The sequence below is a fragment of the Xanthomonas sp. NCPPB 1325 genome (assembly GCF_041477645.2).
Taxonomy (GTDB): Bacteria; Pseudomonadota; Gammaproteobacteria; order Xanthomonadales; family Xanthomonadaceae; genus Xanthomonas; species Xanthomonas cannabis.
Genome location: NZ_CM192985.1, coordinates 1667032 through 1782374, shown reverse-complemented (window position 1 = coordinate 1782374; position 115343 = coordinate 1667032). Strand labels below are relative to the sequence as shown.

General features: G+C 66.2%; 98 protein-coding genes, 1 other RNA gene and 3 pseudogenes (2 of these 102 only partly in view). 72 read left to right on the top strand and 30 right to left on the bottom strand.

What is annotated here, in order from left to right; all coding sequences use genetic code 11:
• The 3 genes from ACCQ10_RS07445 to ACCQ10_RS07435 all read left to right on the top strand — a co-directional run.
• Positions 1 to 491, top strand: partial view of an AraC family transcriptional regulator gene (locus tag ACCQ10_RS07445; RefSeq protein WP_372362657.1) — the 3' portion only. It extends 361 nt beyond the left edge of the window; the window shows 491 of its 852 coding nt (coding positions 362-852); the start codon falls outside the window, past its left edge; it ends in the stop codon at positions 489 to 491.
• 60 nt (positions 492 to 551) lie between these two features.
• Positions 552 to 2795: a DNA topoisomerase IV subunit A gene (parC, locus tag ACCQ10_RS07440; protein ID WP_372362656.1), complete on the top strand. Its 2244-nt coding sequence runs from the start codon at positions 552 to 554 to the stop codon at positions 2793 to 2795.
• Between the two features lie 163 nt (positions 2796 to 2958).
• Positions 2959 to 3615 carry a thiopurine S-methyltransferase gene (locus tag ACCQ10_RS07435; RefSeq protein ID WP_372362655.1) on the top strand — a complete coding sequence of 219 codons (657 nt, stop codon included), beginning with the start codon at positions 2959 to 2961 and terminating at the stop codon, positions 3613 to 3615.
• Positions 3616 to 3702: 87 nt separating this feature from the next.
• Here ACCQ10_RS07435 and bfr read toward each other — a convergent pair whose 3' ends face one another.
• The gene (bfr, locus tag ACCQ10_RS07430) at positions 3703 to 4188 is read right to left on the bottom strand and encodes a bacterioferritin (protein WP_068835680.1); all 486 of its coding nucleotides are present in this window, start codon (positions 4186 to 4188) and stop codon (positions 3703 to 3705) included.
• A gap of 257 nt (positions 4189 to 4445) precedes the next feature.
• Here bfr and ACCQ10_RS07425 point away from each other — a divergent pair, with 257 nt between their 5' ends.
• The 3 genes from ACCQ10_RS07425 (at position 4446) to hpaM (ending at position 10781) form a co-directional block, all read left to right on the top strand.
• Positions 4446 to 6839 carry a penicillin acylase family protein gene (locus tag ACCQ10_RS07425; RefSeq protein WP_372362654.1) on the top strand — a complete coding sequence of 798 codons (2394 nt, stop codon included), beginning with the start codon at positions 4446 to 4448 and terminating at the stop codon, positions 6837 to 6839.
• A gap of 461 nt (positions 6840 to 7300) precedes the next feature.
• Positions 7301 to 9439 (top strand): TonB-dependent siderophore receptor, encoded by a 2139-nt coding sequence (locus ACCQ10_RS07420; protein ID WP_372362653.1) that lies wholly within the window; start codon positions 7301 to 7303, stop codon positions 9437 to 9439.
• 289 nt (positions 9440 to 9728) lie between these two features.
• Positions 9729 to 10781 (top strand): type III secretion-associated outer membrane-bound protein HpaM, encoded by a 1053-nt coding sequence (gene hpaM, locus ACCQ10_RS07415; RefSeq protein ID WP_039410325.1) that lies wholly within the window; start codon positions 9729 to 9731, stop codon positions 10779 to 10781.
• A gap of 54 nt (positions 10782 to 10835) precedes the next feature.
• On the opposite strand, the gene asnB is transcribed toward hpaM, so the two are convergent.
• The 7 genes from asnB to map form a co-directional block, all read right to left on the bottom strand.
• A complete protein-coding gene (gene asnB, locus ACCQ10_RS07410; RefSeq protein WP_372362652.1) occupies positions 10836 to 12530 on the bottom strand; it encodes an asparagine synthase B in 1695 nt (564 codons plus the stop codon).
• Between the two features lie 130 nt (positions 12531 to 12660).
• A complete protein-coding gene (locus ACCQ10_RS07405) occupies positions 12661 to 12801 on the bottom strand; it encodes a hypothetical protein (protein WP_158255441.1) in 141 nt (46 codons plus the stop codon).
• A 21-nt stretch (positions 12802 to 12822) separates the two neighbouring features.
• A complete protein-coding gene (gene dapE / locus ACCQ10_RS07400) occupies positions 12823 to 13953 on the bottom strand; it encodes a succinyl-diaminopimelate desuccinylase (RefSeq protein WP_372362651.1) in 1131 nt (376 codons plus the stop codon).
• A gap of 250 nt (positions 13954 to 14203) precedes the next feature.
• On the bottom strand, positions 14204 to 14560 hold the full coding sequence (locus ACCQ10_RS07395; RefSeq protein ID WP_372362650.1) for an arsenate reductase: 357 nt from the start codon (positions 14558 to 14560) through the stop codon (positions 14204 to 14206).
• 395 nt (positions 14561 to 14955) lie between these two features.
• Positions 14956 to 16101, bottom strand: coding sequence for a 2,3,4,5-tetrahydropyridine-2,6-dicarboxylate N-succinyltransferase (gene dapD, locus ACCQ10_RS07390; RefSeq protein ID WP_372362649.1), 1146 nt, complete (start codon positions 16099 to 16101; stop codon positions 14956 to 14958).
• Positions 16102 to 16118: 17 nt separating this feature from the next.
• Positions 16119 to 18728, bottom strand: coding sequence for a [protein-PII] uridylyltransferase (locus ACCQ10_RS07385; protein ID WP_372362648.1), 2610 nt, complete (start codon positions 18726 to 18728; stop codon positions 16119 to 16121).
• Positions 18725 to 19501 carry a type I methionyl aminopeptidase gene (map, locus tag ACCQ10_RS07380; RefSeq protein WP_039410342.1) on the bottom strand — a complete coding sequence of 259 codons (777 nt, stop codon included), beginning with the start codon at positions 19499 to 19501 and terminating at the stop codon, positions 18725 to 18727. Before map ends, ACCQ10_RS07385 begins: the two co-directional genes overlap by 4 nt.
• 315 nt (positions 19502 to 19816) lie before the next feature.
• Between map and ACCQ10_RS07375 the strand changes: the two genes are divergently transcribed.
• From ACCQ10_RS07375 to bamA, 16 genes are all read left to right on the top strand, one after another.
• Complete coding sequence (locus ACCQ10_RS07375) at positions 19817 to 20341, top strand: Csu type fimbrial protein (RefSeq protein ID WP_449367374.1); 525 nt, start codon at positions 19817 to 19819, stop codon at positions 20339 to 20341.
• An 8-nt stretch (positions 20342 to 20349) separates the two neighbouring features.
• Positions 20350 to 21114, top strand: coding sequence for a fimbrial biogenesis chaperone (locus ACCQ10_RS07370; RefSeq protein ID WP_372362647.1), 765 nt, complete (start codon positions 20350 to 20352; stop codon positions 21112 to 21114).
• Positions 21115 to 21130: 16 nt separating this feature from the next.
• Complete coding sequence (locus ACCQ10_RS07365) at positions 21131 to 23479, top strand: fimbria/pilus outer membrane usher protein (protein WP_372362646.1); 2349 nt, start codon at positions 21131 to 21133, stop codon at positions 23477 to 23479.
• Complete coding sequence (locus ACCQ10_RS07360; protein WP_372362645.1) at positions 23476 to 24510, top strand: Csu type fimbrial protein; 1035 nt, start codon at positions 23476 to 23478, stop codon at positions 24508 to 24510. Before ACCQ10_RS07365 ends, ACCQ10_RS07360 begins: the two co-directional genes overlap by 4 nt.
• 66 nt (positions 24511 to 24576) lie before the next feature.
• A complete protein-coding gene (locus tag ACCQ10_RS07355) occupies positions 24577 to 24885 on the top strand; it encodes a hypothetical protein (RefSeq protein ID WP_372362644.1) in 309 nt (102 codons plus the stop codon).
• Positions 24886 to 24887: 2 nt separating this feature from the next.
• A complete protein-coding gene (locus ACCQ10_RS07350; protein ID WP_372362643.1) occupies positions 24888 to 25595 on the top strand; it encodes a fimbrial biogenesis chaperone in 708 nt (235 codons plus the stop codon).
• A 450-nt stretch (positions 25596 to 26045) separates the two neighbouring features.
• Positions 26046 to 26849: a 30S ribosomal protein S2 gene (gene rpsB / locus ACCQ10_RS07345; RefSeq protein ID WP_372362642.1), complete on the top strand. Its 804-nt coding sequence runs from the start codon at positions 26046 to 26048 to the stop codon at positions 26847 to 26849.
• A 168-nt stretch (positions 26850 to 27017) separates the two neighbouring features.
• Complete coding sequence (tsf, locus tag ACCQ10_RS07340) at positions 27018 to 27896, top strand: translation elongation factor Ts (protein WP_039412035.1); 879 nt, start codon at positions 27018 to 27020, stop codon at positions 27894 to 27896.
• Positions 27897 to 28182: 286 nt separating this feature from the next.
• Positions 28183 to 29706, top strand: coding sequence for a sensor domain-containing diguanylate cyclase (locus ACCQ10_RS07335; RefSeq protein WP_184552243.1), 1524 nt, complete (start codon positions 28183 to 28185; stop codon positions 29704 to 29706).
• Between the two features lie 106 nt (positions 29707 to 29812).
• A complete protein-coding gene (pyrH, locus tag ACCQ10_RS07330) occupies positions 29813 to 30535 on the top strand; it encodes a UMP kinase (RefSeq protein ID WP_039412029.1) in 723 nt (240 codons plus the stop codon).
• Positions 30536 to 30722: 187 nt separating this feature from the next.
• A complete protein-coding gene (frr, locus tag ACCQ10_RS07325; protein WP_372362641.1) occupies positions 30723 to 31280 on the top strand; it encodes a ribosome recycling factor in 558 nt (185 codons plus the stop codon).
• A 17-nt stretch (positions 31281 to 31297) separates the two neighbouring features.
• Complete coding sequence (gene uppS / locus ACCQ10_RS07320) at positions 31298 to 32059, top strand: polyprenyl diphosphate synthase (RefSeq protein WP_372362640.1); 762 nt, start codon at positions 31298 to 31300, stop codon at positions 32057 to 32059.
• Positions 32056 to 32883, top strand: a complete 828-nt coding sequence (locus ACCQ10_RS07315; RefSeq protein ID WP_372362639.1) for a phosphatidate cytidylyltransferase — start codon at positions 32056 to 32058, stop codon at positions 32881 to 32883. The genes uppS and ACCQ10_RS07315 overlap by 4 nt, the downstream gene beginning before the upstream one ends.
• 2 nt (positions 32884 to 32885) lie before the next feature.
• Positions 32886 to 34076, top strand: coding sequence for a 1-deoxy-D-xylulose-5-phosphate reductoisomerase (locus ACCQ10_RS07310; protein WP_372362638.1), 1191 nt, complete (start codon positions 32886 to 32888; stop codon positions 34074 to 34076).
• A 26-nt stretch (positions 34077 to 34102) separates the two neighbouring features.
• Positions 34103 to 35461: an RIP metalloprotease RseP gene (rseP, locus tag ACCQ10_RS07305; protein WP_372362637.1), complete on the top strand. Its 1359-nt coding sequence runs from the start codon at positions 34103 to 34105 to the stop codon at positions 35459 to 35461.
• 83 nt (positions 35462 to 35544) lie between these two features.
• Positions 35545 to 37950 carry an outer membrane protein assembly factor BamA gene (bamA, locus tag ACCQ10_RS07300; RefSeq protein WP_372362636.1) on the top strand — a complete coding sequence of 802 codons (2406 nt, stop codon included), beginning with the start codon at positions 35545 to 35547 and terminating at the stop codon, positions 37948 to 37950.
• 80 nt (positions 37951 to 38030) lie between these two features.
• Here bamA and ACCQ10_RS07295 read toward each other — a convergent pair whose 3' ends face one another.
• Positions 38031 to 38222 (bottom strand): hypothetical protein, encoded by a 192-nt coding sequence (locus tag ACCQ10_RS07295; protein ID WP_166743295.1) that lies wholly within the window; start codon positions 38220 to 38222, stop codon positions 38031 to 38033.
• Between the two features lie 128 nt (positions 38223 to 38350).
• Between ACCQ10_RS07295 and lpxD the strand changes: the two genes are divergently transcribed.
• The 7 genes from lpxD to ACCQ10_RS07260 all read left to right on the top strand — a co-directional run bounded on the left by lpxD (position 38351) and on the right by ACCQ10_RS07260 (position 47597).
• Entirely contained in the window at positions 38351 to 39364 is a 1014-nt protein-coding gene (lpxD, locus tag ACCQ10_RS07290) for a UDP-3-O-(3-hydroxymyristoyl)glucosamine N-acyltransferase (protein ID WP_047693629.1), read from the top strand.
• The gene (gene fabZ, locus ACCQ10_RS07285) at positions 39361 to 39822 is read left to right on the top strand and encodes a 3-hydroxyacyl-ACP dehydratase FabZ (RefSeq protein WP_039415369.1); all 462 of its coding nucleotides are present in this window, start codon (positions 39361 to 39363) and stop codon (positions 39820 to 39822) included. The genes lpxD and fabZ overlap by 4 nt, the downstream gene beginning before the upstream one ends.
• 23 nt (positions 39823 to 39845) lie before the next feature.
• The gene (lpxA, locus tag ACCQ10_RS07280; protein ID WP_372362635.1) at positions 39846 to 40637 is read left to right on the top strand and encodes an acyl-ACP--UDP-N-acetylglucosamine O-acyltransferase; all 792 of its coding nucleotides are present in this window, start codon (positions 39846 to 39848) and stop codon (positions 40635 to 40637) included.
• A complete protein-coding gene (lpxB, locus tag ACCQ10_RS07275; protein WP_372362634.1) occupies positions 40634 to 41920 on the top strand; it encodes a lipid-A-disaccharide synthase in 1287 nt (428 codons plus the stop codon). The genes lpxA and lpxB overlap by 4 nt, the downstream gene beginning before the upstream one ends.
• Positions 41917 to 42615 (top strand): ribonuclease HII, encoded by a 699-nt coding sequence (gene rnhB / locus ACCQ10_RS07270; protein WP_372362633.1) that lies wholly within the window; start codon positions 41917 to 41919, stop codon positions 42613 to 42615. The genes lpxB and rnhB overlap by 4 nt, the downstream gene beginning before the upstream one ends.
• Before the next feature lie 175 nt (positions 42616 to 42790).
• A complete protein-coding gene (gene dnaE, locus ACCQ10_RS07265; RefSeq protein WP_372362632.1) occupies positions 42791 to 46384 on the top strand; it encodes a DNA polymerase III subunit alpha in 3594 nt (1197 codons plus the stop codon).
• 253 nt (positions 46385 to 46637) lie between these two features.
• Entirely contained in the window at positions 46638 to 47597 is a 960-nt protein-coding gene (locus ACCQ10_RS07260; protein WP_355583058.1) for an acetyl-CoA carboxylase carboxyltransferase subunit alpha, read from the top strand.
• Between the two features lie 236 nt (positions 47598 to 47833).
• Here ACCQ10_RS07260 and ACCQ10_RS07255 read toward each other — a convergent pair whose 3' ends face one another.
• Positions 47834 to 48280, bottom strand: a complete 447-nt coding sequence (locus ACCQ10_RS07255; RefSeq protein WP_166750617.1) for a CopD family protein — start codon at positions 48278 to 48280, stop codon at positions 47834 to 47836.
• A 73-nt stretch (positions 48281 to 48353) separates the two neighbouring features.
• On the opposite strand from ACCQ10_RS07255, the gene ACCQ10_RS07250 reads away from it, so the two are divergent.
• From ACCQ10_RS07250 to ACCQ10_RS07240, 3 genes are all read left to right on the top strand, one after another.
• On the top strand, positions 48354 to 48956 hold the full coding sequence (locus tag ACCQ10_RS07250; RefSeq protein ID WP_228333067.1) for a methyltransferase: 603 nt from the start codon (positions 48354 to 48356) through the stop codon (positions 48954 to 48956).
• A 377-nt stretch (positions 48957 to 49333) separates the two neighbouring features.
• A complete protein-coding gene (locus ACCQ10_RS07245) occupies positions 49334 to 50677 on the top strand; it encodes a polyhydroxyalkanoate depolymerase (protein ID WP_184369851.1) in 1344 nt (447 codons plus the stop codon).
• Positions 50678 to 50790: 113 nt separating this feature from the next.
• A non-coding RNA gene (locus ACCQ10_RS07240) (sX9 sRNA) lies at positions 50791 to 50866 on the top strand.
• Positions 50867 to 50952: 86 nt separating this feature from the next.
• Here ACCQ10_RS07240 and ACCQ10_RS07235 read toward each other — a convergent pair.
• Complete coding sequence (locus ACCQ10_RS07235; protein ID WP_372362631.1) at positions 50953 to 51870, bottom strand: sensor domain-containing protein; 918 nt, start codon at positions 51868 to 51870, stop codon at positions 50953 to 50955.
• Positions 51867 to 52229, bottom strand: coding sequence for a PadR family transcriptional regulator (locus tag ACCQ10_RS07230; RefSeq protein ID WP_047693644.1), 363 nt, complete (start codon positions 52227 to 52229; stop codon positions 51867 to 51869). Before ACCQ10_RS07230 ends, ACCQ10_RS07235 begins: the two co-directional genes overlap by 4 nt.
• A 375-nt stretch (positions 52230 to 52604) precedes the next feature.
• Between ACCQ10_RS07230 and ACCQ10_RS07225 the strand changes: the two genes are divergently transcribed.
• From ACCQ10_RS07225 to ACCQ10_RS07210, 4 genes are all read left to right on the top strand, one after another.
• The gene (locus ACCQ10_RS07225; RefSeq protein ID WP_039409611.1) at positions 52605 to 54158 is read left to right on the top strand and encodes an alginate export family protein; all 1554 of its coding nucleotides are present in this window, start codon (positions 52605 to 52607) and stop codon (positions 54156 to 54158) included.
• A 596-nt stretch (positions 54159 to 54754) separates the two neighbouring features.
• Entirely contained in the window at positions 54755 to 55429 is a 675-nt protein-coding gene (locus tag ACCQ10_RS07220) for a DUF502 domain-containing protein (RefSeq protein WP_039409647.1), read from the top strand.
• A 4-nt stretch (positions 55430 to 55433) separates the two neighbouring features.
• Positions 55434 to 56210, top strand: a complete 777-nt coding sequence (locus ACCQ10_RS07215) for a queuosine precursor transporter (protein WP_372362630.1) — start codon at positions 55434 to 55436, stop codon at positions 56208 to 56210.
• A gap of 195 nt (positions 56211 to 56405) precedes the next feature.
• Positions 56406 to 58355, top strand: coding sequence for a DUF885 domain-containing protein (locus tag ACCQ10_RS07210; protein WP_372362629.1), 1950 nt, complete (start codon positions 56406 to 56408; stop codon positions 58353 to 58355).
• A gap of 129 nt (positions 58356 to 58484) precedes the next feature.
• Here the strand turns inward: ACCQ10_RS07210 and mmuM are convergent, their stop codons facing one another.
• The 5 genes and pseudogenes from mmuM to ACCQ10_RS07185 all read right to left on the bottom strand — a co-directional run bounded on the left by mmuM (position 58485) and on the right by ACCQ10_RS07185 (position 62574).
• Positions 58485 to 59453, bottom strand: a complete 969-nt coding sequence (gene mmuM / locus ACCQ10_RS07205; protein ID WP_372362628.1) for a homocysteine S-methyltransferase — start codon at positions 59451 to 59453, stop codon at positions 58485 to 58487.
• The gene (gene mmuP, locus ACCQ10_RS07200; RefSeq protein WP_372362627.1) at positions 59450 to 60847 is read right to left on the bottom strand and encodes an S-methylmethionine permease; all 1398 of its coding nucleotides are present in this window, start codon (positions 60845 to 60847) and stop codon (positions 59450 to 59452) included. Before mmuP ends, mmuM begins: the two co-directional genes overlap by 4 nt.
• A gap of 308 nt (positions 60848 to 61155) precedes the next feature.
• Positions 61156 to 61382 (bottom strand): annotated as a pseudogene (uvrD, locus tag ACCQ10_RS07195) (DNA helicase II); the annotation flags it as partial.
• Between the two features lie 17 nt (positions 61383 to 61399).
• The gene (locus tag ACCQ10_RS07190; protein WP_372362626.1) at positions 61400 to 61825 is read right to left on the bottom strand and encodes a hypothetical protein; all 426 of its coding nucleotides are present in this window, start codon (positions 61823 to 61825) and stop codon (positions 61400 to 61402) included.
• Positions 61826 to 61881: 56 nt separating this feature from the next.
• Positions 61882 to 62574, bottom strand: a complete 693-nt coding sequence (locus ACCQ10_RS07185; protein ID WP_372363075.1) for a hypothetical protein — start codon at positions 62572 to 62574, stop codon at positions 61882 to 61884.
• 587 nt (positions 62575 to 63161) lie between these two features.
• Between ACCQ10_RS07185 and gloA2 the strand changes: the two genes are divergently transcribed.
• The 19 genes from gloA2 to ACCQ10_RS07090 all read left to right on the top strand — a co-directional run bounded on the left by gloA2 (position 63162) and on the right by ACCQ10_RS07090 (position 86094).
• Positions 63162 to 63551, top strand: coding sequence for an SMU1112c/YaeR family gloxylase I-like metalloprotein (gloA2, locus tag ACCQ10_RS07180; protein ID WP_372362625.1), 390 nt, complete (start codon positions 63162 to 63164; stop codon positions 63549 to 63551).
• Between the two features lie 140 nt (positions 63552 to 63691).
• Positions 63692 to 64585 (top strand): ABC transporter ATP-binding protein, encoded by an 894-nt coding sequence (locus tag ACCQ10_RS07175; RefSeq protein ID WP_047693660.1) that lies wholly within the window; start codon positions 63692 to 63694, stop codon positions 64583 to 64585.
• A gap of 12 nt (positions 64586 to 64597) precedes the next feature.
• Positions 64598 to 68194, top strand: a complete 3597-nt coding sequence (locus tag ACCQ10_RS07170) for an ABC transporter permease/M1 family aminopeptidase (RefSeq protein ID WP_372362624.1) — start codon at positions 64598 to 64600, stop codon at positions 68192 to 68194.
• A gap of 221 nt (positions 68195 to 68415) precedes the next feature.
• The gene (locus ACCQ10_RS07165; protein WP_372362623.1) at positions 68416 to 68865 is read left to right on the top strand and encodes a DUF2147 domain-containing protein; all 450 of its coding nucleotides are present in this window, start codon (positions 68416 to 68418) and stop codon (positions 68863 to 68865) included.
• A 461-nt stretch (positions 68866 to 69326) separates the two neighbouring features.
• Positions 69327 to 72431: a TonB-dependent receptor domain-containing protein gene (locus tag ACCQ10_RS07160; protein ID WP_372362622.1), complete on the top strand. Its 3105-nt coding sequence runs from the start codon at positions 69327 to 69329 to the stop codon at positions 72429 to 72431.
• 122 nt (positions 72432 to 72553) lie between these two features.
• Positions 72554 to 74638, top strand: coding sequence for a methionine--tRNA ligase (metG, locus tag ACCQ10_RS07155; protein ID WP_372362621.1), 2085 nt, complete (start codon positions 72554 to 72556; stop codon positions 74636 to 74638).
• 397 nt (positions 74639 to 75035) lie between these two features.
• On the top strand, positions 75036 to 75626 hold the full coding sequence (locus ACCQ10_RS07150; protein ID WP_372362620.1) for an HAD family hydrolase: 591 nt from the start codon (positions 75036 to 75038) through the stop codon (positions 75624 to 75626).
• 7 nt (positions 75627 to 75633) lie between these two features.
• On the top strand, positions 75634 to 76053 hold the full coding sequence (gene rnfB / locus ACCQ10_RS07145) for an Rnf electron transport complex subunit RnfB (protein WP_372362619.1): 420 nt from the start codon (positions 75634 to 75636) through the stop codon (positions 76051 to 76053).
• Positions 76054 to 76230: 177 nt separating this feature from the next.
• A complete protein-coding gene (locus ACCQ10_RS07140; protein WP_372362618.1) occupies positions 76231 to 77019 on the top strand; it encodes a hypothetical protein in 789 nt (262 codons plus the stop codon).
• Positions 77020 to 77104: 85 nt separating this feature from the next.
• Positions 77105 to 77470 carry a DUF4345 family protein gene (locus ACCQ10_RS07135; protein ID WP_039412359.1) on the top strand — a complete coding sequence of 122 codons (366 nt, stop codon included), beginning with the start codon at positions 77105 to 77107 and terminating at the stop codon, positions 77468 to 77470.
• Between the two features lie 58 nt (positions 77471 to 77528).
• A complete protein-coding gene (locus ACCQ10_RS07130) occupies positions 77529 to 78092 on the top strand; it encodes a sigma-70 family RNA polymerase sigma factor (protein ID WP_372362617.1) in 564 nt (187 codons plus the stop codon).
• Positions 78089 to 78922 (top strand): anti-sigma factor, encoded by an 834-nt coding sequence (locus ACCQ10_RS07125; RefSeq protein ID WP_372362616.1) that lies wholly within the window; start codon positions 78089 to 78091, stop codon positions 78920 to 78922. The genes ACCQ10_RS07130 and ACCQ10_RS07125 overlap by 4 nt, the downstream gene beginning before the upstream one ends.
• A gap of 344 nt (positions 78923 to 79266) precedes the next feature.
• Positions 79267 to 80265, top strand: coding sequence for a fatty acid desaturase (locus ACCQ10_RS07120; RefSeq protein WP_166778154.1), 999 nt, complete (start codon positions 79267 to 79269; stop codon positions 80263 to 80265).
• Positions 80262 to 81512, top strand: a complete 1251-nt coding sequence (locus ACCQ10_RS07115) for an NAD(P)/FAD-dependent oxidoreductase (RefSeq protein ID WP_372362615.1) — start codon at positions 80262 to 80264, stop codon at positions 81510 to 81512. The genes ACCQ10_RS07120 and ACCQ10_RS07115 overlap by 4 nt, the downstream gene beginning before the upstream one ends.
• Positions 81512 to 82396, top strand: coding sequence for a DUF1365 domain-containing protein (locus tag ACCQ10_RS07110; RefSeq protein WP_372363074.1), 885 nt, complete (start codon positions 81512 to 81514; stop codon positions 82394 to 82396). Before ACCQ10_RS07115 ends, ACCQ10_RS07110 begins: the two co-directional genes overlap by 1 nt.
• A complete protein-coding gene (locus tag ACCQ10_RS07105) occupies positions 82393 to 83685 on the top strand; it encodes a class I SAM-dependent methyltransferase (protein ID WP_372362614.1) in 1293 nt (430 codons plus the stop codon). The genes ACCQ10_RS07110 and ACCQ10_RS07105 overlap by 4 nt, the downstream gene beginning before the upstream one ends.
• The gene (locus tag ACCQ10_RS07100) at positions 83682 to 84227 is read left to right on the top strand and encodes a DUF2878 domain-containing protein (protein ID WP_372362613.1); all 546 of its coding nucleotides are present in this window, start codon (positions 83682 to 83684) and stop codon (positions 84225 to 84227) included. Before ACCQ10_RS07105 ends, ACCQ10_RS07100 begins: the two co-directional genes overlap by 4 nt.
• Entirely contained in the window at positions 84224 to 85006 is a 783-nt protein-coding gene (locus tag ACCQ10_RS07095; RefSeq protein WP_184374044.1) for a DUF1295 domain-containing protein, read from the top strand. Before ACCQ10_RS07100 ends, ACCQ10_RS07095 begins: the two co-directional genes overlap by 4 nt.
• 17 nt (positions 85007 to 85023) lie before the next feature.
• Complete coding sequence (locus ACCQ10_RS07090) at positions 85024 to 86094, top strand: SAM-dependent methyltransferase (RefSeq protein ID WP_047693688.1); 1071 nt, start codon at positions 85024 to 85026, stop codon at positions 86092 to 86094.
• Positions 86095 to 86246: 152 nt separating this feature from the next.
• On the opposite strand, the gene ACCQ10_RS07085 is transcribed toward ACCQ10_RS07090, so the two are convergent.
• Positions 86247 to 86594, bottom strand: a complete 348-nt coding sequence (locus ACCQ10_RS07085) for a RidA family protein (RefSeq protein WP_064509159.1) — start codon at positions 86592 to 86594, stop codon at positions 86247 to 86249.
• Between the two features lie 10 nt (positions 86595 to 86604).
• The gene (locus tag ACCQ10_RS07080; protein WP_234401120.1) at positions 86605 to 87318 is read right to left on the bottom strand and encodes a DUF998 domain-containing protein; all 714 of its coding nucleotides are present in this window, start codon (positions 87316 to 87318) and stop codon (positions 86605 to 86607) included.
• A gap of 262 nt (positions 87319 to 87580) precedes the next feature.
• On the opposite strand from ACCQ10_RS07080, the gene mprF reads away from it, so the two are divergent.
• Positions 87581 to 90145: a bifunctional lysylphosphatidylglycerol flippase/synthetase MprF gene (gene mprF, locus ACCQ10_RS07075; protein WP_372362612.1), complete on the top strand. Its 2565-nt coding sequence runs from the start codon at positions 87581 to 87583 to the stop codon at positions 90143 to 90145.
• Positions 90146 to 90436: 291 nt separating this feature from the next.
• Here the strand turns inward: mprF and ACCQ10_RS07070 are convergent, their stop codons facing one another.
• The 7 genes from ACCQ10_RS07070 to ACCQ10_RS07040 all read right to left on the bottom strand — a co-directional run bounded on the left by ACCQ10_RS07070 (position 90437) and on the right by ACCQ10_RS07040 (position 95992).
• Positions 90437 to 91810 (bottom strand): virulence factor, encoded by a 1374-nt coding sequence (locus tag ACCQ10_RS07070; RefSeq protein WP_372362611.1) that lies wholly within the window; start codon positions 91808 to 91810, stop codon positions 90437 to 90439.
• Positions 91811 to 91879: 69 nt separating this feature from the next.
• Positions 91880 to 92062 carry an oxidoreductase-like domain-containing protein gene (locus ACCQ10_RS07065; protein ID WP_039414658.1) on the bottom strand — a complete coding sequence of 61 codons (183 nt, stop codon included), beginning with the start codon at positions 92060 to 92062 and terminating at the stop codon, positions 91880 to 91882.
• Positions 92063 to 92126: 64 nt separating this feature from the next.
• Positions 92127 to 92732 (bottom strand): HD domain-containing protein, encoded by a 606-nt coding sequence (locus ACCQ10_RS07060; protein WP_372362610.1) that lies wholly within the window; start codon positions 92730 to 92732, stop codon positions 92127 to 92129.
• A 45-nt stretch (positions 92733 to 92777) separates the two neighbouring features.
• Complete coding sequence (gene thpR / locus ACCQ10_RS07055; protein ID WP_372362609.1) at positions 92778 to 93377, bottom strand: RNA 2',3'-cyclic phosphodiesterase; 600 nt, start codon at positions 93375 to 93377, stop codon at positions 92778 to 92780.
• A 283-nt stretch (positions 93378 to 93660) separates the two neighbouring features.
• A complete protein-coding gene (locus ACCQ10_RS07050; RefSeq protein WP_372362608.1) occupies positions 93661 to 94116 on the bottom strand; it encodes a PA2169 family four-helix-bundle protein in 456 nt (151 codons plus the stop codon).
• 213 nt (positions 94117 to 94329) lie between these two features.
• A complete protein-coding gene (locus ACCQ10_RS07045; protein WP_184369818.1) occupies positions 94330 to 94506 on the bottom strand; it encodes a hypothetical protein in 177 nt (58 codons plus the stop codon).
• Between the two features lie 277 nt (positions 94507 to 94783).
• Complete coding sequence (locus tag ACCQ10_RS07040; protein ID WP_372362607.1) at positions 94784 to 95992, bottom strand: MFS transporter; 1209 nt, start codon at positions 95990 to 95992, stop codon at positions 94784 to 94786.
• Positions 95993 to 96236: 244 nt separating this feature from the next.
• On the opposite strand from ACCQ10_RS07040, the gene ACCQ10_RS07035 reads away from it, so the two are divergent.
• The 3 genes from ACCQ10_RS07035 (at position 96237) to ACCQ10_RS07025 (ending at position 99605) form a co-directional block, all read left to right on the top strand.
• Complete coding sequence (locus tag ACCQ10_RS07035; protein WP_372362606.1) at positions 96237 to 97331, top strand: alkene reductase; 1095 nt, start codon at positions 96237 to 96239, stop codon at positions 97329 to 97331.
• Positions 97332 to 97566: 235 nt separating this feature from the next.
• On the top strand, positions 97567 to 98622 hold the full coding sequence (locus ACCQ10_RS07030) for a L,D-transpeptidase (protein ID WP_372362605.1): 1056 nt from the start codon (positions 97567 to 97569) through the stop codon (positions 98620 to 98622).
• Positions 98623 to 98804: 182 nt separating this feature from the next.
• Positions 98805 to 99605: a hypothetical protein gene (locus tag ACCQ10_RS07025; protein WP_372363073.1), complete on the top strand. Its 801-nt coding sequence runs from the start codon at positions 98805 to 98807 to the stop codon at positions 99603 to 99605.
• A 207-nt stretch (positions 99606 to 99812) separates the two neighbouring features.
• Here the strand turns inward: ACCQ10_RS07025 and ACCQ10_RS07020 are convergent, their stop codons facing one another.
• Positions 99813 to 100148, bottom strand: coding sequence for a zinc ribbon domain-containing protein YjdM (locus ACCQ10_RS07020; protein WP_372362604.1), 336 nt, complete (start codon positions 100146 to 100148; stop codon positions 99813 to 99815).
• A 216-nt stretch (positions 100149 to 100364) separates the two neighbouring features.
• Between ACCQ10_RS07020 and ACCQ10_RS07015 the strand changes: the two are divergent.
• The 5 genes and pseudogenes from ACCQ10_RS07015 to ACCQ10_RS06995 all read left to right on the top strand — a co-directional run.
• Positions 100365 to 101327, top strand: a pseudogene (locus ACCQ10_RS07015) (cation diffusion facilitator family transporter); the annotation flags it as partial.
• Positions 101328 to 101668: 341 nt separating this feature from the next.
• On the top strand, positions 101669 to 102142 hold the full coding sequence (locus ACCQ10_RS07010) for an FKBP-type peptidyl-prolyl cis-trans isomerase (RefSeq protein WP_047693718.1): 474 nt from the start codon (positions 101669 to 101671) through the stop codon (positions 102140 to 102142).
• Positions 102143 to 102267: 125 nt separating this feature from the next.
• The gene (locus ACCQ10_RS07005; RefSeq protein WP_372362603.1) at positions 102268 to 103644 is read left to right on the top strand and encodes an Hsp70 family protein; all 1377 of its coding nucleotides are present in this window, start codon (positions 102268 to 102270) and stop codon (positions 103642 to 103644) included.
• 188 nt (positions 103645 to 103832) lie between these two features.
• The gene (locus ACCQ10_RS07000) at positions 103833 to 104018 is read left to right on the top strand and encodes a hypothetical protein (RefSeq protein ID WP_029221706.1); all 186 of its coding nucleotides are present in this window, start codon (positions 103833 to 103835) and stop codon (positions 104016 to 104018) included.
• Between the two features lie 407 nt (positions 104019 to 104425).
• Positions 104426 to 105019, top strand: coding sequence for a mechanosensitive ion channel family protein (locus tag ACCQ10_RS06995; RefSeq protein ID WP_184439968.1), 594 nt, complete (start codon positions 104426 to 104428; stop codon positions 105017 to 105019).
• Between the two features lie 130 nt (positions 105020 to 105149).
• Here the strand turns inward: ACCQ10_RS06995 and ACCQ10_RS06990 are convergent, their stop codons facing one another.
• On the bottom strand, positions 105150 to 105416 hold the full coding sequence (locus ACCQ10_RS06990) for a DksA/TraR family C4-type zinc finger protein (RefSeq protein ID WP_184386902.1): 267 nt from the start codon (positions 105414 to 105416) through the stop codon (positions 105150 to 105152).
• 127 nt (positions 105417 to 105543) lie between these two features.
• Here ACCQ10_RS06990 and ACCQ10_RS06985 point away from each other — a divergent pair, with 127 nt between their 5' ends.
• Positions 105544 to 105798 carry a DUF2789 domain-containing protein gene (locus ACCQ10_RS06985; protein WP_372362602.1) on the top strand — a complete coding sequence of 85 codons (255 nt, stop codon included), beginning with the start codon at positions 105544 to 105546 and terminating at the stop codon, positions 105796 to 105798.
• Positions 105799 to 105934: 136 nt separating this feature from the next.
• Here ACCQ10_RS06985 and ACCQ10_RS06980 read toward each other — a convergent pair whose 3' ends face one another.
• Positions 105935 to 106108 (bottom strand): DUF1328 domain-containing protein, encoded by a 174-nt coding sequence (locus ACCQ10_RS06980; protein ID WP_003489471.1) that lies wholly within the window; start codon positions 106106 to 106108, stop codon positions 105935 to 105937.
• Positions 106109 to 106529: 421 nt separating this feature from the next.
• Here ACCQ10_RS06980 and ACCQ10_RS06975 point away from each other — a divergent pair, with 421 nt between their 5' ends.
• The 3 genes and pseudogenes from ACCQ10_RS06975 (at position 106530) to ACCQ10_RS06965 (ending at position 108699) form a co-directional block, all read left to right on the top strand.
• On the top strand, positions 106530 to 107030 hold the full coding sequence (locus tag ACCQ10_RS06975; protein ID WP_081419382.1) for a M48 family metallopeptidase: 501 nt from the start codon (positions 106530 to 106532) through the stop codon (positions 107028 to 107030).
• 169 nt (positions 107031 to 107199) lie between these two features.
• Positions 107200 to 107442 (top strand): annotated as a pseudogene (locus ACCQ10_RS06970) (2OG-Fe(II) oxygenase); the annotation flags it as partial.
• A 156-nt stretch (positions 107443 to 107598) separates the two neighbouring features.
• A complete protein-coding gene (locus tag ACCQ10_RS06965) occupies positions 107599 to 108699 on the top strand; it encodes a Glu/Leu/Phe/Val dehydrogenase dimerization domain-containing protein (protein ID WP_372362601.1) in 1101 nt (366 codons plus the stop codon).
• Between the two features lie 102 nt (positions 108700 to 108801).
• Here ACCQ10_RS06965 and ACCQ10_RS06960 read toward each other — a convergent pair whose 3' ends face one another.
• Positions 108802 to 111645 (bottom strand): S8 family serine peptidase, encoded by a 2844-nt coding sequence (locus ACCQ10_RS06960; protein ID WP_372362600.1) that lies wholly within the window; start codon positions 111643 to 111645, stop codon positions 108802 to 108804.
• Positions 111646 to 111804: 159 nt separating this feature from the next.
• Here ACCQ10_RS06960 and ACCQ10_RS06955 point away from each other — a divergent pair, with 159 nt between their 5' ends.
• The 4 genes from ACCQ10_RS06955 to ACCQ10_RS06940 all read left to right on the top strand — a co-directional run.
• Positions 111805 to 112980, top strand: a complete 1176-nt coding sequence (locus tag ACCQ10_RS06955; protein WP_039406584.1) for a thiolase family protein — start codon at positions 111805 to 111807, stop codon at positions 112978 to 112980.
• Positions 112981 to 113102: 122 nt separating this feature from the next.
• Positions 113103 to 113444 (top strand): hypothetical protein, encoded by a 342-nt coding sequence (locus tag ACCQ10_RS06950; RefSeq protein ID WP_039406586.1) that lies wholly within the window; start codon positions 113103 to 113105, stop codon positions 113442 to 113444.
• Between the two features lie 229 nt (positions 113445 to 113673).
• Complete coding sequence (locus tag ACCQ10_RS06945) at positions 113674 to 114000, top strand: XAC1346 family secretion chaperone (RefSeq protein WP_039406588.1); 327 nt, start codon at positions 113674 to 113676, stop codon at positions 113998 to 114000.
• 365 nt (positions 114001 to 114365) lie between these two features.
• Positions 114366 to 115343: the 5' portion of a diguanylate cyclase gene (locus ACCQ10_RS06940; protein WP_184552341.1), read on the top strand. The gene runs 732 nt beyond the window's last position; the window shows 978 of its 1710 coding nt (coding positions 1-978); it begins with the start codon at positions 114366 to 114368; the stop codon falls past the right edge of the window.

Here is a 115343-nt window from a genome sequence, read left to right as displayed (position 1 = left end):
GGCTGGCACGCGAAGCAATCATGCGGGCCGCCAGCTGGCCGCTGGATCAGCCGCTGGACGCTGCTCAGCAACGGCTGGCCGCAGTGCTGCTGGACGAACTGTGCCAGGTGCAGATCGACCACCTGCACCTGCCCATGCCGGCCGACCGCCGGCTGCTGCGCATCGCCCGCCAGCTGCTCGACACCCCGGCCGACCCGCGCCCGCTCGAAGCCTGGGCCGACTGGGGCGGGCTATCGCCGCGCAGCCTGAGCCGGCATTTCCGTGCCGAGACCGGGCTGAGTTTTGCGCAATGGCGGCAGCAGGCGCGGCTGGCCGAAGGCCTGCGCCGGCTCAGCCAGGGCAGCCCGGTGGCGCAGGTGGCCGACCAGCTGGGCTATAGCAGCCCCAGTGCCTTCGTCAGCGTGTTCCACCGCCATTTCGGTGCCCCGCCCACCCGTTATCTGGCCGCCGGCCATGCACGCGGCTTGGCATCCCCCGCCGCATCCGGATAATCGGCGCTCTTCGAGTCCGCACCCTGGTGCGGGTTCCTCTTTCGCAGGACCTGGCTTTACATGACCGATCTGACCCGCCCCACCTTCCACGGCTTCGAACAGCTGCCGCTGCGCGAGTATGCCGAACGCGCCTATCTCGACTATTCGATGTACGTGGTGCTCGACCGCGCCCTGCCCTTCCTGGGCGATGGCCTGAAGCCGGTGCAGCGGCGCATCATCTTCGCCATGAGCGAGCTGGGCCTGAATGCCGCCGCCAAGCCGAAGAAATCCGCGCGCACCGTGGGCGACGTGATCGGTAAATACCACCCGCATGGCGACAGCGCCTGCTACGAGGCACTGGTGCTGATGGCCCAGCCGTTCTCGTACCGTTACCCGCTGATCGAAGGCCAGGGCAACTTCGGCTCGACCGACGACCCCAAGTCGTTCGCGGCGATGCGCTATACCGAATCCAAGCTGACCCCGATCGCCGAAGTGTTGCTAGGCGAAATCAGCCAGGGCACCACCGATTGGGCAGCCAACTTCGACGGCACCCTGGAAGAACCCACCTGGCTGCCGGCCCGCCTGCCGCACCTGCTGCTCAATGGCACCACCGGCATCGCCGTCGGCATGGCCACCGATGTGCCGCCGCACAACCTCAACGAGATCGTGAGCGCGCTGCTGCGCCTGCTCGACGACCCCGATGCCACGGTCGCCGACTTGTGCGAGCACGTGCTGGGCCCGGACTACCCGACCACCGCCGAGATCATCACCCCGGCTGCGGACCTGCGGAACATCTACGAGACCGGCCACGGCAGCGTGCGTGCGCGTGCCACCTACAAGAAAGAACACGCCAACATCGTCATCGACGCGCTGCCGTACCAGGTGTCGCCGTCCAAGGTGATCGAACAGATCGCCCAGCAGATGCGCGCCAAGAAGCTGCCATGGCTGGAGGACATCCGCGACGAATCCGACCACACCAGCCCGGTGCGGGTGGTGCTGGTGCCGCGCTCCAATCGCGTGGATGCCGAACAGCTGATGGGCCACCTGTTCGTCACCACCGATCTGGAACGCAGCTACCGCGTCAACCTCAACGTGATCGGCCTGGATGGCCGTCCGCAGGTCAAGAACCTCAAGCACCTGCTGAGCGAATGGCTGACCTTCCGCAGCGACACGGTCACCCGCCGCCTCAACCATCGCCTTCAAAAGGTCGAGCGCCGTCTGCACCTGTTGGAAGGCCTGTTGATCGCCTTCCTCAACCTGGACGAAGTGATCCGCATCGTCCGCAGCGAGGACGAACCCAAGCCGGTGCTGATCGCGCGCTTCGCGCTGAGCGAGGAACAGGCCGAATACATCCTGGAAACCAAGCTGCGCCAGCTGGCGCGCCTGGAAGAAATGAAGATCCGCGGTGAGCAGGAAGCCCTCACCAAGGAACGCGCGCAGATCATGGCCATCCTGGACAGCAAGCCCAAGCTCAAAAAGCTGATCAAGGACGAACTCACTGCCGACGCCAAGAAGTTCGGCGATGCGCGCCGTTCGCCGCTGGTGCAGCGTGGCGCCGCGCAGGCCATCGACGAAACCGAGATGGTCGCCAGCGAACCGATGACCGTGGTGCTGTCGGAAAAGGGCTGGGTGCGTGCCGCCAAGGGCCACGAGGTCGATCCGGCCGGCATGTCGTATCGCGAAGGCGATGGCCTGCGGGCGGCGGTGCGCAGCCGCAGCACCCACCAGGTGGCGTTCCTGGATTCCGATGGCCGCGCCTATTCCACCGCCGTGCACACCCTGCCCTCCGCGCGTGGCAATGGCGAACCGCTGACCGGGCGCTTTTCGCCGGCCTCCGGCGCCGCGTTCCAGGTCATGGCCAGTGCCGACAACGCCACCCGCTTCGTGCTGGCGTCCTCGCACGGCTACGGTTTCGTCACCCGCTTCGAAAACCTCACCGGCCGCAACAAGGCCGGCAAGGCGATGCTCAACCTCACCGCCGGCTCGCACGTGCTGACGCCGGCGCAGGTGAGCAACCCGCAGACCGACCGGATTGTCGCGGTGACCAGCGCCGGCAACCTGCTGGCGGTGCCGGCGACCGAGGTGCCCGAGCTGGACAAGGGCAAGGGCAACAAGATCATCGAGATCCCCAAGGCCAAGCTCGGCACCGAGCGTGTGGTGGCGGTGGTGGCGGTCGCTCCGGGCAATACCCTGCTGGTGCGCAGCGGCGCCCGCACCATGAGCCTGTCGTTCAAGGATCTGGACACGTATGTGGGTGCGCGCGCGAGCCGTGGGTCGTTGTTGCCGCGTGGGTGGCAGAAGGTGGATGGGTTGGAAGTGCAGTAACGCGGCTTCGCCATATGCGCGCGCGGCGGTGCGATCAGCACCGCTGCGTTGGCTGATCGAGCTGCATCAGCTGTAGTGCCAACGCTGAAATCGACATATCAATCGAGCGGCGCGCGCTGGCGCGGCGCGCGCTGCGCATGCCGCGCAAGGACACGACGTTTCCATGGACACAGATTTCTGGTTGCAACGCTGGCAGCACGGACAGATCGGCTTCCACCAGCAGGAGGTCATGCCCTTGCTGCGCAAGCACTGGCCCGCGCTGCAGGTGCCCACCGACACCCGCGTGCTGGTGCCGCTATGCGGCAAGACGATGGACATGCACTGGCTGGCCGCACAAGGCCATCGGGTGCTGGGCGTGGAGTTGTCGCCACTGGCAGTGATGCAGTTTTTCGACGAAGCCGGCCTGCAACCGCAGCGTCGCATCAGCGCTGCCGGCGAGCATTTCGTCGCCGGTCCCATCGAGATCATTTGCGGCGATGCATTTGCCCTGGAGGCGAGCCTGCTCGCCGACTGCGGGGCGGTTTACGACCGCGCAGCGCTGGTCGCATTACCGGAGGACCTGCGTCAACGCTATCTGGATACGACGTACGCGCGCCTGCCGGCAGACTGCCGCGGCCTGCTGATCACGCTGGAGTATCCGCAAGCCGAGAAAGCCGGCCCGCCGTTTTCGGTGGACGCCGCGCAGGTACACGCGTTGCTGGACACCAACTGGCAGGTGGAAGTGCTGGAACGGCGCGACATCCTCGATCATGAGCCGCGCTTTCGCACTGATGGCGTCACCGCGCTGTCCACCGCCGTCTATCGCCTGCAACGCGGCTGATGGCGGCCGGCCAGGCACGCGCCTGGCCGCAACACACGTTGGCTGCTGCGCGCGGCCTTGCACCGCGCGTTCCTGCAACCGCGGCGATCAACCGGCCACAGGGCCCTTGTCGATCTTCGAGGTCTGGTACAACTCCAGGCCGATCCGCTTGATCAGGCCGAGCTGCTGCTCCAGCCACCAGGCATGGTCTTCTTCGGTGTCCTGCAGCTGCTTGAGCAGCACGTCGCGGCTGACATAGTCGCCGTGCGCTTCGCACAGCTTCATGCCGGCAGCCAATGCTGCGCGCACCTCGTATTCGACGACCAGATCGCGCTCGAGCATTTCCACCACCGTCTTGCCCGGCGCAAACTCGGCCGGTCGCATGTCCGGGTCGCCTTCCAGGAACAGGATGCGCCGCAGCAACGCATCGGCGTGCTCGGTCTCCTCTTCCATTTCATGGTTGATGCGCTCGTACAGCGCCATCAGGCCCTGATCCTCGTAGCGACGCGAGTGCAGGAAATACTGGTCGCGTGCCGCCAGTTCGCCGCGTAGCAGCTGTTTGAGGTATTCGACGACTTCGGGATGGCCTTTCATGCTGTGCTCCAGTGACGCAATGCGCGCATGGTGCCCTAAGCCGGCGGGCAATGATCTAATCGGAATCACTTTCAGTTGCGCTTGCGGCCAGACCCATCGCGGTCATGCGCCGCAGGCACACTCGACAGTGGCGACCAGATCGACGCTGCATGCCGCGATGCGGGTGCGGCCGGCCTGCGGAGCGGTGATCCCCGCGCCGCGCAGTCCGCCGCCACCGCATCGCGGCCTGTCAGCAATCCACACTCAGGGACATGGAAATGCGCAAATGGCTGGGCCGGCTGACACTGGCAATCGTGGTGCTGGCCCTGGCAGCCGGCGTGGTCCTGTATCTGCTGCTGCGCGGCAGCCTGCCACAGCTGGATGGCGGCACCGCTCTGGCCGGGCTGCGCGCGCCAGTGCGCGTCCAGCGCGACCGGAACGGCGTGGTCACGCTGGATGCGGCCAGCCAGATCGATGCGATGCGCGCACTCGGCTACGTGCATGCTCAGGAGCGCTATTTCGAGATGGACCTGATGCGCCGTGCGCCCGCCGGCGAGCTGTCGGAGCTGTTCGGCGCCAAGGCGGTGGACCTGGACAAACGCAACCGCGTCCACCGGCTGCGCGCACGCGTGCAGGCCAGCCTGCAGATTGCAGCCGGCAGCGAGCGTGCCGCGCTGCAGGCATATACCGACGGTGTGAACGCGGGGCTGGCCGCGCTGTCGGTGCGCCCCTGGCCGTACCTGCTGCTGCGCCAGACGCCGCGTGCCTGGACCCTGGAAGATTCGATCCTGACCGGCATGGCGATGTACGCCGACCTGCAGGACAGCGACAACCAGACCGAACTGGCCGCCGCGCGTCTGCGCGCGGTGGTGCCACCGGCACTGGCGGCCTTGCTCGATCACCAGGGTTCCAGCTGGGATGCGCCGCTGTTCGGCCCGGCACAGGGCGATGCGGTGCTGCCGGATGCGGGGACGCTGGATCTGCGCCGCCTGCCGCATCCACCCGCCGCACCGCAGGCCGAGCAGCCCACGCCGGGCAGCAATAATTTTGCGGTGGATGGCCGCCTGACCGCCGACGGCCGCGCCATCGTGGCCGACGACATGCACCTGGGCCTGCGCGCCCCCAACATCTGGTTCCGTGCACGGCTGCGCTACCCCGACACGGCCGCAGCCGATGGCAAGGTGGATGTCACCGGCTTCACCCTGCCCGGCCTGCCGGCGGTGGTGGTCGGCAGCAATGGCCACGTGGCCTGGGCCTTCACCAACAGCTATATCGACACCGCCGACTTCGCGCGTCTCGCGCCGGCGACGCCGGATCACCCGCAGGCACTGACCACGCATGTCGAAACGATCCGCGTCGCCGGCGCGACACCGGTGCGCTTTGAGGTGCGCGAAGCGGCATGGGGGCCGATCCTGCACGAAAATGCAGATGGCAGCGTGCTGGCGCTGCGCTGGGCCGCGCAGTTGCCCGGCGCCATCCGCCTGGACTTTGCGCAGATGAGCCGCGCACGCGACCTGCAGGACGCCTTTGCGGTAGCGGACCGCTCCGGCATTCCCGCGCAGAACCTGGTGGTCGCCGACCGCAGCGGGCGCATCGGCTGGCGACTGATCGGCGCGCGCCCTGCACGCAACCCCGGCTGCAGCCCGACCGGCATCGCCGACCTTGCAGCCTCGCCACAGACCGCCCCGCCAGCGCCGGCCACCACGCCGCCGGCCGCTTGCACACCGTGGCCGCTGCGCAGCGACGCAGCGCCCGCGCTGATCGACCCGCCCTCGCATCGGCTCTGGACCGCCAACAGCCGGGTTGTCGACGCGCAGCAACTGGCCACGCTGGGCAATGCCGGCTACGACCTGGGCGCACGTGCCCAGCAGATCCGCGACGCCCTGTTCGCCAGGCAGCGCTTCACCGAGCGCGATCTGCTGGCGATCCAGCTGGACGATCGCGCGGTGTTGCTGACACGGTGGTGGCAGGTGCTGCGCGGCGTGGTCGCGCACAGCAACGACCCGGCCTTGCAGCAAATCGAGGTGGCAACGCGGCGGTGGAGTGGCCATGCCTCCACCGATTCGGCCAGCTATCGCATCGTGCGCGAGTTCCGCAGCAATACCATCGCTGCGGTGCAAGCCGGCCTGCTTGCCCCCGGGAAAGCTGCGCTTGGCAATGACTTTCTGCCGCCACGTCGCGCGCAACTGGAAGGGGTCGTGTGGCCGCTTCTGCAACAGCGCCCGGCGCATCTGCTGCCACCAAGCTATGCGAGCTGGGACCAGTTGCTTGGCGACGCCGCCCGTAGCGCGCAGCGTGAGCTGGCCGCACAGGCAGCGCCCGGCGAACCACTGGGCAAGCGCACCTGGGGCGAGCGCAACACCGCTGCCATCTGCCATCCAATCGCCCGCGCGTTGCCGGCGCTGGCCAGCCGCTGGCTCTGCATGCCACCGGACCAACTGCCGGGCGACCGCGACATGCCACGCGTGCAAGGCCCGGCGTTCGGTGCCTCCGAGCGCATGGTGGTGTCTCCCGGGCACGAGCAGGACGGCATCGTGCACATGCCCGGCGGCCAGAGCGGCCACCCGCTGTCACCGTACTGGGGCGCGGGCCACGACGATTGGGTGCATGGACGGCCCACACCTTTTCTGCCCACTGCCACGCGCTACACGCTGCAATTGCGTCCGCAGTAAAAGCGCCCGCAACGCTGCTGCTTAGCGGCTACGGAAAAAAAAAGAACCATCGAGCATCGCCGCCATGCGGAAGCCCCTCTCCCGTCGGGAGAGGGGTTGGGGTGAGGGTACGGGCTTCATCCCTATGGATCAGCCAGAGCCGAGGCGAGTCCCGCAACCGGCACCATCCCGCGGCACCGCACCCTCATCCGCCCTTCGGGCACCTTCTCCCGGTGGGAGAAGGGAATGCGGGCATGGCCGCCATGTTCTGAAGCCGCTCCCCCGGCGGGGCGTCTTCTGTCTTCTGCCTTCGCAGCTCGCAGCTCGCAGCTCGCGTGACTGCATCCGCGCACGCATCCGCACACGCACACAAGCAAATCACACAACCACGCCCACACGCTTCGCTCCTTCGCAGCGACCTCTGCAATTGGCCAATCACATCGTGCTAAGATGCATTTGATAACCATTCCCATTAGTGACCAATGCGCCCCACGCTCCTTGTCACCGCGCTCTCCGCTGCGCTCGCTCTACCTGCCCTGCCTGCTTTGGCTCAACACGGCGCCCCTCCGGCCTTGACCGAGCTGGATGGCGTGAATGTCGTCGGCCGCGCGCAGACCCTCTACAAATCCGACGACGCCGCCGTGGCCACGCGGACCGACACACCGCTGGCACTGGTGCCGCAATCGGTGCAGGTCCTGCCGCGCGAGTTGATCGACGACCAGGCCGCGCGCCAGATCACCGATCTGTATCGCAGCATCAGCGGCATCAGTTTCTTCAGCTACGCCGGCGTGACCTTGCGCGGTTTCCGCCAGGAAAACGTGCTCTACGACGGACTGCGCGGCGACCCGTACGCCGGCTTCTCGGTGCCACAGCTGTTCAACATCGAACGCGTGGAAGTGCTCAAGGGTCCGGCGGGCGCGCTGTATGGCGGCGGCGAGCCGGGCGGCGTCATCAACTATGTCACCCGCAAGCCGGCGCATCAGGCGCAGCGCCGGATCGAGTTGCAGGTGGGCAATCAGTCCTTCGGCGCGGCCTCGTTCGAAGCCACCGGCCCCGCGCGCGCCGACGGCCGCATCCGCTACCGCGTCGGCGCCTATGCCGATGGCGAGGACGGCTTTCGCTGGAACACCGACAGTCAAAGCCAGATCGGCGATGCGTCGGTGGCCTTCGATATCGGCGACACCGGCGAGCTCACCCTGCAGTACACCGACATCACCCAGAACCTGGGCGGCAACCGCCTGCGCGGGGTGCCGGTGGATGACGACGGCAACTTCCTCACCGACCGCCGTTGGAACCACAACGAACCCACCGACTTTCTCGACATGCGCGCCAAGGTGGCGTTCGCGCAGTACCGGTTTGCGCCGTCCAGCGCGTGGGACGTGGACATGGCGGTGCGCTGGTTCAAGAACGACGAACATCAGATCTATCACGAGCCGATGGGCCTGATCGACCGCGATCGCGACGGTACGGCCGAGTGGATGACGCGCCAGTTGCGCAACCAGTACCGCGACAACGATGCGATTTCCAGCAACGTCAACGCGGTGTTCCGCACCAGCACCGGCGCGATCGAGCACAAGCTGCTGATGGGCGCCGATTACTACCGTCTGGATGCCGATTTCCGTGCACAGACCGCCAACACCGCCGATACCGGGCGCGTGCGCGGGCCAGTGCCGGGTATCGATCTGTTCAACCCGGTGTACGGGCGCAGCGGCTTCTACGACTACGGGCTGGACACACTGCCCTGGCGCGCCACCAGCACGCGCAGCCAGCGTTATGGCGCATATCTGCAGGACGAACTCACGCTGACGCCGCGCTGGCATGCAATGGCCGGCGTGCGCTGGGACGGCTTCAAGGACGACAACCTGCTGGACGATTCGCGCGTCACCGGCAACGACCTCAGCTGGCGCGTGGGCAGCACCGTCGTGCTGCGCGATGGCGTCAATGCCTACGCCAGTTATGCCAGCGGTTTCCTGCCGCAGGATGCGGCCAATCAGGATGCCAGCGTGGGCGGACCATTCGATCCGGAACGCAGCACGCAGTGGGAGCTTGGCCTGAAAACCGCGCTCAACGATGGTGGGTTGACCCTCAACACCGCGCTGTATCGCATCGAACGCAGCAACATCGTCCAGGCCAATGGAGCTGTCGTCGATGGGGTCAATCAGCTGTCTGCACTCGGACTGGTGCGCAGCGAAGGGCTGGAGGTGGACCTGCTGGCCGACCTCACCGAGCGCTGGGTGCTCAATCTGACCTATGCGTACAACGATGCACGCGTGCTGGACGCGGGGACCAATGGCATCACCAATGCCTCCGGCGATCGCTTCGCCAACGCTCCACGCAACACCTTCGGGCTATGGACCCGCTACGACCTGCCGGCATGGCGCTCGGCGGTCGCGTTCGGCGCCGACTACGTGGGCGAGCGGGTCAGCCTCGAAGGCCAGCGAGTCAAACCGTACGCCATCTACGACATCAGCTGGCAGACGCAGTGGGACGCTTGGAAGCTGCAGATCAACGTCAAGAACCTGTTCGACAAGGTGTACGCGGTGAGCGGTTTCAATGCACGCGGCGGCCACTTCCCGGGCGAGCCGCGACGCATCTACGCACAACTGGCCTACAGCTTCTGATCGCCGCTTGCAGTGGTGCGCACTCCTGCATGCGTGCGGAGTGCGGAGTGCGGATCCTGTAATTCAGCTCGTGCCATCGCCATCGCTGCCACGCGTCTGCGTGTGGCGGTGGCAACTGTGCAACAACGCACGGTTGCGGCGGTAGCGATGGCCGCGCAATGAACCTGCGCCGAATCGCGCGGGCATGCATGGGCTGGAACTTAACGTTCGGTGGGACACACTAGAGGCCGTCGCGATCGGTAGAGAGCTACCGCACATCGCCCTCCTCCCCTCACTGACCGGAATCCGCATGCCTCAGCTTGCCCGCTCTGTTTCCGCCCTGTTGCCCCTGCTGTTCTCGGCCGCCTGTTCGGCCGCGCCACCAACCACTCCGGGCCCGCCTGCCGCGCCGGTGGCCAGTTGCACCGCCAAGGTGAAGCCGGGGCAGGATCTGCAAAAAGCCATCGACAAACTGCCGCTGGGCGACACGCCGGCCGTGCTGTGCCTGGAAAAAGGCGAATTTCCGCTCAACGGGCTGGTGTCGATCCATCGTGGCAACCTGACCCTGCGCGGCAAGGGTCCGGGCACGGTGCTGCGCATGGCCGACGGCGTGCAACAGCCTGTGCTGGTGGTAGGCGACTACGAAAACCAGCAGCCCACCGGGGTGATCCGCAACGTCAGCATCGAAGACATGCAGATCGTGGCCAGCACCGGCGACAAGGAGTTCATGCCCGAGCGCCCGTACCTGAGCAACAGCGCGGTGGTGGTGCGCTCCGGCCAGGGCATCCGGCTTGCCGGTCTACAAGTCAACAAGTGCCGCAGTGCCTGCCTGCTGAGCGAGTACGACACCCGCGAGATCACCATCGAAAACAACGATGTCTCCGGCGCCATCTGGGACGGCGTGTCGTTCAACCGCACCGCCAAGGTGACCATGGTCAACAACTACATCCACGACAATGTGGCTGCAGGCCTGACCACCGAGCATCTGGAAGACAGCGAGATCCGCAACAACCGCTTCGAGCGCAATGGCAGCCAGGGCATCTACCTGTCCGATGCGCGGCGCAACCGCTTCAGCAACAACCAGTTCGACGGCAACAAGGTCGCCGGCGTCTTCCTGGCCTGCGCCATCCGCTATCGCACGCCGGAAATCCTGTGCTGGGACAACAGCATGAGCCAGGACAACGTGTTCGAGAACAACCGCTTCTCCAATACGCCGTTCACCTACACCATCGGCGTGGACCGCGCGGCCAATTGCACGGCCGCCGACTTCAAGCCCAACCTGTGGCGTAACAACCAGGCCGATGTCGCCGGCGTGGATATCGAGCCGCAACGCTACGGTTATTGCGTGCGCCACGAACAATAAGCCAAGGCGGCCGGCCGCGCGTTGGCGCGTGCCGGCCGCTGCAAGCCTACTGCCTCAGGAGGCCAGCGCCTGTGCGTGCACGCCTGCGATCGCCCGGCCGGATGGGTCGGCCATCGCGGCAAAACTCGCATCCCAGGCAATCGCGGTGGGCGACGAGCAGGCAATCGACTTGCCGCCTGGCACCGTCTCCGCCGCCGCCTGGCTCGGGAAGAACTGCTCGAACACACTGCGATAGAAATACGCTTCCTTGGTCTGCGGCGGATTGACCGGGAAGCGCTTGCCGGTCGCAGCCAGTTCGCGGTCGCTGACGTGCGAGGCGGCATGCTCCTTGAGCCCATCGATCCAGCCGTAGCCGACGCCGTCGCTGAATTGCTCCTTCTGCCGCCACAGGATCGATTCGGGCAGATAGCCGGCAAAGGCCTCGCGCAACACGCCCTTTTCCATGCGCGTGGCGCCCGTGCTGGTCTTGTCGATCATCTTGAAGCTGGCGTCCATGCGCATGGCCACATCCAGGAACTCGCGGTCCAGGAACGGCACCCGCGGCTCCACGCCCCAGGCCATCATCGACTTGTTGGCACGCAGGCAATCGTAGTTGTTCAGCGCATCGAGCTTGCGCACCAGTTCTTCGTGGAACTCGCGCGCATTGGGTGCCTTGTGGAAATACAGGTAGCCACCGAAGATTTCGTCGCTGCCTTCGCCCGACAGCACCATCTTGACGCCCATCGCCTTGATCCGCCGCGCCAGCAGGAACATCGGCGTCGATGCCCGGATGGTGGTGACGTCGTAGGTCTCGATATGGCGAATCACTTCCGGCAGCGCATCCAACCCTTCTTCGAAGGTGTATTCGAAGCCGTGGTGCACGGTGCCCAGCGCCGCCGCCGCGACTTCTGCGGCGGCAAGATCGGGCGACCCCTGCAAGCCGATCGCAAACGAATGCAGCCGCGGCCACCACGCTTCGGTGGTGTCGTTTTCTTCGATGCGATGGCGTGCATAACGCGCAGCCACGGCTGCGACCAATGACGAGTCCAGTCCGCCGGACAGCAGCACACCGTACGGCACATCGGTCATCAGCTGGCGGTGCACGGCACGCTCGAAGGCTTCGCGCAATTCCTGCAGCTGCACCTGCACGCCTTCCACTTCAGCGTATTCGCGCCAGGCACGCTCGTAGTAACGGCTCAGTTCGCCGGTGGCGCTGTCGTACCAGTGCCCCGGCGGAAATTGCGCGGCGTCGGCGCACTCGTCCACCAGCGACTTCAGTTCCGACGCCACCCGCAGGCGACCCTCGCGGTCGTGGCCCCAGTACAGCGGCACCACTCCGATCGGATCACGCGCAATGATCACGCGGCCGGCGGCCTTGTCCCACAACGCAAAGGCAAAGATGCCGTTGAGGCGATTGAGATAGGACGCCGGCGCATCTTCGCGATACAGCGCATTGATCACTTCGCAATCGGAGCCGGTCTGGAACGCGTAGGCCTGCTGCAGTTCCTGCTTGATTTCGCGATGGTTGTAGATTTCGCCATTCACCGCCAACACCAGTTGCCCATCTTCGGAAAGCAACGGCTGTGCGCCACCGGCCGGGTCGACGATGGCCAGGCGCTCGTGCACCAGGATCGCACCACCATCGACATACACGCCGCTCCAGTCCGGGCCACGATGGCGCTGACGCTGCGAACATTCCAGAGCCTGCCGGCGTAGCGCCTGCAGATCGTCACCGGGTTGCAGCCCGAAAATACCGAAGATGGAACACATGGGAAACTCCTGATGAACTGCGGGATTGGTGGCCGGTGGACACGCGTGCTGCACGAAATGACACCCATAAAAAAAACCCGCATCGGCCGATGCGGGTTTTCTGATTCCTGGGCGTTTGGGTGAACTTCGCCTAGTCGCAGACCCGCATCGGCCGCGCACGATTATTCGCGCGCAGCGTGTTGCGGTTGGCGTTATTGACGTTGGCGAGGTGGATGACCATGGCGTCGACGCTAACCGTTCGTTTTCGCTGGCGCAACTGTTTCAGCGGCAACGACGGTCCGACGCCAATACCTCATGCGCTCAACAAACGCTCGATCAGCGTGCGATACAACGCAGGCAAGGCTTCCAGGTCGGCCACGCGGACGTGCTCGTCCACCTGATGGATGGACGCGTTCACCGGCCCCACTTCGATGCATTGCGCGCCCAGCGGCGCGATGAAGCGCGCGTCGGAGGTGCCGCCGCCGGTGCTCTCTTCCGGCGGCGCACCGGCGAACTCGTCCAGCACCGCGCGCGCAACGCTGCGCAGGCGGCCTTCCGGGGTGTAGAACGGTTCGCCGCTGCGATGCCACTGCAGCGTGTAATCCAGCGCATGCCGATCCAGCAATGCAGTGATCTCCGCTTCCAGCTGCGGCGCATCCCAGTGCGGGGTGTAGCGCAGGTTGAAGGCCACTTGCAGCTCGCCGGGGATCACGTTGTTGGCACCGGTGCCGGCGTGGATGTTGGAGAGTTGCAGGCTGGTCGGCGGGAAGCTTTCAAAGCCCTCGTCCCACTGCCGCGCCACCAGTTCGGCCAGCGCCGGTGCGGCCTGGTGGATCGGGTTGCGTGCTTTGTGCGGATACGCCACATGCCCTTGCACGCCCTTCACCGTCAGCATGCCGGAAAGGCTGCCGCGCCGGCCCACACGCAGTAGATCGCCCAGCCGCTCGGTGGACGACGGTTCGCCGGTGATGCACCAATCGATCTGCTGGCCGCGCTCGGCGAACAGCCGTGCGACATGGCGCACGCCGTCGATGGCATCGCCCTCTTCATCGGACGTCAGCAACACTGCCAGCGTGCCGGGATGCCCGGGATGGGCGGCAACGAACTGCTCTGCGGCGATTGCAAATGCCGCGACGCTGCCTTTCATGTCCGCGGCGCCACGGCCGTACAGCACGCCGTCGCGGATCTGCGGGGCGAACGGATCGCTGGTCCACGCCTCGCGCGGTCCCGGCGGCACCACATCGGTATGGCCGAGCAGCACCAGCACCGGCGCGCCGCTGCCATGCGTGGCCCACAGGTTGTCGACCTCGCCCAGGCGCAGGTGCTCGCAGGCGAATCCGGCCGCGCCCAGGCGCTGCGCAATCAGTGCCTGACATCCGGCATCCACCGGCGTCACCGAGGCACGTGCAATGAGGTCACAGGTCAGGTCCAGCACATCGCTCATGAAACGTCACCGCAGTGGAGCCGCATCAGCGGCGTTGATGGAATGGAGCGGGTTTGCATCGATCGGCGTGGTTCGATCGCGGTCGCAGTCGCGCTGTCGGACTACGTTGCTGCCGGGAGCCATTGCCAACGCTACCTCGACCGGCTTGCCAAGCGGATGGACGGATGAACGAACTGGCGCTCGGCGAACCAATGGCAGCAACGACACCAGCGGCAGCACGCTCCGGCATCGCCGTCGGAACCGCAGTCGCTCAGCCGATGCCGAACCGCTTCTTGAAGCCGTTATCGGAGAAGCCCTGACTCAGCTCGCCGTCGTCGGTCACCACCAGCGGGCGGCGGATCAACTGCGGGTACTCGCGCAGCAGCAGCTTCCACTCCGCATCCGAACCGGGCGTCTTCTTGTTGTCGGGCAACTGACGCCAGGTGGTGGAGGACTTGTTGATCAAGGCCTCGAATCCACCCGCCTTGCCTGCCCATTCCAGCAGCGTCTCCGGCGACGGCGTGTTGTCCCGGTAGTCCACAAACGTATAGGCGACATTGAAGCGGTCCAGCCACTTGGTGGCCTTCTTGCAGGTGTCGCAGTTCTTCAATCCGTAGAGCGTCGTCATCTGTATCCCGGAGAATCGGCCTATAACGCCCCGCTCCCACCGGGAGAGGGGTTGGGGTGAGGTACGGGCGAAGCCTTGTACAGAACGCGCATCAGGCTTTGCTCGTACCCTCATCCGGCGCTTCGCGCCACCTTCTCCCGGTGGGAGAAGGGAAGCACACGCACCCTCCCATAGCGCAAGCATCTTGCCTCCTTTAGCGCGAGCATCTTGCAAAGCCCCTCTCCCACCGGGAGAGGGGTTGGGGTGAGGGTACGGGCGGAGCCTCTTACAGAACGCGCATCAGGCTTCGCTCGTACCCTCATCCGGCGCTTCGCGCCCCCTTCTCCCGGTGGGAGAAGGGAGGCACGCGGCCAGCGCCCGAGCAACTCGCAAGCCTCGTCCCGATGCACGATGGATCAATCCGCCAGCCCGCGCAGCAATTCGTTCACGCTGGTCTTGCTGCGCGTTTTCGCATCCACCTGCTTGACGATCACCGCGCAGTACAACGAATGCGAGCCGTCCTTGGACGGCAGCTGGCCGGACACCACCACGCTGTACGGCGGCACGTAGCCGTAGGAAATCTCGCCGGTGGCACGGTTGTAGATGCGCGTGCTCTGGCTGATGAACACGCCCATGCCGATCACGCTGTGATGGCCGATGACCACGCCTTCCACCACTTCCGAGCGCGCACCGATGAAGCAGTGATCTTCGATGATGGTGGGGCTGGCCTGCAGCGGTTCGAGCACGCCGCCGATGCCGGCGCCGCCGGACAGATGGCAGTGCGCGCCGATCTGCGCGCACGACCCCACCGTGGCCCAGGTATCGACCATGGTGCCTTCGCCCACGTAGGCGCCGATGTTGGTGAAGCTCGGCATCAGCACCACGTCCTTGCCGAAATAGCTTCCGCGGCGCGCCACCGCACCCGGCACCACGCGCACGCCGGCCTTGCGGAAGTCGGCTTCGTGGAAATCGGCAAAACGCGATTCCACCTTGTCCCAGAACGGCGCCGGCTGCGCGTCGATCACCGCCATCTCGTTGACGCGGAAATACAGCAGCACGGCTTTCTTCAACCACTCGTTGACCGTCCAGCCACCCTGCCCGTCCGGCTCGGCAACGCGGAATTCGCCGCTTTCCAGTCCGTCGATCACACGCGTGACGATCGCACGCGTGGAGCCCTCGATCTCGTCCACCGTCAGGCTGGCGCGGCGCTCGAAGGCGCTTTCGATACCGAGCTTCAATTCGTCCTTGCTCACATGCGCCGTTGCGCGCTGTACGGCCTGCTCGGCGATCGGCAACTTCTTGGCTGCTGTGGCCTTCCTGGCGGCCGGTGCCGAGACCACGCGGGTGGCCTGCTTGGCCACACGCGCAGCACTGGCAACTTTCTTTGCCGGCGCTTTCTTAGCAACGGCCGTCTTGGCATCGCGCCTGGCGGCGGCGCTTGCCGGCGGCTTGGCGCTGGCCGCCGCAGCGGCCTTGGCGGGTTTGCCGGCAGGCGTGGCTGCACGCTTGCTGGCGGTAGTGGCGGCGCCGGGCTTGCGCGTGGTCTTCTTGGGGGTGGCCATGGGGGTCTCCGGACGGACTAGGCGGGATCGAGACAGGCGCACAGCGCATCGCGCAGCGCCTGCCGGGCGGATTCGGACAACGGGCGATCGTGCTCGTCGGTGATCTGGAACTGATCTTCGGCACGCTCGCCAAACGTGGCGATACGCGCGTCGTGCACGCGCAGGTGCTGGATGCGCAGGACATGCGCGACATCGGCCAGCAGGCCGGGGCGATCGGGGGCGACCAGACTGATGCGGGTGCGCCGGCCGCCGGCGCTTTCGCTGAATTCCACGCGCGGGGCAAAACGGAAATGCCGCAGCTGGCGCGGCACTGCGCGCCGCGCGGGGCGCACCTTGGCCAGATCGCCGGCCAGCACCTGGCGCAAGGTCGCGGCCAGCCGCTGCGGATCGCCGTCGGCAAAGCTGTCCTGCGGCAACACTTCGAACACGTCGAAGATCGCATCGTGCGGCGCGTCCAGCACGCGCGCACGGTGGATGCCGTAGCCCTTGCGGTCCAGCGTGGCCACGATCGCCGCAAACAGGCCATCGCGGTCGGGCGAATACACGAACACTTCCAGCGCGTCGTTGTCCGGCACCGCACGGCGCGCCTTGACCAGGGTCTGGCCGATCTCCACTTCGATCAGCGATGCGGCCTGCCAGGCCAGTTGCTCGGGGCGGAAGCGCAGGAAGTTTTCGTCCGGCATGCCGGCAAACTGGCGGTCGATGGTGGCATCGTCGTGCCCTTGCGCCTGCATCAGCGCGCGCGCGGAGTCGCGCGCTTCGCGCAGACGCTCCTCGCGCGGCGGCGGATGCTCCAGGCCTTCGCGCAAGGCGCGGCGCGCCGCAAAGTACAGGTCTGCCAGCAGCCGGTCCTTCCACGCATTCCACAGCTTGGGGCTGGTGCCGGCGATGTCGGCGCAGGTCAAAAGGTACAGATAATCCAGCCGCTCACGCGTCCCCACCAGCGTGGCGAAACGATGGATCACCTCCGGGTCGGAGATGTCCTGCTTTTGCGCGGTGACCGACATGCGCAGGTGTTGCTCCACCAGCCAGGTCACTAGCTCGGTATCGCCTTCGCTCAGGCGATGCGCCAGGCAGAACGCACGTGCGTCGACCGCGCCCAGTTCGGAATGATCGCCGCCACGACCCTTGGCAATGTCATGGAACAGGCCGGCCAGCAGCAGCAGCTCGGGCTTGCGCAGGCGCGGCCAGACTTCGTGGGTGATCGAAAAACGCTCATCGGCACGGCCGGCCGCAAACAGCGCGATGTTCCGCAACACCATCAAGGTGTGCTGATCCACCGTGTAGACATGGAACAGGTCGAACTGCATGCGCCCGGAGACGCTGGCAAACGCCGGAATCCATTGCCCGAGCACGCCCAGCCGCGCCATGCGATTGAGCGTTTCCACCGCACGCGGGCCACGCAGCAGCGCCATGAAACGCTCGCGTGCCGTCGCATCGGCCACCTCGTAGGCCGGCAGCTCGTGCAGGACCTCGGCCAGCGCACGCGCGGTCAACGAATGCAGCCCGCGCACCTCGCGATGCGCCGCCCATTGCGCAAACAGCGCAAAGATCTGCAGCACGTCGCCGTCCGGCCAGGTCTGCGCATCGGCGGCAAGATAGCCACGGCGCAGGCTGAACCCGTCGCCGATCGGCTCCGGCACCGCTTCGCCATCGAACTGTTCTTCGAAACGCTGCAGCAGCCGGTCGCTGATGCGGCGGATCAGCGCCGCGCTGCGGTAGAAGCGCTGCATCATCTTTTCGACGCCCAGGCTTTCTGGGTCGTCGGCAAATCCCAGCCGCTGCGCCAGGGTCTTCTGGTAATCGAAACGCAGGCGTTCTTCGGGCCGGTTGGCAACGATATGCAGGCCAAAGCGCAGCCGCGCCAGTTCCTCGCGTTCGCGCCGCAACGCCGCCGCTTCGTCCAGGCCCACATGCCCCAGCCCGACCAGCGCGTCCAGATCCTTCACTCCGAACGCGCGCAACGCCATCCAGCCCAGGGTCTGCAGGTCGCGCAGACCGCCCGGGCCATCCTTGATGTCGGGTTCGAGGTTGTCGGCGGTATCGCCGAAGCGCTCGTGCCGTGTCAGCAGCTCCTCGCGCTTGGCCTGGAAGAAGTCGCGTGGCGGCCACACCTGTTGCGGCGCGATGGCCGCTGCCAGCGCCGCGCGCGCCGCGCCATCGGCCACCAGCGCGCGCGATTCGATCAGCGCGGTGAGCACGGTCTGATCGGCCGCTGCGGCCGTGCACTGCGCAGGCGAGCGCACCGCATGACTGATCGGCAGGCCCACATCCCACAACAGCGCGAACAACCGCGCCAGCGCCTGCTCGTGGCCCTGCTGCGCAGCGGTGTCGCCCAGCACCAGTACATCCACGTCCGAGCGCGGGAACAACTCACCGCGCCCATAGCCGCCGACCGCGTGCAGCGACAGGCCACTGTCGGCTGGAATGCAGCGCGTCCAGGCATTGCGCATCAGTTGATCGACTGCGCGTGCGCGCAGCGCCACCAGCCGCTCGATCGGCTCGCCCTGATCGAAGCGTTTGCACAGCCGCATGTCGGCGTGCACCAGCAGCGGACGGGCCTGCGCGGCCCAGTCCGCGTCGCCGGCGACGCCCGGTTCGGGTCGATCCGCCGGCGTGGCCGTCATACCGGCGCGGGAGAGTTGGCCGACAGCGTCAGCACATCCACGCCGTCCTCGGTCACCGCCACCATGTGCTCCCACTGCGCGGACAGCTTGCGGTCCTTGGTGACCACGGTCCAGCCATCGGGCAAGGTCTTATGGTGGTAGGTGCCTTCGTTGATCATCGGCTCGATGGTGAAGGTCATGCCCGGCTTGAGCACCAATCCTTCGCCCGGACGGCCGTAATGCATCACCTGCGGTTCGTCGTGGTAGACCTTGCCGATGCCATGGCCGCAATAGTCGCGCACCACGCTGAAGCGCTCGGCCTCGGCGAACTTCTGGATCGCATGGCCCACATCGCCCAGCGTCGCACCCGGCTTGACCGCGCGGATGCCGCGCCACATGGCCTCATAGGTGGTGTCCACCAGGCGCTTGGCCATCACCGAGGGAGTGCCCACGTAGTACATGCGGCTGGTGTCGCCATGCCAGCCGTCCTTGATGACGGTGACATCGATATTGACGATGTCGCCATCCTTCAGGACCTTGGCCGCGCTCGGGATGCCGTGACAGATCACGTTGTTGACCGAGGTGCACACGCTCTTCGGGAAGCCGCGGTAGCCGACATTGGCAGGAATGGTTCCCTGCACATTGACGATATGGTCATGGCAGATGCGGTCCAGCTCGGCCGTGGTGACGCCCGGCTTGACGTGCGGGCCCACGATATCGAGCACCTCGGCGGCCAGTCGGCCGGCGATACGCATCAGTTCGATTTCTTCTTTGGTTTTCAGATTGACGCTCATGGCGCGGATTATCGCCGATCCGGGCTGAATCTGAACGACCCATGCCCGCTTTTTCAAGACGCATTGGCGTCGCGCAAACGGACGGGGCAACAGAAAGTCGCCGCGGCCTGCACATTCATGTGTGACGCAGTCCCAGGCGCGTCAAAGTTGGCGTGAACGGAGTCATCCGCAGGACATCGCATATTCGTCAGATTGGCCTTTGAAAACAGCTGGATAGCCGGCGCAATCGCCGTTATGTTTGGCACAGCTAATGCATTGCAGGGAGGGCGACATGTTGTCGCGTCACTGCTGACCCAACCGGTCAAGGAAATGTCCATGCGTACTGTCCGCCCTGTCCTGCTGTCCCTCGGCCTGCTCTCGACCATCGGTATGGCGACTGCTGCAGACACCACCACCTTCAACGTCAAGATCGCCGTGACCAAGGCCTGCACGATCACGGCCGCCTCTGCCACGGACGTCGACTTCGGCTCGGTGCTGTCCACCTCGACCGCCAATGTCGACGCCAACGGCAGCGTGACCGCCCAGTGCACCGCACTGACCCCCTACAACATCGCGCTGAGCGCAGGCAGCAACGCCGGCACCGCCAATGACGTGACCACCCGCCGGATGAAGAACGCCGACCCGCTGGTGACCACCAACAACTTCATTTCCTACCAGCTCTACCAGGACCTGGCGCGCAGCACGGTGTGGGGCAGCACCACCGGCACCAACACCCTGAGCCGGACCGCCACCGGCCTCAACCAGGTCTATCCGGTCTACGGCCGCGTGACCAATCCGTCGGTTGCCAATGCCGCCACCGGTAGTTACCTGGACACGATCACCGCGACGATCGTCTATTGAGACCACGCATGCCCTTGCCTCCCCTGCGGTTTCCTGTGCGCACACGGCTGGTCCTGACTGGACTGGCCCTGGGCCTGTTGGGCAGTGCCTGGACGCTGCCCGCCGCGCAGGCGGCCAGCCTGCAGCTGGCCCCGACCTCGCTGACCCTGAGCGCCGAACAGAACGCCGATGGGCTGTGGCTGAGCAATAGTGGCGGCGCGCCGGTACAGGTGCAGACCCGCGCCTACCGCTGGACCCAGCGCGAGGGCCAGGACCAGCTCGCACCGACCCAGGAGCTGCTGATCAGCCCGCCGATGCGCACCCTGGCCGCCGGCGAGCGCCAGTTGATCCGGGTAATCCGTGCCGGTCCCGCACCCGGCAGCCAGGAAGCCAGCTACCGCATCATCGTCGACGAACTGCCCAGCGCCGATGCCGACCGCAAGGGCATGCAGTTCGTGCTGCGCTACTCGGTACCAATCTTCGTGCTGCCGCCCGGCAATGCCGCGCCCACCCCGACCCTGAGCGCGCAGGTGGTGGCCGGCAGCGACGGCACTGCGCAGATCCAGATCAGCAATACCGGCAGCGGGCATGCACAGATCGCCGATCTGCAGCACCGGGTCGACGGCGCCACCAAGACCGCCTTGAACGGGCTGGTCGGCTATGTGCTGCCGGGGCAGACCATGCGCTGGTCGCTGGGTGCACCGCTGGCCCAGTTCGCCCGCGGCGCCATCATCGCAAGGATCAATGGTGAGGCTGACGAACGTACCCTGTTGGCCGCGCCGACGGCGCCGTGATGCGGCCCGGCTGGCGATGATGCTGCTGGCGGCCGCCACCGGGTGGGCAGACGCGACGGCCGGCGACCTCGCCGAGATCGACGCCTTGCCCGATCAGACCGCACAACCCGCCACCGGGCAGCCGCAGACGCTGTATCTGGAGGTCACCCTGAATCAGGCCGAGCGCGGCCTGACGCGGTTCGAGCTGGTCGACGGCCATTTGCGGGCCTCGGTGGACACGTTGCGCAAGCTTGGCTTCATCCTGGCCGACCGCGTGCCGGGTCAGTCGGTCGATCTGGATCGCCTGCCCGACGTGGAAGTACGCTACGACGCCGCCCTGCAGCGGCTCGCGCTGCAGGTGCCGGTGGCGCAGCTGGCGCTGTCCACCACCGTGCTCAAGCCCGAAGAAGCTGCCCCGCCCAGCGCCACCGCATCGCCCGGCATCCTGCTCAACTACGACCTGTATGCCACGCGCACCACCGGTGCCAGCAACGTGTCGCTGGCGACCGAACTGCGTGGCTTCGGCATCGGCCGCGGCATGTTCGACACCACGGCGGTGTTTCTGGCCTACGACCGCCCGCAGGACGAACGCTGGCGCAGTGAAGCGGTGCGTCTGGACAGCGCCTGGCAGATGGATTTCCCCGATAGCGCCACCAGCCTGACGGTGGGCGACTTCTACAGCGGCTTCGTCGACTGGAGCCGCTCGCTGCGGCTGGGGGGCGTGCAGATCGGACGCAATTACGCGCTGCAGCCGTATCGCGTGCTGACGCCGACGCCCAGTTTTCTGGGCGAAGCAGCGGTGCCTTCCACGGTGGAACTCTACGTCGATGGCCTGCGTCAATACAGCGGCCAGGTGCCGGCCGGTCCGTTCCAGCTGGCCGCGCAACCGGGCATCAGCGGCACCGGCCAGGCGCAGATCGTGGTGACCGACGCCTTCGGTCGCGTGCGCCAGCTGAATTTCGCGTTTTACGGCACGCCGCAACTGCTGGCGCGCGGCATTTCCGAATGGTCGGCCGGCATCGGCCACCTGCGTCGCGACTACGGGGTGCGCTCGTTTTCCTATGCCTCGCAGCCGATCGCCAGCGCCACCTTGCGCAAGGGAGTGCGCGACGATTTCACCGTCGAGGCGCATGCCGAAGCCGGCGGCAGCGTGATCAATGCCGGCGCGGGCGGCGTGTGGTTGCTGGGTGCAGGCGGGGTGGTCAACGCTGCCTACGCCCACAGCCGGATGCATGAGGTGCGCGGCGGACAGTACGTGCTGGGCTACGCCTGGAACAACCGGCGCTTCAACGTCAACCTGGGCACCCAGCGCACCCACGGCGACTACCGCGACCTGGGGGCGCTGCAAGGCAGCCTGCCGGCGCGCGTCAGCGACCGCGCCGCGTTCGGCGTCAATGTCGACCCGATCGGCTCGCTGGGCACCAGCTACGTGCGCCTGAGCTACCCGCAAGGCGACACCTCGCGCTATGCCAGCGTGTTCTGGTCGCGCAGCTTCGGGCGCAACTGGGCCGCCAACCTGTCCGGCAACCAGAATCTGGACGAGCGCAGCGATCGCAGCCTGTATCTGTCGCTGTCGACCACCTTCGGCCAGTTGCGCCAGGCCAGTGCCTCGATGCAGCGCAATGGCAACCGCACCGGCTTTGTCGCCGATGTCAGCCAGCCGCTGCCCGGCGACGGCGACCTGGGCGGCATTGGCTGGCGGCTGCAGGCACGCGCCGGCGACGATGCCAGTGGCGGGCTGGCCGAACTGGGCTGGCTGAACCGGGTCGGCCGCTACAACTTCGGTGCGGCCAGCCAGGATGGCCGCACCTTCGGCTATGCCAGCGCCAGCGGCAGCCTGGTGTGGATGGATGGACGGAGCTTTGCGGCGCGCGACGTCCAGGATGCGTTTGCGGTGGTCTCCACCGACGGCCAGGCCGGCATTCCGGTCCGGCTGGAAAACCGCCTGATCGGTGTCACCGATGCACGCGGCACCTTGCTGGTGACGCCCCTGCAGTCGTGGCAGCGCAATCAGTTGTCGATCGACACCTTGAACCTGCCCGCGGAGCTGCGCGTGGACCGCGTCGACACCACGGTGACCCCGCGCCAGCAGTCCGGTGTGGCCGTGCGCTTCGGCATCACCCGCGTGCGCGCTGCGGTGATCGTCCTGCACGATGCCAATGGCGCTGCATTGCCGGTGGGCAGCGTGGCGCAGCGCGAGGGGAACGCCGAACGCGTGGTGGTCGGCTACGACGGCGAAACCTATCTGGACAATCTGCAGGCCGACAACCGCATCCTGGTCGATCTGCCGCAGGGCCGTTGCGTGGCGCAGTTCGCGTACCCGGCCGAGGCCGGCGGCATTCCGCGGGTTGGCCCGCTGCGCTGCACGACAGAGCCCGCGCCATGACGCCGACGATGCGCTGGCCACTCCTGCTTGCATTGGCGCTCTGCAGCCTGTGGCTGGCACCGAGCCAGCACGCGCGCGCCGACACCACCTGCACGGTCACGCTGGGGACGCCCATGGCCTTCGGCAATGTCGCGGCCAATGGCACGACCGATGCGGTCGCCACGCTCAACGTCACGTGTGCGACCGCCGCGCTCAGCGTTCTGGGGTACGCGCAGGTGAGCCTGTGCCTGGATCTGGGACCGGGCAGCGCAAGCAATGGGCTGTATGCCCCGCGCCGCATGCTCAACGCCACAAGCGACAGCCTGGACTTCCAGATCTACAAGGACGCCGCACGCACCCAGGTCTGGGGAGCCACCGGGTCGGCAAGCCCGTCGCCGGGCCTGCTGACGCTGTCGTACGGCGTTCCGGTGATCACCGGCGGCTCGCAGACGACCAGCATCACGCTGTACGGGCGCATTCCCGCCAACCAAATCCTGTCGACCGGCAATCACACCAGCAACTTTGGCGGTGCCGATACCGTGCTGCGCTACGCCTACAACGAAAGCATCATTGGCGTCCCGCCGGTTCCGGCCAATTGCACCACCGGCGGCAGCGGCGCCAAGACCGCCAGCAATGCATTCCCCTTCACCGCGTCGGCCAGCGTCCCGGCGCGCTGCAATACCTATGTCACCACCGACCTGGATTTCGGCAGCATCGCCGGCAGCATCGCCACCGCCATCGACCGCAGCTCCACCATCAGCCTGGCCTGCACCAACCGCACCGCCTGGAACATCGGCCTGGATGTCGGCGTCAACGCCAGTGGCAGCACCCGCCGCATGCGCCACGCCAGCAGCGCCAACTACATCACCTACGAGCTCTACAAGGACCCCGGCCGCAGCAGCCGCTGGGGCACCACCATCGGGGTCGACACCCTGGCCGGCACCGGCAACGGGGTGGCGCAAACCGTCACCGTCTACGGACGCGCCCCGGCTCCGCAGCTGCCTATCGCGGGCGCCTACAACGACACGGTGACGGTCTCGATCACTTATTGACAGTTAATAAAGTTCGTTTGGGGCACGTCGCTATCTGTTACGTCTCCGCTGCAAACGATTGCCTTCATGATGCCGGTCACCTTGCCGAAGTGCGTGCTTTTGCTTGCCCTCGCTTGCAGCGCCTCCATCGCGAGCGCGGCCGGCAACCGCGGCCCTGAAAACTCCACCCTGCACATCGGCCTGCGCGTGCTCAGCGGTTGCGAGCTGCGCACCACACCGCCACGCGCCAGCTGCTCGCGCGGCACCCCGGTCGCGATCGCCCAACCAGCACCCAGCGCCGGGACGCCGCCGCTTGCCAGCGCCGGCCAGGACGCCAGCGCCCTCGCCGGGCCTGCGCCCAGCGGCGCGGCGCGCATCACCACCATTGCGTTTTGACCATGGCCACGTCCTGCTTCCGTCGGGTCTGGCTGGTGCTGGGCCTGGCCGTCCTGGCAATCAGCGGCAGCGCCGCCGGTGCCGAAATCGCCATCGCACCGACCACCGCGCACATCCCGGCCGACACCGATCAGACCGCCGTCTGGCTTTACAACCAGGACGCCCACCCGTGGCGTGCCGATGCCAGGCTCTACCGCTGGCGCCAGCAAGGCGATCGCGAGGTGCTGGAACCGGCCCTGGGCGCCACCGTCAGCCCCAGCCAGTTCGATATCCCGCCGCAAGGCCGGCAGTTGTTGCGGGTGATCCGCCTCGGCCCCAGCCCCGCGACCACCGAAGACAGCTACCGGCTGGTGGTAACCCAGCACGCCACGGGCCAGGAGACCGAGCTGCTGCGGTACTCCACCCCGGTGTTCGCGCTGCCCAGCGAACCGGGAAGCGGGCATCCGCGCCTGCAGGTCTCGCTGACCGGCCAGGGCGTCGAGCGGACGCTGCGCGTGCACAATGCCGGGCTCAGTCACGCACGCCTGGCCGACCTGGCCTTTATCGATGCCGGCGGCACCCGCCGCAGCATTCGTGACGACCTGGCCGGCTATGTGCTGCCAGGCCAGACCCGGCAATGGGCACTGCCGGCCAGCCTGCTCCCCGGTACCGGCCGCTTCGTGGCGCGCGTCAACAGCGATATCGAGAGCACGCTGACGCTGGAGCCCTGAGGGCTGGGATTGGCAATTCGGGATTGGGGATTCGCAAAAGCGTCACTGGCCTCGCCGTCCTTCGGCATATGCGGCACGACCGTTCATTTCATTCGCGATCCGCTCTAAACCAATCTCCAATCCCGACTCCCGAATCCCCCAGCGATCACTGTCAGCTGCCTCAGAACCATACCAATTGCACCACGTCACCCAGCCGGCTATACTCCGCCGGCTGTTTTGCGTCTCTCACGCATTGCGTCGTTCACGTCGGACGTCACCGACGAATCCACACCTGCTGCCACCATCCGCGCCGGGGTGCCCTCACAAGGGGTTCGTCGCGGAGGCAACAGGGAAGCCCAACCCCGGAATCTTGTGCGTTTGATGCGAGCCCTCGCAACAGCCCGCACACCCATGTGCGGACTCCAAAGTCAAGGCCGCGCACGGCGATTCCGCTCTCACGGAGTTACTTCAATGCCCCAAGTCACCATGCGCCAGATGCTGGAAGCCGGCGTCCATTTCGGCCACCAGACCCGCTACTGGAACCCCAAGATGGCGCCGTACATCTTCGGCGCGCGCGGCAAGATCCACATCATCAACCTCGAGAAGACCGTTCCGCTCTTCAATGATGCGATGAACTTCCTCTCCTCGATCGCGCAGAAGCGCGGCACCGTGCTGTTCCTGGGCACCAAGCGCAGCGCGCGCGAGTCCATCAAGGAAGAAGCCGAGCGTTGCAACATGCCGTTCATGACCCAGCGCTGGCTGGGCGGCACGCTGACCAACTTCCGCACCGTCAAGCAGTCGGTTGCCCGCCTGAAGGAACTGGAAGCGGCCGAGACCGATGGCACGTTCGACAAGCTGGTCAAGCACGAAGTGCTGGGCCTGCGTCGCGAGCGCGAGAAGCTGGACGCCTCGCTGGGCGGCATCAAGGAAATGAACCGCCTGCCCGACGCGATCTTCGTGATCGACATCGGCCATGAAGACATCGCCATCAAGGAAGCCAAGAAGCTCGGCATCCCGGTGATCGCCGTGGTCGACACCAACTACGATCCGGCCCTGGTCGACTACGCCATCCCGGGTAACGACGACGCCATCCGCGCCGTGCAGCTGTATGCACGCGCCGCCGCCGATGCCGTGCTGGAAGGCAAGGCTGCTGCGCCGAACTCGGCTTCGGTGCGCGAAGAAGAGTTCTCGGCCGACGCCGCTGACGAAGGCAAGGGCCGTCGCGCTCCGGCCAAGAAGGGCGACAAGAAGGCTGACGCCGCCGCTGCCGAGTAACCGGCATGCAATGCGGCCGCACCATGCTGTGCGGCCGCAGCCCCGGCGGGTCCATCGCGACCCGTCGTACGGGCCACTGAAGACACAACGGGGGCGGCCAGCACGCTGCACCGTCTCCTACTGGCGGAATCCTTTCCGCCGCACGCATTCGTCCAATGAGGTAATCCCGTGGAAATCACTGCTTCCCTGGTCAAGGAACTGCGCGAGCGCACCGGCGCCGGCATGATGGAGTGCAAGAAGGCACTCGTCGAAAACGCTGGCGACATCGACGCCGCTGCCGAATGGCTGCGCAAGTCGGGTCTGGCCAAGGCCGACAAGAAGGCCGACCGCGTTGCCGCCGAAGGCCGCATCGCCACCGCACAGGCCGGCGGCAAGGCCGTGCTGGTCGAAGTCAACTCCGAGACCGACTTCGTCGCCAAGGACGAGAACTTCCTGGCCTTCACCGAGGTCGTGGCCAATGCCGCACTGAACTCGGACGCTGCCGATGCCGAAGCGCTCAAGAGCGTCAAGCTCGACAGCGGCGAGACCATTGAAGAGCGTCGCGCCGCAGTCATCGCCAAGGTCGGCGAGAACCTGCAGGTGCGTCGCCTGGTCCGCATCGACAGCGCCAACAACGTCGCGGCCTACGTGCACGGCGGCCGCATCGGCGTGCTGGTCGAGTTGAAGGGTGGCGACATCGAGCTGGCACGCGGCATCGCCATGCACATCGCTGCGATGAACCCGCCGCACGTCAAGGCGTCCGACGTTCCGGCCGAATTCATTGCCAAGGAAAAGGAAATCGAACTGGCCAAGATGTCCGAAAAGGACAAGTCCAAGCCGGCCGAGATCCTGGAAAAGATCATCAGCGGCAAGATCAGCAAGATCGTCAACGAAGTCACGCTGTACGGCCAGCCGTACGTGCTGAACACCGATCAGACCGTCGAGCAGGCCGTCAAGGCCGCCGGTGCGGATGTGATCGGCTTCCAGCGCCTGGCCGTTGGCGAGGGCATCGAGAAGGTGGTGGAAGACTACGCCGCCGAAGTGATGAAGCAGGCCGGCCTGGCCTGATCTTCGCCACACTGCAGAAGGAGCCGCGGCATGCCGCGGCTTTTTTTTGCCCGTTTTGTGCCCGTCCTTGCCGCACGACAGGCCCAGCGCCCGAACCTGAAGCCAACACATCCGGCACGTGGCGAACCGTGCTCGACGCTACAGATCGGTTGACGGGTGCCGCTAAATCCAGATACCGACCAGGCTCTCGACACCCATCGCGCATGCAGCGCGGTGATGGCGGGGCATGGCGTGCCCTACTCAACGAACGCAGCTGTATGCTTGCGATCACCGTCGGCGATGACTCATGCAACCAGATCTCCAGGCCGCCCTGCACTACTGCCGCAACCTGCCATCGCCGCCTGGCGTCGCGCTGCGCGTGATCGAACTGGCGCAGGACCCGGACGTGGACATGACCACCACGGCGAACGTCATCGGCATGGACATGGCCTTGAGTGCCCGCATGCTGCGCGTGGCCAACTCGCCGCTCTACGCCAGCCGCCGCCGCGTCGACAACCTGGGCCAGGCACTGACCATGCTGGGACTCAATGCCACCTTGAGTCTGGCGTTGGGCTTTTCGATGGTGCACGGCGTGCGCAACACCTTCACGGCCCATCCCCTGCATGAGCACATCTGGCGTCGCGCCGGATTGTGTGCGCTGGCCAGCCGCATCCTGGGCCAGGCCTATGGCATCCGCAAACCCGAAGAATTGATGCTTGCCGGCCTGCTGCAGGACATCGGCAAGCTGGCGCTGCTGCAAGGTGCGCCCGAGCTGTACGGGCCACTGCTGGAGCAGGCGCCGGACAATGCATCGCTACTGGATGCCGAACGCGAACACCTGGGTGCCACCCATGCCGAGGTGGGCGCCTGGCTTGCGCATCAGTGGCAATTGCCGCCGTACCTGCAGAATGCGATCGCGCAGAGCGAGGACGAACCGGCGAGCCTGGAGCCGTTCATGGCCTGCGTCGCGCTGTCCGGGCGGCTGGCCGACATCTGGCTCTCCGCAAGCGCCGTCACCGCCACCGAGCGCGCGCAGCGCCAGGCCCAGGACATCCTGGAACTGGATGCCGAGCGCTTCGAGAAAGTGATCGAACGTATCGCCGAATCGCTGCCCGAGCTGGAAGCGCTGTTCGACATCCGCGTGCCGCAACCCGAGCACATCCAGATGATCTTCGAGCAGGCGCGCGAACTGGCGATGCTGCGCAGCCTGCGCGAGTTGCAGGACGTGGCCGAAGCGCGCCGGCATGCCGACGAATCGGAAAACCGCATGCGCCATCTGGCCGAACAGGCCAGCCGCGATGCACTGACCGGCGTGTTCAACCGCCATCAGCTCGGCACCGCGCTGACGCATGAGTTCGAACTGGCCTCGCGGCAGAGCTGGCCGCTGTCGATCGCCTTCATCGACCTGGACGACTTCAAGCGCGTCAACGATGCGCATGGCCATCTGGTTGGCGATGAGGTGTTGCGCAATTTTGCGCAGACACTGCAACGCATGGTGCGCACCAGCGATCTGGTGGCGCGCTACGGTGGCGAAGAATTCCTGGTGATCCTGCCCAACACACCGGCCGACGCGGCGCTGATGGTGATCGAGCGCATTCTTGCCGAGACTGCGCGCACGCCGATGGCGCAATTGCAGGGCGGCCCGTTGCATATCACCTTCTCTGCAGGCCTGGCCACGCACGGCGGTATCGAGCGCCAGTTCGAAAGCATCGAGCACCTGCTGCAGGCCGCCGACAGCACGCTGTATCGCTCCAAGCATCGCGGCCGCAACCGTGTCACCGCCTACGATGCGACCGATGTACCGACGCCGCCCAACCCGCGCGCACACTGAGCAACGCGTCACGTCGCCACCGACAAAGGAATTTTTACCACGCCCGGGGACAGGCTTCCGCTAGAATTGCCGGCGTTTGCCGTCCCCTACCCCCGAGGCCTCCCCCATGTCCGAACTTTCCTATCGCCGCATCCTTCTCAAACTTTCCGGGGAGGCGCTGATGGGAGACGGGGACTACGGCATCGACCCCAAGGTCATCAATCGCCTGGCCCATGAAGTGATCGAAGCCCAGCAGGCCGGTGCGCAGGTCGCGCTGGTCATCGGCGGCGGCAACATCTTCCGTGGCGCCGGTCTGGCCGCCAGCGGCATGGACCGCGTCACCGGCGATCACATGGGCATGCTGGCCACGGTGATCAATGCGCTGGCGATGCAGGATGCGCTGGAGAAGCTCGGCGCCAAGGTGCGCGTGATGAGCGCGATCAAGATCAACGATGTCTGCGAAGACTTCATCCGCCGCCGCGCCATGCGTCACCTGGAAAAGGGACGCATCGCGATCTTCGCTGCCGGCACCGGCAACCCGTTCTTCACCACCGACTCCGGCGCGGCGCTGCGCGCGATCGAGATCGGCGCCGACCTGCTGCTCAAGGCAACCAAGGTCGACGGCGTGTACGACAAGGACCCGAAGAAGCACACCGATGCGGTGCGCTACGACAGCCTGACCTACGACGAAGTCATCCTGCAGGGCCTGGAAGTGATGGACACCGCGGCCTTCGCACTGGCACGCGACAGCGACCTGCCGCTGCGCATCTTCGGCATGAGCGAGCCCGGCGTGCTGCTGCGCATCCTGCGCGGCGAGCAGATCGGCACGCTGGTGCAGGGCCGGAGCTGAGGGTCGGGAGTCGGGGTTGGGGAGTCGCAAAGGCACGGCGCGTTGTGTCGTGCGGCGGCTCCAACCCGGTGCCCGGCCTGAAAGGGGGCGGCAGGTGAACCGGCTGCGCGGGTCCTGACGGCCTGCGAGTCGTGAAACCCCAGTCCCGGCTATAATCCCCGGATTCAGCTCCACACGGATTCCGGCGATGCTCACCCAGATCAAACAAGACGCGCAGACGCGCATGACCAAGAGCATCGATGCTCTGCGCTATTCCCTCACCACCATCCGCACCGGCCGTGCCTCGCCGGCGCTGCTGGACGGTATCAAGGTCAAGGCCTACGGCACCGACACGCCCCTGAATCAGGTCGCCAGCATCAGCGTCTCCGAAGGCCGCTCGCTGGTCATCAGCCTGTTCGACAAGGGCATGATCAAGGACGTGGAAAAAGCCATCTATGCCTCGGATCTGGGCCTGACCCCGACCGTGGTGGGCACCGTGATCCGCCTGAACCTGCCGCCGCTGACCGAGGAGCGCCGCAAGGAACTCAGCAAGTCGGTGCATGGCGAAGGCGAAGACAGCAAGGTGGCGATCCGCAACATCCGCCGCGATGCCAACCAGCAAGTCAAGGATCTGCTCAAGGACAAGGCCGTCACCGAAGACGAGGCCCGCAGCGCCGAAGACGACATCCAGAAACTGACCGACAAGGCCATCAAGGACGTGGATGAGGTCGTCAAGGGCAAGGAACAGGAATTGATGACGGTCTGATCGTGGCATCGCCTGCCATGCATCCAGCCCCTCCCTCCGACGCGATACCGCGCCACATTGCCATCATCATGGATGGCAACGGGCGTTGGGCGCAGCGTCGGCGACGTCCGCGCATGATCGGCCATCGCGCCGGTGCGCGGGCAGTCAACCGCACCATCGATTTCTGCCTGGAAAAAGGCGTCAGCGCGCTGACCCTGTTCGCGTTCTCCAGTGAAAACTGGGGCCGCCCGCAGGAAGAAGTGGATGCGCTGATGAAGCTGTTCCTGCACGCGCTGGACCGCGAGGTCGACGAATTGCAGCGACGCGGCGTGCAGGTGCGTTTCATCGGCGAGCGCAGCCGCTTCGCCGCCCCGTTGCGCGACCGCATGGCGGCAGCCGAACGCAGCACCGCCGGCAACGCGCGGCTGGTGCTGAGCATCGCGGCCAGCTATGGCGGCCGCCAGGACATCGCTGCGGCTGCCCGCGCATTGGCCGAAGAGGTGGCCGTCGGTCGCCTGCAGCCAGAGCAGATCGACGAAGCCCTGCTCGCCAGCCGGGTGGCCCTGGCCGATTTGCCGGCGCCGGATCTGTTCATCCGAACCGGCGGTGACACCCGCATTAGCAATTTCCTGCTGTGGCAGCTGGCCTACACCGAGCTGTGGTTCACCGAAACCCTGTGGCCGGAGTTCGATGCCGGCGTCCTGCAGCAGGCGCTGGATGATTACGCCGGGCGCGAACGTCGCTTCGGCCTGACCAGCGCCCAGATCGCCGAGAAGGCGACGGAGACTTTCTCCGCATGACCAAGACCCGCGTGATTGCCGCGTTGATCATGGCGCCGCTCGCCATCTGCGCGATCGTGCTGCTGCCCACGCAGTGGCTGGCGGCGTTGGCGGCGGTGCTGTTCCTGACCGGGCTGTGGGAATGGCTCAAGCTCTCCGGCATCGACGACAGCCTGCCGCGTACCGTACTGCTGATGCTCAACCTGCTGCTGATGGTGCTGATGGTGTGGGCTTCGGCCGGCTCCATGGTGCTGTTCCAGATCACCGCTCTGGTGGGCGTGGTGTGGTGGGTGCTGGCGCTGCTGTGGCTGCGCTTCTTCACCTTTGGTGCCGATCACGGCAACGGCCAGGCACGCGCGCTCAAACTGGCCGCCGGCACCCTGGCGGTGCTGCCTGCCTGGGCCGCGCTGGTGCTGCTGCATGCCAACCCGGACAAGGGCAACCTGTGGTTGCTGACCGCGCTGACCATGGTCTGGGCGGCCGACTCGGGCGCGTATTTCGCCGGGCGCGCGTTCGGCAAGCACAAGCTGGCGCCGCGCATCAGCCCCAACAAGACCATCGAAGGGCTGCTCGGCGGCATGGTCGCCGGTATCGCGGTGGCCTGCGCGTTCGGCTGGCTGGCCGGATTGACCCTGGCGCATGTGCCACAGCTGGTGCTGGTTGCGGCCGTCGCTGTACTGGCCTCGGTGCTGGGCGACCTGTTCGAGAGCCTGCTCAAACGCCATGCCGGCGCCAAGGACTCGGGCACGGTGATCCCGGGCCACGGCGGCGTGCTGGATCGTATCGATGGCGTGCTCGCCGCCCTGCCGGTGTTCGCACTCGGCAAGGAAATTCTCGGATTCTAAGCATGGCTGGCTCTTCTCCCCGCCAGGTCGCCGTCTTCGGCGCGACCGGCTCGATCGGCACGTCGGCCCTGGACGTCATCGCCCGCCATCCGGACCGGCTGCGCGCCAGCGTGCTGTCGGCCGGCAGCCAGGTCGATGCCCTGCTGGCGCTGTGCGCCACGCACCGGCCCGCGCATGCGGTGATCGCCGACCAGGCGCTGTATCCGCTACTGCGCGACGGCCTGCGCGCCGCCGGCCTGGCCACCCAGGCGCATGCCGGCACCGCGGCGCTGGACGCACTGGCCGGCAGCGATGCCTGCGATACCGTGGTGGCGGCCATCGTCGGCGCCGCCGGCCTGCCCTCGACCCTGGCAGCCGCGCGCGCCGGCAAGCGCCTGCTGCTGGCCAACAAGGAATCGCTGGTACTGGCCGGCGAGCTGCTGACCCGCACCGCCTCCGCAGCCGGGGCGGAGATCATCCCGATCGACAGCGAGCACAGCGCCATCTTCCAGTGCCTGCGCTCGTGCGATGCCAGCCGCGGCGTACGCCGGGTGATCCTCACCGCCTCTGGCGGCCCGTTCCGGGGCTGGGACCGCACTGCGCTATCGGCCGTGACGCCTGTGCAGGCCGTGGCCCACCCGAAATGGTCGATGGGGCCGAAGATCTCGGTGGATTCGGCCACGCTGATGAACAAGGGCCTGGAAGTCATCGAGGCGCACCACCTGTTCGGACTGCCCGGCGGGCAGATCGATGTGCTGGTGCACCCGCAGAGCCTGGTGCATTCGCTGGTCGAGTTCGTCGACGGCTCCACCCTGGCCCAGCTTGGCCTGCCGGACATGCGCACCACCCTGGCCGTCGGACTGGCCTGGCCCGAACGGGTCGACTCCGGGGTGGCGGGGCTGGACCTGCTGCAGCAGGGCCGGCTGGATTTCGAAGCCCCCGACACTGCGGCCTTCCCCTGCCTGCGGCTGGCCTGGGAGGCCTTGCGTGCTGGCGGAACCGCCCCGGCCATCCTGAACGCGGCCAACGAAGTGGCTGTTTCAGCGTTTCTTCAGGGCCGGATAGGTTTCCTAGCGATCCCAGCGTTGGTCGAACAAACGCTGACAACGCTTCCGCGGCACAATGCCGACACCCTCGACACCCTCCTTTCTGCCGACGCGCAAGCACGGCAGATCACCGAACGCGCCCTCGCCCACCACGCCTTTCATGCCTGATCGAACCACGCAACCGAGTTGCATCCATGGGTGATTTCATCGGTTCGGTCTGGTGGATGATCGTCAGCCTGGGTGTGCTGGTGACCTTCCACGAATTCGGCCACTTCTGGGTCGCACGCCGGTGTGGCGTCAAGGTGCTGCGGTTCTCGGTGGGCTTCGGCAAGCCGCTGTGGATGCGTCGCGACCGGCACGGGACCGAGTTCGTGGTGGCGGCCATTCCGCTGGGCGGCTACGTCAAGATGCTCGACGAGCGCGAAGGCGACGTGCACCCGGCCGAGCAGGATCAGGCATTCAATCGCAAGACCGTGTGGCAGCGCATCGCCATCGTGGCCGCCGGCCCGATCGCCAACCTGCTGCTGTGCATGGCGATGCTGTGGGCGATGTTCGTGGTCGGCAAGCAGGATTATTCGGCCACCGTCGGCCGCGCCGACGGCCTGGCCGCCGAGGCCGGGCTGACCCCGGGCGAGCGTATCGTGCGCATCGATGGCCGCGGCGTGAGCAGCTGGAGCGATGCCAGCATGCAGCTCACCACCGCGGCGATGGACCGGCGCGACATCCAGGTACTCACCGCCACCGAGGGCGCCGGCAACAGCGAGCACACCTTGCGCCTGTCGCAGCTGCCGGTCGGCTTCGACGAGCGCCGCGTGGCCTCGCTGGCCGGGATCGGCTGGCAGTTCATGCTGCAGCCGCCGGTGATCGCCGAGGTGGTGCCCGGCTCGGTCGCCGACGGCCTGCTCAAGCCGGGCGACCGCATCGTGGCCATCGACGGCCAGCCGATCCGCACGGCCGAGGACATCATTCCGCAGGTGCAGGCGCTGGGCGAGCACGGCGGCCCGGGCATGATCGAGGTAGCGCGCAAGGGCGAACAGGGCGAAGACCGCCTGGCGCTGGAGATTGCCCCGCGCAAGTCGCCGCAGGGCCAGTGGATGATCGGTATCCGCCCGGCCGCCGCGCCCGCCCCGGAGTACGACAGCCGCCAGCAGTACGGCCTGTTTGCCGCGGTGCCGGCGGCGATCCGCGAAACCGGCCGGATGACCGCCGATTCGCTGGGCATGATGAAGCGCATGCTGACCGGCCAGGCCTCGGTCAAGAACATCTCCGGCCCGCTCACCATCGCGCGCGCCGCCAATGCCTCGGCCGAACGCGGGCTCGACTGGTTCCTGTATTTCCTTGGCCTGCTGTCGCTGAGCCTTGCGATCATCAACCTGATGCCCATCCCGATCTTGGACGGTGGGCATCTGCTGTATTACCTTATCGAGTTGGTCAAGGGCAGCCCGATCAGCGAACGGGCCATGATTGCCGGGCAATACGTCGGCCTGGCGGTCCTGGCCGGGCTGATGGGACTGGCGTTCTACAACGACATCCTTGGCCTGGTTCCACGATGAAACTGCTCCACTCTTTCCGCCTGTTGTCGTCGTCATACGCCGGCACCCAGCAACACCTGAAATCGACTCCAACCGGATGTGACATGACGCGTCTTCCCACTCGCCGCCTGCTTGCCCTCGCTCTTGCCGCCGGCCTCAGCCTGCCAGCCGTTGCCCTGGCCGCCGAGCCGTTCGTTGCCAGCGACATCCGCGTCGACGGCCTGCAGCGCATCGCTTCGGGCACCGTGTTCACCTATCTGCCGGTGAACCGTGGCGACACCGTGGACGATGCCAAGGTGGCCGACTCGATCCGCGCGCTGTACCGCACCGGCTTCTTCGAGGACGTGCAGCTGGACCGCCAGGGCAACATCCTGGTGATCACGGTCAAGGAGCGCCCGGCGATCAACAAGCTCACCGTGACCGGCAACAAGGACATCAAGTCCGAAGAGCTGCTCAAGGGCCTGGGCGACATCGGCCTGACCGAGGGCGGCACCTTCGACCGCCTGAGCCTGGACCGCGTGACCCAGGAACTGACCCGCCAGTACAACAACCGCGGCAAGTACAACGTCGAGATCACCCCAACGGTGAGCCCGCTGGACCGCAACCGCGTCGATGTGGCCATCGCGATCAAGGAAGGCAAGGCGGCCAAGATCCGCCACGTCAACCTGATCGGTACGGAAAAGTTCGCCAACGAGGACATCCTGGAAAACTGGGAGTCCAAGGAGCACAACTGGGCCTCGTGGTACCGCCGCGACGACCAGTACTCCAAGGAAAAGATGTCCGGCGACCTGGAAAAGCTCAATTCCTGGTACCTGGACCGCGGCTATGTGGACTTCAGCATCGACTCCACCCAGGTGTCGATCAGCCCCGACAAGCGCGACATGTTCGTCAGCGCCGGCGTCACCGAGGGTGAGCAGTACAAGATTTCCGAGATCAAGGTCACCGGCGACACCGTGCTGCCGCAGGCCGACATCGAGCGCCTGGTGATCCCCAAGGCCGGCGACATCTTCTCGCGCGCGCTGCTCGAATACACCTCCGATGCGATCACCAACACGCTCAGCAACGTCGGCTACGCGTTCGCCAAGGTCAATCCGATCCCGACCCCGAACCGCGAGGACCGCACCGTTGCGGTGAACCTGCAGGTGGTGCCCGGCCCGCGTGTGACCGTGCGCCGCATCCTCTACAAGGGCAATAGCCGCACCTCGGACGAAGTCTTGCGCCGCGAGATGCGCCAGTTCGAAAACACCTGGTACTCGCAGGCGGCGATCGACCGTTCCAAGATCCGTCTGCAGCGCCTGGGCTACTTCGAGTCGGTGAACGTGGAAACCCCTGCGGTGCCCGGCAGCAACGACCAGGTCGACGTGATCTATGACGTCAAGGAAACCACCTCGGGCAGCTTCGTGTTCGGCCTGGGTTTCTCGCAGGCCTTCGGTGTGACCACCTCGGTGCAGTTGTCGCAGAACAACTTCCTGGGCGGTGGTAATCGTGTGGCAGTGGAAGCGTCGCGCAGCACCTTCCAGCAGCGTTATGCGTTCTCCTACACCAACCCGTTCTTTACCGATGACGGCGTGTCGCTGGGCTACAACCTGTCGTGGCGTTCGCTGGACTACTCGGACTTCAACACGGCGCAGTTCAACAGCAAGAACGGCTCGGCGCAGGTGGTGTTCGGCGTGCCGATCACCGAGAACGACACCGTCTCTGCGATGGTCGGTGTGGACAGCAACCAGATCACCACCTTCCCCGGTACCACGCCGCAGGCCATTGTCGATTACATCAGCGCGATCGGCACAAACACGTTCAAGGCCGTGCGTACCGAATTCGGCTGGGCGCGCGACACCCGCAACGACTTCTTCATGCCGACGCGCGGCATGTACCAGCGCGTGGGCCTGGAAACCACCCTGCCCGGCTCGACGGTGGAGTATTACAAGCTCAATTACCAGATTTCGAACTACTGGCCGATCATTCCGGCGCTGGTGTTGAACACGCGCTTTGAACTGGGCTACGGCGACAGCTACGGCAAGGACAGCACGGCCGACATCTGTGGTGTGGTCACCAATGGGACCCTGAACCAGCAGGCTTGTAACGGCACCAACCGTCTTCGCAGCGTCACTGCCACCGGCCTGCCGTTCTACGAGAACTTCTACGCCGGCGGTACCAATTCGGTGCGCGGCTTCGAAGACAACACACTGGGTCCTCGCTCCGAAGCCATCAACGGCTTCACCCGCGGTCAGCCGCTGGGTGGCTCGTTCAAGACCGTCGGCTCGGTGGAAATGTATTTCCCGAAGCTGTTCGACAGCCCGTCGGCCCGCGTGTCGGCGTTCTTCGATTTCGGTAACGTCTACAGCGGCGTCGACAACTTCAAGGCCAACGAGCTGCGCGCCTCCACCGGTGTGGCGCTGTTGTGGCGCGCCCCGGTCGGCCCCATCTCGATCAGCTACGCGTTTCCGCTGAAGAAGGAAGACAACGACGAGATCGAGCGCCTGCAGTTCACCTTCGGCGGCCAGTTCTAAGAGACGTGAGCACAACAATGGCGGCCCGACATCTCGGGCCGCCATTGTTTGTTTAGGAACCGCTGGATCCTGCGCAGCTTTTAGCGGTAGCTATCCCAAACGGTGCTCAGGCAGGTGTAGGTGGCGCTCCAGTCGGACGCATCGACGCAGGCAATTTGCTGATCCCAGAAGCTATGCGCCTGGGCACGCTGATCGGCGAAGTCATCGGCCGATGCGGTGGTCACGGCGCCAAGCAGGAGCAGGCTTCCGACAATGGAGAGGGCAGTTTTCATATGCTTCTTCCTAGGTTCGCCGCACGATTGCGACCTGCGAAGAGATACGCCCGCATGTTTGGCGACTCTTTGGTCGGGTTTTTTTTCCGTAAAAACAGCCACCTAATGTTTACGCGAGGTTCACCCTGATGCACTTGACCGCCAGTGCGATTGCCGAACAGTTTGGCTTGACCGTCGTCGGCGACGGCACCACCGAAGTCACCGGTGTCGCCACCCTGGCCCATGCCGGCGCGGGGCAGCTGAGCTTCCTGTCCAACCCGCGCTATCGCCCGCAGCTGGCCGAGACCCAGGCCGCAGTGGTGGTGGTGCGCGCCGACGATGCCGAGGCAGCCAAGGGCACCGCCCTGGTCGCCAAGGACCCGTACACCGCCTTCGCCAAGATCGCCGCGCTGTTCGACGTGGCGCCGGTGCGCGCGCCCGGCATCCATGCATCGGCAGTGATCGACCCCACCGCGCAAGTCTCGCCGGGCGCCCATGTCGGCCCGTTCGTCAGCATCGGTGCGCGCAGCCGCGTGGGCGATGGCTGCGTGATCGGCACCGGCAGCATCATTGGCGAGGACTGTGTGGTGGACGACGGCAGCGAACTGCTGGCCCGGGTTACCCTGGTCACCCGCGTGCGGCTGGGCAAGCGCGTGCGGATCCACCCCGGCGCGGTGATCGGCGCCGACGGCTTCGGCCTGGCAATGGATGCCGGCCATTGGATCAAGGTGCCGCAGCTTGGCGGCGTGGTGATCGGCGACGATTGCGAGATCGGCGCCAACACCTGCATCGACCGCGGCGCACTGGAAGACACCGTGCTGGAAGAAGACGTCCGCGTGGATAACCTGGTGCAGATCGCGCACAACTGCCGCATCGGCGCGCACAGCGCGATTGCCGGCTGCACCGGCATTGCCGGCAGCGCCAAGATCGGCCGCTACTGCCTGCTCGGCGGGCATGTCGGCGTGGTCGGCCACCTGGAGATCTGCGACAAGGTGGTGATCACCGGCAAGTCGGTGGTACGCAATTCCATTCACGAGCCGGGCGAGTATTCGTCCGGCACCCCTCTCACCGACAATCGCACGTGGCGCAAGAATGCCGCGCGCTTCAAACAACTCGATGCGCTGGCAAGGCGCATCCTGGCTGTGGGCAAGGAGAACGCATGAGTCACCCCGTTTACGAGCTGCCGATCGACGTCAACCAGATCCAGACGCTGATTCCGCACCGCTACCCGTTCCTGCTGATCGACCGGGTCATCGAGCTGGACCTGGAGGCCAAGCGCATCGTCGGGCAGAAGAACGTCAGCATCAACGAGCCGTTCTTTCAGGGCCACTTCCCGACCCGTCCGGTGATGCCGGGCGTGTTGATCATCGAAGCGCTGGCGCAGGCCGGCGGCGTGATGACCCAGCTCGGCCTGGGGCGCGATGCGCTGTCCAAGCTGTTCTACATGGTCAAGGTCGACAACGCGCGCTTCAACAAGCAGGTGGTGCCGGGCGACGTGCTGATCCTGGAAGTGCAGATGAAGCGCCTGATCCGCAACATGGGATGCTATTACGGCGAGGCCAAGGTCAACGGCGAAATCGTGGCCAGTGCCGAAGTCATGTGCGCCGGCGCCAAGGAATAATCCGTTTTTGGAGGTGAGACACGATGCGTGATCAAGCACCCTTGATTCATCCCACCGCCGTCATCGATCCCTCGGCGCAGCTAGCCAGCGATGTGCGCGTCGGCGCGTTCTCGCTGATCGGCGCGGACGTGGAGATCGGCGCCGGCACCGAGGTGGGGCCGCATTGCTCGATCCATGGTCCGACCCGGATCGGCCGCAACAACCGCTTCATCGGGCATGCGGCCATCGGCGGCGAGCCGCAGGACAAGAAGTACGCCGGCGAACGCACCGAGCTGGTGATCGGCGACGGCAACGTGATCCGCGAGTTCGTCACCATCAACCGCGGCACCGGCGGTGGTGGAGGCATCACCGTGGTCGGCGACGACAACTGGATGCTGGCCTATACCCACGTGGCGCACGATTGCCATGTCGGCAACCACTGCGTGTTCTCCAACAACACCACGCTGGCCGGCCATGTCACCGTGGGCGACTACGTGATCATCAGCGGTTTTGCCGGCGCGCATCAGTTCTGCCGCATCGGCGCGCACGCCTTCCTGGGCATGGGCGCGCTGACCAACGGCGACGTGCCGCCGTTCACCATGGTCGGCAGCGAATCGCTGGGCCGCCCGCGCGGCATCAACAGCGAAGGGCTCAAGCGCCGCGGCTTCGATGCCGAGCGCATCACCGCGATCAAGCGCGCCTACCGCACGCTGTATGTGGCCGGCCTGCCGCTGGCCGACGCCAAACTGCAGCTGGCCGAACAGGCCAAGAGCAGCGACGACGTGCGCGGGATGCTCGAGTTCATCGACGCGGCAGAACGGCCGTTGTTGCGATGAATATCGGGACCCGGGACCCGGGACCGGGGACCCGGGAAAAGCAGAGCACCGACCCAGTTGCCGTGACGGGTCCCGGGTCCCGGGTCCCGGGTCCCGCACCTCGCATCGCGCTGATCGCCGGCGAAGCCTCCGGCGACATCCTCGGTGCGGGGCTGATCGAGCAGCTGCGGCTACGCTATCCGACTGCCGAATTCGTCGGCATCGGCGGCGATGCGATGCGTGGCGTCGGGTGCCAGACCTGGTTCGATGCCAGCGAGCTGGCGGTGATGGGCCTGACCGAAGTGCTGCGCCATCTGCCGCGCCTGCTCAAGCTGCGCAGCGCGTTCCGCGAGCGCGTGCTGGCGTGGAAGCCGGATGTATTCATCGGCATCGATGCGCCGGATTTCAATCTGCCGGTGGAGCGCTGGCTCAAGCAGCGCGGCATCAAGACCGTGCACTACGTCAGCCCCTCGGTGTGGGCGTGGCGCGAGAAGCGCGCCGAGAAGATCGGCGTCAGTGCCGACCTGGTGCTGTGCCTGTTCCCGATGGAGCCGCCGATCTACGCCAGGCACGGCGTGGATGCGCGCTTCGTCGGCCACCCGATGGCCGACGATATCGCCTACCAGGCCGACCGCGAGGCCGCGCGCGCCAAGCTCGGCATCTCCGCCTCCAGCACCGTGCTGGCCGTGTTGCCGGGCAGCCGGCATGGCGAGATCAGCCGGCTCGGCGACACCTTTTTCCAGGCCGCCTGGCTGGTCTCCGAGCATCTGCACAACCTGCACGTACTGGTACCCGCGGCCAATCCGGGCTGCAAGCAAGTGCTGGCCGAGCAGCTCTCGCGTTCGTCGCTGCCGGTGCTGCGCTCGCACCTGCTCGACGGCCAGGCGCGCGCCGCCATGCTGGCCGCCGACGTGGTGCTGCTGGCCTCCGGCACTGCCACACTGGAAGCCATGCTGGTCAAGCGCCCGATGGTGGTCGGCTACAAGGTCGCGCCGCTGACCTACCGCATCGTCAAGACGCTGGGCCTGCTGAAGGTCAACCGCTATGCGCTGCCCAACATCCTGGCCAACGATGACCTGGCCCCGGAGCTGATGCAGGACGACTGCACCCCGGAACGGCTATGCGTGGCCCTGCTGGACTGGTTCAAGCACCCCGAGAAGGTCGCCGCCCTGCAACCGCGCTACCTGGCCCTGCATGCGCAGTTGCGCCGCGATGCGTCGGCACGGGCAGCGGATGCAGTCGCAGAGCTGGTCGGGACCCGGGACCCGGGACCCGGGACCCGGGAGGCAGAAAGTTCCCTATGAAAGCGTTAGAGGCAGCGCTGACGCTGTTCCCCGGGTCCCCGGTCCCGGGTCCCGGGTCCCGGCTCTACGCCGGCGTCGACGAAGCCGGCCGCGGCCCGCTCGCTGGTCCCGTCGCGGTGGCGGCGGTGGTGTTCGACCCCGGCAAGCCGCGCATCAACGGGCTGGACGATTCCAAGCAGCTCACGGCCGAACGGCGCGAGCAGCTGTATGCGCGCATCATCGACCGCGCGCTGGCGTGGTCGGTGGTGCTGATCGACAGCGAAGAGATCGACCGCATCAATATCTACCAGGCGACCATGCTCGGCATGCGCCGGGCGGTGGAAGGCGTGGCGCACGTGGCCGGATTTGCGCGCATCGACGGCAACCGGGTGCCCAAGGGGCTGCCCTGCCCGGCCGAGGCCCTGATTGGCGGGGATGCCATCGACCGCGCCATCATGGCGGCCTCGATCGTGGCCAAGGTCACCCGCGACCGTCTGATGCACGAATTGCACGCGCAACACCCGGAATACCGCTTCGACCAGCACAAGGGCTACAGCACCCCGATCCATCTGGCCGCGCTGCAAAACCACGGGCCCTGTCCGCACCATCGGCGCAGCTTTGCGCCGGTGCGGTTGGCGCTGGAGGGCCGGGACCCGGGACCCGGGACCGGGGACCCGGAACAGCTGCGGATCGTGCAACACGCCGGCGCCGTCTAGGCACGGACCGGCGCCCCACCGCCCGTGCAGGAAGCGATGCGCGGGCTCTCAACCAGGCGATCCACCGCTGTTCCGGGTCCCCGGTCCCGGGTCCCGGGTCCCGCCGCCTCAGCTGTCAAGCCTTGTTCGCCTTCGCCCCCGCCGGTACCCTGACCGCGCATTATTCCGGTCTCGCATGTCCACTTCCCGCTTCGTCCATCTGCACGTCCACACCGAGTTCTCGCTGGCGGATTCCACCATCCGTGTGCCCGAGAAACCGGATCAGGCTGACCCGAAAAAGGCCAAGCAGGCCAACCTGCTGAGCCGGGCGGTCGAGCTCGACATGCCCGCGTTGGCAGTCACCGACCTCAACAACCTGTTCGCGCTGGTCAAGTTCTACAAGGCCGCCGAAGGCGTGGGCATCAAGCCGATCGCCGGCGCCGACGTGATGATCGCCACGCCGGACATGACGCCGTGGCGCATGACCCTGCTGTGCCGCGACCGCGAAGGCTACCTGAGCCTGTCGCGGCTGCTGACGCGCGCCTGGATGGAAGGCCACCGCCCCGAAGGCGGGGTGGCGATCCATCCGGAATGGCTGCAGGCCGGGCACGCCAACCTGTTCGCGCTGGCAGGCCGCGACAGCCTGGCCGGGCGCCTGTTCAACGAGGGCCGCGCGGATCTTGCCGAGCAGCAGCTGGCCGACTGGCAGCGCGTGTTCGGCGACGGTCTGCACCTGGAACTGACCCGCACCGGGCGCGAGGGCGAGGAACGCTTCAACCAGTTCGCGCTGCATGCCGCCGGCGTGCGTGGGCTGCCGGTGGTGGCCAGCAACGATGTGCGTTTTTTGTACGCCAGCGACTTCAACGCGCACGAAGCGCGCGTGTGCATTTCGTCGGGCCGCGTGCTCGACGACCCCAAGCGCCCGCGTGACTACAGCGACCAGCAGTACATGAAGTCCAGCGAGGAGATGGCGGCGCTGTTCGCCGACATCCCCGACGCCATCGACAACACGCTGGCGCTGGCGCAACGCTGCAACATCGAGATGCGCCTGGGCACCTACTTCCTGCCCGCCTACCCGGTGCCGGACGACGAGACGCTGGACAGCTGGATCCGCAGCCAGTCGCGCGACGGTCTGGCCGCACGCCTGGAAAAGAACCCGATCGCACCGGGCAAGACCCGCCAGGACTACGTGGACCGGCTCGAATTCGAGCTCGACACCATCATCAAGATGGGCTTTCCCGGCTACTTCCTGATCGTGGCCGACTTCATCCAGTGGGGAAAGAACCAGGGCATTCCGATCGGCCCGGGACGCGGTTCCGGTGCCGGTTCGCTGGTGGCCTGGGCGCTGCAGATCACCGACCTGGACCCGCTGCCGTACAACCTGCTGTTCGAGCGCTTCTTGAACCCCGAGCGCGTGTCGATGCCCGACTTCGACATCGACTTCTGCATGGACCGCCGCGACGAAGTCATCGACTACGTGGCGCGCAAATACGGCCGCGAGCGCGTCAGCCAGATCATCACCTACGGCACCATGGCCGCCAAGGCGGTGGTGCGCGACGCCGGGCGCGTGCTCGGTTTCACCTACGGCCTGGTGGATAGCGTTGCCAAGCTGATCCCCAACATCCTGGGCATCACGCTCAAGGATGCGATGGGCGAAGGCAAGGATTCGGAGATGGCCTCGCCGGACCTGATCCAGCGCTACCAGGTCGAAGACGATGTGCGCGACCTGATGGATCTGGCGCGCCAGCTCGAAGACCTCACCCGCAACGCCGGCAAGCACGCCGGCGGCGTGGTGATCGCGCCCGAGCCGCTCTCCGAGTTCTGCCCGCTGTTCGCCGAACACGACGAGGATGGCCGCGGCAAGAACCCGGTGACCCAGTTCGACAAGGACGACGTCGAAGCGGTGGGCCTGGTGAAGTTCGACTTCCTCGGCCTGCGCACGCTGACCATCATCGATTGGGCGGTCAAGGCGATCAACGTGCGCCATGCACGCGCCGGCATCGACCCGGTCGACATCACCACCATTCCGCTGGACGACGTGCCCACCTACAAGGGCGTGTTCGCCTCGGGCAATACCGGTGCGGTGTTCCAGTTCGAATCCTCGGGCATGCGCCGCCTGCTCAAGGACGCGCGCCCTGACCGCTTCGAGGACCTGATTGCGCTGGTGTCGCTGTACCGCCCCGGCCCGATGGACCTGATCCCGGACTTCAACGCGCGCAAGCATGGCCAGCAGGAGATCGTGTATCCCGATCCGCGCACCGAAGTCATCCTGAAAGACACCTACGGCATCATGGTGTACCAGGAGCAGGTGATGCAGATGGCGCAGATCGTCGGCGATTACTCGCTGGGCGGCGCCGACCTGCTGCGTCGCGCGATGGGCAAGAAGGTGCCGGCCGAAATGGCCAAGCACCGCGAAATCTTCCGCGAAGGTGCAGCCAAGGGCGGCGTGAGCGCGGCCAAGGCCGACGAAATCTTCGATTTGATGGAGAAGTTCGCCGGCTACGGTTTCAACAAATCGCACGCCGCCGCGTACGCGTTGGTCAGCTACCAGACTGCGTGGCTGAAACGGCATTACCCGGCCGAGTTCATGGCCGCCACGCTGTCCTCGGACATGGACAACACCGACAAGGTGGTGGGCTTCCTGGATGAGGTGCGCAACCTCGGCCTCACCGTCAAGCCGCCGCGCGTCAACGAATCGGCCTACCAGTTCGAGGCCGCCAGCCCGGACACCATTCAATACGGGTTGGGCGCGATCAAGGGCGTCGGCCAGGGCGCGTGCGAGGCCATCGTCGAAGAACGCCAGCGCGGCGGCCCCTACACCACGCTGCTGGATTTCTGCACGCGTGTGGGCACCGCAAAGCTCAACCGGCGCACGCTGGAAGCGATGATCAATGCCGGTGCGATGGATGGCCTGGGCAAGAACCGCGCCTCGCTGATGCTGCAGCTGCCCGAAGTAATGAAGGCCACCGAGCAGATGGCGCGCGAACGTGCCTCGGGCCAGAACTCGCTGTTCGGCGGGCCGGACCCGAGCGCGCCGGCGATGCGGCTGGACCTGCCAGAAAGCAAGGAATGGCCGCTGGGCCAGTTGCTCACTGGCGAGCGCGAAACGCTGGGCTTCTACCTCAGCGGGCATCCGTTCGATCCGCACCGCGAGGAAGTGCGCGAGCTGGTCGGCTGCGATCTGGGCGCGCTGGAAAAGATCGTGGCGTCCCAGCAGCGTGGTGGCGGCGGTAGTGGCGGCGACGGCGAAAAGCGCGCCTGGCGGCCGGAAGTGAGCGCGATCCTGGCCGGCCAGGTGGTCGGCGTACGCCGCAAGGGCGACAGCCAGGTGTTCGTGCAACTCGAAGACGGCCGCGGCCGGGTGGAGTGCAGCGCGTTCTCCGATGCGATGGCCGAGTTCGGCCACCTGCTCACCCGCGACCGCATCCTGATCGTCAAGGGCGGTCTGCGCGAGGACGAATTCAACGGCGGCTACAGCCTGCGCATCCGCCAGTGCTGGGACTACGAGCAGATCTGCGCCGACCACGCACAGCGGCTGTCGCTGCGCCTGGACCTGCGCGAGAAGCAGGCCTTCCCCCGTATCGACGCGCTGCTGGCCAAACACCGCCCCGGCAAGACCCCCCTGCGCCTGGACCTGCTGCTGCGCGCACCCAGCGGCGGCGTGGCCGGCATGCTCGACCTCAATGGCACCCATTCGGTGCGCATCGACCAGCAGCTGATGGACAGCCTGCGCGCCGACCCGGCGGTGCGGACGGTGAAGATCAAGTACAGCCCCCCATGGGCGCAGTGAGGCCGGGACTCGGGACCCGGGACCCGGGACCCGGGACCCGCAAGCGCTTACGCGGTCCCAAACCCTCCACGCTCAGACTCTGTTTCTGTCTTGTATTTGCCTTTGCCTTGCCTTGCCGGGTCCCGGGTCCCGGGTCCCGGGTCCCGAGTCCCGAGCCCCGAGTCCCGAGTCCCGGCTCCATCCCAACGCCCCCGTACGGGCCAGCCACACCGCTTCAGCTACACTCCCCGCCTTACGTTGACGACGCCATTGCATGAATCCTAACTACCTCGACTTCGAGCAACCCATCGCCGATCTGGAAGCCAAGATCCAGGAACTGCGCAAGGCCAGTACCGGGCCTGCGGTCAACGTGGAGACCGAAGTGCGGGCGCTGCGCGACAAGCTGCGCGTGCGCACCGCGCAGATCTTCCGCGATTTGTCGGCCTGGCAGGTCTCGCAGCTGGCGCGCCACCCGCAGCGCCCGTACACGCTGGATTACATCAACACCATCTGCGACGAATTCCAGGAGCTGGCCGGCGACCGCGCCTATGCCGACGACAAGGCGATTGTTGGTGGTCTGGGCCGCATCGACGGCCGCCCGGTAGTGATCATCGGCCACCAGAAGGGCCGCGACACCAAGACCAAGGTGGCGCGCAACTTCGGCATGCCGCGCCCGGAGGGCTACCGCAAGGCGCTGCGCCTGATGAAGCTGGCCGAGCGTTTCCGCCTGCCACTGCTGACCTTCATCGACACCCCCGGCGCCTACCCGGGCATCGGTGCGGAAGAGCGCGGCCAGTCCGAGGCGATCGCGCGCAATCTGCTGGAAATGGCCGAACTCAAGATCCCGGTGATCTGCACGGTGATCGGCGAAGGCGGCTCCGGCGGCGCGCTGGCGATCGGCGTGGGCGACCGCACCCTGATGCTGGAATACGGCACCTATTCGGTGATTTCGCCGGAAGGCTGCGCCTCGATCCTGTGGAAGGACGCGGCCAAGGCCAAGGACGCCGCCGAACAACTCGGCCTGACCGCCAAGCGCCTGAAAGGCCTGGGCCTGGTCGACAAGGTGGTCCGCGAGCCCACCGGCGGCGCGCACCGCAACCCCGAGCAGATGGGCAAGCGCCTGAAGGCGGTCCTGCTCAACGAGCTGGACGCGCTGGAAAAGATCCCGGTGGAAACCTTGCTACAGCAGCGCTACGAGCGCCTGCGTAGCTACGGTGCCTACGAGGGGCACTGAACCGTCGCGCTCCGTGGCCCGGAGTGCGCGCAACCCGCTAATGGACAGGACGTCCCAGCCACCCTGAGTCGCTGCGCTCGATCCTGTTGCAGATGGCCTGCTGCGTGCAGATGGTGTGCAGCGGCTGGTCCGTCCTACCGAATAGTGATCCTGCTGAAGTTCTAGGCCGGCATCGCGATGACGTCAGCCTCGGCTCCTGCGTGCAAGGCGACACCACGCCTTGCACGCAACGCCGCTCAGAACGGCTTGGCCAGCACCAGCCAGATCACACCGACCAGCAGGATCACCGGCACCTCGTTGAACAAGCGCAGTGCACGCCCGCTCGGGACGGCACGCCCCTGGTCCACGCCCTTCAGCCAGCGTCCGGCCACGATGTAGTGCGCCAGGATCAACGCAACCGCGAACAGCTTGGCGTGTAGCCAACCGCCGGTCACCATGGTCGGGAAATCGGGAATCACGCGGTAGCCCTGCCACAGCACCGCGCCCAGCAGCAGCGCCAGCCCCAGCATGCTGTGACCGAATTTGTACAGCCGCCGGCCCATCAGCACCAGGCGTGCGCGCACTGCAGATTCGCCGCCGGCTTCGGCGATGTTGACCAGGATGCGCGGCAGATAGAACACCGCCGCCATCCAGGCGATCACGAACAACAGATGGAAGGTCTTGATCCACAAATACAGGGTCATGCGCTGGCTCCGTTGGCTCGCGTAGGATGGCCCGCATTTTCACCCATCCGCACGCGCGAAAGCAGCTGAGACCATGCAGCAGTCAGACCAGAAACAGTACGACGCCCAGTATTTCCGCCGCTGGTATCGCGATGCCGGGTTGGCCGACCCCGCCCGCCTGCGACGCAAGGTCGCACTCGCGGTCGCACAGGCCGAGTACTACCTGGAACGCCCAATCCGCAGCGTGCTGGATGTCGGCTGCGGCGAAGCCGCATGGCGCGCGCCCTTGCTGGCGCTGCGTCCCAAGCTCAGCTACCTGGGCTTCGACAGCAGCGACTACGCCGTCCGGCGCTACGGCCGTAGCCGCCAGATCCACCCTGCCCGCTTCGGCGACTTCGCCTGGCTGCGCCCCTGCGCACCGGTGGACCTGCTGATCTGCTCGGATGTCCTGCATTACGTGCCCACGCGCGAATTCAATCAGGGCCTGCCCGGGTTGGCCGAAATGTGCGCAGGCGTGGCGTTTCTGGAAACCTTTGCCGAAGAAGATGCCTTCGAAGGCGACCATGACGGTTTTCAGGCGCGGCCATCGCGCTGGTACCGGCGCCGCTTCGCCAGCGTGGGCTTTACTGCGCTCGGGTCGCACTGCTGGTTGTCACCGCAATTGGCTGGAGAGACGTCTGCATTGGAGCGCAGCTGAGCAGATGTTCGCGGCGGCCGGCGACCGGAAGAAGTCCCTCGCAGCAACGGATTGCGATCACGTGCCTGGCTCGACGTGGTTGGTGTATCGCCGGGTCGTCTTTGAGTCCGCGAGGGCTTCGCCAAGTACCCTCACCCCAACCCCTCTCCCGCAGGAGGGGGGGCTTTGCTTCTGCAGGCACTTCGACAGGACTGCCGATTACACGCTGGTCGCATCGCTCCCAACGTCATCCGGCCGCCTAGCGCGATCTTCCAGCCGTGCACGCCATCCGAACGAGCACAGACAGCAGTAGATAACACAGCCGATGTCTGCCATAGCTCCCATGACAGCCTCAACCGCCCGGAGCCCCATTAAGGTGCAAATGCGCCAAACCCGGTATGCTGCGCGGCAGCAAAACCGCACGGATGGGTGGAATGCTTTATCAACTGCATGAGCTGACCCGCAATCTGCTAGCCCCCTGGGTGCATCAGGCCCAGGCGAACGCCAAGATGTTCTCCGACCCCGACAGCCTGTGGGCATCGCTTCCCGGTGCCGAACGCATGGCCGCCAGCAACGAGCTGTTCCATCGGCTGGGCAAGGAATACGAAAAGCCTGCCTGGGCGCTGGACGATGTCGAGGTCGATGGCCATTCGCTGCCGATCATCGAACGCGAGGTGCTGAGCAAGCCGTTCTGCCGGCTGTTGCGCTTCAAGCGTTTCAGCGACCACGTCGAGCTGATCGGCAAGATGAAGGAGCAACCGGCGGTGCTGGTGGTGGCGCCGTTGTCCGGCCACCACGCCACCCTATTGCGCGACACCGTGCGCACCCTGCTGCGCAACCACAAGGTCTATGTGACCGATTGGGTGGACGCGCGCATGGTGCCGCTGGAAGCAGGCGCGTTCCGGCTGGAGGACTACATCACCTACATCCAGGAGTTCATCCGCCATATCGGCGCCGAGCGCCTGCATGTGGTGAGCGTCTGTCAGCCCACGGTACCGGTGTTGGCGGCGGTGTCGCTGATGGCCAGCAACGACGAACCCACCCCGCGCTCGCTGGTGATGATGGGTGGGCCGATCGACGCGCGCCGCAGCCCCACCCAGGTCAACAACCTGGCCACGGAAAACGGCATCGAGTGGTTCCAGAACAACCTGATCCACACCGTGCCGTTCCCGTATCCGGGCCATGGCCGCCAGGTGTATCCGGGCTTCCTGCAGCATGCCGGCTTCCTCTCGATGAACCCCAATCGGCACGTGATGTCGCACTGGGATTTCTACACCGATCTGGTCAAGGGCGACCTGCAGGATGCGCAAGCGCACCGGCAGTTCTACGACGAATACAACGCCGTGCTCGACATGCCGGCCGAGTATTACCTGGACACGATTCGCGTAGTGTTTCAGGAGTTTTTGCTGCCGCAGGGCAAGTGGAAAGTGGACGGCCAACTGGTCAAGCCATCGGCGATCCGCAATACCGCGCTGCTGAGCATCGAAGGCGAGCTGGACGACATCGCCGGCCTCGGCCAGACCGAGGCGGTACACGATCTATGCACCGGCATCGATGCGGCGCATCGCCGTCATCTGGTGGTGGAAGGCGCCGGTCACTACGGCATCTTCAGTGGCCGTCGTTGGCGTGAAGTGGTGTATCCGCAGGTACGCGAATTCATCGCCCGCTACGATGCCGACCCGGTTGGCAGCCGCGACCCGGCTACCGTGACCCCGATCCGCAAGCGCGGCAAACGCGCCTGAACCAAGAAATAAAATCCCCGGCACGGCCGGGGATTTTTTTGCATCGCCACTGAGGTCGCCCGGCAAACCTGCTACGCAACCGCCAGGTGCGCGCGGCCCGCGGCCAGCACGGTATATCTCGCTCGCACACTCCGGTTCCTGTGCGCTGCCCACGCCCGACCGACAACTGCTCGCTACGTGTTGTCAGCTGTTCTACGTGCGACAGCACGCGAAGCAATGCCGGCCTGCGAACGCCATCATCGATGCTGGGCATGCCGATATATCGCTCGCGCGCGTCACGCAGCCGTTTCGCCACTCTTGACCAACAGCTGCTTGGCGAACATGCCGTGCAGCTTGCCGAAGGCGCGCGCCAGATGCAGCGTGACGAACAACAACAGCACGCCCACCGCGAACAACGGCAACGTCAGCCAGGAACCGGTGATGTCCACGCCATCCCAGGTCAGCACGGCCGTGTTGTCGAACAACACGACAAGCGGTGAAGCGGCCAGCCCCAGCGACAGCGACAGCAGCGTGCAAAACACGGTGAAGTAGAGAGTACCCAGCGGCAGCATCAACCCGAAGTACAGCATCGTGCTCCAGGTGCGCACGTCGGTGAACATCGCGCCGATGCGTTGCAGCCAGCTGCCTTGCAGGCCCGGATGTTGCGGGCGACGCGGCATGCGCACGCCGAGCAGCGTTTCAATCACGCGGCCTTCCACCAGCGACAACACCCGTACCGAGCCGAAGAACAACACCAGCAACGGCACGCCGATGATCAGGATCAGCAGCCCGATCGACAGGCTCGCGCCAGTGACGACCCAGGTGAAATAAAACACGCCGGTAAGCAGCGACAGCAGCATGTAGAACAGTGCGCCATAGGTGCGCGGGTCGGCTGCCACACCGAAGAAGTTGCCAATCCACGATGCGCGTTTGGGCGGCGCCGGTGGACGCAACGCGCGGGTCACGGTCACTTCGGTTTCGCGGTAGATCTCGGCCACTTCCTCCGGCGCGCCGTAGCTGCCAGCCACGCCTGCAATGACCTCCGCCTCGCTCTTGCCGTGCTGTTCCGCAAGCTCGGCGCGCAGATATTCTTCGGCATCGTAGAGCGCGTCCTGGATCATCGCCGGGTCGGCGCCCGCCAGCGCCTGGCGCAGCTGCGCCAGGTAATCGGAAATGGTGGTTGGCAACGGATGTGACTGCGCAACTGTATTCATGAGTGGGTCCCCTGCAGCACTGAGTCAACGGAATCACGGGTGGCGCGCCAGGCGGCGGTCCAGTCGCGCAGGCAGTCACGCCCGCTGTCGGTAATGCGGTAATAACGGCGCGGCGGCCCAGACGCGGATGGCTCGATATGGCTCTGCAACAGCCCCGCCCCTTCCAGATTGCGCAGTACCGGATACAAGGCGCTCTGCTTGCCGCTGAGCACGCCTTCCAGCCGCTCCAGCCGTTTGGCGATGAGATAGCCGTAAAGCGGCTCTTCGGCCTGTGCCAGGACGGCCAGCAAGGCCAGCGACACGGTGCCCGCACTCAGCTCCTTCTGAAATTTGCGTAGGTGGATATCCGGCTCGCTCATCGGCCATCTCCGCTAGGTCGAAGGTGATGCTATGTAGAACCTAGCTATAGTGGATGTGCCGGTAGTCATGGGCGGGGATTGGGGATTCGGCATTGGGGATTCGCCAAAACGAAAACAAAGCGGTGGTCGCCAGCTTGTTCGAGCAGTGTCGGCATCGCAGCGAGCTCCACCGCAAAAACCCAGCGCCGCCGTTGCGAATCCCCGATGCCGAATCCCCAATCCCCGCCCACTAGCGCCCGCCTGCGCAAACCCCAGTCCGTTCATGAGCTTAGAACCTTTGGGTTACTGCGTTTCCGGCACGGCTTTACTACAGTCAACGCCCCCCGTGCCGATAAGCTTCGCTCAGGGGTTTTCATTTTTCGATGGGGCAAGACGATGCAATTGACACGCTTGGCGCAGCCGGCCATGGCTGATACTTCCTTTGGTGCCACACGGCGCCTGTGCCTTGCGATCGGGTTGGCGTTGCCGGGCCTGGCGCTGGCGCAGGTGCAGCCGGCACCGGCCAACGCCGAGCAGGCCGTTGCCGAGCCGGCCAAGGCGCCGGTGACCACCGCGCCGGCCACCGCAAAGGGCTATCCGCAGGAAGCCCAGGGCTGGGGCGCCAAGCAGGGCGGCAACATGTGGCAGGTGCGCTGGGCCGAAGACTGGTCGTATTTGAAAGACACGTCCAAGCGCAAGAGCCCGTTCGATCCGCTCAAGTACATCCCGCTCAGCGAAGACGGCGATGTCTACGTCTCGCTCAGCAACGAGCTGCGCGTGCGCAGCAACACCATCACCAACCCGGGGCTGATTCCCGGCAGCCACTCGCAACAGCAGTATCTGCTGCGCGCGTTCTTCGGCGCAGACCTGCACGTGGGCGAACACTTCCGTCTTTACACGGAACTGGCGCACGGCAGCCTGGATGGGCGCAACGAAGGCGCCAAGACCGGCACGCAGGAGAACAATGCCATCCTGCAGCAGGTGTTCTTCGACGTGAAAGGCCGCATCGGCAGCGCCGACACCGGTTTGCGGGTCGGCCGTCAGGTCTTCGTCGATGGCCCCACCACCTTGATGGCGCTGCGCGACAATACCGACATCTTCGTCACCTTCAACGGTGCGCGTGCCTGGGCGATCGGCGACAAAACGCGTGTCGACGTGTTCGACTTCAATTTCAACCTGGATGGCACCGAAGGCCTGGGCGACGACCGTATCGATCGCTCGCGGCATTTCCGCGGTGTGGTCGGTGGCTACCGCCTGCCGACCGCCAAGCCGATGTACCTGGAACCGTTCTTCTATCAATTTCGCAACGACAATCAGGTGTGGGGCCGGCAGACCGCCGAAGAGCACCGCAATTACTACGGCCTGCGCCTGTGGGGCAACGTGGGCAAGCTGCGCACCGACTCGTTCGTGACCGTGCAGCGCGGCAGCTTTGGCGGACGCGACCTGCGTGCCTACATGGCCAGCACCTCCAACGCCTGGTCGCTGAGCGAAACCGGCTGGAAGCCGCGCCTGGGGTTCCATAGCGAAATCGCCTCCGGCGGTGGCGGCACCTCCGGTACCGGCACGCTGCGCAACAACAACTTCCTGTACGGCAACACGATCTATTTCAGCTGGGCCACCTTCTTCGGCCCGGTGAATCTGGTCACCGCCGCGCCGACCTTCACCTTCTCGCCCACCTCCAAGCTCACCGTGAATCTGGAATGGGAAACCCTGTGGCGCCAGACCACCAGCGATGCGATCTACAACAACCAGGCACGCGCCTATGCACGCACGCAGAACACCGGCGAGCGCCGCATCGGCACCATGCCGCGCATCAACGCCACCTGGAACATCGACCCGAACTGGTCGGTAACCTTCCGCGCCGAGCACCTGATGGCCGGCCCCGCGCTGGAAAGAGCCGGTTATGGCGATTCGACCTTCGTGATGGGCTGGTTGAACTTCCGGTTCTAAGCACCGCAAGCTCAGCGCAGTTGCGTGCGTGAATCCAAAGGCATGGCGCGTTATCCATGCATCCGAGAATCGTCTGATCACATGCCGCGTTCCTGCAGGGACGCGGCATGTTTGTTTTTTGGCGTTAGTCGGTGCAAGGACTGGCAAAGAGGCTGGGTACCTCGGCAGTCGTGGCGGACGTACCCTCATCCGGCGCTGCGCGCCACTTTCTCCCGGAGGGAGAAGGGAGTAGCTGCCATCTACTGCGGTCGGCTACGTCTGTCATCTACTGCCCTTGCTTACGTCAGCCACTTGCAGCTGCCGCTTGCAGCCTGCGCCGCCTGCGCTTGTGTCTGTGTCTGTCGGCTGTCGGCTATCGCCGTTTGCGTCCGGATCTGCTGCCTGCCGCTTGCTGTCTTCGTCTGGGCCTATATGCCTGTGTCACCGTCTGGGCCCTGCTCCGGCCCTACCTCGATTGCAGCAATGTCGCCGCAGTGGACCGACGTGCTGCCGCTCGACACGCCGCAAAGCGCTGTTCTCCATTCCGAATATCCATTCCCCATTCCCGATTCCCCACCCACCTCCACCGGACGCGGCCGAATGCCTACACTATGCAGATGTCCGAATCCCCCACTCCGCATTCCCGCCCTTCCCTGCAACGCGTGTTTCTCACCGGGTTGCTGACCTTGCTGCCGGTCTGGCTGACCTGGGTGGTGGTGAAGTTCGTGTTCGCGCTGCTCTCGGGCATCAGCAGCCCGTGGGTGGTGCCGCTGTCCGAGCGTATCGCCGCCTCGTTCCCGGATAACCTGGGCTGGATCAAGGCGCTGTGGGTGCAGAACACCATCGCGCTGATCGCCACCGTGGCGGCGATCCTGTTTGTCGGCATCCTGAGCCGACGCGTGATCGGCCAGCGCCTGCTGCGCTGGTTCGAGGCGATCATGCGGCGCATCCCGCTGGCCAGCGTGGTCTACGACAGCGCGCGCAAGTTGCTCGACATCCTGCAGACCCAGCCGGGCAGTACCCAGCGCGTGGTGCTGATCGACTTCCCGCATCGCGACATGAAGTCGGTCGGCCTGGTCACCCGCGTCATCAAGGAACAGGGCACCGGCCGCGAGCTGGCGGCGGTGTATGTGCCGACCACGCCCAACCCGACCTCCGGCTATCTGGAAATCGTGCCGGTGGAATTACTCACGCCCACCGACTGGAGCGTGGATCAGGCGATGAGCTTCATCATCTCCGGCGGCGCAGTGGCACCCGAATCGGTTCCCTTCACCCGGACGGCAGACCGCTGAGACCATGACACACGTGCGTACCCTCGACGATCGTGCGGTACGCCTGTTCATTGCGCTGGCCGCGTTCTTCTGCGTCAACGCGGCACTGGCCGAGTTCATCGGCGTCAAGATCTTCGCGCTGGAAGACACGCTGGGCATCGCGCCGTTGAACTGGAACCTGTTCGGTCAACGCGGCTCGCTGAGCTTCACCGCCGGCACCTTGTTGTGGCCGGTGGTGTTCATCATGACCGACACCATCAACGAGTTCTTCGGCAGCCGCGGGGTGCGTTTCATCTCGTGGGTGGCGGTGGCGTTGATCGGCTACGGCTTCGTGTTCGCCTTTGCGGCCATTGCGCTGGCGCCGGCCGGGTGGTGGGTAACCGCGGCGCAGAGCCAGGGCGTGCCGGACTATCAGGCCGCCTTTGCGGCGGTGTTCGGGCAAGGGCTGTGGACCATCGGCGGCTCGCTGGTGGCGTTCCTGGTCGGCCAGTTGATCGACGTGTCGGTGTTCCATCGCATCCGCAAGCTCACCGGCGAACGGCACGTGTGGCTGCGCGCCACCGGCTCCACTGCGGTGTCGCAGCTGGTGGACAGCTTCGTGGTGATCTACATCGCCTTCGTGCTCGGGCCCCAGCACTGGTCGATGGATCAGTTCCTGGCGGTGAGCACGCTCAACTATGTGTACAAGATGGGCTTTGCCGTCCTGCTGATCCCGCTGCTGTATCTGGCGCGCCGCGGCATCGGCGCCTACCTGGGTGCCGAGCGGGCCGAACAGTTGCGCCAGGAAGCCGCGGCCGATTGAGCAGCAAGGCTTGCCGGGTGGCGCGCTTTCCAGGCGCTGCAAGGCATCCGCCGATTGCCGCGCTGCATCATCCGAAGCGGAACCGCGTCCAGCCAGTGCGCCGCATGAATTGCCGATAGGCGGTATGACCGCGATGGGTGGCCGTAACCGTGCGGATCGGGCAAGCTCCCCGCTCGCTTGTTTCCGGAGCCGGTAATGCCCCTCAGCTTTTCCCGCCTGCTGTCGCTGGCCCTCGCCGCCGTGTTGAGCCTGCCAGTGGCAGCGCCCGCCGATGCGGCCAAGAAGAAGACCGCCAAGGCACAGACCACGCAGACGCGCGCGAAGGCGAGCAAAGCCAAGAAGACCACCAAACCCGCGGCCAAGGGCTCCAGGACCGCCAAGGGCAGCAAGGCAGCCAAGGCGCGCCCGCGGCCCGTCGTCGCCCCGGTGGTGCTGACCAAGGCCCAGCAACTCAACCTGCTCTACGACCAGTACTGGGACGCCTCGCTCAAGCTCAACCCGCTGCAGGCCACCTTCCAGGGCGAGAGCCGCTACAACGACCAGTTGCCCAACTTCCTGTCGCCGGCATTCCGTCAGCAGTCGCACGATTTCACCGTGCTGTGGCTGGGCAAGGCCGAGGCGCTCGGGCCGGACGGTCTGAGCGGCCAGGACCTGCTGAGCTATCAGATCTTCGTGCGCGATGCGCGCAGTGCGCTGGCCGCCGAGCAGTTCCCCAGCTGGATGCTGCCGATCAACCAGTTCTACAACATCGCCAGCATTGCCGTGGTGCTGGGCTCGGGCACCGGCGCGCAGCCGTTCAAGACGGTCAAGGATTACGACAACTGGTCGCGGCGTGCGCTGGGCATCCCGGACCTGTTCGACCAGGCCATCACCAACATGCGCGCCGGCATGCAGGCCGGGGTGGTGCAGCCCAAGGTGCTGATGCAGAAAGTGCTGCCGCAGCTGGACGCGATCATTGCGCGCAGTGCCGAAGACAGCCTGTTCTGGGGGCCGATCCGCAACCTGCCGGCCGACATGCCCGAAGCCGACAAGCAGCGCCTCACCGCCGAGTACAAGCGGCTGATCGAGGTGCGCATCCTGCCGGCCTACCGCGCGCTGCGCGGCTTCATCGCCACCGAATACCTGCCGGCCTGTCGCGACACCGACGGCTTGGCAGCGCTGCCCAACGGCGCGGCCTGGTACGCCTACGACGTGCGCCAGAGCACCACCTCGGAACTGAGCCCGGAGCAGATCCACCAGATCGGGCTGGACGAGGTGGCGCGCCTGCAGGGCGAGATCCAGGCGCTGGCCAAGCAGGTCAAGTTCCGCGGCAACCTGCCCAAGTTCTACAAGTTCATGCAGACCGACAGGCGCTTCAGCTTCCGCAGCGAGACCGAGCTGCTGGGATATTACCGGGGCCTGCAGGGGCGCGTGCAGGGCGCGGTGCCGCGCCTGTTCACCGTCCAGGGCATGCCGGAGCTGGAAGTAAGGGCGGTGGAACCGCAGCGTGCGCAGTCGGCGGCCAGCGGCTCGTACATGCGCCCCAGCGCCAACGGCAGCGCGGGCAGCACGCCGGGCATCTTCTACGTCAACACCTCCGACCTGCCCTCGCGCAAGACCTGGGAAGCGGAGAGCCTGTACCTGCACGAGGCAATCCCCGGCCATCACTACCAGCTGGGCCTGCAGCAGCAACTGACCGACCTGCCCAAGTTCCGCCGCCTGGGCGGCGAGACCGCATACATCGAAGGCTGGGGGCTGTACGCCGAATCGCTGGGCCGCGAGCTGGGCCTGTATCAGGACCCGTACAACTATTACGGCTACCTGCAAAACGCGCTCTGGCGCTCGATCCGGCTGGTCGCCGATACCGGCCTGCACAGCAAGGGCTGGACCCGCACGCAGGCCATCGACTACATGCTGGACAACTCGGCGATGAGCCTCACCGATGCCGAAGCCGAGGTCGATCGCTACATGGCCATCCCCGGCCAGGCGCTGGCCTACAAGGTGGGCGAGATGAAGATCGCGCAGCTGCGCGAACAGGCCCAACGCGAGCTGGGGCCGCGCTTCGACGTGCGCGCCTTCCACACCGAAGTGCTCAAGGACGGCTCGGTGCCGCTGGAGATCCTGCAGGAGAAGATCCAGCGCTGGATCGCCACCCAGAAGGGCTGAGGCAGACACGCGCGGCATAGTCCTGTCGCGCGCGCCCCGGAACGGGCGTGCCATCGCACGCCGGCAAACGCGACACGCCTGCCAGATCACCGCGGCGGCGGCCACGGCACACCGCCGCCGTGACCATCGTCAGCCCCGGGCCGTCGCCCGCGCCGCGGCCAGCGCAGCGATGTCGCGCGGCGTGGTGCGGCAACAGCCGCCGATCAGGCGCGCACCGGCGGCCAGCCACTGCGTGTGCTGGTCGGCCAGGCTGCACGCCGGCGCATCGCCGGCGTGCCAGCGCTTGTCGCTGGCGTCGTAGTGTTCGCCGGAGTTGGGGTAGACCACCAACGGCAGCGTGGTCAGCGCCGCCAGGCTCTGCAACGCTGCCGTGACCTGGTCCAGCGCAATGCAGTTGATCCCCACCGCCACCACCTGCGGGCTGGCATCCAATGCCGGCACCACCTGCGCCAACGGCGTGCCATCGCTCAGATGCGCTGCATCGCGCAGGGTGAACGAGAACCATGCGTGCAGCTGCGGAAATTCTTCCAGCACCCGGCGCAAGGCGTCGATCTCGCTGGCCGAAGGCAGGGTCTCGCAAGCCAGCACGTCCACCCCGGCCGCGGCCAGCGCGGCGATGCGCGGACGATGGAAGTCCATCATCTGCGCCAGCGGCAGCACGTAGTCGCCGCGATATTCCGATCCATCGGCCAGATAGGCACCGTACGGCCCGACCGACCCTGCCACCCATAGTGGCGCGTCCTGCGGCCGGGCCTGCAGATGATCGGCGCGCGCCTGTGCGGCCAGCGCCACGCTGCGCGCGATCAGGGCCTGCGACTGCGCCAGATCCAGGCCGCGCGCGGCAAAACCCAACGGCGTGGCCTGGTAACTGGCGGTGATGGCGCAATGCGCACCGGCAGCGAAATAATCGCGGTGCACCTGATAGATCAGCTCCGGCTGCTCCATCAGCACGCGCGCCGACCACAGCGCATCGTTGAGATCGCAGCCGCGCTGTTCCAGTTCGGTGGCCAGGGCGCCGTCCAGCAACACATAACCGTCGTGCTGCAAGGCCTGGCTGAAAGGCGCATCGGCGCGCGGCTGGCGTGGAAGAATCGTCATGGGTGCAGTCTCCGGGCCGCAAGCCATTGGGTGAATGCGTAGGCGCCATAACACAGCGCGACAAAGGGAATGCCGCAGTACAGCGCGATGCGCTGCTGCGGATCGAACGCCAGCCCTATGCAGGCCAGCAGACACAGCAAAAAGCCCAGGATCGGCGTCCACGGATACCACGGCGCGCGGTAGGCCAGCGTCTCCAGCGCAACCGCATCGCGCAGCAGCTGGCGGCGAAACCGGTAATGCGCAGCGCAGATGCTCAGCCAGACCACCACCACCGCAAAGCCGGAGACCGCCGAAATGGCGACGAACACGGTGTCGGCCGCATACACGCCGGTGAGCAGCGCCAGCAAGCCGCCCAGCATGCTCAGCGACACCGCGCGCAAGGGGATGCCGCGGCGGGTCAGACGCGCCAGGCCCGCCGGAAGCGTGCCCTCGTTGGCCAGCGACCACAGCATGCGCGCGGCTGCATACAGGCCGGAATTGGCCGCCGACAGGATCGCGGTGAGGATCACCGCATTCAAGATATCCGCCGCATACGGAATGCCCAGCAATTCGAATGCGCGCACGAACGGGCTTTTTTCCACCGCTGCCTGCCCGGCCGGCAGCAAGGCGGCCAGCACCAGTACCGTGCCTACGAACAACACCACCAGCCGTACCAGCGTGGTGCGGATCGCCAGCGGAATCGCGCGTGCCGGCTGCGCGGTTTCGCCGGCGGCCACGCCGATCAATTCAGTGCCGGAAAACGCGAAGTTCACCGCCACCATCGTCATCAGGATCGGCAAGCTGCCCTGCGCGAACCAGCCGTCGGCGCGCAGATGGCGCAGCCCCGGTGCAGGCGAACCGTCGGCCAGCGGCAGCACACCGATCACAGCCGCGCCACCCAGCACGATGAACACCACGATGGTGATCACCTTGATCAACGAAAACCAGAATTCGCCCTCGGCAAACCAGCGCGCCGACACCGTGTTCAAGCCGAAGATCAGCGCGCAGAACAGCAGGCACCACGGCCATGCCGGGCTGTGCGGAAACCAGTACTGCATGCAGAACGCCGCGGCGGTCAGGCTCGATCCCAATGCCACCGTCCAGGTCAGCCAGTACAACCACGCCACCACGTAGCCGGTGGCCGGGCCCAGGTAACGCGCCGCATACACATGGAATGCGCCGGTCTGCGGCATCGCCACTGCCAGCTCGCCCAGGCACTGCATCACCAGATACACCACCAGCGCGCCGATCAGATACGCGATCACCGTGCCCAGCGCGCCGGTGCTGGCGATGATGTAACCGGTGTTGAAAAACAGCCCGGTACCGATCACCCCGCCCAGCGACAGCATCACCAGATGACGCACCTGCATGCTGCGCTGGAACTGCGGTGCGGTGGTCGACGACGATTCGGGCATGGGTGCATCTGGTCGGGGGGGACGCCGTATCCTGCCACGCGCAGGCAGGCGGGCACAGCCGTGTGCGGACGCGCCGTGAGCCATGGCTTTTGCTGACTGACGGGCGGCGATGCCGCCAATTGGTGCCCGTCGGCCCTCGACCTGCCGCATCATCACTATCCAGCTGCGCAAACCTCTGCGCGCGGCCGGTTTGCCCACAAACCTTCCACTGCCACAGCACCGTGCAGGCGATGACCTTGCTGCGCTCTGCATCGTAGGCACACGCCTGCCCTGTAGGTACGACGCGCGCTTGACCGTGCCGGGTCCAACTAGACATGCACGCGGGCACGCGCGCCGCTGTCTTGGTCGTCGATGACCACGCTGCCGAACCTGGGATGCTGCACGTTGGCTCCGAGCGTGATCGCCGGCGCCTCGATCATGCCGTGCCGCATGCTGCGCAGCGCGCCCAATGAGGCGCTGCGCGAAACCTGCACACCTTCGGCCGCACGTCGTGCAGCAGTTCGCGCGAGATCTCGCGCAGGAAGCGCGAGGGCAGGACGTTCGCCGTGCCGGTCAGGGATCGAGCCGGCAATAGGCGCCCGGTGTATAGCCGAAGCTCTCGCGCATCGCGTTGCGAAACTCGGCGAACGTGAAGTCGGTCGCCACGCGCATCAACACGCCGGCATAGGCACCGCCGGTTTTGCCGTCGCTGCCGGTGCCCCACTGCACCTGCCAGGTCGCGTAGGTGTTGCCGTCGTGGGTCTGGGCGCGTTGCAGGTCTACACGCAGGCCGTTGACCAGATCCATGCCCACGATCACGCCTTCGCTGTTGGCATAGTCGGCGGGGACTTGGATCACTGTATCGTCGTTGACCTTAGTGCGGCCGATGCCGACATAGTTGGCGATCTTCGCCGTCAGGTAGTCGTCGAGCACATACTTGCGGATCTTGCTGCTGGCGCTGCTGAACGTGCCGGTGCCGTTGTTGGTGTAGGTGGTCATGGAGACAGTCCTCTTGTGTCGGGCGGAGGCGCGGATGGGCGGCGGTGCAGTGCCGGTCAGAGTCGGTGCAGGCGTTCAATGAACCCGGCACGGTCCTCGATGCACTGTTCGGCCGCGATCAGCGGCCTGTCCTGCCAGGTCGCCCTGCCCACGCGCGCGAGAGTTGCCTCGGCATCGCGGATATCGCAGGCAGTCATCACTCCCTCGCTCACGGTCAACCGTGCATAGCGGATCAGCACCCGGTCGTGTGCGGTGTAGACCACCTGGCTGGACGCGGCCGCGGTCACCTGGGCCAGCACGGTCTCGGGCTGCTCAACCAACGCAGGCAAGCGGCCCGATGTCAGCGATTCGATGCGACTGCTGTTGCAGATGCCCGACCAGCCGGCGAACACGCCGTGCTCGGTGAGCAGCGGGACCAGCTGCGGCAGCGAGGCCAGCGAAAAACAGGTATCAACGATCAGCGCCGGCGTGCGGATGCCGATGGCGACCAGATCCGCGATGAAGCGCTGGAACACGGCGGCATCGCGGCAGCCATTGAACTGGGTCGGTGCGCCGTGGTTGTCCACATTGCCGTGGCCGCCGCCGATCCACACCGTGTCGTACTGCAACTGCGGCGTGTCCTGCGCGGTGCGCGGCAAGGCTGCGACGATCGCGTCGCGACCGGGCAGCGTGTCGGCCGGGTGCTGGATCACATGTACGCCCTGGGGGATGGATTTGAGATGCGGCGGGTGGAACGCGAGAATGGACATGGGTAAGTTCCTGACATGGAAGGACGATGCCCCGGCGGCGTAATGCAAACGCGCACCGATACGACATCGGTGTCCAGCATCGGTTGCGTCGACAGTGCAGCCCATCGGCAAACCCCTGACATCGGCGTGCCACGCGGAGGATGTTGGCGCTGCACGTCCGTGCTGGCGCCATGCGCGAGTCAGCCGTGCGGTGGTCCTCGATGTGCACGCGCGAAGCGCTGCGTCTGGCGCACTGCATCACTTCCGCCCGATGTCGATCGGCCAACCTGCCCAACGGACGCAGACGGGCACAGCCATGCGCAGGCGAGCGGCGAAACTGGGCCTGCGGCTAACGCTCGGGCGGTTATGCTGCCGACCGGTTTCTGCTGGTCCTCTGACATGCCACACCATTACCTTCCATCTGCGCAAACATCCGCGCACTGCCTGCTTGCTGTGGGCTTGCCCACAACGCTGCCAATGTCACAGCATGCGTGCGATGACGCTGCTGCGTCCTGCATCGCGGGCACACGCCTGCCCTCTGCAGGCGCGGCGCCGTCGAGCGTGCCGGCACTGCCCGGCTGGCCCACGTCGATGCGTCGGAGCGCGGCATGATGCTCGCCGGCATCCACCATGTGGCCATCATCGCTGGCGACTACGCGCGCTCCAAACAGTTCTACTGCGGGATCCTGGGCCTGCGCGTGCTCGACGAGCATTACCGGCAGGCGCGCGATTCGTGGAAGCTGGATCTGGCGCTGCCCGACGGCGGACAGATCGAGCTGTTCTCGTTCCCCGCTGCCCCGGCACGCCCCAGCCGCCCGGAAGCGCAAGGGCTGCGCCACCTGGCGTTTCGCGTCGTAGATCTGGACAGCGCGGTCGCGCATCTCAACGCGCAAGGCGTGGCCACCGAGGACATCCGCATCGACGAATACACCGGCCGCCGCTTCACCTTCTTCGCCGACCCGGATGCGTTGCCACTGGAGTTGTACGAGGTCGGTTAGGACCTGCGGACCTCGCAGCCCGGTTGCGCGGTACGGTCACATCCACTGCATCTGCGCGTCAATGTGGCATGACTTCCGGCGCATGCGGCAATGCGGCAACGCCGTGATGATCGTCAGTACCCAGGGCAAAGGAACCGTCCATGCTGCAGATCCGCGCGTTGTCCAAGACCTACGCCAACGGCGTGCATGCGCTGCAAGGTGTCACGCTCGACATTCCCCGCGGCATGTTCGGGCTGCTCGGCCCCAACGGCGCCGGCAAGTCCTCGCTGATGCGCACGCTCGCCACCCTGCAGGAGCCGGATTCGGGCAGCGTGACGCTGACCGGCGCCGACGGCAGCAGTATCGACGTACTCAAGCAAAAAGACCTGTTGCGGCGCCGGCTGGGCTATCTGCCGCAGGATTTCGGTGTGTATCCGAAGGTCAGCGCGCTGGACCTGCTCGATCATTTCGCGGTGCTGAAAGGGCTGACCAACCGTGCACAGCGTAAGGAGGTGGTCGAGCGCCTGTTGCAGCAGGTCAATCTGTGGGATGCGCGCAAGCGCAAGCTAGGCACCTACTCCGGCGGCATGCGCCAGCGCTTCGGTATTGCGCAGGCGCTGTTGGGCAACCCGCAGCTGGTCATCGTCGACGAGCCCACCGCCGGGCTGGATCCGGAAGAGCGCAATCGCTTTTTGAATCTGCTGGCCGAAATCGGCGAGAACGTGGTGGTCATCCTGTCCACCCACATCGTCGAAGACGTCACCGACCTGTGCCCGACGATGGCCATCATGAACAAGGGCCAGGTGTTGCTGACAGGACGGCCGTCCGACGCCATCGACATGCTCAAGCAACAGGTCTGGCGCAAGCAGGTCAGCAAGAGCACCCTGCCCGACTACGAAGCACGCTTCACCGTGTTGTCCACGCGCCTGATCGCCGGCCATCCGGTGATCCACGTGTTCAGTGCGGACTGCCCGGAACCGGGTTTCGAACAGGTCGCCCCCGATCTTGAGGATGTCTATTTCCAGCGCCTGCGCAAGCAAGCGTTGGCTGCCTGACGGAGCGCGGCCATGATCCTGGCGTTCCTGCGCTTCGAACTGCGCGAACAACTGCGCTCGCCCTTCCTGTGGCTGCTGGCCGCGCTGTACGCGTTGCTGGCCTTTGCCGCGCTGGCCAGCGATGCGGTGCAGATCGGTGGCGGCATCGGCAATGTGCTGCGCAACGCGCCGACCGTGATCGCCAGCGTGCTGGCGATTTTCAGCCTGCTCGGCCTGCTGGTGGCTGCGCTGTTCGTCAGCAATGCGTTGTTGCGTGATTTCGAGCTGGGCACCGCAGAGCTGGTGTTTTCCACGCCGGTGCGTCGCCGCGATTACCTGTGCGGCCGCATCGGTGCGGCGCTGATCGCCGGCACGGTGATGTATCTGGTGATCGCGCTGGGCATGTTCGTAGCGCAATTCATGCCCTGGATCGACCCGGCGCGGCTGGGGCCGGTCGCGCTACTGCCGTACCTGTGGTCGCTGCTGGTGCTGGTGCTGCCCAACCTGCTGTTCACCACCGCGCTGCTGTCGCTGCTGGCGGTCACCACGCGCAGCATCCTGTGGGTCTACATCGGCGTCATCGTGTTTTTCGTGCTGTATGGCGTGAGCCGTGCACTGCTGGCCGATCTGGACAACGTCTGGGTTGCAACCCTGTCCGACCCACTCGGCATCCGCGCACTATCGCAAACGCTGCGCTACTGGTCGGCCGAACAACGCAACCTGCAGTTGCCTCCGTTGGCCGGCTACCTGCTCGCAAATCGCGCTCTGTGGCTGGGCATGAGCGGGCTGCTGTTCGCTGCGACCTTCGCACTGTTCCGCACCGAACGTAGCGACACGCGTGGTCGCCGCGGCACGACGCCTGCGGCATCTTCCAGCGCGCAAACAGCCAGCGTGCGCGTCATCGCCACCGGCCTCACCGTGACGCCCGCCTTCGCGGCCACCACCGCCTTCCGGCAGCTGCTGCGCCAGATCCGTTTCGATACGCTGGGCGTGCTGCGCAGCGCACCTTTCGTGGTGCTGCTCATGCTGGGCCTGGCCAACTTCATCCCGACCGCGTTGTTCAATGCGCGCCTTTACGGCACCGCCGTGTTGCCGGTCACTTCGCTGATGCTGCAAGCACTTCAGAACAGCTACAGCTTCCTGCTGATCATCGTGGTGCTGTTCTATGCCGGCGAACTGGTGTGGAAGGAACGCGGCAACCGCATCGACGGCATCACCGATGCCATGCCGGTGCCAGATTGGGTTCCGCTGCTCGGCAAGTTCGTCGCCTTGCTGGCCGTAATCGCCAGCTTCCAGTTCGCTGGCGCGCTGACCTCGATCGTGCTGCAACTCGGCCGTGGCTACACCACGATCGAGCCATTGCTGTATCTCAAGACCCTGGCGCTAGGCTCGGTGCTGTATGTCCTGATGGGTGGCATGGCCCTGGTGCTACAGGTGTTGAGCAACAACAAGTTCATCGGTTACGCCTTATTGATGCTGGTGTTGATCGGGCAATCGGTATTGTCGCTGCTCGACTACACGCAGAACCTGTACAACTTCGGAAGCTGGCCCAACGCACCGTATTCGGACATGAACGGCTTCGGCCACTTCCTGCCCGGGCAGCTGTGGTTCCAGGCGTATTGGGGCGTGTTCCTGCTGGCCCTGTTGCTGCTGTCCTCGGCGTTCTGGCCGCGTGGCATCGGCCACGGCCCGCGCCAACGTGCGCGCGTGGCGCTGCGGCGCCTGCGCGGCCCCACCGGCGCGGCACTGGCGATCAGCCTGCTCGGCTTTGCAGCAATCGGCGGCTGGCTGTACTGGAACACCAACGTCTACAACAGCTTCCTGTCGCCGGAACAAGAGCTGGACCTGCAAGCACGTTACGAGCGCGAATACCGTAAGTACAAGGACCTGCCGCAGCCGCGCATCATCGCCGTGGACAACCACATCGACCTGTATCCGGAAACGCAGTCGGCCGTGATCGATGCCACCTGGACCGTGCGCAATACCCACAGCGTACCGATCAGCGAGGTGCACATCGGCATGCAGGGCCGCAGCGGCGACCGTAGCCTGGTGACAGTGGATCTGGGCGGGCAGACGCTGATCACACATGACATTCCGGCCGGCTACCGCATCTATCGATTGCAGCACCCGCTGCAACCTGGCGAGGAGCGCATGTTCCGCTTCCGCGTGGACCAGCACTCGCATGGCCTTACCGCCGCGCAGGCACAGACCGATCTGGTCGCCAATGGCACTTTCTTCAACAGCAGGTCGTTGCCCTGGTTCGGCTACAACACGCAAACCGAGATCACCGACCGCAACGACCGCCGCAAGCGTGGCCTGGGCGAACCGACGCGCATGCCCAAGCTGGAAGACCAGGCTGCCCGCGCCAACACGTATGTCAGCAACGATGCCGACTGGCTGCAGTTCGCCAGCACCATCTGCACTGCCCCGGATCAGATCGCACTGGCGCCCGGCTATCTGCAGAAGGAGTTCCAGCAGGCTGGCAGGCGTTGCTTCCGCTACGTGATGGATCGCCCAATGCTCAACTTCTATGCGTACCTGTCGGCGCGCTGGCAGGTGCGCAAGGCCTACTACAAGAAGATTCCAATTGAGATCTATTACGACCCCAAGCACCCGTACAACGTGCCACGCATGATCGAAGGCGTGCAGAAGTCGCTGGCCTATTACGAAGCCAATTTCACCCCTTACCAGCACCATCAGGTGCGCATCATCGAGTTCCCGGGTTATGCGGGGTTTGCGCAGTCGTTCGCCAACACCATCCCTTATTCCGAATCGATCGGTTTCATCGCCGACCTGCGCGACAAGAACGACATCGACTACGTGTTCTACGTCACCGCGCATGAAGTGGCACACCAATGGTGGGCGCATCAGGTGATCGGTGCGAATGTGCAAGGCGCCACGATGCTGTCCGAATCACTGTCGCAGTACTCGGCGCTGATGGTGATTGAGCGCGAATACGGCCGCGCGCACATGCGCCGCTTCCTCAGGTACGAGCTGGACCGCTACCTGGAAGGACGCAGCGGCGAAACGATCGATGAGCTGCCGTTGTACCGTGTGGAAAACCAGCAGTACATCCACTACCGCAAGGGTTCGCTGGTGTTCTATCGCCTGCGTGAGGAAATCGGCGAGCAGGCGCTCAATCGCGCATTGCAGCGTTTTTTGCAGGCCAAGGCGTTTCAGCAACCGCCTTACACCACCTCCGCCGAGCTGCTGCAGGCCATTCGTGCCGAGGCACGCCCCGATCAGCAGGCAATGATCACCGACCTGTTCGAAAGGATCACCTTCTACGACAACCGCGTGGTGAGCGCGCAGGCCCGCAAGCGCCCGGATGGACGCTTCGATGTGACCGTGCAGGCGCAGGCGGCCAAGATGCAGGCCGATGGCCGCGGCAAGGAACACGCAGTGCCGATGGACGACTGGATCGAAGTGGCGATCTACGGCCTGCCCTCTGCCAAGAACGCCACGGCGCCACTGCTGGCGCTGCAACGCCAGCACATCACCAGCGCAACGCCCAGCTTCACCTTGACCGTCCACGCCCTGCCCATCGAAGCCGGGTTCGACCCCGACAACAAGCTGATCGACCGGGTACCGGACGACAATCGCAAACGGATCAGTCTGCTGGCCCACTGACCTGCCGGGTGCAGCAGGCCGTGATGGCCGCAGCAACGTGGCGTGGCTGCGGCATCCGCCGTAGGCGCGCGCGCGTGGTTCGGAAGGCCGGGGCTGTGCTCACCCTGCAGCGGCCGCGCATGAACGCATCTTCCAGGGCGTCTTTCCCGCACCATACTCCACGGTATACATTCGCGATCAGGCCGCCGACGGCGGCCCTAGCAATCCCTGGGAGGGGACATATGCGCAAGACCTTCAAGACCCTGCTGGTGGCCCTGCCGCTGGCCGCCGCCTCGCTGCTGGCCCAGGCCTCCGACTCGCCGGTCGGTCGCTGGAAGACCATCGACGATGAAACCGGCAAGCCCAAGTCGGTGGTGCAGATCGAGCAGACCGCCAACGGCACCCTCAGCGGCAAAGTCGTCGAGATCCTGCAGTCGGCCAAGGGCCCGAACCCGCTTTGCGACAAGTGCGAGGGCGAGCGCAAGGGCAAGCCGATCAAGGGCATGACCATCCTGTGGGGCCTCAAGGCCGACGGCACCGCCGTGTGGGACGGCGGTTCGGTGCTCGATCCGGCCAAGGGCAAGACCTACAAGGCCAAGATCACCCTGACCGAAGGCGGCAAGAAGCTGCAGATGCGCGGCTACGTGGGCATCGAAGCGCTGGGCCGCACGCAGACCTGGGTGCGTGAGTAACCAGCACATGCGATGGCCAATGGTGGCGTGCAATGCGCCACCATCCCGTTTGCGCTGTAGACGAGCAGCAAGCGGCGGCCTTCCATTCTCCGACGGGGGTTACCGCGCCACTTAACCGCCCCCCGTTTCGTTATCTGTGCAGCGCGCGAGACCGACCTTCCTGGTCAGCTGCGCGAACCCTCTTGCGGTATACAACTCGCGAGTGCCGCGCCCTGGGCGTCACAATCGCTCCCGCCTGCAACTGATGACGTCATCTTCAACGTGCGCCAGCAAGTGCGCCTGGCAGTTCGGCGGCGATGACGAAGTTGATGCGCCAAATACGTAGCAAATGCGGATGGACGCGTTGCAAAAGCGAGCACAACCGTGCATGAATTAACACGGGGTAAACATGTCCCGGAAATTCATCCGCCGGTCATGCCGTTGCCACGTGACCGCTGCCCGCTAGAGGAGAGAGCCATTCCATGAGTAATCGCACACGTTGGCCACGCGCCAGCTCGCTGAGTCTTGCCCTGATGTCTGTACTGGTAGCCGCCACCACCGCACAGGCGCAGACGGGTGAAGCACCTACAACGGCTGCATCCGACCAGGCCAGTACCGGCGGAGAGGCAAGGCAGCTCGATAGTGTCATGGTGACCGGCTCACGCATCGCCCGTGTCGGGTTCGATTCGTTGGAGCCGGCGAACGTTGTTGGCCGCGAGTACATCCAGGGCTTCGGCTTTACCAATGTGGCCGATGCGATGTTCATCCAACCCAGCTTCAGTGCGGGTGCGTCCTCGCAGGGCGACCAATCCGGCTATGGTGCGGGCGTCAACTTTCTTGGCCGTTTCGGTCTGGGCTCGAATCGTCAACTAACCCTGATCAACGGCCGTCGCTTCGTTTCCTCCAATCCCCCAACCGTCTTCGGCCCCGATGGCGGAGGCACCCAGGTGGATCTCAATGTTGTCCCGACCATCCTGATCGATCAGGTCGAGACCATCGGCGTGGGCGGCGCTCCGACCTACGGCTCAGATGCAATCTCCGGCGTCAGCAACATCATCCTGAGGAAGAACTACCAGGGTGCGGAGGTGCGCATGGGCTATGGCCTCACCGATCGCGGCGACAACGAGCGCTTCAACTATTCGGCGCTGCTCGGCAGCAATTTTGCCGATGGCCGCGGGAACGTGACCATCGCATTGGATGCAGACAACAGCCAGGGCGTCCTCAGCACGGCACGCAGATTCCTTCGCCAGAGCTACTCGTCCCGTCCCAACCCTTCGGCCAGCGCGATCGCGGCATTTCAGCCGGGCCGGACGCCTGGCAACGACGGCCGGGTAAATCCGCAAACCGGGTTCAATACGGGCGCAAACGACGGCATCCCCGGGCGTGTCCTGATCCGCAATCGCCGCATCAGCGACATGACCTGGGGTGGCTTGTTGTTTCCCGCCGACGGGAACACGGTGCGCGACGCCAGCGGGCAGCTGCGTGGATTCGGCAGCAACGAAGACCAGTTCGTGCAGTTCGATCGCAACGGCAACCTGGTGAGCTACAACCCCGGCACCAATTTTGGAGTCAGCGATGCCTCCGGCGGTGACGGCGTCGATCTGACCGAAACGTCCCAGATCATCTCCGACCTGGATCGGAAGTCGGTGTTTGCTCTCGGCAATTACGACTTCAACGAGCACGTCTCCGGCTTCTTCGAAGCTTCGTTCTACAGCTCGACTGCACGCGAGCTGGTCGATCAGAACGTGTACAACGCCGCCGGCTTCGGCGTGGGCGCGGTAGATGGCAGCGGCGACCAGAGTGGCACCTTGAACTTCAACATCAACAACCCGTTCCTGACCGAACAAAACCGGCAGGTGCTGCGCAACCTGGGTGCAGAAGACTTTGTACTTTCACGCTCATCGCGCGACCTGGCCCTGAACAACTCGGGCACCGACACCAACCTGTGGCGCGCGGTCTTCGGCCTGCAAGGTGCGTTCGATGCGGCTGGTCGTAACTTCACCTGGGAGGCGAGCGTCAATCACGGCGAAGGCAACTTTGATTATTACGGCACCGGACTGATCCAGCAGAACTTCATCAATGCGCTCAACGTCACCCGGAATGGTGCAGGCCAGATCGTCTGCGACAGTACGGCTGCCGGGACCACCGCCGACCCGGCGTGCGTTCCGTTGAACATCTTCGGCGAAGGTGTAGCCTCTCCGGCTGCGCGCGGGTACGTCACCACGCCGACGCACGCAGAAGCGCAAATGAAGCAGACAGTGTTCAACGCCAATATCACCGGCACGCTGCTGGACCTGCCAGGCGGCGAACTGCGATTCAATGCCGGCTACGAGCGCCGCAAGGAACAGGGCAGCTTCACGCCCAGCGAGTTCGAGCGTCTGGGCCAGGGGCGTTCGGTTCCGATCCAGCCGGCCTCCGGCGAGTACACCACCAACGAATATTTCGGCGAGATTCTTGCGCCACTGGTCAACCCGGACGCCAATATTCCTGGCCTGCACCGGTTGGATGTGACCGGCAAGATCCGCCGGGTTGAAAATACCGTCAACGGCTGGTTCAGCGCCTACACCTACGGGCTGCAATACGAGCCCGTTGCGGGCGTACAGCTGCGCGGCAACAAGACCCGCTCGTTCCGCGCTCCGTCCATTGCCGAGCTCTACACCAGCCAACAGCCCGCGTACTATTTCATCCCCGAGCCTTGCAGCGCAGCGCAGATCGGCAGCGGCCCCCGGCCGGACGTGCGTGCACGCAACTGCCAGGCATTCTTCGACTATTACAGCAACGTCGACCCGGCATCGTTTGAGGAGGCGCCCAGCAGCCAGCTTGGATCGGTCAGTGGCAATACGCGCCTGCAGAACGAGCAGGCAGAGTCGTGGACGGCCGGCATCGTGCTGCAGCCGGAATGGATCAAGGGTCTGCGCATCGCAGCGGACTGGTACGACATCCAGATCACCAATGCGATCACCACCCTGACGGAGGCCGACATTGCCTCAGGCTGCTTCGATAGCGACACCTTCAACGTCAACGACGTCCCCAATGCCAACAGCTTCTGCAGCCTGATCACGCGCAACCCGCAAACCGGTGTGGCCAACAGTATCCGCACCAGCTATACCAACGGCCCGTACACCAACTTCCGCGGTTGGACGGCCGAGGTCAATTATCGGTTTGATCTGGCCGACATGAACTGGGGCAGCGGCGTGGTGGATCTGGGCTTTTATGGCTATTTCCCCAAAACCCTGGAAAGCGCGCCGGCACAGGATGTTCCGCCCGACGAAGCGGTCGGCGAGATCAACACCTCGAAGCGGCAATTCCAGTGGAATGCGCGCTACATGAGCACGCACTGGAACCTTGGCCTGAGCGCCAACTACACCAGCGGCGCGGTGTATGACCTCAACAACACGGTCGAGACACGCGACTTTGCAGGCATTCCCAGCTTTACATCCTATGACGCGAACGTGGGCTATGCGCTCGACAGCCACACCAGCGTCAATCTGGCCGCATTGAATGTGACCGACAAGCTGGCGGCGTTTCCGTGGGTCTATGACGGGCTGGGCCGTCGCTACATGCTGACCCTGAATCACCGGTTCTGAGGGCTGCCGGCGACCGGGCCTGGTAAGGGTCCGGTCGCCGGCCTGCAGCCCTGCCCCAGGGACGTTGGCGGGCAGCTGGCATAGCCGTGCGATAATCGCGTGTCCCCCGCATTACGCCTGCCATGACCCGCACCGCACTTGTCACCACTGCCCTGCCGTATGCCAACGGCCCGCTGCATCTTGGCCATCTGGTCGGCTATATCCAGGCCGATATCTGGGTGCGCGCGCGCCGCCTGCGCGGCGACAAGACCTGGTTCGTCTGCGCCGACGACACCCATGGCACGCCGATCATGCTGGCCGCCGAGAAGGCCGGGGTGACCCCGGAAGCCTTCATCGCCAGCGTCCAGGCCAGCCATGAGCGCGATTTCGCCGCGTTCGGGGTGACCTTCGACCATTACGATTCGACCAATTCGCCGGTCAATCGCGAGCTGACCGAGGCCTTCTACGCCCGGCTCGAGGCCGCCGGCCATATCAGCCGGCGCTCGGTGGCGCAGTTCTACGACCCGGCCAAGGGCATGTTCCTGCCGGATCGCTACATCAAGGGCATCTGCCCCAATTGCGGCAGCGCCGACCAGTACGGCGACAACTGCGAGGTGTGCGGCGCCACCTATGCGCCAACCGAGCTGAAAGAGCCCAAGTCGGTGATTTCCGGCGCCACGCCCGAGCTGCGCGATTCGGAGCATTTCTTCTTCGAAGTGGGCCATTTCGACGGCTTCCTGCGCGAGTGGCTGGCCGGCGACGTGGCGCTGCCCGGCGTCAAGGCCAAGCTCAAGGAATGGCTGGACACCGAAGGCGGCCTGCGCGCCTGGGACATCTCGCGCGATGCGCCGTATTTCGGCTTCCAGATCCCCGGCCAGCCGGGCAAGTATTTCTACGTGTGGCTGGATGCGCCGATCGGGTATCTGTGCAGCTTCAAGACGCTGTGCGCGCAGATGGGCGAAGACTTCGAATCGCATCTGGTGGCCGGCACGCAGACCGAGCTGCATCACTTCATCGGCAAGGACATCGTCAATTTCCACGGCCTGTTCTGGCCGGCGGTGCTGCACGGCACCGGCCACCGCGCGCCCACGCGCCTGCACGTCAACGGCTATCTCACCGTGGACGGCGCCAAGATGTCCAAGTCGCGCGGCACCTTCGTGATGGCGCGGACGTTCCTAGATGTCGGCCTGGAGCCGGAAGCGCTGCGTTATTACTTCGCGGCCAAATCCTCCGGCGGTGTGGACGACCTGGATCTCAACCTGGGCGATTTCATCGCACGGGTGAACGCGGATCTGGTCGGCAAGTTCGTCAACCTGGCCAGCCGCTGCGCCGGCTTCATCGGCAAGCGCTTCGACGGCAAGCTGGCCGAGGCGCTGCCAGATGCCGCGCAATACGAACGTTTCGTCGCGGCGTTGGCACCGATTCGCGAGGCCTACGAACGCAACGATGCGGCTAGCGCGATCCGCCAGACCATGGCGTTGGCCGACGAGGCCAACAAGTACATCGACGACACCAAGCCGTGGGTCATTGCCAAGCAGGACGGCGCCGATGCGCAGTTGCAGTCGGTGTGCACGCAGGGCCTGAACCTGTTCCGCATCCTGGTGGCCGCGCTCAAGCCGATCCTGCCGCGCACCTGCGCCGAAGCCGAAGCGTTTCTGTCTGCGCCGATGACCAGCTGGGAAGACGTCGAGCGCCCGCTGACGACGCATACGATCCAGCCCTACACCGCCCTGTTCACCCGTATCGACCCCAAACTGATCGACGCCATGACCGACGCTTCCAAAGACACCCTCGCCGCGACTGCTGTACCCGCTGCAACCGCCAAGCCCGCACCAACCAAGGCCGACGCAAAATTCGCCGCCGCTGCAAATCCCGAATCCCCAATCCCCAATCCCGGCCTCATCGGCATCGACGATTTCGCCAAGCTCGACCTGCGCATCGGCAAGGTGCTGGTGTGCGAATTCGTGGAAGGCTCGGACAAGCTGCTGCGCTTCGAACTGGACGCTGGCGAGCTGGGCAAGCGTCAGATCTTCTCGGGCATCCGCGGCAGCTATGGCGAACCGGAAACGCTGGTCGGCCGCAGCGTGGTGTTCATCGCCAACCTGGCCCCGCGCAAGATGCGCTTCGGCATCAGCGAAGGCATGATCCTGTCGGCCGGCTTCGACGGCGGCGCACTGGCGCTGCTGGATGCCGATGATGGCGCGCAGCCGGGTATGCCTGTTCGGTGAAGCGGGATTCGGGATTGTAGATTGGGGATTCGTAGAAGCAACACCTGATTTGGTCTGCGAGACATGCTCGGTGAAGCTCCAGGATCTGACCACTGAGAGATTTCAACGGCGAGTGCCGAGCCCGTCTCCACACGTCCCGGGTTGAAAGCCCCTCTCCCGCCGGGAGAGGGGTTGGGGTGAGGGTACGGTGCGAAGCCCTGACGTCTTGCCAGACTGCACGTGGCTTCGCCCGTACCCTCATCCGCCCCTGCGGGGCACCTTCTCCCACCGGGAGAAGGGAAAAACGGATTGGCCCGAGAAATACAGCGCCCTCCCCGACTCTCGCTACCGACTCTCGCTCCCGAACCGACTCTCGCCCCAACTCCCACGAATCCCCAATCCCCCAATCCCAACCCCCATGCACCTGGCCCTGTTCGATTTCGACCACACCATCACCACCTGCGACACCTACGCGCGCTTCCTGCGCAAGGTGGCGGCGCCGGCGCAGGTGGCAGCGGCAAAGTGGCAGGTCGGCCCCTGGGTGCTTGGCTATCGCATGGGCATTGTGTCTGCAGCGGCCCTGCGCGCCCGCGTGACACGCCTGGTGTTCAGTGGCCGCGCGCTGGACGAGATGGTCGCGCATGGCGCCGATTACGCGCGCACCGCACTCCCGGGCGTGTTGCGTGCCGAGATGATGCAGCGTATCGACTGGCATCAGGCGCAGGGGCACGAAGTGGTGCTGGTGTCGGCATCGCTGGATCTGTACCTGCAACCGTGGTGCGCGCAACACGGGCTGTCGCTGATCTGCAACCGGCTGGAGCACCACGGCGGCCGCCTCAGCGGGCGCTATGCCGAGGGCGATTGCGGGCCGTACAAGGCCGCGCAGATTCGCGTGCGCTACGATCTGTCGCACTATGCGTGCGTGCATGCCTATGGCGACAGCCGCGAAGACAAACCCATGCTCGCGCTGGCGCAACAGCGCTGGTTTCGCGGCCACCCGCTGCACTGATGCGGCAATGATCACGCCTGTGCCCGACCTGGTCGAACGCCTCGACCGCCTGCTGCCGCAGACACAGTGCGGCCAGTGCGGCTACGACGGCTGCCGCCCGTACGCGCAGGCCATGGCCGATGGGCGTGCCGGCGTGGACCATTGCCCGCCCGGCGGCGATGCCGGCGCACGTGCGCTGGCCCGGGTGCTGGATGTGCCGGCGCGCCCCTTCGATCGCAGCCGCGGCGCGCACAAACCACCGCAGGTGGCCTGGATCGTGGAAGCCGATTGCATCGGCTGCACCAAGTGCATCCAGGCCTGCCCGGTGGATGCCATCGTCGGCGGTGCCAAGCACATGCACACGGTGATCGCACCGCTGTGCACCGGTTGCGAGCTGTGCCTGCCGGCATGCCCGGTGGATTGCATCGTGCTGCACGCCGCCGGCTAGGCATCGGCCTGCCCGCGCATCGGTACTGGCCCTGCGCGCTCCCAGCCGCGCGACGCGGCGCGGCGTCGGACCGGTGGCCCCAGTCCTACATGCAGTCAGGAACGTCCTGACCCCGCCGGCGCATCCGTGCTGCGGCCGCGCCCGTATTGCTAGGCACTCCCATCGAGGATTCCACCGATGCGTCCATTTGCTGCTGCCGTTGCCGCGCTGGCCAGACACTGCCGGCCGATCCCGCCGTTGCTGCTGCTGGTGCTGGGCAGTGCACCGCTGTCGGCCGCAGCGGTCACGCGCGTGGATGGCGATGCCTTCGATGCCGACAACGGCGCACTGCGGTATCGCGAATCGCACTGGCTGCTCGACGACGGCGGCCGGTTGGTGCTGTATCGCTGCCCGAACGGGCAACCCTTTGCGCGCAAGCAGGTCGAAGGCGGCGGCACCGCGCCCGACTTCAGCCTGCTCGATGGACGCGACGGCTATCGCGAAGGCGTGCGTCGGCGCGATGGCGTGCGCGAAATGTTCCAGCAGCAGCCCGGCAAACCCGAACGCCACACGCCACTGCCGGCCGGCGAAGACGAGCGCGTGATCGATGCCGGCTTCGATGCATATCTGCGCACCCACTGGGACGCGCTCGCCGGCGCCCCGCAGCGCGTGGACTTCGTTTTGCCCAGCCTGCAGCGGCAGCTGGCGTTCAAGGTCGAACGCATCGGCGACAGCGGCGGCCAGCGGCGTTTGCGCATTTCGCTCGATGCGTGGTACGGCGCGGCGGTGCCGTCGCTGGAGGTGCGCTATTCCATCGCCAACAGGCGTCTGCTCGAATTCCGCGGCGTCGGCAACCTGCGCGATGCGCAGGGGCGTTATCCGCGGGTGCGCATCGTTTTCCCGGACACCGCTGCGCGTGCCAGCACCGATGACGAGCTGCGCCAGGCGCGCGAGCAGGCGCTGGCCCGCAGCTGCGAGGCGCCGTGAGCCACACGCGCCACATCTTCACGCCCGACCACACGCCGTTGCGTACAACGGCCCGGGCACCCATTCCTCGTACAGGACCACCGTCATGGCAAAAGCCTATCTCTGGATCAACGCAGTGCTCTACGTCGTTCTGGCGATCTGGTGCACGCTTTCCCCGGCCAAGACCGCAAACGCGGTCGGCTACACGCAGCTGTCGCCGGCCGGCCAGTCGGAATATCTGGTCATCTATGGCGGCCTGCAGCTGGGCATGGCGTTCCTGTTCGGCTATTTCGCCTGGATCGACCAGCCACGCACCGGCCTGCTGGTCGCACTGGCCTTCTACGTCCCCATCGTGCTGTTCCGCAGCGTCTCGCTGGCGCGCCTGTGGCCGGTCTCCGCGCCTACCGTGGCGCTTGCCGGCGTGGAGATCCTGCTGCTGCTCGCCGCCGTGCTGCTCTGGCTGCGCAAGTGACAGACAGCGCCTGCCCAGTCCGGTAGCATCGCCCCCACCTTACCCAACGCCCGACCGCATGAGTGCCATTTCTGGCCACGACGACGATGAAACCGGACGCCTGCTGACCGCAACCGCGGGCGGCGACCGGCATGCCTTCGAAGCGCTGTACCGGCAGACCTCGCCCAAACTGTTCGGGGTCTGCCTGCGCATGATCCCGCAACGTGCCGAAGCCGAAGAGGTGCTGCAGGACGTGTTCACGCTGATCTGGCACAAGGCCGGCCAGTTCGACCCCAGCCGTGCGCGCGGGCTGACCTGGCTGGCGATGATCGCGCGCAACAAGGCGATCGATCACCTGCGCGCCAACGCGCCGCAGCGCCGCAACGTGGCGCTGGACGATGCAGGTGAACTGCGCGATGGCGATGTCTCGCCGCTGGAGCGCACCGAGCGTGCCAGCACGCGGCGGCGCATCGACCACTGCCTGGCCGAGCTCGAGCCGCCACGCAGCGAATTGATCCGCACCGCGTTCTTCGAAGGCATCACCTACGAAGAACTCGCCGCGCGCACCGATACACCGATCGGCACGGTCAAGAGCTGGATCCGCCGCGGCCTGGCCAAACTCAAGGCATGTCTGGAACGATGAGCACGCCCTTTCCCATCGACCAGGAACCGCCGCGCGACGTGCTTGCCGGCGAATACGTACTGGGCCTGCTGAGCGCCGAAGAGCGCCTGGCAGCCGAACAGCGCATTGCTACCGACGGTCAATTCGCGCAGGCGGTGCTGCAGTGGCAGGCGCATCTGGCGCCACTGCTGGAAGAAATCGCCGCGGTGACGCCCCCCGACCAGGTCTGGGCGCAGGTGCGCCGGAGCCTGGGCTTCGACACCCCGCTACGTGCCGTGCCTTCGGCAACGCCGGCCATGACCACCGCACCGGTCGCGCCGTTGTGGAACAACGTGCGGTTCTGGCGCTGGGCCAGCGCCGGTGGCATTGCCACCGCGGCCGTCTGCGTGCTCGCACTGCTGACCTTGCGCACGCCGCAGGCCCCGGTGCCGCCACCGACCCCGGGGCCTGTCGTGCAGACGCCGGTCACCCCGCCTGCAGTCATGCCGCCGCCGGCCACCGGCATCGCCATGACGTCCACCCTCGCCACCGAGGACGGCCGGCCGGGGTATGTGGCGCTGATGGATGCCGACAAGCACACCATCACCGTGACGCCGCTGGATCGCACCGCCACCGCCGACAAGGTACCGGAGCTGTGGCTGATCACTCCCGACGGCAAGGCGCATTCGATGGGCACCTTCGACGACCAGCGCGCACGTCGCGCGCAGATTCCCGATCAGCTGATGCCCATGTTGAGCAACGAGGCGATCCTGGCCGTGACGCTGGAGCCGCCGGGCGGTGCGCCGGGTGGCGTGGCCACCGGCACCGTGGTCGCCAAGGGCGGCATCAGCACGCTGGCAATGGCGCCCTGATCCATCGGGCACCCACCTGCTGCGCGTCGCATGACGGTGCGCAGCAGGTGGTAGCCAACCGTCTTCGCAGTGCATTGCCCCGCGCCGACTTCCGTCGACAGGGGGCCTCCGGCCTGCGTATGGCGGGCCGATCTGCTTGGCATGCGTCCCCGTCTGCGCAGCGTCTTTCACAAGCAGCCTCATCCGCGTCGGTGATACTGGGCGCACACATTGGTGTGCGCGTTGCGCGATTGCCTGGCGCAGCCAACCGGGCCTCACCCATGCATGCGACGATCAAGCGGGCTGGTGCATCTATTGGCCGGCCGTTTCCGTAGAGGGTCACGACTATCGATGGAGATTCATGCGTGCCGAGTACTGAACTCGACCCTCGCGCTGCACCGCCCCAGCCGCCATCCACGCAGCGCCGTGGCTGGGTTGCGTCCCGTGTCGGCAGCCTGCGCCGCTGGGTGGATTCGCAAACCGATGAGCCGCTGGACGAGGCGCGCGCCGACCGGATCGACTGGCTGCGTGCCCTGCCCTTCATTGCGCTGCATGTGGCCTGCCTGGCGGTGTTCTGGGTGGGCGCATCGTGGTTTGCGGTCGGTACGGCGTTGGCGCTGTATGCGCTGCGCATGTTCGCCCTTACCGGGTTCTATCACCGCTATTTCTCGCATCGCGCGTTCAAGACCTCGCGCGTGCTGCAGTTCGTGTTTGCGGCCATCGGCGCCACCTGCGTGCAGCGCGGGCCGCTGTGGTGGGCGGCGCATCACCGCAACCATCATCGGCATACCGACACCGGCCGCGACCCGCATTCGCCGGCCCAGCATGGCTTCTGGTGGAGCCATACCGGCTGGTTCCTGACCCCGCGCAATTTCCGCACCGACTGGGAGGTGATCCCGGATCTGCGCCGGTTTGCCGAGCTGCGCTTTCTCGACCGCTTCGACATCGTGATGCCGGTGCTGCTGGCGCTGGGGCTGTACCTGCTTGGCGACTGGCTGGCCGATGCGGCGCCGGCGCTGCAGACCACCGGGCCGCAGCTGCTGGTGTGGGGGTTCGCCATTTCGACCGTGGCGCTGTTCCATGCAACGTTCACCATCAACTCGCTGGCGCACCGCTTCGGCAGCCGCCGCTTCGACACGCGCGACGACAGCCGCAACAACTGGCTGCTGGCGCTGATCACCTTCGGCGAAGGTTGGCACAACAATCACCATTTCTTCCCCGGCTCGGCGCGGCAAGGCATGCGTTGGTGGGAGTACGACATGACCTGGTACGGCCTCAAGGCGATGTCGTGGGTCGGGCTGGTGTGGGATCTCAAGCCGATGCCGGCCATGCTCACCCGGCGCGCGCAGCGGGTGTCGCGATGAGCGAGGGCCAGATTGCCGTGGTCGGCAGCGGGATTGCCGGCCTGGGCGCCGCGTGGCTGTTGTCGCGTCGCTACGAAGTCACCTTGTTCGAAGCGGCGGATTACCTGGGCGGTCACACGCATACGCATGACCTCCAGCTGGACGGTCAGCGCTATGCGGTGGACAGCGGCTTCATCGTGTTCAACCCGCAGCACTACCCGTTGCTCACCCGCCTGTTTGCCGAACTGGACGTGGCCGCCCAGCCGACCACGATGAGTTTTTCGGTGCACGATGCCGGCAGCGGGCTGGAATACAACGCCGGCACGCTGGATGGGCTGTTCTGCCAGCGCCGCAACCTGCTCAGCCCGCGCTTCTGGGGCATGCTGGCCGACCTGCGCCGGTTCTACCGCCAGGCACCGGCGGTCCTGCACAGCGAGGAACGCTTCAGCACCCTGGGCGCGTATCTGCAGCGGCATGGCTACTCGGCGGCGTTCCGCGACCAGCACCTGGTGCCGATGGCATCGGCGCTGTGGTCCTCGCCGTCGCAGACCATCCTAGAATTTCCGATGGCCCAGTTGATCGGCTTCATGGCCAACCATCACATGCTCCAGATCAGCGGCCGGCCGCAATGGCAGGTGGTGCGCGGCGGCTCCAACAGCTACGTGCGTGCGCTGCGTCGGCGCTGGCAGGTGCTGGAGCGGCTCTCCACGCCGGTGCACGCGATCCGGCGCGCGCCCGATGGCGTGGTGGTGACGTCCTCGCGCGGCCAGGAACACTTCGATGAAGTCGTCCTGGCCTGCCACGCCGACGATGCGCTGGCATTGCTCAGCGATGCAACCGATGCCGAGCGACAGATCCTGGGCGGAATCACCTACCAGGACAACGACACCGTGCTGCACACCGATGCCCGCGTGCTGCCGCGCGACCGGCGTGCCTGGGCGGCGTGGAATGCGCACGTACCGGCCGACCCGCAGGCGCCCTGCACGGTGAGTTACTGGATGAACGCGCTGCAGTCGATCGAATCGCCGCAGCCGTTCATCGTCAGCCTCAATCGCGATCACGACATCGACCCGGACAAGGTGCTGCGACGCATGCGCTATCGCCACCCGGTGCAGAACGCGGCCGCACTCGCGGCACAGGGCCGCAAGGCCGAGATCCAGGGCGTGCAGCACACCTGGTTTGCCGGCGCCGCATGGGGCTTCGGCTTCCATGAAGACGGCCTGCGCAGCGGCGCGGACGTGGCGCACGCGCTGGGAGTGAGCTGGTGATGCAGTTGCTGCGCGAAGCCGGCCAGGGGGCCGTGCCGCTGCCTCCCGGTGAGGACAGCGGCTCCGCCAGCATGGCAGGCACACTGCGCAGCGCGGTCTATACCGGATGGGTGCGGCATCGGCGCTTCGTGCCCAAGCCGCTGGATTTCCGCTATCGCCTGTTCCTGATGTACCTGGACCTGTCCGAGCTGGATCGGGTGTTTGCGCACCGCTGGCTGTGGTCGGTGGGCCGGGCCAATCTCGCGCAATTTCGCCGCAGCGATTATCTCGGCGACCCGCAGATTCCGCTGGACGAGGCGGTGCGTGCGTGCGTGCACGCGCACACTGGCGAGCGCCCGGAGGGCGCGATCCGCCTGCTGACGCATCTGCGTTACTTCGGGCATGTGTTCAACCCGGTGAGCTTCTATTACTGCTTCGATCGCCACGATGCGCTGCGCTGGATCGTGGCGGAGATCACCAACACGCCGTGGCAACAACGGCACACCTACGTGCTGCCCGTCGCACAGGCGCGTACCCATCGCGATGTGCACGCATGGCGATTCGACAAGCGCTTCCACGTGTCGCCGTTCATGGGCATGCAGCATCGCTACGACTGGCGCTTCAGCGTGCCGGATGCGCAGCTGCGTGTGCACATGGACGTGCTGGATGCGCTCGACGACGATGCCTCAGGCGCCATCGACAACAGCCCGGTGCGTCGCTTCGATGCCACCTTGGTGCTGCAACGCCAGCCCCTGACTGCGCGCACCCTGGCGCGCACCTTGTTCGCTTATCCCCTGATGACCGTGCAGGTGGTGGTCGCCATCCACTGGCAGGCGCTGCGCCTGTGGCTGCGCGGCAACCCGGTCCACGACCATCCCCATCCGCCTGTGCGAGATCCCCGATGAACGCCACGTCCCTGCCCGATACCGCTGCGCCGCGCGCGGCCTCCTGGACGGACCGCCTGTTGCGCAAGCGCCTGCTGGCCACACTCGGCGAGCTGCGCGACGGGCAACTGCACCTGCACGAGGCCGACGGCGTCACCACGCTCGGCAACGCCAGCGGCGCGCAGGCGCTGCAGATGCAGTTGCGCGTCATCGACCCCGGCTTCTATCGCCAGGCTGCGCTCAACGGCAGCGTGGGCGCCGGCGAGTCGTACATGGATGGCCAGTGGCAGTGCGACGACCTGGTCGCGCTGATGCGCCTGCTGCTGCGCAACCGCGCGCGGCTCGATGCAATGGAAACCGGCACCGCACGCATCGGTGGCTGGGCGATGCGCAGCCTGCACGCGCTGGCCCGCAACACCCGCAGCGGCAGCCGCCGCAATATCGCCGCGCATTACGACCTGGGCAACCCGCTGTTCAAGCTGTTCCTGGATGAGAACCTGATGTATTCCTCGGCGATCTTCGTCGATGGCGAAGAAGCGCAGGGCGAGGCCGCCCTGGAACGCGCCGCCACCCGCAAGCTCGAACGCGTCTGCCAGAAACTGCGCCTGGGTCCGCAGCATCACGTGGTGGAGATCGGCACCGGCTGGGGCGGTTTTGCCCTGCATGCCGCGCGCGAGCACGGCTGTCGCGTCACCACCACCACCATTTCGCGCGAGCAGTTCGACCTGGCCACGCAACGCATCGCCGATGCCGGCCTGGGCGACCGGGTCACCGTACTGCTGAGCGACTACCGCGACCTGCAAGGCCGCTTCGACCGCGTGGTCTCGATCGAGATGATCGAGGCGATCGGCCACCAGTATCTGGACACTTATTTCGCCAAGGTCGGCAGCCTGCTGGCCGACGACGGCGAAGCGCTGATCCAGGCCATCACCATCGAAGATCATCGCTACAAGCAGGCGTTGCATTCGGTGGACTTCATCAAGCGTCACATCTTCCCCGGCAGCTTCATCCCGTCGGTGGCGGCGATGACCGGTGCGATCGCACGCGCCAGCGACCTGCGGCTGTTCAACCTGGAAGACATCGGCCCCAGCTATGCACTGACCTTGCGCGCCTGGCGGCAGCGTTTCATGGCGCAACTGCCGCACGTGCGTGCGCTGGGCTACGACGAACGCTTCATCCGCATGTGGGAGTTCTATCTGGCCTATTGCGAGGCCGGCTTTCTGGAGCGCTCGATCGGCGACGTGCACCTGTGGCTGAGCAAGCCCGGCGCACGTCCACCGCAGTTCGTGCCGGGCCTTGCGGGCGCATGAAGCAACTCGGCAACTATCTCGGCCTGCAGGTGCTGTGGCTGGTAGCCGTCAGCGCCGCCGCGCATGCGCGGATGTGGCCCACGCTGCTGGTGCTGGCGCTGTTTGCCTTTTATCAGCTGTGGCCGTCGCGACGCGCTGCGGGCGATGTGCAGTTGATGGTTGCCGGCCTGTCGCTGGGGCTGTTGCTGGATACCACCCTGGCCGCCGGCGGCTGGCTGCGTTACGCCGCACCCTGGCCCGGGAGCGTGCTGGCGCCGCCGTGGATCCTGGCGTTGTGGCTGGGCTTTGCGCTCACGCTCAACCACTCCTTGCGCAGCGTGATGCAGCGGACATGGCTGGCGGTGCTGCTCGGCGCGGTGTTCGGGCCGGTGTCGTACTGGCTGGCGCAACGCAGCTGGCATGCGGTGGAGCTGTTGCCGCCGCAACTGCATGCAGCGCTCGCGCTGAGTGTTGGCTGGGGCCTGGCCTGCGGCGTGTTGTCGCTGTATGCACAGCGCCTGGCGCGACCATTGCCGCAGACCATGACCGGAGAACTGCAATGACTGCCTGGCCGCTGCTGCATGTCGCGCTATTTGCCACGGGGGTGATGGTGCTGGGCTGGCTGTGGCAGCGCCGCAGCGGCAATGCCGGCCCGGTGGATGTGTTGTGGGCCGGCTGTCTGGCGCTGGCCGCGCCCTATTGCGCGTGGATGGCCGACGGCGCGCCGTTGCCGCGCGTGCTGGTGGCGGTGCTCGGCGGCGTCTGGGGCGCGCGCCTGGCCTGGCATCTGGGTGTGCGCGTGTTCGGCGACCCGCACGAAGACGGCCGCTACCGCGCATTGCGTGAGCATTGGAACGGCAGCCAGGCCAAGTTTCTCGGCTTCTTCCTGGCGCAGGCGGTGGTGGTGGTGCTGTTTGCGGTGCCGTTCCTGGCTGCAGCAAGCAATCCGGAGCCGCATTGGAGCGTGTGGAGCGGTATCGCGATCGTGGTGTGGTTGATCGCCGTGGGTGGCGAGGCCCTGGCCGATCGGCAGCTGTCGGCGCACAAGGCCAACCCGGCCAATCGCGGCACCACCTGCCGCAAGGGGCTGTGGCGCTACTCGCGCCACCCCAATTATTTTTTCGAGTTCGTGCACTGGTTCGCCTATCTGGCGCTGGCGGTCGGGGCCGGGCCCTGGCCGGTGGCGCTGTGCGCGCTCGGGCCGGTGGTGATGTTCGTGTTCCTGTATCGCTTCACCGGTATTCCCTACACCGAGCAGCAGGCACTGCGCTCGCGTGGCGAGGACTACGCGCATTACCAGCGCACCACCAGTGCGTTTTTCCCGCTTCCCCCTTCGTCCTGAGTTGCCTGGAGAGTTGCATGTCCACCGTCACCGCCCCGCCCTCCTCGCTGCCCGAAGAAGCCTTTGCCACCCGCCTGGCCGAATCGGGGGTGCTGCCCGACGCCGCATTGCGCTACGGCATCCGCCGTCTGTGCGCGCAGCGCCTGCGCGATGAGCGCGGTCACGATGCCGATGCCAACGGCGAGCGCCAGCGCGCCTTCATCGACAGCCTGCGCGCCAGCGCCATCGCCATCGAAACCGATGCGGCCAATCGCCAGCACTACGAATTGCCGCCGCAGTTCTTCACCCTGTGCCTGGGCAAGCGGCTGAAGTACAGCAGTTGCTACTGGGATGCGAGCACGCCGGATCTGGATGCGGCCGAAGAACGCATGCTGGCGCTGTACGGCGAGCGCGCCGAGCTGGCCGACGGCCAGCGCATCCTAGAGCTGGGCTGCGGCTGGGGCTCGCTGACCCTGTGGATGGCCGAGCGTTACCCCAATGCCACCATCACGGCGGTGTCCAACTCACGCCCGCAGCGCGCGCATATCCTGGAGCAGTGCCGCATCCGTGGCCTGGGCAACGTGCAGGTGATCACCGCTGACGTCAACGCGCTGGCGCTGCCACCCGGCAACTTCGACCGCGTGGTCTCGGTGGAGATGTTCGAGCACATGCGCAATTACCGCGACCTGCTGGCACGCGTGGGCAGCTGGCTGGCGCCGGGCGGCAAGTTGTTCGTGCATATCTTCTGCCACCGCGATCTGGCCTACCCGTTCGAAGTGGCCGGCGAAGACAACTGGATGGGGCGGCATTTCTTCACCGGCGGGCTGATGCCGGCAGCCGATACGCTGCTGCACTTTCAGCAGGACGTGGTCATCGAACAGCGCTGGGTGCTGTCGGGCGAGCATTACGAAAAGACCGCCAATGCCTGGCTGGAAAACCAGGACCGCCACCGCGACCAGATCATGCCGTTGCTGCGCCAGACCTATGGCGACGACGCGCAGCGTTGGTGGCAGCGCTGGCGCATGTTCTGGCTGGCCTGCGCGGAGCTGTTCGGCTACGACCAGGGCCGCGAATGGGGCGTGGCGCACTACCGCTTCGTCAAGCGCTGATCGTCCGCGGCGGTTGGCACAGGAGTGCGGTGATGGCTGGCGTCCCAGGCATCGGAGGCGGCACGCACTCGGAACCGCAGTGCATGCACTTCCGTGCACGGGGCGGCGCCTTGCCCCGTGCAGCCGCTCGATCGCCGCGGCGAATCGTGCGATCAGCCCGCCGCGGCGGTGATCACGATTTCCACTTTCCATTCCGGCCGCGCCAACTTGGCCTCGACGGTGGCACGCGCCGGGGTGAAGCCATGCGGTACCCATTCGTCCCAGGCGGCGTTCATGCCGTCGAAGTCGGCAATGTCGGCCAGGTAGATTTCGGCGCGCAGGATCTTGGTCTTGTCGCTGGCGGCCAGCGCCAGCAGCTTGTCGATCTCGCCCAGTACCTGGCGGGTCTGCCCGGTGATGTCTTCGCTGGTGTCTTCGGCAATCTGGCCGGCCAGGTAACACACGCCGCCATGGACGGTCATCTCGGACATACGCGGACCCGCATCGAATCGCTGCAGCATTTCTGACTTCCTACGGTTGGTGGACCCGGCCATTGTCCCGCGAATGCGCGAGGCGTGCAGCCCCATCCCGCGCGACGCGCCGCAGCCACAGCCCGACCCGCACCATCCAGACCACGATCAGCACGATGGCGATCTTCTGGCTGATGCCCAGCGGCGCGCCGCTGACCGTGACATGGAACAGCAAGGCCGCGAACGCCGCCCAGCCCAACGCGAAAGCGCCGACAAAATGCGCGCGCCACGCCCGATCGCGGCGGAAATACCACGATTGCAGCAAGACCGCAGCGATCACGCACAGGAACGTGGCGTCCGCCGACAGCACGTGCACCATCGGTGCCGCATCCGGCGCCAGCTGCGGCATCCAGCTGTCGCCGATCGACACCGCGCACAGGCCAAGCGCCGCACACCAGAACAGGCCCAGTACCGTGCGGCTGCGTGCCACCGGCGCCAGCGCCGCGTAAACGCCCGCCGCCAGCCACGCCATTGCCGCCGCCAGCAGGCAATACGCGGTGCGCAGCAGCAGGCCGTAGGATCCATGCAGATAGGCGCTCAGTTGCGCATCGATCCACCACAGGTCGTCGCGCAGCCATTGCAGCAGCACCACCAGGCCGATGAAGGCGCTGCCGGCGCCGGCGGCAAGCGCACCGGCCTGGCCGCTCCAGTGCGGCGGCGGCGACGTTGCCGCCGACATGGGCGCTGCCGGCGCGCCAAGGTCCGGAGTGCCCATCAGTAGCCTGTCTGCCTTCCAACTGTGGTGCAGTGCATCTGTGTCCCCTGCGGCACCTGCGTGTGCCTTTGCCCTATGATGCGCGCGGCCGGCCCGTGCCGACAGGTGCCGGCCCGATCGCGCCGTGCGTTCACCCTGTTTCGGCACTGACGCGATCACGCTGCATGCTTCTCCAACCGTCCGGCCCATGCAGACCCACCGCGCCCGCGGCACATCTCGTGCATGCGTCTTCCTTCCCTCTTATGCAGATCCCGTTGCCCTCATGACGGATACCCCCATGTCTACCGAAGCGCCTTCCAGCGGTTGGCGTCGCGCCCTGCCGGTCATCATCAGCCTGGCCATCCTGGCGATGGCGCTGCATGCGCTGTCGGCGCAGTTCACCGACCATGGGTATCGCCAGATCCGCCAGGCGTTCCGTGCGCTGGGTGCGGGGCAGATCGCTCTGACGCTGCTGCTGGGGTTGAGCAGCTACGCATGCCTGGTGGGCTTTGACTGGGTAGGGCTCAAGCGCACCGGCAAGCGGCTGCATCCGGCGCGGGTGGGCATCACCGCCTTCATGGCGCATGCGGTGGGCCAGACCCTGGGCTTTGCCGCACTCACCGGTGGCGCCGTGCGCCTGCGCGGCTATGGCAGCGTCGGGCTGACCCTGGCCGAGATCGGCCAGGTGGTGCTGATGAGCACGCTGGGCTTCATCTTCGGCGCCTGGGTCCTGCTCGGGCTGGCGCTGATGCTGGAACCGGAAGCGGCCGCGCGCGCCTTGCCGATCACCGCCGACGCCATCCGCATCGCCGGCATCGCCTTGCTGGTGGGGTATGTGGCCATGCTGGTGCTGGTGGGCAGACAGGGCCGCGAATTCGGCATCCGCAGCCATCGCTTCTGGCTGCCCGACCGCACCACCGTGCTCGGCGTGACCGCCCTGAGCGTGGTCGAACTGGGCCTGGCCGCTGCGGCGTTCTACGTGCTGCTGCCACCGGACCCGGGCACCGGCTACTTCGGCTTCATCGGTATCTGGCTGGTGGCGGTGGTCGCCGGCCTGATCTCCACCGTGCCGGCCGGGCTGGGCGTGTTCGAATGGAGCCTGCTCAAGCTGCTGCCGCATGTAACGCCTGCCGCCGTGTTGGCCGCGGCGCTGGCGTACCGCGTCACCTACTACATCGTGCCGCTGCTGATTTCGGTGGCCATGGCCGCCGCCTCGGGGCTGGGCGCACCGGTACGCGCCAGTGCCAGTACTGCACGCACGGTGTGGAAGGCGCTGCGCCCGTGGTTGCCGCAGATCCTGGCCCTGGCGGTGTTTGCGGTGGGCGCGGCGCTGATGATCGACGGCACCCTGCCCACCCCGCGCGCGCGCCAGGAAGTGGCGCCATTGCCGCTGATCGAAACCTCGCATCTGTTGGTCAGCCTGGGCGGCATGATGCTGCTGCTGATCGGCCAGGGCCTGCAGCGCCGCAGTCACGCGGCCTGGATGCTGGCGCTGGGCGTGTGCGTGCTGGTGCCGCCGCTGGCCTTGCTGCGCGGCAGCCATATCTCGGTGTCGCTGTCGGCCGCATTGGCCGCGCTGGCGCTATGGGCGGCGCGCCGCGAGTTCTACCGCCAGGGCGCGCTGCTGGACGAAGCCTGGTCCTGGCGCTGGCTGAGCAACCTGGGCCTGGTGCTGGTGGCCACGTTCTGGCTGCTGTTCTTCGTCTACAGCCACGTCGAATACAGCAACGATCTGTGGTGGGAGTTCGCCACCTCGGCCAATGCACCGCGTGCGCTGCGCGCGGCGCTGATCCTGTGCGTGGGCGTGATCGTGTTCGGCATGGCGCGCCTGCTGCGTGGTGGGCGCCGGCCGATGCCGCCGGCCGATGCGCAGGCCCTGCAGGCGCTGGCGCCGATCCTGGAGACCAGCACCGACACCCAGGCCTGCCTGGCGTTGACCGGCGACAAGGCGTTCCTGTTCGATGAGGGCAACCGCGGCTTCGTGATGATGCAGCGCTATGGCGGGTCGCTGATTTCGATGGGCGACCCGGTGGGCCCGCCCGAAGTGGCGCGCGCACTGATCTGGCGTTTCCGCGAGGAGGCCGACCACATGGGCCTGCGTCCGGTGTTCTATCAGGTGGGCGAGAAATACTGGCAGAGCTACCTGGACATGGGCATGACCCTGGTCAAGCTGGGCGAAGAGGCGATCGTGCCGCTGGAGAACTTCACCCTGGAAGGCCGTGACCGCGCCGATCTGCGCCAGGCCTGGAACCGCGGCAAGCGCAGCGGCCTGACCTTCCGCATGCTGCAGCCCGACCAGGTGGATGCGGTGTTGCCGCGCCTGGCCGAGGTGTCCGAGCAGTGGCTGGACGAAAAGGCCGGCGAAGAAAAGGGCTTTTCGCTGGGCAGCTTCGATGCCGACTACCTGCGCCGTTTTCCGGTGGCGGTGGCCGAGGCGGAAGGCCGGATCGTGGCCTTCGCCAACGTGTGGTGGGCGCCGGCCGGCGGCGAGCTGTCGGTGGACCTGATGCGGCACAGCGCCGAAGCCCCCAAGGGCACGATGGACTTCCTGTTCATCGAGCTGTTCCTGTGGGGCCAGGCCAACGGCTACAAGCGCTTCTCGCTGGGCATGGCGCCATTGTCCGGGTTGGCCGAGCATCGCCTGGCCGGCCGCTGGAACCGCTTCGCCAGCCTGGTGGCACGCCATGGCGAACGCTTCTACGGGTTCAGCGGGCTGCGTCGCTTCAAGTCGAAGTTCGCCCCGACCTGGCGCCCGCGCTACCTGGTGGCGCCCGGCGGCATGCATCTGCCGGCCGCATTGCTGGATGTCACCCGCTTGATCTCGGTTGATCCGGGCCGGCAGGAGTAAGGCCGCTCGATACCTGCAGTTACGCGATGCCTCGCTCTGCTTCGGGCGCTTGCACGCGTGCCGGCGTGGGACACGCCGCAAGTCCGTCCATGCAGGCTCCGGCGCGGCATCCATGCCGCTCGAGGTCCCACACCGGCACCCGCGCAAGCACCAGCGATTGGTGTCGGTTGCGGAAAGAAATGCCGAGGGCCTGCCAGGCTGGACGGAGGCCGAACCGAACGGCGACGACCGGGTTACCGGCCTGCGTCGGCCCGGCGTCGGGCCGAACCAGCCCACAGATGCCCTGCTCTTTTACGGCTTCGACAGCGCGTGCAACTGCTCCACGATCACCTTGGCCAGGGTCGCGTAATCGCCCTTGAAATGGTGATCGCCCGGCAGCGCCACCCGCGTGGCCGCCTGCGCCGGCAGGCTGGGGCACAGCGCGTCGTCGTCGTCCTGGCCGTAGATGCAGACCGTGGTGCTGGCGGGCAGGCGTTGCACCTCCGGCGCGATCGGCAGGCCTTCGTCGTCCGAACCCAGCCAGTTGCTGACGTGGAATTCGTAGTCGGCCAGCTTGCCCACCGACAACAGCGCGGTCATGCGAATGTTTTGCCTGGTCTGTGCGGGTAGCTTGTTGATCGCCGCCGGCAACACATCGGCACCTTGCGAGAAGCCGATCAGCACCACGCGCTTGCGCTGCCAGCGCTGCGCATAAACCCGCGCGATGCGGTCCAGATCCGTGGCAAAGCCCTGCGGGGTGCGCTCGGTCCAGAAATAACGCAGCGAATCCAGGCCAACCACAGGAATGCCCTGCGCGGCCAGCGCGTCGGCCACTTCTTCATCCAGTCCGGCCCAGCCGCCGTCGCCGGAAACGAAGATCACGAAGGTGTCGTCGTCGCTGTCGCCGTCCGGCTTGGCCGGCAGCTCGACCACCGGCAGGTCGGCCAGGCCACCGGGGGGCGGCGGCAACGCCACGCCCTTCTGCTCGCCCAGCGAGCGCGCCGCAGCGCGCAGGCCCGGCAGGATGTCGCCCTTGGCAGAGCGCGTGAAGGTGCGCGCCTGCGGGATCTGCTTGATGAAGGCCGCCTCGGCCGCCGCAGGGCACCGTTTGTCCTGGCTGCCGGCAAGCACCCACGGAATCTGCAACGGCGACGGCACCAACGTGTTGCTGCCCGGACGCACGCCCGGCTGGCAGATCGCCTGGTCGGATACCGTCGCCGGGCATAGGCCATCGGTGAGCACGCCGGCCAGCACATGCAGCTTGGCCTGCGCGCCGATGGCATAGGCCAACGCCGCGCCTTCGCCGTCGCCCACCAGCAGCGGCAGACGGTAGGTGGGGATGTGATAGAAGGCCTGCACATAGCGGGAGAAATTCTCCACGTCGCCGACCGAAAACGCGCAGGCGCCGCCGTCCTTGCGCACCACCGCGTAGAGGTGCGCGGTATCCACCACCGCCACCATCGCGCCGTCGTCGCGCAATGCCTCGACCTGCGCCTGGCGCGTTGCGGCATTGCCGGCGCCCGCGAACCAGATCACCACCCGTTGCGGTTCGCCCTTGGGCATCAGCACCGGCACCTGCTCGAACCGGCCGTGAGTGACCGGCTCAGGCGCCTGCGCGGCAGCCAATCCCGACAGCGTCAACACCGCCGCGCCGCAGAGCGCGCCCCACATTTCAAGTCGTCGCATGTCGCACCATCGCGGAAAGTGGTCCAAAGATAATCGTTCCAGGCGGCATCGCGAAGCGTGGCGCTTCGCTTATCGCGCCTGCGGCGATTGCCGGGCTTCCCAGGCGGCCAGCGCCTGGCGGTAGCGCGCCAGTTCTTCGGCGTACAGATCGTGCACGCACAACGGGCAACCGCTTTCGCAGCATTCGTTGGGGGCCGGCGCCTGTGGCGGTTGCGGACGTGGATCGGCGGTGGAAACGGCGCGCTCGTGCATGCGGCCATTGTAGCGTGCGCACCTGCAGCGCCCGGTTGATGCGCCCCCCCCCGCTGCGGACAGTTCAGCGGCCCAGGCGCCGCAGCAGGTTGGCCCGCGCGGCAGCATCCAGGCGCGCGTGGAAATAGTCGCTGAGAAAGATGCGTGGACGCTTGAGCAGGCCGGCCAGGAAGCGGCGGCGATTGAGCCGGAACAGCAGCGCGGGGACATGGCCGCGATACTCCTCGGCAATCGCCCGGTCGTAGGCATCGAAGACGTCTGCCGGCGCCGCCAGGATCGCCATATCGCAGTCCAGAAACAGCGCCGCCTCCTGGTCCACATCCTGCGGCTCGAGCTGGCCGTGCCGCGCAGTGAGCAAGATCAGCGCCTGTACGCGCTGCAGATCCACGGCGGCCTGCGGCCACCAGCGCGCACTGCATTCCAGCGCCCACGCCGCCGATTGCGCCTCGTTGTCGCTGCGCCCGGGTTGATACACCGCATCGTGGAACAGCACCGCCAGCCACACCTCGGCCGGCTGTTGCCAGCCCGGCCCGCTGGCGACCTCGGCATAGTGCTGCAGCAGCGCGCGCACGTGGCCGAAGTGGTGATAGGCGCGCGGCGGCGTGGCATAGGCCTGCTCCAACGCGGCCAGGTGATCGGCGTGCAGCGGCAGGGGTGTCGAGGTGTCCATCCGTGCAGGCTACCGCACCCGGGGCCTGCGTCTACACACGGGCGCTCAGCGCAGCGGCCAGCGGCCTTCGAGCTGGTACCGCGACTGGCCGAGGAAGCTGCGTACCAGCGCAAACTCGCGCACGGTCCACGCGAGCGCGTCGCAGCGCCGTTGCGGCACGGCCTGATTGCAATACAGCAGCGTCATGTGCGGCGTGTACTGCGCATCGCCGGCAATGCCCACATGCGCCAGCTGACGGCCCAGCGCGCCCTGCAACTCGTACAGGCCGCGTACGCGCTCTTCGCCGCGCAGCACGCAAGGCAGTTGCGACCGCCGTCCACCAAAGGTACCGACCCGGTCGAACTCCACCTCGAACGCCTGCAAGGCCACACGGTCGGCGGCCTGGCTGGCACGGCTGACCAGCGACGGCGGCAAACCACCGGCATAGTCGCCAAGATGGTGCAGGGTCACATGCAGGCGGTCGCGTGATAGCGGCTTTCCATCGACCCCGCCTTGCAGCAGGCCTTCACTGATACGACCCGCGCGTTCGGCAGTGTCCGCATCGGCCATCACCGCAAAGAACAGCCGCTCGGTCGTCTTTTCTTCCCCCAGTCCGAGCGACAACTGCGCCTCGGCCGATGACAAATACAGAAACTGCTGCTTCATGGTTGAGTCCACGACCGCCTGCGCAGGCCTGGGTGAAGAAGGGCGGCGGATACTAGCAGACACGACGCGCGGCGAATACGCTGCCTGCCATCGGCTTCAACGTGGAACGCGATACTGACGTGGAACCGCCATCGTGCGTTGTCGCATTGTTGCTTCGCATCTGACACAAAAAGAAACGGGCAGCTTGCGCCACCCGTTTCCCGCCTGTATCGGTTTACTCCGGAGCTGCATCAATCCAGATGCACTTCGGACGCGCCGCGCTCTTATGCGGCGCTCTTCATCCTTATGCGGCGCTCTTCATCGCGTGCTTGCGGTTACGCATCACGTCGTGACATGCGCGCACTTCCGGCAGCAGGCGCAGTGCGGCATCGCGCGCAGCGGCCGGCGTGTCTACATCGGCGATGGTTTCGTCGAACGCCTTCAGCAGGCGATCTTCCGACTCTTCCAGCTCGGCCACGTAACCGTATTTGGTGTCGCCCAGCGTTGCACGGACCTTGCCGTAGAACTGCTGCATGCTGCCAACCATGGTGCCGTGCTGCTCCGGCGTGCCGCCCACCGAGGTGACCACGCTGCTCAGGCTGCTCACGATGTCGGTCTTGACGCCGGCAATGCGGCGGAACAACGTTGCAAGCTCTGCATCGCCCACCTTGGACGCCGCTTCGTCGTAGAAGTCCTTACCGTCGCGGGAAATGGCGATGAGGTCGTTGAGGCTGTGCTCGGTCTTGCTCTGGATGCTCATGTGTCGCTCCTTGTTTGGATGGGCCGCGCTGCACGGGGGTGCAATGCGCCGGCTTTCGGGGAGAAGCGCAATCGATGCGTTGATTGCGATGCCTTGCGTTGTGTACGGCCTCATCCTGGGCTCGCACCCATAATCGACATGTGAGCAATGTGCGCGTCATCCTCACGCCTTCGTGCGGCCGATGAATCGCGATTCATCGATGCCAACGGCGCATCAAGACCCTTTCGGCTGCCGGCTGGCCCACATGTTGTCGACCAGGTTCGGGTACGGCCGCCCGGCCGCTTCGGCGCGTTGTCTTGCCGCTGCCTTCTGGGCGTCGGTCAGTGGCGTCGAGGCGCGTTTGGACGTCGGATTGGGGCGCTTCCACGGCGGTGGCGTGAAGTCGGTCATGGCGCGGTCCTGCTCGCTTGTGGTCAAGCGCGCAGTCTCGGGCGCGTACCGTGAGTTGGCTGTGGATGCGGCTGGCGTGCGCGGTTGGCATCGCCGCTCCGACAGCGAGCACGCGCGTCAAGGCACGGCACTGCAGTGAGGCCTTGCGCCACGTGTCTGTGTGCAGCCGAGTGCCGGGGATGATGAGTGGCATGCAGCAGCACGCAGCGACAGGCCATCGATCGAGATGCGCGCCCGTGCACGCCGGGCGATGCGTGCGGCCGCCCGGCGCACTTGCTCAGCAGTTGGTCGCCAGACTGCGCTGGCGCTGCTCCTGCCACACCGCACATGCGTACACCAACAGCCCGCCGAGCGCGGTTGCTGCACCGACATAGCCGGTGGATGTCCAGCCCCAGCCAGCGGTGATCGCCATGCCGCCCAGCCAGGGGCCCAGGGCATTGGCGGTGTTGAATGCGGCATGGTTCGAGGCCGCTGCCAGCGTCTGCGCCTCGGCCGCCACGTCCATCAGGCGCGTCTGCAAGGCCGGCGCCAGCGCGCCCATCGTGCCGACTGCCACGATGGAGACGAACACCCACTGCCCCGCATGCGCGGCCAACGGAAAGGTCAACATGACCACGATCGACCACACCAGCAGCACCGGCACCGCACGGAACTGCATCCGGTCGAACAACCAACCGCCGGCAATGCTGCCGAGCACACCGCCGACGCCGAACGCCGCCATGGCCAGCGGAATGCGTGCCGGTGCCACGCCGGTAACGGCAGTGAGGGTCGGCGCCAGATAACTGAAAACGCAGAACATGCCTGAAAACCCGACGGCTCCGATCGCCAGGGCCAGCCACACCTGCGCCCGATTGAACGCACGCAGCTCGCACAGCGGCTGCTGGCGCGGCTCATCCGGTGCGGGCGGCAACAGCGCGGCCACCGCGGCCACCGTCCCCAGCGCGATGACCGAGACCGAGGCATACGACCAACGCCAGCTGACGACCTGCCCCAGCCAGGTCGCCAGCGGGTTGCCGACCAGCAACGCAACGCTCAACCCCAGCAGCACGCGCCCGACGGCGGTGGCGCGCTGATTGGGCGGGCTGATCGAGGCTGCCACCAGCGAGGCGACGCCGAAATACGCGCCATGCGGCAAGCCGGCGATGAAGCGGCACACCAACATGGCGTGGTAGCCGGGCGCCAACGCACTGGCCAGGTTACCCAGTGCGTAGAACACCATCAGCAGTAACAGCAAGGTGCGTCGCGGCCAGCGCGCGCCCAGGATCGCCAGCAGCGGTGCGCCGACCACCACGCCCAAGGCATAGGCGCTGATGACATGGCCAACCTGCGGCTCGCTGATCTGCAGGCCCTGCGCAATCTGCGTCATCAGGCCCATGGTGGAAAATTCGCTGATGCCGATCGCAAAGCCGCCCATCGCCAGCGCGAGCAGGATCAGCACGTAATCGCGGCGCGGCACGCGCGGCGCGGACAGCTCGGTATCGGACATGCCCGACTCCAGAATGACGGGGCGGCCTATTATTGTGCAATGCAGCATTCGGCGAAAGGCCGCACGTCACAGCGATGCCGCGCCAAGGCCTCGCGGGTCACGGTTCGCTCCGCTTGGGTGCTTGCGAAAGACGCTGTGTCCTACTGACGCCGCTCGAATCCCGCCCGCCGCGCCACCATCGCTGTGGGGCACCGCGATCGTCGTGGCGCCGCGCTTTGCGTGTGATCCCAAACACTGGTTGCTGATGTCCAAATCCACTGAATCTCCGTTGTTCTCCCCGGTGCGCCTGGGCGCGCTGGATCTTGCCAACCGCGTGATCATGGCGCCGCTGACGCGTAACCGCGCCGGTGCCGGGCAGGTGCCCTCGCCGCTTGCCGCCGAGTATTACGGCCAGCGCGCCACCGCCGGCCTGATCGTGGCAGAAGGCACGCAGATCAGTCCGCTCGGCCAGGGCTACCTGGACACGCCTGGCATCCACACTCCGGAACAGGTCGCCGGCTGGCGCACCGTCACCGATGAAGTGCATCGCCGTGGCGGCAAGATCGTGCTGCAGCTGTGGCATGTCGGCCGCGTGTCGCACACCAGCGTACTGCCCCCCGGCGAAGTACCGGTCGCGCCCAGCGCCATTCGTGCCGAAGGCAAGACCTACACCCAGAACGGCTTCGAGGATGTGTCCGAACCGCGCGCACTGGCGCTGGACGAAATCCCCGCGCTGATCGAGGACTACCGCCGTGCCGCACGCAACGCGATCGACGCCGGTTTCGATGGCGTGGAAGTGCATGCCGCCAATGGCTACCTGCTCGACCAGTTCCTGCGTGACAGCGCCAACAAGCGCACCGATGCCTACGGTGGCGATATCGAAAACCGCACGCGGCTGCTGATCGAAGTGGTGCAGGCCATTGCCGACGAGATCGGTGCCGAGCGCACCGGCGTGCGGTTGTCGCCGGTCACTCCGGTCTATGGCGCGCACGACTCCGACCCGCAGCCGTTGTTCGAACGTGCGGTGGAGCGGCTGAGCCTGATCGGCGGCTTGGCCTTCGTGCACGTGATCGAAGGCGCCACCGGTGGCCCGCGCGACAACATCGCCTTCGATTACGCGGCGCTGCGCGCCAAGTTCGACGGTGCCTGGATCGCCAACAACGGCTACGACCGCGCCATGTCCGAACAGGCCATCAGCAGCGGCTATGCCGATGCGATCGCCTACGGGCGCCCCTTCATCGCCAACCCGGATCTGGTGCGTCGCCTGCGCGAGAACGCACCGCTGGCCGAGGTCGATCAGGCCACCATGTACGGCGGCGGCGCCAAGGGCTACACCGACTACCCCGCACTGCCGGAGTGATCCTCTAGGCACACCGGCCGGTCATTGCCGCATCCAGCGCGGCGATGGCCGGCCGGTGGCGCGTAGCGTCCGCGCACCACGCACTGCCTGAGCGCTCTCTTTCCGTCTCCATCGCAGTGGCCGGTTGGCCGCATGGACCGCAGCGACAGGTTCGCTTCGCACGTCGCTTGCGCGCCGTCGCCACATGACGCGCACAGCGCTCCCCGCTAGCATCCAGGCAGCCCCTGATCCTGGAATGCCCATGCGCCGCCTTCTTCCTTTTGCGCTGCTCTGCACATTGCTGGTCGGTGGCCAGGCGCTGGCCGTGCCGTTCTGGGGTGCGCGCCAGTCCAGTCCCGCCGACACCCTGCCGGCCCAGCTCAAACCGGGCGAATGGATCTGGGGCGGTGTCAGTAAAGGCTGGGGCCCGATGGCCGTCATCGTCAGCCTCACCGAGCAACGCGCCTATGCGTATCGCAACGGCATCCTGATCGGCGTGTCCACCATCAGCTCCGGCAAGCCCGGGCACGAGACCCCCACCGGCGTGTTCACCATCCTGCAGAAGGACAAGGACCACCGTTCCAATCTCTACAACGCCGCACCCATGCCGTATCAACAGCGGCTCACCTGGGACGGCGTGGCGCTGCATGCCGGCGGCCTGCCGGGCTACCCGGAGTCGCATGGCTGCGTGCATCTGCCATCGGAATTTGCCCGGTTGCTGTTCGACAATTCCAACATGGGCATGGTGGTGGTGGTCGCGCAGGCCGGTGTCAGTGCCGACGATGTGGTGCATCCACGCGCGCTCAGCCCGATCGACCCGACCACCGGCGCCGAGCGCCCCGTGTTGCCGCTCCCCAATGGCCAGGCATTTGCCTGGCAACCGGCGCTGGCGCCCACCGGCCCGATCTCGATGCTGATCAGCAGCACCGACCAGCAATTGGTGGTGTACCGCAATGGCGTGGAGATCGGCCGCGCGCAGGTGGCCTTGCACGCACCCCCTGGTGCAGCACCGCTGGGCACGCAGGCCTTCATCGTCGGCCAGGGTTTCCTGCCGGGCGACAACCCCGGCCTGCCCGGTCATCGCATGCCCAACTGGATGCGCATCGGCATTCCCGGCAGCGCTGCGGCGGCAGGCCAGCCGCTGGATGCCGGCACCATTGCGCGCCTGCAGGTGCCGCCGGCATTCCTGGCCAATCTGCTGCCGCTGCTGACGCCGGGCGTGGTGTTGGTCGCCACCGACCAGCGCATCCTGCCGGAGACCACCGGCGGCAAGCTGCAGGTGCTGGATTCGGACCCGCCCGACACGCCGTAGCACACGTGCGCACCAACGCGTGGCGCAGGGTTCGCCAAGCTCGGCTTGCCGATACGGGGCCCACGCCGGGTAGGGCCTGCCTGCGTGTGCCGGGCTGATCGCGGCACACACCTGCGCCCCGCTGCCGGGCGATTGTCGCGGCGCCGACGCCGGCACATGATGCAGCCATCTCATTGCCAAGAATGTGCGTGATGCGCCTGCTCCCTGTGGTCCTGCTCGGCACCAGCATCATGGCCTGCACGGTGGGCGGCGCAGCGGCGCACTCCCCGCGCCCTGCCGCGCCGGGTCCCGAGTGCCTGGATGCCCGCCAGGTGAGCGAGCTGCATCAGACCGATGCGCGGACACTGGCCGTTGCCGAACGCGGCGGCCGCCTGTTCCGCCTGCAATTGGCACAGGATTGCCCGCGCCTGACCGCGCACGCAGACGCCGCCGTGCTCGCACCGCACGGTTGGGTCTGCAATGGTGCGCAGGCATCCGTCAGCACCGGGCAGCAACGGTGCGCGATCAGCCAGGTCGCCCCGCTCAGCGCACGCGACTACGCCAGCATGGCCCGTCAGCGGCAGGCCGACGGCATCCCCACCCTGGACGGCGTCAGCGTGCGGCAAGCACGTCGTCGCAACTTCGCCGGCTCCGCAAGCTATTGCTTCCAGCCCGGCATGGTGCGGGCGTGGTCGGAGGACGCGCAGGGTCTGGTGGTGGAAGTGTCGCCGCGCCATCCCGGCGCGCACCGCCATTATCGCGTCGAATTGATGGACAGCTGCCGCGAGCTCAGCGGCGCACCACCGATCCGCTTCGTATCCGGCATGGGCCTGAATGCGATTTGCGGCAACCCCGGCGACAAGGTCGACGTGCTCGACGAAATCGGCATTGCCGGCGCAGGCGTCGGCGCCGGCCAGCAAGGCGACCTCAGCACCTCGCGCGGCGGCAAGTTCTCGCGTATGCGCCAAAGCTGCACAGTGGCGGCGGTCTACCCGCGCGATTGAGCCGCCACACCCGGCGCGGTACCAGGCTGGCAGGACGCGCTGGCGCGTGGCGTGGTGCGATCGGTACCGCCATCGCGCTGAGGCGCGTCACGCGCGTCATGCCGCCGGGCGGCTCGGGCTGCGCACGAACCGCAGGCGCGTGCTCGCGCGATGTGAGGTGTTATCGGTGTACCTGTCGCGCTCAGGCGCGCTGCTACGGGAGCGGACTCAGGCCTTACGCAGAAAACAGGTCTTGAGCACCAGGCCCTTGATCTTTTCCGAATTGCCTTCGATATGTTCGGCGTCGTCCTCGACCAGGCGGATATTGCGGATCACCGTGCCCTGCTTGAGCGGAATCGACGAGCCCTTGACCTTGAGATCCTTGATCACCGTCACCGTGTCGCCGGCCTGCAGCACATTGCCGTTGCTGTCGCGCACCACGGTCGTGTTCGCGGCGACCTCGGCTGCGCTCCATTCGAAACCGCAGTCCGCGCAGATCGACAAGGCGCCGTCGGCATAGGTGTTGTCCTGGCCGCATTGCTGGCAGGCGGGAACGGTAGACATGCGATTCCTTGATCGAAACGGGCGTGGATTGTAGCGCCACGGCCGCGCGATCACGCATCCGGCACGGCGGCGGCGCGATAGTGCAGCGCTCATCGAATGCCCTGCAGGTTGCGCGTGTCCAACGAGCCAGTCCACCCCGCGCCAGGCGCCGCACCAGCCACCATGGAGCCCGGCAACGCGCCTGGCGCGCCAGGCCATCCCGACAGTCCCGCAGAGCGCCCCGGCAAGCCCAAGGGCGCGCACCTGGTCGTCTATGTCGCGTTGGCCGGCAACCTGGCCATTGCGGTGGCCAAGTTCATTGCCGCCGGGATTTCCGGCAGCTCGGCCATGCTCAGCGAGGGCGTGCATTCGCTGGTGGACACCGTCAACGAGGTGCTGCTGCTCTATGGTCTACGTCGCGCTGCGCAGGCACCCACGCCGACGCATCCCTTCGGCTACGGGCGCGAACTGTATTTCTGGAGTTTCATCGTCGCGTTGCTGGTGTTTGCGATGGGTGCCGGCGTGTCGTTGTACGAGGGCATCGTGCACCTGCGTCACCCCGAGCCGGCCAAGAGTCATCTCATCGCGTATTGCGTGCTCGGCGTTTCGATCGTGTTCGAAGGCATTTCCTGGATCGTGGCACTGCGCGAATTCCGTGCAAAAAAGGGCCGCATGGGCTACTTCGAAGCATTTCGCCAGAGCAAGGACCCCAGCACCTTTACCGTGTTGCTGGAAGACAGCGCCGCATTGATCGGCCTGTTCATGGCCTTGCTCGGCCTGGCCGGTGCGCAGCTGTTGGACATGCCCGAACTCGACGGCATCGCATCGATCGGCATCGCCGGCGTGCTGGCCTTTACCGCTTTCCTGCTGGCGCGCGAGACCAAGGGGCTGCTGATCGGCGAGCCGGCCCATGCGCACGTCACCGACTCGCTGCTGCGCATTGCCGCCAGCGACCCGGACGTGCGCGCCGCCAACGGCGTGCTGACCATGCAGATGGGCCCCAACCAGGTCGTTGCCGCATTGAGCGCGGAATTCGAAGACAGCCGCAGCACGCCGCAGATCGAAGCCTGCGTGGGCCGCATCGAAGCCGCCGCCAAGCGCCAGCATCCTGAACTCACCGCGTTGTTCGTCAAACCGCAGACACCGGAAACCTGGCGCGCACGTCGCGCGCAGATCGAACGCGGCGCGCAGACCGAGTAGGCAACCACGTGTACGGGCTGCAGCCACCACAGGTGCCGCAATGGTCGCGACATCAGCGGCGTTGCCGGTGAGCGGAAGTGCCGGGCAATCGCGGTCAACGTCAGGCCCCGGCCGCTGCCGCACTCTCCATCGGGGCCCCAGCAGGGTCGGTCCTTGCCCCGTAGTGCCTGCCGCACGTCCACAGCGATGCACGACGACGGCCAACCTGATCCTTGCCCAACCGCGGGTTCCGCAGCGGTTGCACGATCCGGTTCGATTGCCTACGGTGTGGGTGCAGCACCTCTTGGCATCGTGAATCAGCCGATGCACTTCCCCCTCGATCACCCGCATGGAGGTTTCCGATGGAAATCAGCCAGGGTCGCGTTGCGACCATTCACTACACCCTTTCCGACGACAGCGGCCAGGTCCTGGACCGTTCTACTCCCGACACCCCGTTGAGCTATCTGCACGGTGCCGGCAACATCGTGCCCGGCCTGGAGCAGGCGCTGGACGGCCGGCGCGTGGGCGACACACTCACCGCCGACGTGGCGCCCGAACAAGGCTACGGCCCGCGCCACGAGCAGCTGATCCAGCACGTTCCGCGCGAGGCCTTCCCCACCGATGTGGACGTGGTCCCGGGCGTGCAGTTCGAAGCCCGCACCCAACAGGGCCCGGTACTGGTCACCGTCACCGAGGTCGGCCCGGAACAGGTCACCGTGGATGGCAATCACCCGCTGGCCGGCCAGACCCTGCACTTTGCGGTGGAAGTAGTGGACGTGCGCGAAGCCACCACCGATGAGTTGAATCAGGGCCACGTCGACGACATCGCCGCCTGAGCCAGCGCGTCGCGTGCCAGGCGGCGCGCGGCGCATCGGCCGGCGCGCCGCCGCTGCACGCCGGTCTGGACGGCAGCTGCGGCGGCCGTAGTAAAGTGCGCGGCCCGCTTTGAAGGCCTGTCTGCATGAAACTCGGCATCGACTTCGGTACCAGCAACTCCGCCGCCGCCGCGATCGTCGATGGCCAGGTGGAACCAGTGCGCTTCGGCGACGCCCTGCAGTTCCGCACCACGGTGTACTTTCCCGAGACCATGCGCGATCCGGAGGATTTCAACCTCACGCCCGCGCTGGAATACGAGATAGAGCGGCTGATCGACTCCGCACGCCGCGACGCCACCGCCGCCGGCCGCACGCCGAATCAGGACAGCCTGCGCCGCGAAGCGCTGCGCATCGTGCGTCGCCAATGGATGGAAGAGCAGGTGCGCGAGCCTCGCAGTTCGGCGGCGCTGCTGCAGAACGCGGTCTACGGCGACGACGCGCTGGATGCGTATTTCCTGGAAGGCGAAGGCAATCTGGTGCAAAGCCCCAAGTCCATGCTGGGCTACAACCTGCACCCGCGTGCCCGCCAGACCATCACCGGCATCGCCACGCACGTGCTGGAGCACATCCGCCTCACTGCCTCGCGCCAGTTCGACGTCACCATCCGCAATGCCGTGATCGGCCGCCCGGTGCAATTTCGCAGTTCGATCGGCGAAGCCGGCAATGCGCAGGCGCTGGAGATCCTGCAGACCGCCGCCATCGCCGCCGGGTTCGACAGCGTGGACTTTCTTGAAGAACCGGCCGCGGCCGCCATGCACTACCACGTCAGCCACGACTCCCGGCACGACACCGTGGTGGTGGACATCGGCGGCGGTACCACCGATATCGCCCATGCCAGCGTGGGCGGCAGCGCACCACCGCAGGTGCATCGCGCCTGGGGGATCGCGCGCGGCGGCACCGATATCGATCTGGCGCTCAGTCTGGCCGCCTACATGCCGCTGTTCGGCCGCGGCATCACCCGCGTTCCGGCGCACCATTACGTGGAAGCGGCGATGGTGCAGGACATGACCCGGCAACGCGAATTCCGCCTGCACACGTACCGCGACGTCCCTGCCCCGTTCGACACCCGCCTGCAGGCCCTGCAGGACACCGGCAACACCGCGCGCCTGTATCGGGCTGTGGAAGCCTGCAAGATCGCGCTCAGCGAGCTCGACCAGCACCAGGCATCGCTGGAGTTCATCGAACGCGCCCTGCACGTGGACGTGCAGGCCAGCGCACTGGTTGCGTCCGCCTCGAACTACCTCCAGGAACTGGCAGGACTGCTGGCGCAGGTGCGCGCCGACCTGCCCACGCCTCCGGCCACGCTGTTTCTCACCGGTGGCATGTCGCGTGCCGGCTACATCCGCGACACGGTGGCGGCGGCATTTCCGGAATCGCGCATGGTGCACGGCGATCCGTCCTTCGGCGTGGTGCAGGGCCTGGCCTGGGCGGCGGCGGGCGACGCCCGTCCGTCGGAGCATTAACACAAATCGGTACTTGGCGCCTATAATACGCGGTTGCTGCCTGACGCCCCGCCGTCTTGTCTGCAAGGCACGCCCGCCGTGCCGCCGCGATTGCGCACCGAACGCACTCGCACCTCTCGACACCGCTTCCGCGCGCGCCACCCTTGCCGCATGCGGTGTCCTTGCACTTCCCCGCTACAGGAGGCCACATGGCACGTCCCGCGACCAAGCAGAAATCCCAGCCCAGCATCGCTCGCAGCGAAGGCAAGTCGCAGCCGCTCAGTCGTGAGCGCATCGCTGCCGACATCGCCGCGTTCCGCAAGACCGGCGGCCGGATCGAAGTGCTCACCACCAACTTCGGCCCCGCGCGCAACGATGGCGACAAGATCGGCTGAGCGGCAGACAGGCTGCCGTCGATGCCCGCCGCTACGCGTGCAGACCGGTAGCTGCCTGCAAGGGTTGCCTTGAAGTGTTGAACCGACGTGCCACCGCAAGGTGGCACGTTTGTTTCCGGCCTTCTGGCGTCATCGGGGCGTACCGACCCGGAGTGCGACTCCAGTGTGATGCCACCGTTCGCCGCGCCGAGCGTCGCAGGCAGGCGCTTTGCCGGCACAGTTGCCCGGCCGTCGCCCTGGCAGCCACCGAATGATGTGTCGCCGCTGAAGACATCCGCATCCAGCGCCGCTCACATCTCGCGCGGCGCGCCCGGCGCAGTGCCGGATGAGCATGCATTCATCCCACGCATCTGGTGCACGCAGGGCGCACCATTACAATGGCGGCTCTTTTGCTTTCGCATGATGTGATGTCCGCGCCCGACGCCTTGCCCGCAATGATCCGAAGCCTGTTGCCGCACTGGAATCCGGAATGGCTGGCGGTTGCGGTGCCCACCATCAACATCGTCCTGATCCTGGCGGCTGCCGCGCTGACGCGGCTGCTGCTGCGACAGCTGCTCCGGCGGCTGTGCGCGCATTACAACGTGCCTGTCGAGATCACGATCGGCATCCGGCGTGTGGGCAGCTTCGTGATCTCGCTCAGCGCCGTCCTGATCTCATTGCATATCCTCGGTGTCTCCACCGGCGTGCTGTGGACCGCCTTCACCAGCTTCGCGGCCGTCGGCGCAGTGGCGTTCTTCGCTGCATGGAGCGTGCTGTCGAATATCTTCTGCACCTTCCTGATCATCACCACGCGTCCGTTCCGGCTGCACGATCACATCGAGCTGCTGGAAGGCGGCGACAAGCCCGGCCTGAAAGGCCGCGTGATCGACATCAACGTGATCTACACCACGCTCGAAGAAACCGGCGACCATGCCGGCAGTGTGCTGCAAGTGCCCAACAGCCTGTTTTTCCAGCGCACCACGCGCCGTTGGCGCGAGAGCAGCGGCTTCAACGCCAACTGAGTGCAAGAGACGCAGCTGCGCTTCGCGCATTCCCGGAGCCTTGCCGCGCGTGCATCGCGTGTCCAGCGCTGTAGCGCATCGGGCCATTGCACACCAGGTCGCCCGTCGGTCCAGCTTCGACGCCGCTGGTTCAACGCAGCTGGCTGTCCTTGCTGCCACGACGGTTGAAGCCACTCTGCGCACCCTGCTCCTGGTCATGCGCTTGCTGGCACTGCACACATAGATGCACGCCAGGCACTGCCTTGCGACGCGCGTCGGGAATCGGCGCATCGCATTCCTCGCAGTGGGTCAGGCTCGGGCCCTGGTGCAGCTGGCTCCGCGCACGCTTGATCGCGTCCTCGACGGTGGCATCGATCTGGTCCTGCACCGCCCCATCACCCGCCCATCCGGTTGCCATGGTCGTCTCGCCTCGCTGGTCAGGCAGACACTATGGTCATGGCCACAGGCAAATCCAAGCCAGCCGTGCACAGTGTCCTCAAGCCAGGTGCTCTACCATTCATTCATCCACCTACGAGGGATTTGCAATGGAACAACCGGTCCACCCCTTTTCCGAACTGTTCGCCCAGCTCGGCTTGCCATCCGATGAAGCCAGCATTCGCGCGTTCATCGCCGAGCATTCGCCGTTGCCGGGCGACATGCGCCTGGAAGAAGCACCTTTCTGGACGCCGGCACAGGCACAGTTGCTGCGTGAAGAGCGTCTCGACGATGCCGACTGGATCGTGACCATCGATCAATTGAACATCGCGCTGCATACCACAGCGGACGACACCGGCGTCTGACCGACCGCCCTGTGACGGTCGAGCCCGGCAGTGATCCTTGCAGTTGAGTTTCGCCCAAAAAAAAAGAGCGGCCAATGGCCGCTCTTTGCGTAACTGCAGCCGACGGCGCATGGCGCGTCCGGCTGCGCGTCGCGCGTCAGGTCACCTTCTTGGCAATCGTCATGCCCAGCACAAACAGCACGATGGCAATGATGATGCCGGCCCAGAACAGGAACTTGGCAATCCCCATCGCAGCGCCTGCCATCCCGCCGAAACCGAGCGCACCGGCAATCAGTCCGATGATGGCGAAAATAATGGCCCACTTGATCATGTTGTCGTCTCCTAATCCGGCACAGCGCCGTTGTTCGATCGTGTGCTTGCGACGCGTCGCCGCAAAACATGCGCTGCACGCTACCGATTCCGGCGTGCCGCATTCGTGAATGCGCATGACACACGCTGCCACATTGCTGCGTTGCGCAGTATCGGCGCCCCGCAGATGCGGAGGCGTGCGGATCGCCATTGACCGCGCGTTGACGTGGCCAGAGCGCTGCCGCGTGAATCACCGCGCGTGACCGCAGCACCATCGCAGCCATCACGCCGGTTGCATCCTTTGCCCGGCGCACCCCGCGTTGCCTGGCGGCACCCGTTGCCATCCACCGCGTTTGGAGAGCTGCGCGCCACAGTCCAATGACACGGATTAGCCAGCATCCTCCGCATGCGCGATCATGGAGTTCTCGCAGCCTGCATTGGCCATGGACACTCTTCGTTATCTCGCCGGTTATCCGCCCGCCGTCCTGGATCAGGTGCGCGCGCTGATAGCGCAGGACAAGCTTGCCGCCGTGCTGGCGCGACGTTACCCCGACCGGCACACGGTTCGCACCGATCGTCATCTGTACGACTACGTCAAGGCAATGAAGGAGCGCTACATGCGCTCATCGCCCACCTTGCACAAGGCCGTGTACGACAATCATCTGCAGGTCGTGAAGCACGCGCTGGGCACCCACACCGCCATCTCGCGCGTGCACGGCGGGCGGCTCAAGGCCAGTCGTGAAATCCGCATCGCCTCGGTATTCCGCGACGCGCCCGAACCTTTCCTGCAGATGATCGTGGCCCACGAATTGGCGCACCTGAAGGAGGCCGATCACAACAAGGCCTTCTATCAACTGTGCAACCACATGACATCGGACTATCACCAACTGGAGTTCGACCTGCGCCTGTATCTGACCCAGCTGGCGCTGGAAGCCGGCGGCTGATCGCGCCGTGTTGGGTGTGGGCTTAGGGCCTGAGGCGATCGCACGCCTGCCCGCCGCCGCTGCGGCCGGCTACTCGCCCGCCCTGCGGGCCCTGGCCGTGCTCCACGGCCGCATCGATCATCCGCACCCGCAGCAGCGCTGCGTCAGCCTGCTGGAGCGCGCAGCGGCGGCCGGCAATCGCCTGCGCACCGTCTGCGTGTATCTCAATGCGGTCGAGGCAGGTGGCCAGACCGATTTCCCGGTTGCCGGCGTCAGCGTGCAACCGTGCGCCGGTTCGGCGGTGTGCTTCGACAACCTGCACGCCGACGGCCGCCCCGATCCCGATTCGCTGCATGCCGGCCTGCCGGTCGTGGCTGGCACCAAGTGGCTGGGGACGCTGTGGATGCGGCAGCAGCGCTATCGGGATTGGTGAACAGATTCATGCACGCCCCCCTGCCGACGTGGTTTAAAATGTTGCAGCGCGACGTGATCGGACAGGGTCTGCAGACGTCGCGTTTTTTGTTTCCCATCGCTCGGGTCCACGCCCGGCCTCAGGGAAGGCACATCACGCAGCCCCGCGGAGCCTTCGATGCTTTTCGAAACCCTCGATACCACCGGCCACGAGCAGGTGATCTTCTGCCACAACCGCGACGCCGGTCTGAAAGCCATCATTGCCCTGCACAGTACGCAGCTGGGCCCGGCCCTGGGCGGCGTGCGCATGCGCCCCTATCCCGATAGCGAGGCGGCGCTCACGGACGCATTGCGGCTCAGCCGCACCATGACCTACAAGAACGCGCTGGCCGGCCTGAACGTGGGCGGCGGCAAGGCGGTGATCATCGGCGACCCCAAGACCGACAAGAGCGAGGCGCTGTTTCGCGCCTTCGGCCGGTTTGTCGACAGCTTGGGCGGGCGCTACATCACCTCCGAGGACGTCGGCACCGACGTCAACGACATGGAGCAGATCTACCTGGAGAGCGAATACGTCACCGGCGTGCATCAGGTGCATCGCGGCTCCGGCGACCCGGCACCGTTCACCGCCTATGGCGCACTGCAGGCACTGATGGCCTCGCTCAATCGCAAGCTCGGCCATGAGGAAGTGGGCAAGGCCAGCATCGCGATCCAGGGCCTGGGCCACATCGGCATGGAGCTGGTGAAGCTGCTCAAGGAACGCGGCGCCAAACTCTATGTGGCCGATCTGAATCAGGCGCTGGTGGATCGCGCGGTAGCCGAATATGGCGCCGAGGCCGTGCGCCCGGACGAAATTCACCAGGTGTCCGCCGATGTGTTCGCCCCTTGCGCGCTGGAAGGCGCAATCAACGAAGACACGTTGCCGCAGCTCAAGGCCAAGATCATCTGCGGCACCGCGAACAATCAGCTGGCCAGCGCGGCCATCGGCCAGGAGCTGCACAGGCGCGGCATCCTGTATGCACCGGATTATGTGGTCAATGCCGGCGGCGTCATGAATGTGTCGCTGGAAATCGATGGCTACAACCGCGAACGCGCCATGCGGCTGATCCGCAGCATTTATCACAACCTGGAAAAGGTCTTCGACCTGTCGGCCCAGCTGGACGTGTCGCCGCAGCAGGCGGCCGATCAGATGGCCGAAACGCGCATCGAGGCCATCAGCAAACTCAAACTGCCGCTGGGCCGCACCGCACCGCGCTTCCTGCACAAATTACGCGGCGAATAAGAGCATCTGGCGCGCGGGCCGCGCCTGACAGGCTGCGCGCGTCCGCGATCGCCGCCACGCACACGGCGCCCGGGCATTGCACCCGGGCGCCGCAGACACCGATCAGAAATCAGCGCTGTACTTCAGGCTCAACGCGCGGTCGTCGCCACGTTCGCCCACCCGCTGGTCGTAGCCGAAACGCAGCTGGCCCTGGTGCCCCAACGGCGCGGAGGCGGCAAGCCCGAACACAGCGCCCGAGCGTGCCGGCTGCATGCCGCGCAAGGGGGCCCATGCCTCGACGCCATTAAAGCTGGCGTCCAGCATCAGCCCCTGGCTGCTCAACGCCTGCTGCCACTCGGCGTAACCGCCCAGCTGGAGGCCGCGCCAGCGGTAGGCAGAGCGCAGGCCAGCCAGCATCTGGGTGCGCGATGAGGTGCTTGCATCGGCCCGCAGGCCGAAACCATCGCCGCCACTTTCGCGAAAGCCTTCGCTGCGCAAGTGCACGTAGTCCAGGCCCATGTAAGGTGTCAACGACGCCGCTGCGCGGCCCAGGCGATAGCCGGCTTCCAGATTGCCGCTGAGATAGCTGGCGCTGTAATCGCTGAAGGCGCTGCTGCGTTCTTCGCCCAGTTGCAGGCTGCGTTCGATCTGCCGGTCGACGTTGCCGACGCCCAGCTGGCCCAGCGTGTACGCCGGCCCCAGTGTCGTCCCCCAATAGAGCTGCGCCTGCACCTGCCGGTCGCGGCCGCGTGCAGCATCCAGATTAGCCAGACTGTTGGAACGCGTTTCGCCAAACGCAAACCCAGCGACGGCGCCTGATGACAGACGCAGGTCGTTGCCCATCATCCAGCCGGAGGTGGCAAATCCTGACGTGGTCACTCCGCCCTCGCCCGGCCCGCCCAGCGCACGCTGCCAGGTGCCCAGCATGCGCGGTTGCTGCGACAGACCATCGAAGTGCGATGCCAGGGCGCGCCGCCCAAGATCGATGGTGTCGAAGGTCATCGCCGCAGACGCCGCATGCGCATGCCCGGACAGACTCCGCAGCGAATCGGCTGCCGCCTTCGCATCGGGTGCCTGCTGCAACGCCGCCGCAGCGCGAATGAAGCCGCTGCTGATGCCAGCGCTGCCCTGCAACTGCTGCGCGTCCACTTTCTGGAAAGCCTGCTCCACGCGGATGGCAGCGTCCATCGACGCGGTGCCGATCGCACCCAGCGATGCGGCAACCGCGGTGACATCCATGCGTTGCAGCGACACGAATGCGGTGTTGGCGTCGTAGCTGCGCGTGGCCGCCAGGAACGTCACTGCCGGCCCGCCGCTGACCGTGTCGAAGGTACCCTGCAAGCCATTGGTCGCCTGCAGGACCGCGTAGGTCGTATTGTCGGCCACGTACGCACGCCGGCCGAGCAGTTGCAGATCGCCGGCGATGGTGGCGGTGCCGGTCACGTTCAAGCGGTCGCCCACGTTCACGGCCAGACGGCCGTTGCTGGCCTGCGTGTAGTTGCCGTCGACCGTCAGCACCGCACTGTTCACCTGCACGGTGCCTGCGTTGGCGAGCGTGCCGCCGATGCGGCCGGCGCCAATCAACGTGGCGCCATTGGCAACACCGACGCGCGCACTTTGCAGACTGGCGGTTTGCAGGGTGCCGCCCAGCACCTGGGTGTCGCCGGTGTAGGTATTGGCCGTGCTGCCCAGCACCAAGGTGCCGGTACCGCGCTTGGTCAGGCCGCCAGCGCCGCTGATGTCGTTGGCCCAGGTGGACCGCAGCGTGTTGACCGTGACATCGACCGTGCCCCAGTCGAAACGCGCCGGCCCAAGCACGGCCTTGCCCACGTTGAGCAGGCCGTAACCGAACACCGGATCGGCACCCGCAGCGCCCAGATCGGTGGCCGTGCCCAACAAGGTCTGCCGCACCAGATCGTTGGTGAAGTACGGGAACGCCTGCCACACCAATGCCGCTGCGCCCGATACCAGCGGTGCGGCAAACGAAGTTCCGCTACCGTAGAAATAGCTGACATTGCCGGCGGTGGCGTCGGGATCGACGAACAGCGAGGTGCCCGGTGCGACCAGGCAATACCGCATCGCCACGCCACAGGCATTGGAATACGACGCCAGCTGGGTGGGATTGGCGGTGTCCAGCGCGCCGACCACCAGCCAGCCACGCTCCAGATCCGCCGCCGGCAGCGTCCCGTTGGGACCCACCTGACTGGGCAACGCGGCCGTATCGGAGGGCTGGGATCGCGACTCGTTCCCCGAGGCAAACACCACCAGACCGTCGTTGCCGATCACGAAGGAGCGGTATTCCTGCGCGACCTGATTGGTGACCGCTGGATTGTTCCAATACAGACCGCCCCACGAATTATTCATGATGCGCACGCCGGCACCGATCAGATCGGTGTGCACCGGTGCCAGGCCGAGCGGCCCATCGAGCTCGTTGCCTTCGCCACTGCCATCGTCCACCGGCGCGCGGTCGTTGATGATGCGCGCCGAGACCAGGCCGGCCCCCGGAGCGATGCCGCCGGGCCACTGGCCAACCGCGCGCCCGGCCGCAAGCTCGGCCACTACCGTGCCATGGCCCGCCACGTCGCCGAGCGCGACGTTGTTGGTCCGTGGGTCGACGTAGATGAAGCTGTCGCTCACGCGCCCCTGCAGGGCCGGATGATTGGCGTTGATGCCGCTATCGACCACGCCGATGCGGTAGCCGGCGCCGGTAAAGCCCAACGCCTGCGCAGCGCGCGTGTTGGTCAACGCCAGGTGCGCGTCGATCGCAGGCTCCGGTGTCGGTGCAGTCACCGGCGGCGGTGGCGGTGGCGGCGACGTAGGTGGTGGCGGTGGTGGCGGCGAGGTCGGTGGCGGTGCGCTGGGGGTGGTGGGACGAATCCCGCCGCCGCCACCGCCGCCGCCACAGGCGGTCAACGCCACAGCCAACGCCGAGGCCAGGACGGTCCTGGCGACGTCTCTCTTCTTCATTGCGTATGTTCTCCCCGAACCCATTCCATGGATGGGCCCCATCCCGGGCCCTGACCGCATCATATACACCACGGCGGCGCCGCTGTCGCCGCACTTCAGCTTGCTGGCGCGAATCAGCCGCGAGGCAGATAATCGTTTCACTTTAAACGGTATCCGCTCATGTCCGACATCGTCATCGTTGCTGCCAAACGCACTGCCATCGGCTCGTTTCTCGGTCAATTCAATGGTGTGCCGGCACCCACGCTCGCCGCCGCTGCGATCGAAGCGGCGCTCGCGCAATCGCAGATCGCGCCGGCCGATGTGTCCGAAGTCATCGTTGGCTGCGTGCTGCCGGCCAATCTCGGCCAGGCGCCTGCGCGACAGGCCGCGATTGCCGCCGGCATCCCTACGTCCACCGGTGCCACCACCATCAACAAGGTGTGCGGCTCGGGCATGAAGGCGATCATGTTCGGACACGACCTGATCAAGGCCGGTTCGGCCAGCATCGTGGTGGCCGGTGGCATGGAGTCGATGAGCAACGCGCCGCACCTGCTGCCCAACTCGCGCACCGGCAACCGCTACGGCAACTTCCAGGCGGTGGATCACATGGCCTGGGACGGCTTGACCAACCCGTACGACGGTCAGGCCATGGGCGTGTTCGGTGAGGCCACGGCGGAAAAGTTCGGCTTCAGCCGCGCCGATCAGGACGCCTTCGCCATCGCCTCGGTGGAACGCGCGCAGGCGGCGCAGCGCAGCGGCGCATTCGCCGATGAAATCGTTCCGTTTACGGTGACCACGCGCAAGGGCGCGGTGGTCGTCGACAGCGACGAGCAGCCGGGCAAGTCCGACGTGGCCAAGATCCCGACCCTGAAGCCGGCCTTCAAAAAGGACGGCACCGTCACCGCCGCCAGTTCCTCGAGCATTTCCGATGGCGCGGCAATCACCGTGCTGATGCGCGCGGACGATGCCCAACAGCGTGGGGTGACGCCGCTGGCGCGCATCGTCGGCCACGTCACCCACTCTCAGGCACCGGAGTGGTTCACCACCGCGCCGGTGTCGGCGATCCAGTCGTTGGTCGGCAAGATCGGCTGGCAACTGGACGACGTGGACCTGTTTGAAATCAACGAAGCCTTTGCCGTGGTGCCGATGGTGCCGATCAAGGAACTGGGCATCGCGCACGACAAGGTCAACGTGCACGGTGGTGCCTGCGCGCTGGGGCATCCCATCGGCGCTTCCGGTGCGCGGCTGGTAGTGACATTGGTGAACGCGTTGCGCACGCGCGGCGGCAAGCGCGGAATCGCGACGCTGTGCATCGGTGGCGGCGAGGCGACCGCTATCGCTATCGAATTGATTTAATTAGTATTAACGTCGATTTTGCAAAGCTGAATGCGCGTGAGCTTGACACTCGTCTTGTGGCCGTCATCATGTCGGGGGCGCGCAATAGCGCGTTGCCTAATCTAACGACGAGGATTGAAACAATGACCATCAACAAGCTGCTGATCGCAATGGCGCTGGGCCTGGCCCTGACCGCTTGCTCGAAGCCGGAACAGGCTCAGGACGCTGCTGCTTCGGCTAACGAAGCTGCTGCCGACGCTCAGACCGCTGCCGACCAGGCTGCTGCCTCGGGCTCGCAGTCGGCTGACGCCGCTCAGGCTGCTGCCAACACCGCCGCTGCTTCGGCCGACACCGCTGCTGACGCTGCCCAGTCCGCTTCCGGCGCCGCGACCGACGCTGCTGCTGAGCAGGCTGCCGACGCTGCCAAGACGGCTGAAAACACCGCCGAAGCTGCTAAGGACACCGCTGAAGAAGCCAAGAAGTAATCACTTCTTGACTCCAAGCGAGTTCGGAAAAAGCCGCTGGTTTCCAGCGGCTTTTTCTTTGCCCGCGATTTGCCGGGCAACGCGTTGGCGTCCACCCGCGACGGCCTGGAGGCCGCGCTCCCGGCCCTGTCGTCCGGCGACGCGGGCATGGGCCGCACCTTGACGCAGGCTGCATCGAGCCCTGCATAAGCTCTGCTCTCCAACACCGGAACAGGAACAGGACCACCTCATGAAGACGATCCGCATGCTGTCGTTGAGCGCCATTGCCGCCCTCACCCTTGCTGCCTGTCAGGGCCCCGATGCGGAGCAGGCGCGCCGCGACGCTGCCTCTGCCGCAAAGCATGCCGCAGCTGCCACCGAACAGGCCGCCGACCGCGCCGCAGTGCAGGCCAAGGCCGCTACCGCCGACGCCCGCGTGGCCGCACGCGACTTGGCCGCCGATGCCAGCCGTGCAACTGCCAATGCCGCAGACGCAACTGCCGACAAGACCCGCGAGATGGCCAACAAGGCCGAGCAGAACGCCGACAAGCACGACGCCGAGCATCCGCAGCACTAAGACCGCGAGCAGTTGTCAGGTAGGCGTTGCCGGCGCGCACAGAACATCCGTGTACATGTGGTAGCTACCGCGTTCGCGCACCGGCCGCTCCCGCCTGACCACTGCGCAGTAGATTCGTCAGCGGCCCCAAGCCGCATTTGTCCCCTGCGCTCACCGCCCCCGGTGGGCGCAGGATGCGCCACGCTCGGCACGCGCACGCCGCTGACACCGCACAACACCAGGCATGCGGACACGTAGCTTCCCGCGGTCTGCCACTGTGAACACGGCACATCGCGTCGCCTGCATGCCTTCACTTTCGTGCCGGCGCGCACGTCTTGGGCCGCAATCGGGCTCGTGTTGTCGAGGCTGGCAGGCTAGCATCCCGCATGCCCTCCTTTTTTACCTCGCGCCGCCGCAACCAGCTGGCGCTGATCTTCTCTGCACTGATCTTCATCGTGATCGGCGTCGGCATTTTTGTCGGTGCGCGGCGTTCGCTGGCCGACGCGGCGCTGGTCTCGCACACCCATGAAGTGATCGGCCGGGTCGACGAGATCCAGGCACGCCTGCTGGATGCCGAATCTGCGCAGCGCGGCTTCCTGCTCACTGGCAACGACGCCTACCTGCTGGACTATCAGACCAGCGTCGAGCGCCTGCCGATCCTGCTCGGCAACCTGCGCCGGCTGATCGCCGACAACCCGTCGCAGGAGCAGCACCTGACCCAGCTACAGGCGTTGGTGGAGGCGCGGCTGCGGCAGATCCAGCAGGTGCTCGATGTGTATGCGCAGGGCGGCCTGGAGCCGGCACGTGCGAGCATCCGCCAGAGCGCGTTCCGCACCACCAGCGCCATCCGCGAGCAGGCGCTGACGATGGTGCAGCGCGAGCAGGAGCTGCTTGCGCAACGTGCCGAAAGCAGCCGGCAGAGCGCGACCCTGTTGCTGGTGCTGGCGTTGGCCGGCATTCCGTTCGGCCTGGCGGTGGTCGGCACCGTGTATGCGGTGCTGATGCGCGAATTGCGCCATCGCGCGCAGGCCGAGCGTCTGGCGGCGCAAGCCAATCGCGAACTGGGCGACAGTGTCGGCGCGCTGCAGCGCAGTACCGCCGATCTCAACCTGCTGAGCCGTTACACCGGGCTGCTGCAGAGCTGCATCAGTGCAGAAGAAGCGTTGGTGGTCACCAGCCGCACGCTGGCCAGCCTGTTGCCGGGCGTTGCCGGCAGCGTGTATCTGCTGCGTGCCTCGCAGGATCGCGCCGAGGCGATCAGTCACTGGGGCGAGCCGCTAGTGCAGAGTGCACCGCATCTGCTGCCGGAAGAATGCTGGGCGCTGCGTCGCGGCCAGCCGCATGTCATCGACGACCTCGCCCGC

Coding starts and splice junctions, on each gene's coding strand:
- ACCQ10_RS07365 (WP_372362646.1), top strand. CDS start 21,131: ATGATGCTGCTGGCGGCCGCCACCGGGTGGGCAGACGCGACGGCCGGC.
- thpR (WP_372362609.1), bottom strand. CDS start 93,377: ATGAAGCAGCAGTTTCTGTATTTGTCATCGGCCGAGGCGCAGTTGTCG.
- ACCQ10_RS07060 (WP_372362610.1), bottom strand. CDS start 92,732: ATGGACACCTCGACACCCCTGCCGCTGCACGCCGATCACCTGGCCGCG.
- ACCQ10_RS07000 (WP_029221706.1), top strand. CDS start 103,833: ATGGCACGTCCCGCGACCAAGCAGAAATCCCAGCCCAGCATCGCTCGC.
- frr (WP_372362641.1), top strand. CDS start 30,723: ATGCTCACCCAGATCAAACAAGACGCGCAGACGCGCATGACCAAGAGC.
- ACCQ10_RS07140 (WP_372362618.1), top strand. CDS start 76,231: ATGCGTCCATTTGCTGCTGCCGTTGCCGCGCTGGCCAGACACTGCCGG.
- lpxB (WP_372362634.1), top strand. CDS start 40,634: ATGAATATCGGGACCCGGGACCCGGGACCGGGGACCCGGGAAAAGCAG.
- hpaM (WP_039410325.1), top strand. CDS start 9,729: ATGCCTCAGCTTGCCCGCTCTGTTTCCGCCCTGTTGCCCCTGCTGTTC.
- ACCQ10_RS06950 (WP_039406586.1), top strand. CDS start 113,103: ATGACCATCAACAAGCTGCTGATCGCAATGGCGCTGGGCCTGGCCCTG.
- ACCQ10_RS07255 (WP_166750617.1), bottom strand. CDS start 48,280: ATGACCCTGTATTTGTGGATCAAGACCTTCCATCTGTTGTTCGTGATC.
- ACCQ10_RS07045 (WP_184369818.1), bottom strand. CDS start 94,506: ATGACCGACTTCACGCCACCGCCGTGGAAGCGCCCCAATCCGACGTCC.
- ACCQ10_RS06945 (WP_039406588.1), top strand. CDS start 113,674: ATGAAGACGATCCGCATGCTGTCGTTGAGCGCCATTGCCGCCCTCACC.
- ACCQ10_RS06985 (WP_372362602.1), top strand. CDS start 105,544: ATGGAACAACCGGTCCACCCCTTTTCCGAACTGTTCGCCCAGCTCGGC.
- ACCQ10_RS07025 (WP_372363073.1), top strand. CDS start 98,805: ATGTGCGTGATGCGCCTGCTCCCTGTGGTCCTGCTCGGCACCAGCATC.
- ACCQ10_RS07065 (WP_039414658.1), bottom strand. CDS start 92,062: ATGCACGAGCGCGCCGTTTCCACCGCCGATCCACGTCCGCAACCGCCA.
- mmuP (WP_372362627.1), bottom strand. CDS start 60,847: ATGCCCGAATCGTCGTCGACCACCGCACCGCAGTTCCAGCGCAGCATG.
- ACCQ10_RS07070 (WP_372362611.1), bottom strand. CDS start 91,810: ATGCGACGACTTGAAATGTGGGGCGCGCTCTGCGGCGCGGCGGTGTTG.
- ACCQ10_RS07435 (WP_372362655.1), top strand. CDS start 2,959: ATGGACACAGATTTCTGGTTGCAACGCTGGCAGCACGGACAGATCGGC.
- lpxD (WP_047693629.1), top strand. CDS start 38,351: ATGCACTTGACCGCCAGTGCGATTGCCGAACAGTTTGGCTTGACCGTC.
- ACCQ10_RS07350 (WP_372362643.1), top strand. CDS start 24,888: ATGGCCACGTCCTGCTTCCGTCGGGTCTGGCTGGTGCTGGGCCTGGCC.
- ACCQ10_RS07190 (WP_372362626.1), bottom strand. CDS start 61,825: ATGACCACCTACACCAACAACGGCACCGGCACGTTCAGCAGCGCCAGC.
- rnfB (WP_372362619.1), top strand. CDS start 75,634: ATGATCACGCCTGTGCCCGACCTGGTCGAACGCCTCGACCGCCTGCTG.
- ACCQ10_RS07420 (WP_372362653.1), top strand. CDS start 7,301: ATGCGCCCCACGCTCCTTGTCACCGCGCTCTCCGCTGCGCTCGCTCTA.
- ACCQ10_RS07030 (WP_372362605.1), top strand. CDS start 97,567: ATGCCCATGCGCCGCCTTCTTCCTTTTGCGCTGCTCTGCACATTGCTG.
- ACCQ10_RS07170 (WP_372362624.1), top strand. CDS start 64,598: ATGATCCTGGCGTTCCTGCGCTTCGAACTGCGCGAACAACTGCGCTCG.
- ACCQ10_RS06990 (WP_184386902.1), bottom strand. CDS start 105,416: ATGGCAACCGGATGGGCGGGTGATGGGGCGGTGCAGGACCAGATCGAT.
- ACCQ10_RS07185 (WP_372363075.1), bottom strand. CDS start 62,574: ATGTCCATTCTCGCGTTCCACCCGCCGCATCTCAAATCCATCCCCCAG.
- metG (WP_372362621.1), top strand. CDS start 72,554: ATGACCCGCACCGCACTTGTCACCACTGCCCTGCCGTATGCCAACGGC.
- ACCQ10_RS06960 (WP_372362600.1), bottom strand. CDS start 111,645: ATGAAGAAGAGAGACGTCGCCAGGACCGTCCTGGCCTCGGCGTTGGCT.
- ACCQ10_RS07050 (WP_372362608.1), bottom strand. CDS start 94,116: ATGAGCATCCAGAGCAAGACCGAGCACAGCCTCAACGACCTCATCGCC.
- ACCQ10_RS07130 (WP_372362617.1), top strand. CDS start 77,529: ATGAGTGCCATTTCTGGCCACGACGACGATGAAACCGGACGCCTGCTG.
- ACCQ10_RS07375 (WP_449367374.1), top strand. CDS start 19,817: ATGCGTACTGTCCGCCCTGTCCTGCTGTCCCTCGGCCTGCTCTCGACC.
- ACCQ10_RS07125 (WP_372362616.1), top strand. CDS start 78,089: ATGAGCACGCCCTTTCCCATCGACCAGGAACCGCCGCGCGACGTGCTT.
- ACCQ10_RS07310 (WP_372362638.1), top strand. CDS start 32,886: ATGGCTGGCTCTTCTCCCCGCCAGGTCGCCGTCTTCGGCGCGACCGGC.
- ACCQ10_RS07105 (WP_372362614.1), top strand. CDS start 82,393: ATGAACGCCACGTCCCTGCCCGATACCGCTGCGCCGCGCGCGGCCTCC.
- pyrH (WP_039412029.1), top strand. CDS start 29,813: ATGTCCGAACTTTCCTATCGCCGCATCCTTCTCAAACTTTCCGGGGAG.
- ACCQ10_RS06995 (WP_184439968.1), top strand. CDS start 104,426: ATGTCCGCGCCCGACGCCTTGCCCGCAATGATCCGAAGCCTGTTGCCG.
- ACCQ10_RS07090 (WP_047693688.1), top strand. CDS start 85,024: ATGTCCACCGTCACCGCCCCGCCCTCCTCGCTGCCCGAAGAAGCCTTT.
- mprF (WP_372362612.1), top strand. CDS start 87,581: ATGACGGATACCCCCATGTCTACCGAAGCGCCTTCCAGCGGTTGGCGT.
- ACCQ10_RS07355 (WP_372362644.1), top strand. CDS start 24,577: ATGATGCCGGTCACCTTGCCGAAGTGCGTGCTTTTGCTTGCCCTCGCT.
- ACCQ10_RS07115 (WP_372362615.1), top strand. CDS start 80,262: ATGAGCGAGGGCCAGATTGCCGTGGTCGGCAGCGGGATTGCCGGCCTG.
- ACCQ10_RS07360 (WP_372362645.1), top strand. CDS start 23,476: ATGACGCCGACGATGCGCTGGCCACTCCTGCTTGCATTGGCGCTCTGC.
- ACCQ10_RS07175 (WP_047693660.1), top strand. CDS start 63,692: ATGCTGCAGATCCGCGCGTTGTCCAAGACCTACGCCAACGGCGTGCAT.
- ACCQ10_RS06955 (WP_039406584.1), top strand. CDS start 111,805: ATGTCCGACATCGTCATCGTTGCTGCCAAACGCACTGCCATCGGCTCG.
- ACCQ10_RS07010 (WP_047693718.1), top strand. CDS start 101,669: ATGGAAATCAGCCAGGGTCGCGTTGCGACCATTCACTACACCCTTTCC.
- ACCQ10_RS07315 (WP_372362639.1), top strand. CDS start 32,056: ATGACCAAGACCCGCGTGATTGCCGCGTTGATCATGGCGCCGCTCGCC.
- ACCQ10_RS07210 (WP_372362629.1), top strand. CDS start 56,406: ATGCCCCTCAGCTTTTCCCGCCTGCTGTCGCTGGCCCTCGCCGCCGTG.
- rpsB (WP_372362642.1), top strand. CDS start 26,046: ATGCCCCAAGTCACCATGCGCCAGATGCTGGAAGCCGGCGTCCATTTC.
- asnB (WP_372362652.1), bottom strand. CDS start 12,530: ATGTGTTCCATCTTCGGTATTTTCGGGCTGCAACCCGGTGACGATCTG.
- ACCQ10_RS07295 (WP_166743295.1), bottom strand. CDS start 38,222: ATGAAAACTGCCCTCTCCATTGTCGGAAGCCTGCTCCTGCTTGGCGCC.
- lpxA (WP_372362635.1), top strand. CDS start 39,846: ATGCGTGATCAAGCACCCTTGATTCATCCCACCGCCGTCATCGATCCC.
- ACCQ10_RS07100 (WP_372362613.1), top strand. CDS start 83,682: ATGAAGCAACTCGGCAACTATCTCGGCCTGCAGGTGCTGTGGCTGGTA.
- dapD (WP_372362649.1), bottom strand. CDS start 16,101: ATGGCCACCCCCAAGAAGACCACGCGCAAGCCCGGCGCCGCCACTACC.
- gloA2 (WP_372362625.1), top strand. CDS start 63,162: ATGATGCTCGCCGGCATCCACCATGTGGCCATCATCGCTGGCGACTAC.
- ACCQ10_RS07020 (WP_372362604.1), bottom strand. CDS start 100,148: ATGTCTACCGTTCCCGCCTGCCAGCAATGCGGCCAGGACAACACCTAT.
- parC (WP_372362656.1), top strand. CDS start 552: ATGACCGATCTGACCCGCCCCACCTTCCACGGCTTCGAACAGCTGCCG.
- ACCQ10_RS07160 (WP_372362622.1), top strand. CDS start 69,327: ATGAGTAATCGCACACGTTGGCCACGCGCCAGCTCGCTGAGTCTTGCC.
- ACCQ10_RS07395 (WP_372362650.1), bottom strand. CDS start 14,560: ATGACGACGCTCTACGGATTGAAGAACTGCGACACCTGCAAGAAGGCC.
- ACCQ10_RS07260 (WP_355583058.1), top strand. CDS start 46,638: ATGAATCCTAACTACCTCGACTTCGAGCAACCCATCGCCGATCTGGAA.
- mmuM (WP_372362628.1), bottom strand. CDS start 59,453: ATGACGATTCTTCCACGCCAGCCGCGCGCCGATGCGCCTTTCAGCCAG.
- ACCQ10_RS06965 (WP_372362601.1), top strand. CDS start 107,599: ATGCTTTTCGAAACCCTCGATACCACCGGCCACGAGCAGGTGATCTTC.
- map (WP_039410342.1), bottom strand. CDS start 19,501: ATGAGCGTCAATCTGAAAACCAAAGAAGAAATCGAACTGATGCGTATC.
- ACCQ10_RS07215 (WP_372362630.1), top strand. CDS start 55,434: ATGACACACGTGCGTACCCTCGACGATCGTGCGGTACGCCTGTTCATT.
- ACCQ10_RS07085 (WP_064509159.1), bottom strand. CDS start 86,594: ATGCTGCAGCGATTCGATGCGGGTCCGCGTATGTCCGAGATGACCGTC.
- ACCQ10_RS07385 (WP_372362648.1), bottom strand. CDS start 18,728: ATGACGGCCACGCCGGCGGATCGACCCGAACCGGGCGTCGCCGGCGAC.
- ACCQ10_RS07250 (WP_228333067.1), top strand. CDS start 48,354: ATGCAGCAGTCAGACCAGAAACAGTACGACGCCCAGTATTTCCGCCGC.
- ACCQ10_RS07425 (WP_372362654.1), top strand. CDS start 4,446: ATGCGCAAATGGCTGGGCCGGCTGACACTGGCAATCGTGGTGCTGGCC.
- ACCQ10_RS07150 (WP_372362620.1), top strand. CDS start 75,036: ATGCACCTGGCCCTGTTCGATTTCGACCACACCATCACCACCTGCGAC.
- ACCQ10_RS07095 (WP_184374044.1), top strand. CDS start 84,224: ATGACTGCCTGGCCGCTGCTGCATGTCGCGCTATTTGCCACGGGGGTG.
- bamA (WP_372362636.1), top strand. CDS start 35,545: ATGACGCGTCTTCCCACTCGCCGCCTGCTTGCCCTCGCTCTTGCCGCC.
- ACCQ10_RS06980 (WP_003489471.1), bottom strand. CDS start 106,108: ATGATCAAGTGGGCCATTATTTTCGCCATCATCGGACTGATTGCCGGT.
- uppS (WP_372362640.1), top strand. CDS start 31,298: ATGCATCCAGCCCCTCCCTCCGACGCGATACCGCGCCACATTGCCATC.
- ACCQ10_RS07080 (WP_234401120.1), bottom strand. CDS start 87,318: ATGGGCACTCCGGACCTTGGCGCGCCGGCAGCGCCCATGTCGGCGGCA.
- dapE (WP_372362651.1), bottom strand. CDS start 13,953: ATGAGCGATGTGCTGGACCTGACCTGTGACCTCATTGCACGTGCCTCG.
- ACCQ10_RS07220 (WP_039409647.1), top strand. CDS start 54,755: ATGTCCGAATCCCCCACTCCGCATTCCCGCCCTTCCCTGCAACGCGTG.
- ACCQ10_RS07005 (WP_372362603.1), top strand. CDS start 102,268: ATGAAACTCGGCATCGACTTCGGTACCAGCAACTCCGCCGCCGCCGCG.
- ACCQ10_RS07035 (WP_372362606.1), top strand. CDS start 96,237: ATGTCCAAATCCACTGAATCTCCGTTGTTCTCCCCGGTGCGCCTGGGC.
- ACCQ10_RS07040 (WP_372362607.1), bottom strand. CDS start 95,992: ATGTCCGATACCGAGCTGTCCGCGCCGCGCGTGCCGCGCCGCGATTAC.
- bfr (WP_068835680.1), bottom strand. CDS start 4,188: ATGAAAGGCCATCCCGAAGTCGTCGAATACCTCAAACAGCTGCTACGC.
- ACCQ10_RS06975 (WP_081419382.1), top strand. CDS start 106,530: ATGGACACTCTTCGTTATCTCGCCGGTTATCCGCCCGCCGTCCTGGAT.
- ACCQ10_RS07370 (WP_372362647.1), top strand. CDS start 20,350: ATGCCCTTGCCTCCCCTGCGGTTTCCTGTGCGCACACGGCTGGTCCTG.
- ACCQ10_RS07335 (WP_184552243.1), top strand. CDS start 28,183: ATGCAACCAGATCTCCAGGCCGCCCTGCACTACTGCCGCAACCTGCCA.
- fabZ (WP_039415369.1), top strand. CDS start 39,361: ATGAGTCACCCCGTTTACGAGCTGCCGATCGACGTCAACCAGATCCAG.
- rnhB (WP_372362633.1), top strand. CDS start 41,917: ATGAAAGCGTTAGAGGCAGCGCTGACGCTGTTCCCCGGGTCCCCGGTC.
- ACCQ10_RS07135 (WP_039412359.1), top strand. CDS start 77,105: ATGGCAAAAGCCTATCTCTGGATCAACGCAGTGCTCTACGTCGTTCTG.
- dnaE (WP_372362632.1), top strand. CDS start 42,791: ATGTCCACTTCCCGCTTCGTCCATCTGCACGTCCACACCGAGTTCTCG.
- ACCQ10_RS07225 (WP_039409611.1), top strand. CDS start 52,605: ATGCAATTGACACGCTTGGCGCAGCCGGCCATGGCTGATACTTCCTTT.
- ACCQ10_RS07230 (WP_047693644.1), bottom strand. CDS start 52,229: ATGAGCGAGCCGGATATCCACCTACGCAAATTTCAGAAGGAGCTGAGT.
- ACCQ10_RS07165 (WP_372362623.1), top strand. CDS start 68,416: ATGCGCAAGACCTTCAAGACCCTGCTGGTGGCCCTGCCGCTGGCCGCC.
- ACCQ10_RS07235 (WP_372362631.1), bottom strand. CDS start 51,870: ATGAATACAGTTGCGCAGTCACATCCGTTGCCAACCACCATTTCCGAT.
- rseP (WP_372362637.1), top strand. CDS start 34,103: ATGGGTGATTTCATCGGTTCGGTCTGGTGGATGATCGTCAGCCTGGGT.
- ACCQ10_RS07245 (WP_184369851.1), top strand. CDS start 49,334: ATGCTGCGCGGCAGCAAAACCGCACGGATGGGTGGAATGCTTTATCAA.
- ACCQ10_RS07110 (WP_372363074.1), top strand. CDS start 81,512: ATGCAGTTGCTGCGCGAAGCCGGCCAGGGGGCCGTGCCGCTGCCTCCC.